Source organism: Helicobacter pylori Shi112, assembly GCF_000277405.1.
Taxonomy (GTDB): Bacteria; Campylobacterota; Campylobacteria; order Campylobacterales; family Helicobacteraceae; genus Helicobacter; species Helicobacter pylori_C.
In genome coordinates, this window is the sequence record NC_017741.1 from 1,210,655 (window position 1) to 1,325,997 (window position 115,343).

Below are 115,343 nucleotides of genomic sequence, written 5' to 3' on the forward strand. Positions count from 1 at the left end.
AATCAAACTGGCAAAAAAGATAATGATCGCTAAAACATTAATAGCAAAGATAAAGCCTCCTATCCCTTGATCGCCCTTAGCGTTTGGAGCGAGACTCCCAAATAAAAAACGCACCCCCTCATAGCCATAACCAATCACGCTTTGTATGCCACTAGCTAAACCTTGTAGCATTTCCCTACCCAAAGGCACATATAAAGCCAACGCCCCTAAAGCCACCTGGATCACAAACGCGCTGATAATCGTGCGATAATTAATAGCCCTTTTATTGCTAGAAAACACCCAAGCAATAAGAAAAAGCACCGCCATCCCTACAACACTAAAAAGAGAGCTAAAAATCATCGTCAAATCCCTAATGTAAGAAATTAAAAGATGCAGAGTTATTGTAGTTTAGATTTGCTAAAAAAAAGATTAAACGGATATTAAATGAAGATTAAATCAAATCATGGTGTCAAGAGGGGGACTTGAACCCCCGACCTCCGGCTTATGAGACCAGCGCTCTAAACCAGCTGAGCTACCTTGACACAAGCAATTTTATAAAAAATAAAGAATGAGATTGTACAAAAAATTTTCTTAAGGTTTGGTTAAATTTTCTCTTCTTTTCTGGATTTTACAATCATTTCATGGGCATGGTTGATTTCTTTGAGTTTTTCGTTGGCAAAGATGATAAAAGCTTCTGGCAGATCTTTAGACTGAATCTTGTCGGGGTGGTATTCTGACGCTAATTTCCTGTAAGCTTTTTTAATCGTATCCAGGCTGTCTGTTGGGGAGCATTTTAGGATTTTATAGTATTTTTCTAGATCAGAGCCATAGTATATAGCGTGTGTACAACAACGCCCCTCCTACCATAACACCAAGAATCCCCATAGCCGTAACAAGCTCCCAAATAATAGCCATAACAGTCACAACAACAACAGACCCATATTTATTAATCCCATATTTATTTTTAGACTCTAAAAACTTTTTTGGTAACCACTTTGCTAACCACTTAGACCAAAAGTAATAAAAGGGACCACAAATCCCTGCACCCAAAAGAATACACAGAGTATAGACGACCCAAACAAAAGAACCAGAGAGGTGGTAATACTCTCTAATAATGTCCGCACAACCTCCCCCAAAAACAGCACCACTAATCCCCATAATCCCAACGATAGCCCCTATAACATGATATTTATACTCTACCAACTTTTCATAGATTTCAAACACTAGCCCCATGCCAAAAAAAATACACAGAGTATAGACGACCCAAACAAAAAAACCAGAGAGGTGGTAACGCTCCACGATCGCACTCGTGCAATATCCCCCCAAAAAACCGCCCAAAACCACCAGAAAAAATTCTATCACAAGCGCTCTCCAAACCAATTTTACAAGCCAAAATGATACCACGAAACCACACAGGCTCACCATCAAAACCAAACGATCGATCCTACTTTCCTAAATTAATGATAAAAATTAGATATTTTCTTGTAAAATAACCCGCATGTTTAAGAAAATTTTTCCATTAGCGTTAGTTTCATCGTTGCGGTTTTTGGGGCTTTTCATTGTTTTGCCCATCATCAGTTTGTATGCGGATAGTTTCCATTCAAGCAGTCCCTTGCTTGTGGGGTTGGCTGTGGGCGGAGCGTATCTTACGCAAATTGTTTTTCAAACCCCCATGGGCATTCTTAGCGATAAGATAGGCCGTAAAGTGGTGGTTATGGTGTGCTTGTTGTTGTTTTTAATTGGCTCGTTAGTGTGCTTTATAGCAAATGATATTGTTTGGCTCGTTATAGGGCGCTTCATTCAAGGCATGGGGGCTTTAGGGGGGGTTGTTAGCGCGATGGTGGCGGATGAAGTGAAAGAAGAAGAGCGCACTAAAGCCATGGCAATCATGGGAGCGTTTATTTTCATTAGCTTCACCATAAGCATGGCGATTGGCCCTGGGGTTGTGGCGTTTTTGGGGGGGGCAAAATGGCTCTTTTTACTCACTGCGATCTTAACTCTATTGAGTTTATTGATGCTTTTAAAAGTCAAAGATGCCCCTAAAATTTCTTACCAAATCAAAAACATAAAAGCTTACCAACCCAACTCTAAAGCCCTGTATCTTTTGTATCTAAGCTCTTTTTTTGAAAAAGCGTTCATGACGCTTATTTTTGTGCTGATCCCTTTAGCCTTAGTGAATGAATTTCATAAAGATGAAAGCTTTTTGATCTTGGTGTATGTGCCTGGAGCCTTATTAGGGGTTTTAAGCATGGGAGTGGCGAGCGTTATGGCTGAAAAATACAATAAGCCTAAAGGGGTAATGCTTTCTGGTGCGCTGTTGTTTATTGTGAGTTATTTGTGCTTGTTTTTAGCCGACTCTAGCTTTTTAGGAAAATATTTATGGCTCTTCATTCTTGGGGTGGCGTTTTTCTTTATTGGCTTTGCCACCTTAGAGCCTATCATGCAATCTTTAGCGTCCAAATTCGCCAGAGCGCATGAAAAAGGCAAGGTTTTAGGGCAATTCACTACTTTTGGCTATTTGGGGAGCTTTGTTGGGGGCGTGAGCGGGGGGTTGAGCTACCATCATTTAGGCGTTTCTAACACAAGCTTAATTGTTGTAGCTTTAGGGCTTATTTGGGGGCTATCGCTTTTTTTACTCAACAACCCTTCCAAGCAAAAAAATGTCTATTTCCCCTTAGACGCTTACAATGAGGAACAATTTGAAACTTTAGAGGATAAAATCATTGAATGGTATGTTAATATTAGCGAAGAAATCATTATTGTGAAATATAATTCCGATCACATTAGCGAAGAAGAAATCATTCGCTTAGCGCAAAACTTTAGAAAATAAATAATCAAGGATTAAAAATGGCCTATGAAATTTCTAAAAAAGTCTTGCACATTGTAGGCAAGACCAACGCCACTTACAAACTCATAGAAGAAGGCGATAAAGTCTTATTAGGATTGAGTGGGGGCAAGGATTCTATCATGCTCGCTTGCATCTTAGCCAGGATGCAAAAACATGCCCCTTTCAAATTTGATTTTAAAGCGGTTACCGTGCATTATGGTTTGGGCGAAGATTTGAAATGGTTGAGCGATTTGTGCCAAGAGCAGGGCATTGAGCATGAGATCATTTACACCCAAATCGCTGCCACCATCAACGAAAAACGCCGTGAAAAAAGCTCGTTTTGTTCGTTTTGTTCTCGTTTGAGGAGAGGGACTTTGTATTCTAAAGCTTTAGAAGAAGGCTATAATAAAGTCGCTATCGCGCACCATTTAGATGACGCCGTAGAGAGCTTTTTTATGAATTTCACTTATAACGGGAGTTTAAGGAGCATGCCCCCCATTTATAGGGCTGAAAACGGCTTATTGGTGATCCGCCCTTTGATTAAGGTTCGAGAAGCCAGCAGCATTCATTTTGTCACTTCTCAAAATATCCCCGTCGCCCCTGATTGCAATTGCCCAGCCAAACAGCCCACCTCTGATAAGCCCCCTATCGCGCGATTAGCCACTAAAGATTTCTTAAAAGAAATGCAAAACTTGCACCCTCATTTCTTTGACAGCTTAGAAAACGCATTCAACAATGTTCAAGCGAACAGCTTTAGCGATTCTAAATATTTAGACGCTTAAAGCTTTTATTCAAGCTTTTTTGTTGAGCATTTTAATCGCAATCGTGAATAATACCCCTTCAAAAATAGCCGCCATGAGCAATGCGTAGTAGGTGTTTTGTGAGATCGCTTGCGCTTTTAAGCCTACCGCTGCTGTGGTTACTAAAAAAGTTAAAGGCATAGAAGCCCCTAAAGCGAATGAAAATAAATGCTTAGCTTCTTTAAAGTATTTGCGCCACAATAAGGTTGAAGTGATTAAGTGCAAACTTAACATCGCTATGACAATCAATATCCCTTGGAGAATCAAATGCGGGCTTAAAAACACTAATTTTAAGTCTAAAGTAGAGCCTACATGGATGAAAAACAAAGGCACAAAAAACCCAAAACCCACATCATTGAGCTTGTGGATCAACTCTGATTTATGAGGGAAAAAAGTAGAAACGACTAACCCCGCTAGAAACGCCCCTAAAACCATTTCTATTTTGAGCCACACCACGATCGCAACCAGTGAAAAAAAGAGCATGAGCGAAAAACGCACATCTTGGTTAAACTGACTGCTTTTAGGCATCACAAAAAGCTTTAAATGCGGGAACCACCAAAACAAAGTCTTAAAGATTTGAAACGCCACGATAATTAAGATTAAAAAAACAATGAGAATGCCTAAATCTTTAATCAAATCCATGCCCAAACCATGCGAATACACCCCATCCACGACCACCAAACCAAAAATGCTTAATAATTCCCCAATAACGCCCACTTTCAAAACCAAATCAAGCCACAAAATCTCTTTACGATAGTCTTTGACTAAAGTCATGATCATGCCCAAACTAATAATAGGGAAAATCACCATGAAAATGGGCTCTAAATTAAGGCTAAAAGTAAGGATGAACGAAAGCGTGTATAAAATCAACAGATAAGCAAAAATGCGTTTTAAAAGAGAAACCCCTAATTTTTTAAACAAATAAATCTCTACTTCTAAACCGCATAAAAACATTAAAAATAAAAAGCCAATCTCAGACATGATTTCAAAGCCCTTGGTTGGCTCAATAAAGCCCACATACGCCCCAACAGATCCAAATAAAATCTCCACAACCGTGATAGGCAAACGAGAGATTCTAGACATATAGGGGGCCATCACAATTAAAAGCATAATGAGCGCGAAAGTGAAAAATTCTGCATGCATGTCTTAATTTTACCTTATTTATTGGTTAAGTTTTCAAAGCGATAGGGTTTTTCTCTTTATAAGCGGTAAAAACCCCTTTTTTGATTTCGTAATAAGTTACCCCTAACGCTACTAAAAACGCTAAAAATTGCGCGATAGGGTAAGTTACCCAAACGCCATTAATCCCATAGAAATGACTTAAAATCGGCAATAAAATAACCATAAACCCTAGCGTGTGCGAAAGGGTGATGATAAACGAACTTTTAGTGCGTTGGATGGATTGGAAAAACACCGCGCACAACAAAGTCATGCCTAAAAAAACATAGCCAACATAATAAATATTCATCGCCCTTTTAGTTTCTTGCATAAAGAGTGCATCTTGTTCGCTTGGCTGTAAATAGAGCTTGATTAAAAATTCATCTAAGAAATAATAAGCGCCATAGAAAACAATCCCTATACAAAACGCCGCTTTCAAACCAAAGACAAACACCTCTTTCACGCGCTCTAAATTTCTAGCCCCATAGCTAAAGCTCGCAATCGGTTGGATGCCTTGAGAAATCGCAAACAAAGTCGTAAAAAAGATAATCGCATTATACATAACGATCCCATACACGCTCACAAACCTTTCCCCTGCAGTGTGCATGATAGCAGTGTTAAACAATAAAATCATAACAGAAGCGCTAAATTCTGCCGTGCTTTGAGGCACGCCGCTTTTAGCTGAAGAAATGACTGAAGACAAAGAAAAACGCTTGATGAAATACAATTGCCCTTTTTTGCGCAAAAAATGCTGCATTAAGACTAAAACCCCTATCGCATGCCCTATCACGGTGGCTATCGCGCTGCCTTGAACCCCCACTTTTAAAACAAAAATAAACAAGTAGTTGAAAAAGATATTCGCTAACGAGCCAATCAGCATCGCTACCATCGCTAAAATGGGGCGTTTGTCGTTAATTACAAAAACATCCGCCAAAGGGTGCAAAACCATAAAAACCGCTCCCATTAAAATGATTTCAATGTAGCGTTTGGACATGCTCAATAAAGCGTCATTGCTCCCAAAAAGGCGCGCGATAGTTTCGCTAAACGGCAATAACGCCATGCTCAAAATAAAAGTGCTTATAGCGACAAAATAAAACACGCTGCTAAACACAAGCCTAGCCCTATGGGTTTTATTTTGACCCAAAAAATACCCCACAATACTCGCTGCCCCAAAACCAAAAAGCAATTCATACGCCACCAACGCCGGGAAAATAGGCCATGCGATATTGACCGCAGCGATAGCTTCTTTACCCAGTTTCTTGCCCACAAACATGCCATCTATCATAGAGTAAGTGGAAAGTGAGATCATAGAAAAAGCTAAAGGGATAAAATAATAAAAAAAGAGCTTTCTTACAGAATCTTTATGCAAATCAATCTTTTTTTTTAGCATTTAAACCACACATTAAAATTTATGACAAATTTTTCTATTTTAACATAAAAAGAAGACAATCTTTAGCGTGCTTAGATTTAAGCAGTATCATTAAATTTTAAAAAATGGTTTTTAGTGCAAAAGGGATTTCTTTATTGGGCTAATCCTTTTAACGATCTTTATGTTTTTTTAAACTTTATCGTAATGAATCTAAGCCAAAACAGCGCCAACAACCCCAAAGCCCCACCCACAAAGCCAATATACCCTAGCCCTAATTGGTGGATCACAATACTGCCAAACAGCGCTCCTGCTCCAATCCCCACATTATAACTCCCCGAAAAAATCGCGCTCGCAACATCCGTGGCATCTGGCGCGAGCTGTAACACCCTCATTTGCAAGGAAATCCCAAGCGAAGTGATCCCAATCCCCCATAAGAAAATTTGCAAGAAAACCACCCACTCTGAATTTTTAAACACAAAAAGCAAGAGTTGCGGGCAAATGACTAAAATCATCGCAAAAGCGATAAATTTTCTTGAATTTTTCGCATACAAACGGCCGAATAAAAAACTCCCCACCACGCCTGCTAACCCAAACACAAACAGCATTAGCGTCGTAATGTCAGGGGAAAATTGGCTGATTTGAATGATAAAAGGCTCAATATAGCTATAAGTGGTGAAATGCCCAGAGATAACCATGATTACAAGCAAATAAATCCCCACTAAAAGCGGTCGTTTCATTAATATGGGGACACTTGCGAGCGTGCCTGCGTTTTTGCTGGGTAAATGCGGGAGCAATTTATACATCAGCAACGCTATAAGAGTCGCAACGCCCCCAATCACGCCAAAAGTGGAGCGCCAATCTAGAATTTGCCCAATGATCCTCCCAAGCGGCAACCCTAAAATCATCGCTAACGAACTCCCTAATGCCAATAACCCCAAAGCTTGCTGTTTCCTGCCAATGGGTGCGACACGAATGACTAAAGAAGCCGTGATGGACCAAAAAATAGAGTGGGCAAAAGCGATACCAATGCGAGAAATCAATAGCACCCAAAAATTCCACGCTAACGCTGAAAGGATATGGCTGAGAATGAAAAGGGCAAAAAGAAAAAGCAATAAGCGTTTCCTTTCAATTTTAGCGCTAAGCAGCATCAAGGGCAATGAACCAAGAGACACCACCCATGCATAAAGAGTGATCATAAGCCCCACTGTTGCGCTCTCCATTTCAAAACTTTTCGCAATGTCTGATAAGAGCGCGACAGGGACAAACTCCGTGGTGTTAAAAATAAACGCCGAAAGCGAAAACACAAAAACCCGCATTAAGGCGAGTTTTTGATACGATTGTTTAGTTATCATCATCTAAATCTTAAGAGGTTAAATTTTATTCAATTTGAAAATCCAGAGTATAAGACAAAAATTTTAATCGCTTATAAATTAGGGGCTGGTTAAAACAAATATTTCCGCTTTTCCGCTCCATAGGCGCATTAATTTAATGGAGTTGTTACCATATAAAACAGAATTTAAAATCATTTCCAACTTTTAACCAATCTATTTTTTGTAACTGCGGTCATTGTTGATTGAGCGCTAGAATTAATCCATTGCTTTTTAATATTTTAGAATTTTAGAACAAAGGATAATTAAAATGAAAAAAACTTTTTTGATCGCTTTAGCGTTAGCAACTTCTCTTATAGGCGCTGAAAATACCAAATGGGATTACAAAAATAAAGAAAACGGCCCGCACCGCTGGGACAAATTGCACAAAGATTTTGAAGTGTGCAAAAGCGGTAAAAGCCAATCGCCCATCAACATTGAGCATTACTACCACACGCAAGATAAGGCCGATTTGCAATTCAAATACGCCGCTTCTAAACCTAAAGCGGTCTTTTTCACTCATCACACTTTAAAGGCTTCGTTTGAGCCGACTAACCACATCAATTATAGAGGGCATGACTATGTGTTGGATAATGTGCATTTCCACGCCCCTATGGAGTTTTTAATCAATAATAAAACCAAGCCTTTGAGCGCGCATTTCGTGCATAAAGACGCTAAAGGGCGTTTGTTAGTGTTAGCGATTGGTTTTGAAGAAGGGAAAGAAAACCCCAACCTTGATCCTATTTTAGAAGGCATTCAAAAGAAACAAAATTTTAAAGAGGTGGCTTTAGACGCTTTCTTGCCTAAAAGCATCAATTACTACCATTTTAACGGCTCTCTCACCGCTCCTCCTTGCACAGAGGGGGTGGCATGGTTTGTCATAGAAGAGCCTTTGGAAGTCTCTGCCAAACAATTGGCTGAAATCAAAAAACGCATGAAAAATTCGCCTAACCAACGCCCCGTCCAGCCTGATTACAACACCGTGATCATTAAAAGCTCAGCTGAGACCCGCTAAAGACCCGCTAAATTTAAAAATCCCTCTTTAAAAAGAGGGAGATAAAAATCATTCTTAATAAAACGCCGCTAGAAATTGCAACCACACAAGCAAAAGTGAATTGGTATTGTCAAAAGAGAGACTATCATTCTCTTAATGAATTGAAAGCGTTTGCGAAAGAATTGATAAAATCTAGAATACAAGGCGTAAAATGGGTTACAATCAATTTTTAGCGGTTAGTTATAGAAAATATCGCTCTATAACCAAAGAGCGGTTAAAATCCATTTAAACGAAAGGACACAAAATGCTATTGAATTACGACTTTTTAGAATTTGTTGATGAGCCACAAAGAAACACTTCTTTGACATCGGCTATTGATAAGGCGTTAGCGGACAAGAAATTAGCTAGACAAAATAAACCTGAAGTTAGGGTGCTTGGTAAGGCTATGCCCTTAAGCAAGTTTTTAGATGCGTTTGGTGAGGAACTCTCACGACTTAAAAACGCAAAAGATACGACTATTAAAGGCTCTACAATTGAAAGCTCTAATCTTATCAGCATTTATAAAAAGATTGCGAGCGGACTACCTTTTGGGACTATCTCTGCGTTTAGACCTTTTAAAAACGATTTTTATAAAGACTTTAAAAAAGAGGAACAAGACGCTCTAGTCTATGCTTATAAGAGCGGAGCAGACCCTAAAAAAGCGGACATAGTAGCCAAATATTGGTTAAGTAAATCGCTAGATTTAGACCCATTCAATCCTATTAAAGTTGAGGATTTCTTTCACCCACAACCTGAAAATGGAAAAGAGACTGGAAAATATAAGAAATACAAGGAGATGATTGAGGACATTTATATAAAACTCTCTAAAACATTGGGTAGAAGCTATGTTGATAACTTTATAAACAACGGAAAAGCCACAATGACAGACTTTATGTCTAGCGATAAATTTGTCAAAAAATACCGCTACACCTATAAAGACAATATGGAAAGGACAAAACATCTAAAAGCATATTTAGATAGTTGGGGAGACTTTGTAGGATATATTCAAGTGATTGGGTATTGGAAAGATAATCTCGAGGACACCCTACTACCTGATAGAGAGACTAGTTTCTTTGTATTCCAAAACGAACCTAGTAGCACATTTGATTTGAAAAATCATCTATTATTGTTGGCACGACTTTTTAATCAAATGGCGATTTGTTATTGCGACAACGCCAAGACTGGCAAAGTGGATTTACTATTAGCGACACAAGAGGATTTTGGTAAAGTGGATTGGACTTTTACAGGCATTACATTCTCCACTTCTATAACCCAATCTATCACACGCTTACACAATAGCGTTTATACATTCTTTAAAAAAGAGGGCAAGGACAATTATGGTGTATTCTTTGATGAGTTAGGTAAGACACAAATTAAGGCGATGAGTATCCCAAAGAATGCTGATGGTTTTTACAGACAACTTGAGAATGGGGTTAGAAGCTTTATTAAAGCAAGGCAATATCATGGCAGTCCTAGAACTTTTGATGTTGATGACATAGAGAAATACGAACTACAAGCTATTAAAGAGCGAGAAAACAGAAAGAAAGTGTTGAATGCTAGTTTTAGACAAAGCTATGAAAATGCACTTAAAGTCAATAACCTTGTCAATGCTATGCTAAAAGGTAAAAAAGTGAGTAAGACACTATTAGCTAAAGCGCTTGCTAACACCACAGACACCGATGCAGGTTATTGCTTTATCTCAGATTTAGCGACACAGCTTAACAATATTAGCCCACGAGTATCTAAAAGCATAATAACCGTTATAGAGCAAGCAGAGGGAGTTAGACTAAATTATGCGTTGATTGATAAGGTTACTTATAACTCGCTCCACAATATTTTGAGTTTCATTTTTGATATTGATAACCCTTTAAGCGACCAAGCGTTTGAGGAGTTAGTGGTTGAAGTCCCAAAAGAAGCGCTAAAGAATGTGAAGTTGCCACAAATTAAAAATGTATTGACAGCTCAAATCTTTGAGGGGGCTTACCACTTTAGGGGTAATGGCTATAAATACCAATACCAAACCGCACCTGAATGGTTGGATATGTTTGAATAGGAAAATTGCTTATAGCGCTAATGCTGTTTTATTGAATGCCGACAACTAAAGCCTTAATTTTTAAAAAATGGGGTTTTAGCCGCTTCATTTTTAATAAAACTCATTAAGGGGATAAGGGTATTTTTATAGCAACTCTCTCTAACCCTCTAATAACGCTTTTTAAAGAATTATCGCTTGATTAAAAACTAAACTCAAGCGTTCTTAATGTAATGCAGAGCGATTTTGAGCGCATTGGTGGCTGCCCCCACTCTTAATTGATCCGCCACGCAAAAGCCGTGCAAAGTTTTCTTATCAAACAAATCCTTTCTCAAGCGTCCAATAAAGGCGCTGTCCGTGTTGCTCGCTTTTAAGGGCGTGGGGTAGAGATTATGGCTAGGTTCATCGCAAACAACCACGCTAGGGGCGTTTTTTAAAACTTCATAGACTTCTTTAAGATCGAATTCTTTTTCAAAAGCGATACTCAAACTCTCGCTATGACTCCTCAATACCGGCACGCGCACGCAAGTCGCGCTGATGGGGAAATCCACGCCCATGATTTTATGGGTTTCATGCACCATTTTTAGCTCTTCTTTCGTGTAACCATTCTCATTAAAAGTATCAATATGAGCGATCGCATTGAAAGCGATCGGGTAAGGGAAAGCCCCGGCTTGCAAGACTTGGCTTAAATCAATAGCAGGGTCTTTTTTTAAACATTCTAAAGCGGTTTTTAACTCATTCTTTAAACTCTCTATGCCCTTATTCCCTGCCCCACTCACGGCTTGATAGGTGCTAACAATAACGCTTTTTATCTTAAAATGAAGGTGTAAGGGGTTTAAAATTTGCGTCATTTGAATGGTGGAGCAATTGGGGTTAGCGATGATATTTAAAGGAGCGTTAAAAATTTCTTTAGCGTTGATTTCAGGCACGACTAAAGGCACTTTTTTATTCAATCTAAAAAAGCTCGTGTTATCAATCACTAAGGCAGTTTTTGCAGCGCTTGTGGCAAATTCCTCGCTCACGCTCCCCCCAGCGCTAAAAAAAGCGATGTCTATTCTTTCTTTTTCAAAAACTTCATGCGTGGTTTCTAAAATCTCATAGTCTTTATGGAAAGCTTTAATCTTTTTACCGGCACTCCTAGCACTAGCGAGCGGGACAAATTTTTTAATCGGGAAAGAAGAATTTTCTAAACCTTTAATCAGCTCTTGCCCTACCGCCCCACTAGCCCCGACAATAGCGACATTATAAGTCTTCATCGTTTTCTCCAATGATTTCAAGGGCTTTTAAAAAACTCAAGCAATTCAACTGCATGCCTGAATGCATGTTTTTCAGGCTTAAGGTTTCGCTTTTAAATTCTTCTTCACCAATGACAGCCACAAACTCATGCCCTTTATGGTTAGCATAAGAAAAGGGTTTTTTGATTTTTTGAGCTTCTGGATAGACTTCACTAAAAATCCCGCTTTGCCTTAAAGACTCCGCTAAGCGGTTTGCATAAGAAAAATACTCTTCATGCATGCAAGCGATTAAGACTTTAGCTTGGGTGGAGCGCTCGTCTAGTAATTGCATTTCACTCAAAGCCACAATCAATCGATCAATCCCAATAGAAGCCCCCACCCCTTGTAAATTCTCTTTAGAAAAATTTTGAGTCAAATGATCGTAACGACCCCCTGAACACACGCTCCCTAAAGACTTCATGCCATTAAGCGTGGTTTCATACACAATCCCTGTATAATACCCTAATCCCCTAGCGATAGAAAAATCAATTTTATACAGGTTTTGAGAAATTTGCAAATCCCCTAGCAACTGGTATAGCCTTTCTAAATCCTGTATGCCCTTTTTCAGATTTTCATTATAGCCTTTCAAATAAGCAATTTTTTCAAAAAATTCCGCATGGCTTAAATCGTTTTGTTTGATTTGAACCATTTCTAAAAGCTCTTTAATGGTGTTTAAATCCAAATCGCACTCTTTTTTTAATTCTTCTTCAACCCCATTTAGGCCAATCTTTTCCAATTTATCCACAATGCGCAACGCTTCATTCACTTGAGAAACGCCAAAATATTCGCATATCCCGTTCAAAATTTTTCTGTGGTTGATAGAGATGCAAAAATCTTCTAAATCCAAGGCTTTTAAAGAAGCGACAATCACTTGAATGATCTCAGCATCGCACACCAAGCTTTCGCTCCCTATAAAATCAAAATCGCATTGCGTAAATTCCCTATAACGCCCTTTTTGCGCCCTTTCGCCCCTAAAGACATTGCCTATAGCGTAGCGTTTGAAGGGCATTCCTAGCGTTTGGTGGTGCAAAGAGACAAAGCGGGCTAATGGCACGGTCAAATCAAACCTTAAAGCCACATCCCTATCCCCATGGTCTTTAAAACGATAAATTTCTTTTTGAATATCACTGCTCGCATCAGGCAATAACACTTCAGCGTATTCCAAATGAGGGGTTTCAATCGGCACAAAACCAAAACTTTGAAACACGACCGAAACTTTAGAAAGCAACTGGGCTTTTTGTATCGCATCTTTAGGCAAGCGGTCTTTAAACCCGCTTAACACTTTAGGGGTGATCATTCCATTTCCTTGTATTTGTATGCTAAAATTTTAGCTTAAAATCTTTAAAAAAGGGCTATTGATGAGCGTAAATGCGCCCAAACGCATGCGTATTTTATTGCGTTTGCCTAATTGGTTAGGCGATGGGGTGATGGCAAGCTCGCTTTTTTACACCCTTAAACACCACTACCCTAACGCGCGTTTCATCTTAGTAGGCCCACAAATGACTTGCGAACTTTTCAAAAAAGATGAAAAAATAGAAGCCGTTTTTATAGATGACACCAAAAAATCCTTTTTCAGGCTGCTAGCCACTCACAAACTCGCTCAAAAAATAGGGCGTTGCGATATAGCGATCACTTTAAACAACCATTTTTATTCCGCTTTTTTGCTCTATGCGACAAAAACGCCTATTCGCATCGGTTTTGCTCAATTTTTCCGTTCTTTGTTCCTTAGCCATGCGATAATTTCTGCCCCTAAAGACTATCATCAAGTGGAAAAGTATTGCTTTTTATTTTCGCAATTTTTAAAAAAAGAATTGGATAAAAAAAGCGTTTTGCCCTTAAAACTGGCCTTTAACCTCTCCACTCACACCCCAAACACCCCTAAAAAAATCGGCTTTAACCCTAGTGCAAGCTATGGGAGCGCTAAAAGATGGCCAGCTTCTCATTACGCTGAAGTTTCTGTTGCTTTGTTAGAAGAAGGGCATGAAATTTATTTTTTTGGGGCTAAAGAAGACGCTATCGTTTCTGAAGAGATTTTAAAACTCATCAAAGGCTTATTAAAAAACCCTTTATTATTCAATAACGCTTACAATCTGTGCGGGAAAACAAGCATTGAAGAATTGATAGAGCGCATCGCTATTTTAGATTTATTCATCACTAACGATAGCGGTCCTATGCATGTGGCTGCTAGCGCACAAACCCCCTTAATCGCTCTTTTTGGCCCCACTGATGAAAAAGAAACTCGCCCCTATAAAGCTCAAAAAGCGATCGTGTTGAACCACCATTTAAGTTGTTCGCCCTGCAAGAAACGAGTCTGCCCTTTAAAGAATGAAAAAAACCATTTGTGCATGAAATCTATCACGCCCCTTGAAGTCTTAAAAGCCGCTCACACTCTTTTAGAAAAGCCTTAAACGCCTTTTTTATGCGCTTTTTAAAAAACACAGCCGTATTGATAAAATTCTAGTATATAAAAGATTCAAACTTTACTTTTAAAGGTGTAAGAAGAGCGATAAGTCCTATCAAGGGTTTTACAAAATGGTAAGAAAAATTATAGAATGGTATCCAAAAAAGCGTTTTTAAAAACGCTTCTTTAGAGTCAAAGCCATCAGGCCACTGAGTTTTTAGGTTTTTTGGCGTCTTTTTTATCTTTGTGAGCCACTAATTGAGAGCTTAACTCAGGTTTTTTGGCGTCTTTTTTATCTTTGTGAGCCACTAATTGAGAGCTTAACTCAGGTTTTTTGGCGTCTTTTTTATCTTTGTGAGCCACTAATTGAGAGCTTAACTCAGGTTTTTTGGCGTCTTTTTTATCTTTGTGAGCGTATGCAGAACTCACTGCCAAAACTGATAATAAAACACCTGTCAAGATTTGCTTTTTCATACGAAAACTCCTTATGATGATCTTAAAAGCGAGAGAATTATATTTCTCAAAAGTAAACGAATAGAAACCAATAGAATTTTCACTAAAGAAATTTGCAGATTGCGTTTTGTCATATAAAAACGCCTGGGAGCAATCAGCCATTTTTCTTAAAAAATAAAAACGCTCAAAAGCGTTTTTTAAGATTGAAGACAAAAAAGCTTGTGATTAGTCAAGCGGAATTTCTTAATAATGCGATCTTATGGGCGTTAAGAGAAAAAGTTATTTCAAAATACCCCCTATCCCTTGAAAAAATGAGTCCTAAATAAACTTAAGAAAACAAACTTTACTATAAAACAAAGTAACCAAAACCCCATTTTTAAAAAATTAAAAAATTTTAGTTATTCCTGTTTGACAATAGAGCCAATAATCAATTTTATAGCAAAAAAGGTAATTGGAGAGATAAAAAGGGTTAAAAACCCTCAAAAAAGTCTTTTTAAATCCAAAAGAGAGAAAGTTTAAATACCACCTACAACACCCTCTCACAAGAGAGCGTTATGATAAAATCAGCCTTTGCGTTTTTCTACAATTTCCTTAGCGATATTGCTAGGCACTTCGCCATAATGATCAAACTCCATGGAATAAGTCCCACGCCCTTGAGTGGCTGATCGTAAATCCGTAGAATAACCAAACATTTCCACCAACGGCACAAAAGCGTTCACGATTTTCAAGCCTAATCGGTCGTCCATAGAATTGATCTGCCCTCTTCTTCTATTCAAATCGCCAATCACATCGCCCATGTATTCTTCAGGGACTTCCACTTCCACTTTCATCATAGGCTCTAGTAACACCGGGTTAGCCGCGCGACTCGCTTCTTTAAACGCCATAGAGCCAGCGATTTTAAACGCCATTTCTGAAGAATCCACATCATGGTAGCTCCCATCATAAAGGGTAACTTTAAAATCCACCACCGGATAGCCTGCCAAAACGCCATTTTGCATCGCTTCTTGGATACCCTTATCCACCGCAGGGATATATTCTTTAGGAATCACGCCCCCAGAAATTTCATTCACAAATTCATACCCACTGCCAGGCTCTTTAGGCTCAAGCTTGATAAACACATGCCCGTATTGCCCACGACCACCGCTTTGCTTAGCGTATTTATGCTCTTTATTCACGCTTGAGCGGATAGTCTCTCTAAAGGCGACTTGCGGCTGACCGATTTCAGCTTCCACCTTAAATTCTCTCTTCAATCTATCCACGATGATCTCTAGGTGCAATTCACCCATGCCACCAATAAGGGTTTGCCCGGTTTCTTCTTGAGTCATCACCCTAAAGCTTGGATCTTCTTCAGCAAGCTTGCCTAACGCTACGCCCATTTTTTCTTGGTCTGCTTTCGTTTTAGGCTCCACAGCGATGTGAATGACTGGCTCAGGAAATTCCATCCTTTCTAAAACGACGGCGTTCTTTTCATCGCAAAGCGTGTCCCCAGTCAGCGTGTCTTTTAAGCCCACAAACGCACAAATCTCACCCGCATAAACTTCTTTAATGTCTTCTCTCTTGTTGGAGTGCATTTTAAGGAGTCTTCCCACGCGCTCTTTTTTGTCTTTGGTGGAGTTATACACATAGCTACCAGACTCTAGATTGCCACGATACACGCGCACAAAAGTGAGTTGGCCCACAAAAGGATCCGTCATGATTTTAAACGCCAAACCGGCAAACTCGCCATCATCGCTGGATTTCACAAAAACCTCTTCTTCAGTTTTTGGATCAATCCCCTTAATATCCACAACCTCCGTAGGCGCTGGCAAGTAATCAATGACTGCGTCTAATAAAGTCTGCACGCCTTTATTTTTAAAAGAAGAACCACAAAGCATAGGGACAAGACTCATGTTTAAACAACCCGTTTTAATGCCTTTTTTGATTTCTTCAATACTCAATTCTTCACCGCCTAAATACTTTTCCATCAAGGCTTCATCTTGCTCGGCTACGGCTTCTACAAGCTTTTCTCGGTATTGTTTAGCCTTTTCTAACAAATCGCTAGGGATTTCTTCCACATCGTATTTGGCTCCCATGGTTTCATTGTTCCAAACAATCGCTTTCATTTGGACTAAATCAATCACGCCAATGAAAGTGTCTTCAGCCCCAATAGGGATATTAATAGGCACAGGATTAGCTTTCAAGCGTTGCTTGATCTGGTTTTCTACACTATAGAAATTCGCCCCAATCCTATCCATTTTATTGACAAAAACAATCCTAGGCACGCCGTATTTATTCGCTTGACGCCACACGGTTTCGCTTTGAGGCTGCACGCCCCCAACCGAGCAAAACACCGAAACCGCTCCATCTAGCACGCGCATGGATCGTTCCACTTCAATAGTGAAATCCACATGCCCTGGAGTGTCAATCAAATTGATCTGATGATCCTTCCAAAAGCAAGTCGTTGCCGCAGAAGTGATCGTGATCCCTCTTTCTTTTTCTTGCTCCATCCAATCCATTGTCGCCGCGCCGTCATGCACTTCGCCAATCTTATGGCTCACGCCTGTATAGAATAAAATCCTTTCAGAAGTGGTGGTTTTCCCAGCATCAATGTGAGCGGCGATACCGATATTCCTAATCCTATTTAATGGGGTTTTTCTAGCCATTCTAACTCCAATTACCAGCGATAGTGTGCGAACGCTTTATTCGCTTCTGCCATTTTATGCACATCTTCTTTTTTCTTAAAAGCCGCACCCTTATCGCTAGCCGCATCCATAAGCTCGTTAGCCAATCTATCCACCATCATTCTTTCATTGCGTTTTCTAGTCGCTTCTAAAATCCAACGGATAGATAGCGACTGCTGGCGGCTCGCTCTCACTTCTACGGGCACTTGATAGGTAGCCCCACCCACTCTTCTGCTGCGCACTTCCACTAAAGGACGCACTCTTTCTAGGGCTTTTTCAAACACTTCAATCCCTTTTTCACCGCTTTTTTCTTCAATCTTATTAAAAGCTTTGTAGATGATTTTTTCCGCTACGCTTTTCTTGCCGTCATACATCATCTTATTGATAAACTTAGTAACCACTTTGTTCCCATAAACAGGATCGCCCAAAACCTCCCTAACGGGTGCTTTTCTTCTTCTCATGTTTTTGTTTTCCTCTTATTTTTTCTTATTGTCGGTTGCTTTCTTGTCGGTTGCTTTAGCTTTTTTAGTCCCGTATTTAGAGCGTGAAACCGTTCTTTTATTGACCCCTGCAGTGTCTAAAGCGCCACGAACGATGTGGTATTTCACACCGGGTAAATCCTTAACCCTACCCCCACGCACTAACACAATGGAGTGCTCTTGCAAGTTATGCCCTTCACCAGGGATATAACTGATCACTTCAAATTTACTGGTCAAACGGACCTTAGCGACCTTTCTTAAAGCCGAGTTAGGCTTTTTAGGGGTAGTCGTATAAACCCTAGTACAAACCCCTCTTCTTTGAGGGCATTCCACTAATGCAGGTGATTTCGTTTTTTTAACCACCTTTTTCCTTTCTTTTCTAATCAACTGATTGATAGTAGGCACTATTTTTCCTTATTCTAAAAATTTAAAACTAAAAGTTCCCCCATTTTACCCTAATTTTTCTTTTAAAAATCTTAACCGATTTTTTTGTCAAAATTTAGGGTCATCTTCAAGCGTTCTTAACACGATTTTTTTATTCTTATACATGCCCGTTCCCACAGGGATCATCCTCCCCAACACCACATTCTCTTTCAAGTCTTCTAAAAAGTCTTTTTTCATAGCGATACTGGCTTCTGTCAAAACTTTAGTCGTTTCTTGGAAAGAGGCCGCTGAGATGATGCTATCGCTCCCAATAGCCGCTCTAGTAATCCCTAAAAGCACCGGTTCAGCAATCGCTGGCTCGCCTTTTAAAGCGATCACACGAGCGTTTTCTTCTTTGAAGAGTTTTTTACTGACTAAATCCCCTTCAATAAACTTGCTATCTCCGCTGTCTAAAATACGCACTTGCCTTAGCATTTGAGAAACAATGATTTCAATGTGCTTGTCCGCAATGCTTACCCCCTGCCTGCGATACACTTGCTGGACTTCGCTCACAATGTATTTATAAAGCTCTTTTTCGCCGCTGATCCTTAAAATATCATGGCTTGAAACCACTCCATCCGTCATCGCTTCTCCTGCATGCACAAATTCATCAGCATGCACTAAAATTTGCTTGCCCTTATCCACAAAATAATCCATGGAACGGCCATCTTTAGAGGTTACGATGATGTGTTCTTTATTGCGAATGGGTTTGCCAAAACTCACGATCCCATCAACTTCAGAAAGAATCGCCGCATCTTTAGGCTTGGGTTTTCTCGCTTCAAAGAGTTCCGAAACCCTTGGGAGACCCCCAGTAATATCTCTGGATTTAACGGTCGCTTTAGGGATTTTCGCTAACACTTCAGCCTGCTCCACGCTAGAGCCATCAATAATAGCGATAGAAGTTTTTGGCTCTAAGAAATAACGCACCTCTTCGCCATTAACCCCCTCTAAAAACAAGCTTGGTTTGTATCCGCTTGGAATGTAATCATTCACCACTAAGCTTGTGGTGCCGGTATTTTCGTCTTCTTTTTCAGCGACCGTAACCCCTGCGATAATATCCACAAAACCCACCTTACCTTTAAAGTCCGCAATGATAGGGGTGTTGTAAGGATCCCATGTGGCAATCGTTTTGAAAGTGTTAGTCGTGGGTTTAGAAATCACGCTATTAGCGCTCACTTCACTATTATCATCAATCAAAATCTCAGAACCCCTAGCGATATAATGGCGAGCGACTTCCCTACCATTATCATCAGCTATCACCGCAAACAAGCCTTTTTCGCTCACAATATCGCCCTCTTTGATCCCATGGGTGCGCTCTAAATGATTAGCCTCTAAAACATAGTATTTGATTGCGCCTTTTTCTTTGGCATACACATCTTGCGCAATAGGGTCATTATCCCTAACTAGCAATTCGCTCGCATAAGGGATGCGATTAGGCACATTCCAGCCCTCTTGGATAATATCAGCGATACTTCCCCCCTTATGCACCTTATGCCCACTAGCATAAGGCAAATACACTTTCCCCTCAATCTTACCGCCAACGCCGGCCAATTCGCTTGGCTTGACAATATCGCTTCTTCTTAAAACAAATTTAGCTTCTTGATCGCCATTTTTCACGCTCACAACGACTTCTTCATAGACCGTTTCAATGCGTAATTCCCCATCAAAAGGCGCTTTAACCTTAGGCTCTACCACTAAAATAGAAGCGTTACGGCGGTTAGCGATAATGTTTTTACCCTCTTTATTCGTGTAAGTCCTAAGGTTGTAGAAACGCACAAAACCTTCTTTGCTCGCTACAATTTCGCGCTCATCCTGACTCCTGCTCGCTGTCCCGCCCACATGGAAAGTCCTTAAAGTGAGCTGAGTTCCAGGCTCCCCGATAGATTGCGCAGCCACCACGCCCACCGCTTCACCCGGATAGCTCATCTTGCCTTCACCCAAATTCAATCCATAGCATTTCGCGCACACGCCCTTTGGCGCTTTACAAGTTACTGGGGTGCGGATCGTAATGGATTTAATCCCGGCTTCAACCACCTTTTTAGCACCCTCTTCATCAATCAAAGTGTCCGCATAAAGCAAGATTTCATTCGTAATGGGATCGATCACATCTTCTAATAAAACGCGCCCAAAAATACGCTCTTCTAAAGGTTCAATCAGCTCACTCCCCACCGCAATATCCGTGATTTCAATCCCTTCATGCGTGCCGCAATCATCAGAGACCACCTTGACATTTTGCGAAACATCAATGAGCTTTCTGGTCAAATACCCCGCATTGGCTGTTTTTAGTGCTGTATCCGCTAAGCCCTTTCTAGCGCCATGCGTGGAGTTAAAGTATTCTAAGACATTCAACCCCTCTTTAAAGTTAGAAATAATGGGCGTTTCAATGATACTGCCATCTGGCTTTGTCATAAGACCTCTCATCGCTGAAAGCTGACGGATTTGCGCCGCACTCCCCCTTGCGCCGCTATCTGCCATCATATAAATAGAGTTAAAGCCCTCTTTATCTTGCGCGATAGCGCTCATCATTTCTTTACTCATTTTGTCATTGACTTCAGTCCAAGTGTCAATGATCTTATTGTAACGCTCTTGGTCAGTGAGCAGCCCTTGATCGTATTGTTGCTGGATTTTTTTAACCTCTATTTTGGCTTTTTCCACCATTTTTTGCTTGTCTTTTGGCGTGATAATATCTTCCATAGAGATAGAAATACCAGCCTTAGTCGCATACCTAAAGCCAAGCGTTTTTAAATTATCCAAAAAGGTTGCAGTAATGCCGATACCGCCGACTTTATGCACATAATCCACAAGCACGCCAATATCTTTTTTCTTCATGGGTCTGTTCCACAAATCAGTAGGGATAAAATCAGGCAAAATGGACTTAATAATCATGCGCCCCGCGCTCGTAGCGATAATATTCCCTTGATCTAAAACCCTAATCTTTGCGTGGATGTCTAATTCTTTCGTGTCAATGGCGGTGATGATTTCATTCACGCTAGAAAAAAGTTTATGCTCGCCCTTGACCCCGCTCTTTTCTAAAGAAAGATAATAAAGCCCCAAAACCATATCCTGGCTAGGAATGGCTACGGCTTTACCGCTAGCAGGCAAAAGGATATTCATAGAGCTTAGCATCAGCACCTTGCATTCAGCGATCGCTTCCTGGCTTAAAGGCACATGCACCGCCATTTGGTCCCCGTCAAAATCGGCGTTGAACGCTGAACACACTAACGGGTGCAATTGGATCGCTTTGCCATCAATTAGCTTTGGATGGAACGCTTGAATGGATTGCTTGTGCAAGGTAGGAGCGCGGTTGAGTAGCACCGGATACCCCTCTGTGATTTCTTGCAAGCACTCCCACACTTCATTGCTTTTTTGCTCAATCATGCGTTTAGCCTGTTTGAGCGTGGTGGCATAGCCTCTCTCTTCAAGCTTGGATAATAAATGCGGTTTGAAGAGTTCCAACGCCATGTTTTTAGGCAACCCGCACTCGTCCATCTTGAGGTTTGGCCCAACCACAATCACGCTTCTGCCTGAAAAATCCACGCGCTTACCTAAAAGGTTTTGCCTGAAACGCCCTTGCTTGCCTTTAATGATTTCACTGAGCGATTTTAAAGGGCGTTTGTTAGCCCCTTTAACCGCATTGGTGCTGCGGCCGTTATCAAAAAGCACATCCACGGCTTCTTGCAACATCCTTTTTTCATTGCGCACAATGATTTCTGGCGCCCCAAGCTCCATTAAGCGTTTCAAGCGTTGGTTACGATTGATGACACGGCGATACAATTCATTCACATCGCTGACCGCAAACTTCCCGCCATCTAGCGCAACTAAAGGCCTTAAATCCGGTGGCAATACCGGTAACACCGTGAGCATCATCCACTCAGGCCTGTTACCAGAATTTAAAAAGCTTTCTACCACTTTCAAACGCTTAATGAGTTTTTTCTTTTTCGCATCGGAATTGGTGTCTTTCACTTCTTCTTTCAAACTCTGCAATAAGGTGATCAAATCAATTTCTTCTAGCAAATCCTTGATCGCTTCGCCGCCCATTTGCGCTACAAAGCCCCTGTCTTCGTATCTTCGTGAGATATTTTGATACTGCTCTTCATTCAAAATATCGTATTTCATCACAAGCTTAGTGCCTTCATTGTCATAAGCGGCTTCGCCTGGCTCTTTAACGATATAAGCTTCATAATACAACACGCGCTCTAAGTCTTTCATCTTAACGCCTAAAAGCGTGCCGATACGGCTAGGCAAGGAATTGACATACCAGATATGCGCTACAGGAGTGGCTAATTCAATATGCCCCATTCTGAAACGCCTGACTTTGGAGTGCGTGATCGCTACGCCGCATTTTTCGCATGTGCCAATGTCTTTGAAGCGAGGCTTTTTGTATTTACCGCACAAGCATTCATAATCTTTAGTGGGGCCAAAGATTTTCATGCAAAACAAGCCGTCTCGTTCAGGTTTTAGGGTGCGATAATTGATCGTTTCTGGCTTTTTAACTTCCCCATAACTCCAAGAATGGATTTTTTCAGGGCTGGCTAGCGTGAGCTGGAAAGAGCTAAAGTCTTTAGGCCTGTCATCTTCTTTAATGACAATGGGTTTAGGCGATCCATCTTCATCCACATCGTCCCCAAAAATATTAATATCCAAAGCGAGCGATTGCAATTCTTTAGTCAAAACATAGAAAGTCTCAGGGATTTCACTCTCGCCCACTTGCTCACCTTTAGCGATAGCCCTATAAGCGTTCTCTCTACCTCTAATATCATCAGATTTAATGGTGAGCATTTCTTTTAGAGTGTGCGCTGCACCATAAGCTTCTAGCGCCCACACTTCCATTTCCCCAAACCTTTGACCCCCAAAGAGCGCTTTACCCCCAACGGGCTGGTGCGTTACCAAGCTATAAGGGCCTGTGCTTCTGGCATGGACTTTTTCATCCACTAAATGGTGGAGTTTGATCATATACATGTAGCCCACATTCACGCGCTCCCTCATTTTTTCGCCTGTGCGCCCGTCATACAGATCCATTTTGCCATCCATAGCGATCTTGGCTAATTCAAATAGCTTATAAAATTTTTCTTGCGAGATGCCTTCAAACACAGGGATAGCCATCTTAACGCCCTTGCTCCAATCTTTAGCGTATTCCAAAAGCTCTTCATCAGAACAACTCTCAAGAACATGGATTGTCAAGGGGTCTTTTTCATTAATGGCGTTAGCGATTTCTAGCATTTTAGCGCGCAATTCTTTGGCAAAATCTTTGGTTTTATCCTCTAGCATGCTAGCGATTTGTTTCCCAAATTCTTTCCCCACTAAGCCTAAATGCATTTCTAAAATCTGCCCGATATTCATGCGGCTTGGCACGCCTAAAGGGTTTAAGACAATATCTACAGGCTCGCCATCAGCGGTATAAGGCATATCCGCAACCGGCACGATATTAGACACAATCCCTTTATTCCCATGCCTTCCTGCCATTTTATCGCCCACTTTAAGCTTTCGTTTTGTAGCGATATAGAGCTTGACTTTTTTGATCACGCCATTAGGCAAAATATCATCTTTTTCTAAAATAGAAAGCTTTTCTTCATGCTCTTCGCCCAAGACTTTCTTTTGCTCTAAGAAATTGTTTTTGGTGATTTCATAGTGGTTTTGCACTTCTTTAGAATACTTTTTCACCAAACTGGCCAAAGTGAAGCGGTTGATTGAAGCGATTTCTTCTTTAGGGATTCGATCGCCTTCTTTATAATCCTTGCCATTATGGCTGAAAGGCTCTTCTAAAATCGCTTGAGAAAGGAGCGAACTGACGCGCAACAATTCTTCTTTATTGAGCATGGTCAAGCGGTCAAAATGCTCCATATCAAGCTTGGCTTTTTCTTCTTCATACGCGCTCAAAACCCGCGCGTCTTTCTCATAGCCTTTTTTAGTGAAGACTTTCACATCAATCACCGTGCCTTCCAAACTTGGAGGGCAATACAAACTCTTATTGACCACATGCCCGGCTTTATCCCCAAAAATAGCCCTTAAAAGCCGCTCTTCAGGCGTGCTTTTAATCTCGCCTTTAGGAGAAGTCTTACCCACTAAAATCATGCCAGCGCTCACATAAGTGCCCACTTTAACGATCCCGCTTTCATCAAGATGAGCGAGCGCTTCTTCTTTCACATCAGGAATGTCAGCGGTAAATTCTTCCACGCCATGCTTAAGCTCCCTAGCATCCACTTCTTTTTCATAAATGTGGGTGGAAGTGAAAATATCATCTTTAGTGATGCGCTCACTCACCACGATAGCGTCTTCAAAGTTATAGCCATTCCAAGGCATGAACGCCACGCGCACATTTTTCCCTAACGCCAACTCGCCCCTATCCATGCTAGGGCCATCAGCGATGATTTGCCCGGCTTCCACTTTATCGCCCACCTTAACGATAGGGATTTGATTGAAACTGGTGTTTTGGTTGGTGCACAAGTTTTTTTGCAAAGAATACGCATCAATATAGGCTTCTTCTTTGCCTTCGCCTAAAATATAAATATTTTTAGAATCAATTTTTTCTACAACGCCTGCACGATTGGCTTTGATCGCTCCCCAAGAATCCCTAGCGATAATTTTTTCAATCCCTGTGCCTACAATGGGAGCGTCGCTTCTCAATAACGGCACCGCTTGGCGCTGCATGTTAGTCCCCATTAAGGCGCGGTTAGCGTCATCATGTTCTAAGAAAGGAATGAGCGATGCGGCTACCCCTACTAGCATGCTAGAGCTTAAATCCATTAAGGTTACTTTGCTTTTTTCGTTTAAAACGATCTCGCCTTCCACGCGCGTTTCAATCAAATCGCCTAAAATATTACCCTCTTCATCAATGGGGGTGCTTGCAGGAGCGATGATGTGGCTGTATTCTTGAATAGCGGTCAAATAAATCGTCTCACCCACTACCTTGCCATCCACAACCTTTTTATAAGGGGCTTCAATAAAGCCTAAATCATTCACTCTCGTGAAAGTGGAAAGGGTGTTGATCAAACCGATATTTTGACCTTCTGGGGTTTCAATGGGGCAAATTCGGCCATAATGCGTGGGGTGCACATCCCTAGCTTCAAAACCTACCCTGTCTTTCACCAATCCCCCTTCACCGAGCGCTGAAAGGCGGCGCTTGTGTGTAACTTCACTCAAGGGGTTAGTTTGATCCATAAATTGCGAGAGCTGACCGCCCATGAAAAATTCCATGATGGTGCTTGTGATCATTTTAGAATTGACCAAGTCATGAGGCATGAGCGAATCAAAAGCCCCGCTCATGGTAGTGAGCTTGTCTTTAATGGTCTTTTGCATTTTCACTAAGCCTGAATGCAATTCATTGGCCAATAATTCCCCTACCGCCCTGATCCTACGATTGCCCAAGTGGTCCCTGTCATCAATCTTGCCCTGATTGTTTTTGATCTTCATGAGATATTTAACGGTGGTGATAATATCTTCATGCGTTAAGGTCGTAATGTAATCAGGCACATGCAAGCCTAACTTGTGATTCATTTTCATACGGCCCACCATGGTCAAATCATAGCGTTCAGGATCAAAGAAAAGTTTTTTGACAAACTGCTTAGCCACTTCAGTCGTAACAGGATCGCCTGGCTTCATAACCTTATGAATACGAATCGCCGCTAGAGCGTTTTCATCATCAATTTTTTCAGTTTGCTTGAGCAATTTCAAAGACTCAGAATCGGCTGAAAAAGATTGGATAATGGAAGCGTCATGCCCTAACGCTAGATCGTTGATGATCACAAATTCTTGCACGCCTAAATCGTGGATTTTTTCTAACCTATTCTTATCTAGCTGAGTGAGCATGTCCAATAAGACTTCTTTCCCTACCATAACAGGTTCAGCTAAATGACGATTGAGTAAAATATCCATAGGGTATTCCACCCATTCTAAATGGTTTTCTTTAAGCTCTTTAATCTTTCTTGAAGTGAGCTTTTTTCCCGCTAAAAGAATAACCTTGCCTTGAGGATCTTTCAAGTCAAATTCCATTCTTTGATTGGCGTCTAATGAAGCAAACGGGATCAAATATTTATCGTTTTCATAACGCACTTTAACAAGCGGGTAGAACATTTTGATAATGTCTTGTTTTTGATAGTCCATCGCCCTGAATAAAATAGTAACAGGCACTTTACGGCGTTTGTTGATACGAGCGTATAAAACATCTTTAGAATCGTATTCAAAATACAGCCACGAACCCCTATCAGGGATGATTTGCCCTGTGTAAATGAGCTTGTTTAAAGAAGTGCTGGACTCTTCTTCTTTGAAAATCACACCAGGGCTTCTGTGGAGTTGATTGACGACCACGCGCTCCACCCCATTAATGATAAATGAAGTGCGTTCTGTCATCAAAGGGATCTCACGAATGAAAATGCTTTGTTCTTTAATATCCTTAATGCCGTTCTTTTCGCCACTTTTGGTGTCTTTTTCCCACAAGATCAAGCGCACTTTAATTTTGAGAGGGATAGAGTAGGTAATGCCTCTCTCCATCGCTTCTCTAACAGTGTATTTAGACTTACCAAATTCGCAACCCGCGTATTCTAAAGTGATGCGGTTATGCTCATCTTGGATAGGGAAAATGGATTTAAAAACCTTTTCAATCCCGCTCTCTTTACCCTCTTTAGAATACAAAAAAGAATCATAGCTATCTCGTTGCAATAATAATAAATTAGGGACTTCTAAATCTGTTGGGGTTTTTGTAAAATCAGCTCTCAAGCGGTTTTTTAGGGGAATTTTTTTTGACATATTTCAAGCCTTTAATCAAAAATTTTGAGTTATTTAATGCATTAATTCAAGTAAGCATTGCAAAAGGATCTTTAAACTTTAGAGCCATCCATGATAAAAATACCAAAAACCCACCTGCAATACTAACCACTTTAGGCCACACGCTCACAAACAAAATCATGGAGCAAAATCATCTGCCACGCTAGAGCAGAGAAAGGCGCAAAGGCCTTTCTGTTTTTAAGTCTTACTTGACTTCAACCTTAGCGCCTACTTCTTCGAGTTTTTTCTTGATGGTTTCAGCTTCTTCTTTATTCACGCCTTCTTTAAGCACATGAGGGGTTTTTTCGGTAGCGTCTTTGGCTTCTTTCAGGCCAAGTCCGGTAATTTCACGAACCACTTTAATCACCTTGATTTTTTCAGCACCGCTATCAGCCAAAATCACATTAAATTCGGTTTTTTCTTCGCTCTCAGCCGCTGCACCGCCAGCTACAGCCGCACCCGCTACGACCGTTGGAGTCGCGCTCACGCCAAATTTTTCCTCAAACATTTTAACCAATTCAGAAAGCTCTAAAACGCTCAATGAACCAATATACTCTAACACTTCTTCTTTTGAAATTGCCATAATCCAATCCTTCAAATTTTTTTAAATTAAAGCCATCATAGGCTATTAGTTTTCTTCTTTCGCTTTACGCAAATTGTCTAAACCCGTAACAAAATAACGCGCCGGAGCCGTCCAAACAGAAAGCAACATTCCCATAAGCTCTTCTTTGTTTGGGAGTTTTGAAACCGCTTCCACATGAGCTACGCTAACGCTTTCTTTATCAAACAAGCCCGCTTTCAACACAAAGTGATCTTTGTGATCTTTTTGGAAGTCAAACACGAGCTTAGAGAGAGCGATCTGATCATCGCCCCACAAAAACACATTGGTTTCTTTCAAATCCAAATCAGAATAGCCGGTCTCTTTCATGGCAATATGAGCAAGAGTATTCTTAATCACTTGCACTTTAATGCCTTGAGCGCAAGCCTTATTCCTTAAAGCTTCCAGCTTTCTCACGCTAAGACCCTTATAATCGCAAATTAAAAGGGCTTTGGCATCTGCAAATTGCGTTTTTAAGTTAGCGACTAGCTCTACTTTATGCTGCCTTTGATGTTGTTTTTGCATCTTTTCCTCCTTTCTAGACTAGACCTCTGCAAGATTATCTTTTTAAAAAAGAAATTTTAAGCTTTTTAGCTCTTACGATCTTCAGCCTAAGATTAAAAACTCCTAACGCTATTTAATATCCATCAATTCTTGCGCGTCCAAATTCACTGAAGGCGACATGGTGAGCGAAAGAGCGGCGTTTCTAATATACTTGCCTTTCGCGCTACTGGGTTTTAGGCGGTTGATCGTTTTAACCAACTCAAGCATGTTTTCTTTGATTTTTTCTTCAGGAAAACTCGCCTTACCAATAGGGGCATGAACATTGCCCTTTTTATCCACCCTGAAATTCACTTGACCGCTTTTAGCGTTACTAACCGCTTTAGCAATATCCATCGTAACGGTTCCGGTTTTGGGGTTTGGCATCAAACCTTTAGGGCCTAAAATCCTACCCACTTTACCGACAACCGCCATCATATCAGGCGTTGCGATCACCATGTCAAAATCAATACGACCATTTTTGATTTCTTCAGCCAAATCGTCTCCGCCAACGACATCAGCCCCAGCGTTTTTGGCTTCATCTTGCTTAATGTCTTTTGCAAAAACAGCCACTCTTACTTTTTTCCCTGTTCCATGAGGAAGCACCACCGCACCGCGTACCATTTGATCCGCATGCCTTGGATCAACCCCTAGTCTTAACGCCACTTCCACGGTTTCATCAAATTTGGCTGAAGCGAGGGATTTAACCACTTCTACGCCTTGCTCTACGCCATACGCTTTATCGTTTTGAATTTTAGAAAAAAGTTTCTCCAATCTTTTAAATACTTTTTTTGCCACGATTCTAATCCTTAAAAATTTCTTTCAATTCCAACAAAACCCAATCAATCCACAACTTCTACGCCCATGCTCCTAGCGCTACCCATAACGATTTTTTTGGCCGCTTCCATGGTGCTTGTGTTTAAATCTTCCATTTTCAATTGCGCGATCTCTTCCACTTGCTTGTGGGTGAGCTTTGCAATCTTATTTTTAAGCGGGTTGTCAGAGCCTTTTTCAACCCCAGAAGCTTTTTTGATCAAATCGGTTACCGGAGGCTTTTTAGTGATAAAGGTGAAACTCTTATCTTGATAAACCGTGATAATGACTGGGATATTAAAACTCCCCATGTCTTTAGTTCTCTCGTTAAAAGCCTTACAAAATTCCATGATATTAACCCCTCTTTGACCCAACGCTGGCCCTACGGGAGGTGAAGGGTTTGCCTTACCGGCAGGGATTTGAAGTTTGATTTCTCCGACTACTTTTTTAGCCATGTTTTCTCCTTAAAAAGTTATATAATTTTTTCCACTTGCGAATGCAAAATCTCTATTGGAGTGTTCCTACCAAAAATAGAAACATTGAGCTTGAGCTTGCGGTGTTCCACATCATACTCTTCCACCGTAGCGGTAAAGTTCGCAAAAGGACCTTCCACCACACGCACCACTTCGCCTTGCTCAAAAAAGATTTTTGGCTTGGGGGCTGCTCGGTTATTCATTTTTTCTAAAATATGCCCAATATCCGCTTCACTCAATGGGGTTGGCTTTTTGTTTTCTCCAATAAAACGGCTCACTCTTGGCAAAGATTGTATCTTATGCCACAAAACCGTATCTAAATCCACCTTAATAAAAACATACCCAGGATAAAGGCTTCGTTCCGTTACTTTCGTCTTGCTTTTTTTAGAAACCTCTATAATATCTTCAGTAGGCACAATGATCTCTTGTATCCTATCTCTTATATTATGATCGTTCGCTAGATTCTCAATCGCTTTCTTAACGGACTGCTCGCTCCCTGAATAAGTTTGTATGGCATACCAATCCATCATTATTCTCCTTATTTAAAGCCACCAACCTATAGAACACTAGAGACAAAAGCCCCTAGAGAAAAATCCAACAAAGCTAAAAACAGCGTGATAGCACTCACCACCACCAAAACAGAAACAAGCGCGTTGCGTATCTGCTCTTTAATAGGAAATATCACTTTAGAAAGCTCTTCTCTAGCTAATTTATATTGCATGAGCCATTTATCCATAGTTTCTTTTCGCCCTCACTTAAACTTAATACATTTATTAAAAGAATTTTCAATTTTATCCAAAATAGCTTAAACTAAAATTAAAAAATTTAAAAACAATCCAATTGAAACACAAATTTGATAGAATAAATTAGTAGATGGCAGGCCAGGAGGGACTCGAACCCCCAACAACCGGTTTTGGAGACCGACGCTCTACCATTGGAGCTACTGACCTAACCTCCCCTCCTTTTAAATTGCAACACCCAAGAAAGAGCTAACTCTTCAATTTGATTTCTTTATGAAGAGTGTGCTTATTTTCCCTTGGGCAGAACTTCTTAAGCTCCAGTTTTTCAGTGTTAGTTTTAGCGTTCTTGGTTGTGCTGTAATTGATGTCTTCACAATCAGAACACTTCAACCCTATTTTAACTTTCATAATGACCCTTTATGGTAACTCTTTTTGCTAATATTATTCAATAATATTGCTCACAACACCAGCACCAACGGTCCTACCGCCTTCACGAATCGCAAATTTAGTTCCCAATTCCAATGCAACAGGGCTAATCAACTCCACAGTGATTTTAACATTATCGCCAGGCATAACCATTTCCACGCCTTCAGGAAGGGTGATAGAGCCAGTCACATCAGTCGTGCGCACATAGAATTGCGGACGGTAGTTGGTGAAGAATGGAGTGTGTCTCCCACCTTCTTCTTTGGAGAGGACATAAATTTCTCCCTCAAATTTCTTGTGCGGAGTGATAGAACCTGGTTTGCATAGAACCATACCGCGTTCTACTTCTTCTTTTTTAGTTCCTCTCAAAAGCACGCCCACATTATCGCCGGCCTCACCTTTTTCTAACTCTTTTCTAAACATTTCCACACCGGTTACAGTCGTTTTTTGTGTAGCTCTGATACCAACGATTTCCACTTCATCGCCCACTTTCACCACGCCTCTTTCAATCCTACCTGTAACCACAGTTCCTCTACCCGCAATAGAGAACACATCTTCAACCGGCATCAAGAAAGTTTTTTCAGTATCCCTTTCTGGAGTAGGGATATAAGCATCCACTTCAGCCATGAGCTTCAGCACTTTTTCACCCCATTCACCCACATTGCCAGCCTTTGCTTCTTCTAAAGCTCTTAAAGCTGAACCCGCTACGATAGGAGTGTCATCGCCAGGAAATTCATACGCGCTCAACAATTCGCGCACTTCCATTTCTACCAACTCTAACAATTCTTGGTCATCTACCATGTCTTGTTTGTTTAAGAAAACAACGATGTGAGGCACACCTACTTGACGAGACAATAAGATATGCTCCCTAGTTTGAGGCATAGGGCCATCAGCTGCAGAAACAACCAAAATCGCTCCATCCATTTGCGCCGCACCGGTGATCATGTTTTTTACATAGTCGGCGTGTCCTGGGCAATCCACATGCGCATAGTGTCTGTTTTCAGTCTCATATTCAATGTGAGAAGTAGCGATAGTGATCCCTCTTTCTTTTTCTTCAGGGGCGTTATCAATATTATCATAGTCTTTCATTTCTGCAAGACCCTTCAAAGAAAGCACCGCTGAAATCGCTGCACTCAAAGTCGTTTTACCATGGTCTACATGCCCAATGGTTCCAATATTAACATGCGGCTTAGTTCTATTAAACTTTTCTTTTGCCATTTGTATTTCTCCTTAATTTTTTGAAATGGATTTTAGAATTATACTAAACAAAATCCTAAGTATTCCTAAATGCTACCACAAAATTTAAGACATTTTTGTCTTATCGCCATTCAAGAGATTATAAACTGGAGCCTATAAGCGGAATTGAACCGCCGACCTCTTCCTTACCAAGGAAGTGCTCTGCCTCTGAGCTATATAGGCGTCTCAAAAACTAAAATGTTATCCTAAAACTGGAGCGGGAAACGGGGCTCGAACCCGCGACCCTCAGCTTGGAAGGCTGATGCTCTAGCCAACTGAGCTATTCCCGCATCTATAAAACAAAATGGTGGTGAGACGTGGATTCGAACCACGGAAGACATAGTCAGCAGATTTACAGTCTGCCCTCGTTGGCCACTTGAGTATCTCACCAAAAACTTTGCAAAATAACATTTCAACTGGAGCTGGCTAAGGGACTTGAACCCCCGACCTGCTGCTTACAAGGCAGCTGCTCTACCAACTGAGCTAAGCCAGCAACAAATTAAACAAATTAAAGACTTGGGATTATAGCAGTTTTACGCTTAACTTGTCAAGAAATGATGACAGAAAGCTAAATTATTCGTATGGCACAGAGCATGGTTAAAATTTTAGCTATAATCTAGCTCAATTTGGCTTAACACAGCTCAAAGCTCATTAATATATAATATAAAAGAATTTATGGACATTTAAATTATGGCGAAAAAAAAACATAAAATTTCTACTTTAAAATACTTTTTGCGCTCTTTAAAGCAAATCTACATGCTCATCACTTTCAAGGAAAAAATGGTTTTTTTCTTGCTTGTGCTGATGGCTGTTTTTTCTTCTTTTGTGGAAGTGATGTCCCTAACCCTCCTAATGCCTTTTATCACTCTCGCTTCCGATCCTAGTAGGGCTTTAGACGATAAAGATTGGAAAATGGTCTATGATTTTTTCCATTTTTCATCTCCCGTTCGTCTTATGTATTTCTTTAGTTTTTGCTTGGTGGGGATTTATTTGTTCAGGATGTTTTATGGGGTGTCTTTCACTTATTTGAAAGGGCGTTTTTCCAATAAGAAAGCTTATCAAATCAAGCAACAACTTTTTTTACAGCACATTAAAAGCAACTACCTCTCCCACCTTAACCACAATTTGGATTCTTTAAGAGACATTATCAACAATAAAGCAGAAGGCATGTTTGCGAGTTTTAACGCTTTTTTGAATTTACTCACTGAATTAACCGTGATCGTTTTTTTCTATTCCACGCTATTAATCACTAACTGGAAGATAACGCTTGTATTCACTCTAATCATCTCCATACAAATTTTTATCATCACTAAAAAAATCACCGTTCTTATTCAAAAAAAGGGCGAAATAGCGGCAAAATCTAGGGCGCAAACGCTTAAAGTTTTTTCAAAATTTTTCAGCAATTTCAAAATCACTAAGCTCAAAGACAACCACGAAGAAGCCCACAAGCTTTTTGGAGAAAATAGCCGTAAAGCCCATGACACCGAGATCATTTACGCCACTTTACAAGTAGTCCCCAGGTATTCATTAGAAACGGTAGGCTTTAGTTTGTTGATTTTAGCGGTCGCTTACATTTTGTTCAAATACGGCGAAGCTAAAATGGTGCTCCCTACCATTTCTATGTATGCCCTAGCGCTTTATCGCACGCTCCCTTCTGTTACCGGCGTTTTGAATCAATACAATGAAATCGCTTACAACCAGCTTGCGACCAACATTGTTTTTAAAAGCCTTTCTAAAACCATCGTTGAAGAGGATTTAGTCCCTTTAGACTTTAATGAAAAAATCACTCTTCAAAACATTTCATTCGCTTACAAGTCAAAACACCCGGTTTTAAAAGATTTTAACCTCACCATTCAAAAAGGTCAAAAAGTCGCTCTCATAGGCCATAGCGGGTGTGGAAAATCCACGCTGGCGGATATTATTATGGGGCTTACCTACCCTAAAAGCGGGGAAATTTTTATTGATAACACCCTTTTAACCAACGAAAACAGGCGCTCATGGCGTAAAAAAATAGGCTATATCCCCCAAAATATTTACCTTTTTGATGGCACTGTGGGGGATAATATCGCTTTTGGGAGTGCCATAGATGAAAAACGCTTGATTAAGGTGTGCAAAATGGCTCATATTTATGATTTTTTATGCGAACATGAGGGCCTTAAAACCCAAGTGGGCGAAGGAGGCGCTAAGCTTAGCGGCGGTCAAAAACAGCGCATAGGCATTGCAAGAGCCTTATACGATAACCCTGAAATTTTGGTTTTAGATGAAGCCACTTCGGCCCTAGACAATGAAACCGAGAGTAAAATCATGGATGAAATCTATCAAATCGCCAAAAATAAAACCCTGATCGTTATCGCCCACCGCTTAAGCACGATTGAACGCTGTGAAGTCATCATTGATATGAGCCAACACAAAGACAATCTTGGCTAAAGTTGGCTTCACTCTTTTATAAAGTTTTGCAAATCAAACCCTTTAAAGCTCTCCAAATACTTCCCTTGATAGCCGTTTTGACCCACCAAATTTTTCAAAACCTTGCTGTTGTAACCCAAAAACGCCACTTTATTAGCCTTAGCGCTTTCATAGTCATTGACGCTATCGCCTATCATTAGCATGCGGCTTGGGTTATAGGCATATTTTTGAATGATATTGGCGATGATTTTAGGTTTATTAGGCGGACTCCCTTCAACGCTCTTAAAATATTTAATGATCCCTAAAAACTCGCACAACACTTGCAATTCGCTATGCAAGGCCGCTGAAGCGATATGGAAAACATGATTTTTATAATGCTTATCAATAAACGCCATCACTTCACTATTCAAATGCCCCCTATCAAAAAGCTTTTGTTCTATAATAGCACCAAACTCTAGGGCTAATGCACCCACTTCTTCTTGGGCGATAGGGGTTTTTAAAATCTCGTTATAAAAATATTGGATTTTTTCATTCCTTGAAATCCCCCCGCTTTGATAATGATAAACTTCAAATTGTTTCAAATTCTCTTGATTCTTATTGCCATGCTTTTGAAACAACGCCTTAAACCCTTCATATTTCAAATGCATGCTGTCAAAAATCACGCCATCAAAATCCCATAAAACCACTTCAAGCGCCATGATTTCCCCTTTTTTATAGGCTTATTTTGGTTTCATTTTACCTTATTCAAGCGATATTTAAGCGATTATTTTTGCCATTTAAAGGTTGGGATATTTTGACTCTTATTTGATAAGAATATGCAAACACTCTTTGGTGTGCGTGGCTTTGTGGGCGCGTTTGTTATCCGCTTTAAAACGCATGTAGGTTTTGGTCATCAAGGAGTAAGCGCCGTATTTTTTTAAAATATTTCCAATCTCTGTTTCACCCATAAGCCCTTCATTGTTATAGCTTAAAAAGATGTATTTGAATCGCACTGTTTTGATTAAATTTTCAAAAGCGTTTAAGATTTTAGCGCGAGAGCAAAACGATGATCTCTGGTAACTGGGCAAGCCGGTTTTGCCTTTTGGAGCAAAGGGCGTATAAGCGGCAATCGTGTTTAATAAATGGTAATTCGCCCCGTATTGCCTCGCATTATAAGGAGGGTCTAAATACAAAATATCTCCTGAAATCTTTTCAATCAACTCGCTAGCGTCTTGCTGATACACTTCGTTAGCGTTTGAACTCAAATCAAAATCAGCGCCTTTTAAAATGAGTTCTTTTTGAGCGCTTTTTTTAAGGCGTTTTAAAAAAGCCCCATAAACTGAAGCGGTGTTAGCCACCTTGTCCGCGCTTTCTAATAGCGATGCGAGCAAAAAATAATACGCATGATTATCAATGTTTTGAGAAAGCTTAAGCTCTTCAATTTTCAAACGCATCGCATCAATTTTTTGAGCGTTTGTTTCACTAAAATACTGCCTTGAACTCCCCCCTAAAGAATAATGCGAATAGATAAAGCCCTTTTTTAAAGCAACGCTATTGAGTCTATCAATAAGCTCTTCTTTATTGGGGATTTCTTGAATGTTGCCGATATAATTTTGATTCAAAACAAAGCTATAATATTCCAAATCATTAGAGATGATTTTATGGACAGCCTTTTTAAACGTGCGCCCCACAATGCCCGTCCCAGCGAATAGATCACAAAAAATCGCGCCAGAGAGATCATTGGCTGCAACCGCATGGATATTTTCCTTAATAAAGGGAATGAGTTTGTATTTAGAGCCGATGTAATTCATTGATCTGCGATTGCATGCTTCTTTGAAAATGGTATGGCTATTGTTAAAGTTAAATTTTATGTATTGTAACATAACTTGATCATGAATAAGTCTTAACTCTCCACGATTAAAATAATCCTAAAACCAACTAATCAATCCTATGTGAAACAATGATCGTTTTTTAATACTGCACGCCCTACCAATCACTTCATTAAAACAACGAAACAGCCCCCTATTATAAACAAAAACTTTTTCTATCGCAACTGCCCATTAAAACACCGCTAGAAAAACAGCGACACCCCCCCTACTAGCTGAATGCATCAAAACTTTTGCCGCTATTACCCTATTTTCTAGTAGATTCTTTTATGGATACCATTTTTATATTCTTCCCTTTGATGTGGTTACAGCCACTATAGCGCCTGAAACTTGTACATTAACAGCGTTACTACCATAAGTTCTTTTATGGTTACCATTCTCATATTCTTGTATTTTGCCATTAACGACTTTAACTACAACCGCCATTATAAACCTCCTAAAATATAAATTGTGATATACCCAACATCAAATTATCAGTCTAGTCTATAGCCTAACCAACAGATAAATCTTAATTTGAGTATTTAATCACAAAATCCCCAAAGAATAGCTTAACAACAAACTCGCTTAACTCTCATAAAATCAGTCTTATTAACCAATTTACCTCAAAATAAACCCGCACGGCATAAACTCCAACCGCTTATCTAAAATTAACGATCCTTTGTGATGGTTTTAGCTTTAGCGCCTACAGCCGTAGAACCTGTGGGTAAATCTGAAAGCACCACCGCATTAGCCCCAATCTTCACATCATCACCCACGCAAATCGCGCCCAAGACCTTAGCCCCAGCCCCCACTACCACTCGGTTGCCTAAAGTGGGGTGGCGCTTGCCCTTGAACTTGCCCGTGCCCCCTAGAGTTACGCCATGATAAATGGTAACATCATCTCCAATCTCTGTGGTCTCGCCAATCACCACACCCATGCCATGATCAATAAAAAGCCCTCTCCCAATCTTAGCGCCCGGGTGGATTTCTATCCCGGTAATAAAGCGCGCTAACTGAGAAAGTGCGCGCGCAATAAAATAAAACCCTTTCTTGTGCAACGCATGCGCTAGGCGGTGGCAAAGCAGTGCATGAATGCCTGGATAAAGCAAAAGAATCTCCCACTTATTCCTAGCTGCCGGGTCTTCTTGCAAGACACGCTCCAGGCTATAAGACAAATCCAGCATGATAGAGACTCCGGTTGAAATATATTTGAATCAACATGACTTAAGCAGATTTTTTCTCATCCATTCCAGTGAGAGCGCCCCTTTCTAAAGAAAGAAGCTTTCTAACTAAAGCATTCCATTGAATGCTAACACGAAAGGCTTTGTTCTTTAAAGTTTGCATGGATATTTCCTACCCCAAAAAAATTAGTGGGATTTTAACATCTTTTAGCTAAATCATTATACCTAAACTCACACTCCTTTTATAATGGGTTAAACAATCCTTTAAAAAAGGTTTAAAAACTCACTAATCCATCATTATATTTGGCATAAAACTATTTTAAATGAAAAATAAAAAGCAGATTGAAAAAGATTATCAGCAATGGTGCCGAAGGTCGGACTCGAACCGACACGGGATTGCTCCCACCAGATTTTGAGTCTAGCGTGTCTACCAATTCCACCACTTCGGCGTATTATAGAGCAAAGAGTGAGATTATACCCACTTATTCCTTAAAGAAACTTAATGGTGCACTGGGCGAGACTCGAACTCGCACGAGATTGCTCCCACCACCCCCTCAAGATGGCGTGTCTACCAATTCCACCACCAGTGCTAAAAATTTAAAGCAGGTATTATAGCTAAATTACGCTTTTTAAGCAATAATTTAGCCCGTCAAAACCCTTAACTTAAGAATGGGTTACTATAAATAGCGATAATAGCAAACACTAGAGTATAAATCACTTGCGCTTCAATCATCGCCATGGCGACAAACATGGTGGTGAGCAATTTACCGCCCACTCCTGGGTTCCTCGCTGTGCCTGTAATGGTCGCTGCAGCCGCATTCCCCATGCCGATCGCCCCACCAAAAGCGGCAATCCCTAGACCGATCATCGCTCCTAAGATAGAATAGGATTTAATCATATCCATCCCACCCATTCCACCATCATGAGCGAAAGCAACACCCGCTAAAGCCAGAAAAAATAACGCTAAAAATTTCATTTTCGCACTCCGTTTTCAAAAATTAGGCTTGATTTTCATTTCGAATCGTTCCTCTACTTTCAAAAATACAAGCAAGAATTTATTTTAATACAAACTAGCTTAAAAACACTTTTAAAAAACGCTTTTTAAAATTTTAAGCCAAATCCAAAGCGATTTTACCCTTATTGAAACTAATCACCCTACATTTGATGCTATCGCCTTCTTTTAAAACCACTTGACACCTGTCCATGTTTTGCTTTCTTAACAAGCCTTCGCCTCCCTTAGGCAAGCTTAAAAACGCCCCAAAATCCACGATTCGCTTCACTTGAGCTTCTAATACCTCATCAATAGCGTATTGCTCCAATTCTTGATCCAAAGAATGCAAGTAGTTTAAAATAAATTCCTTCGTTTTCAAAACCCGTTCTTTATTCCCCATGATTTTCACTTCACCGCTCGGTTTGTTCAAATCAATTTTAACCTCAAACTTTTCTACTATCTCTCTGATCACACGCCCCCCTTGACCGATAATTTCTACAATTTTATCGGGCTCGACATTAAAAATCTCCGTTGTGGGCAAATGGGAAAAATTGATCACAATCTTTTCTTTCGCTTCATGCATGATTTTTAAAATATGCTCTCGCGCTTTTTTAGCTTGGAGTAAGGCTTGGTATAAAACCTCTAAATGGATACCGCTCATTTTGGTATCCATTTGCATGGCCGTAATGCCTTCTAAATTCCCGGCAATCTTAAAATCCATATCGCCTTCTGCGTCTTCTAATCCGCTAATATCGCTTAAAATGGCGTGATCTTGCCCTTCGCTCACCATGCCCATAGCCACCCCAGCGACTAAATCATAAATTTCCACACCGCTTGCATAAAGGGCTAAAGAGCCTGCGCACACGCTCGCCATTGAGCTTGAACCATTGCTTTCTAAAATCTCAGAAACCAATCGTATCACCTGCTCTTTATTTTTAATGCTCGTTTCTAAGGCCCTTTTAGCCAAATTCCCATGCCCTAATTCGCGCCTTGAAGTCGCGCCAATAGAACTCGCTTCGCCCACGCAAAAAGGAGGGAAATTATAATGAAACATGAAGCGCTCTTTAATAGGGGCTTTATGCTCCAAACTCTCATGGGTTTGAGCGTCATTATCCGTGCCTAAAACCCCTACCACTAAGCTTTGCGTTTGCCCCCTAGTGAATAAAATGGAGCTATGCGCCATAGGGAGCAAATCGCTCTCTATCAAAATGGGCCGCACTTCTTCTAACGCGCGCTTATCCGGGCGGATTTTATCCTTAATAATCATGCGCCTTATCTCAGTTTTTTTCACTTTTTCTAAAGACAATTCAATTTCTTCTAAACTGAATTCTGAGTGGGCTTCACTGATTTTTCTGGCAATTTCATTGAAAACATTTTCTCGCTCGCTCAAAGCAGAACTTTCAATGCCTTTGATGATTTCATCAAAATACTGATTTTTTAATAAATCTAACAGCCTTTCATTAAAAATTATTCCTTGGCTCTCTTTGAAAAGCAGCTCGTTTTGGTGGGGCGTGAAAATCTCTTCATAAAGCGTGCAAGTTTCTTTCAAACTTTTTTGAGCCAATTCTAAAGCTTTTAGCATTAAAGGCTCTTCTAAAGCGTTTAATTGTTGCCCCAAAGAGCGCATTTCTATCATGTTCAAACTCTCTTTTGTGCCGGACACGAACAAATCCAAACTGGATTGATTCAAAAGGCTTGTGTTAGGGTTAATGATAAATTCGTTACCAATCCTAGCGATCCTGCAAGCGCTCACGCTTTTAATGGGAGCGATATGGGATAAAAAGAGAGCGGCTGAAGCAGCGTTTAAAGCAGAAACTTGCAAGTCATTTTCAACATCATGGCTTAAAACCATTAAAGTGATCTGTGTGGGGTAGCGGTAATCTTTAGGGAATAAAGGGCGTAAAGTCCTGTCTATAAGCCTAGAGGTTAAGATTTCAAAATCTTGCGCCCTGCCTTCTCTTTTAACAAAGCCGCCCGGGATCTTTCCGGCTGCATAAGATTTTTCTAAAAACTGCACCACTAAAGGCAGAAAATCTTCACCCACAGGCTCTCTTTCTACGCACACGCTCGCTAAAATGATGGTTTTTCCTAAGCGATACATAAGAGAGCTGGTGGCTTGTTTGGCCACTTGTTTGAGAGCGAACTCTTCGGTTTTGTTACTAGAAGTGATGGTGATAAAATCCATATTTAATGTTCCTTTTTTAAATTAGGCGCGTTGTTGGCGCCCAAGTATTTTTCAATTTCTTCATTGCTTAATCGCTTGAGTTCTTTATAATGATGCTCCACAGAGACAAAACATTCAGGGCGATACACGCTAATCACCCCATCGCATAAACTTTCTAAGCCTTGAGCGACATTTTGCGCGACAATGGGGGTTAAAATATAAATGTCTTGGCATTCTTTTTTCAAGCAAGTTTGCACGCCCAATCCTGCTCTAAACCCGGTTTCAATCCCCCTATCTACGATAAAAATATTTTTATCTTTTAAGCTTTTGATCGCATTGCCTTTGCGATACTGATAGATGTAGGACAAAATGTCTTCTTCATAAGCTCGCTTGGCTTCTCCATAAACATAGTCTAAAGTGATGTCAAAGGAATTGATCAAACTTTCATTCATCACTATATCCATGCTCTCACTCACCAAAGCGATCTCGCATTTTGAGTTTAAAGGGGCTAGGATAGGTTCTAAAAAAAGTATATCATAAGTCGCTCCAAATTTTTGCGCTAAAGCGTTAGCTAAATACAAAGCGTTAAAACTCAAAGCGAGCATGATGGAATCTTTTAAATCAATGTGGCGCGTGTGGATTTCATTAATCAATTTGTTCAAAGCGTCTTCTTCATTGATAAAACGCATGCCCTCTATATCAGTGATATAGCTAAAGTCAGTATTCAAATGCATTCCTTTTTTACTTACGCTGTAAAGAGCGGTAAGTTACATTGGTTTTAGTGATCGGTGAAAAGTCTAATTCTAGCTTAACATAGTTATTTTCAAACACTCTTATAGGCTGGTTGGGATCGCCGGTGAGAATAGGGCGCCGTTGGTTGACGAATTGAAAGCCAATCCCAAAACAACGGATTTTTTTATAAATCCCCACATTCCAATTTAAAACCACATTATTTCTAATATCATAACCCACATCCGCGCTCATGGAAAAATAGCCAAAGTCGTTGCTAAAACCCGCCTTTAAATAATCCGCAGGATTTTCTACAATGCTATTAATCCCACTGCTAAAATTGTTTTTTAGAAAATAAGAGAGGTTAAAGCTTAAAAACTTGCGTTGGTAATTGGCGTTCACAGAGATTTCTTCTAGGCGGTTTTGATAAAACGAATAAAAGACATTCCCAAAGATATTCAATCCTGTTAAGGGTGAAAACCCGATCTTGCTCTCTAATGGCATCCTGAAGGGCGAAACCTTATCGTCAAGATTGATGAGTTGTGATATTTTAAAATACAATAACTCTTGCCCCCCTAAGCCATAAAGGTATTGCGTTAGGGTTAAATTCACCGTCTTATTGCTCGCATTGCTAGGTAAAATGCTGTTAGGATTCCACACAGAGTTATACAAACGCCCTTGATAATCATAATCTCTCAATAAAGGCGAAGTGTAGCTGTTTAAGGCTTGCGCGCTTAAAGCATACATGTTTTGAGAAAATAAGCCGTTTTTAAAGGTGTAATAAGGGATGTTGAAAATCGCTTCCAATTGGATCGTGTGGAAAAGCTTGTTGTATTCTCTGGCTAAATCCGTATTGACATACATGGAAAAATTTGAAGACACAAAGTTCCCAAATTCCCTTGATTCATTAGGGATCGTAGGCACGAAGGAATTTTTAGATTGCACTAAAGCCACATTAGATAGTTGGAGATCATTCCAAAGCCCTATAGACAAATACTTTTTAAACAAAGAAAATTGCAAGCCCACCGGCACATTCAAAGCGTTTTGCACATAGCCATAACCGATCTCTCTTGCGGTGTTTCTAAACTGATAATCCACCGAATACAACAAATTTTTAAAATACAAAGAATTTAAATATTTATGGTATTGCAAATTAGGGACAGATTGGAAAGTGCGGTTATTGTTGATTTTATTCAGGTTTAAAAAATACTTGATATTCAAGCCGTAATAATGATTTTCTGTTTGCAAATAGTAATTCGCCCTAGACATGTGCGTGGCGTCCGTGATACGCTTATTAACCTTTTCAAAACGCACATAGTCCAAATCGTTCATGTATAAAAAGTCAATGTAATGCCCGTTGTCAATATTAGACTTAAGATGAAAGTATTTTTGTAGAGTGTCCCTGCTAGAGCTTAAAAATTCAAACCCGTAGATATTTTGATTCCTCAAATCATAGCGTTTGACATATTGAGTGTAATTCCTAAAATAGCGCGCATTGAATAAAAACCTGTCGTCTTTAGAGTTGATGTAGCGCGCTTCAAAATTCAAGCCAAAACCCCTTTTATAACGGATTTGTGGGGTAAAGGTCATATCCCATGAGTTTTTGGGGGCTAAATAAAAGGGTTGCAAATAGATAAAGCCGTCTAAATTGGAAGTGCCAAATTCAGGGTATAAAAACCCGGTAGTTCTTTTATTGCTCGTGGACATGAAAATATAGGGCAAATACAATACAGGAATATCGCCGACATAGATCTTAGGATTCCACATAGACAAATGCGATTTTTGCATGTTGAATGAGCCTGAAGTCGCATTGACATGCCAAATGGGGTTATCAATGCTGCACCCTGAAGCGCTCATGTTTTTAATCTTATATTTTTGATCCTTCCCGCTAGCAATATCCGCGCTCACCCAAATCCCGCTCACGCTGTCTTGGACATAAAAGGGGAAAATGATTTCATATTTTTCATTCAAACTCAATTTCACATAATCGGTTTTAATGAGTAAGCCCTCGCCCTTATAAACCTTGATATTCCCTTCTAATAGTGCTTCTTTAGTCTTGGTATTATAACGCACCTTGTCCGCTAAAATATACACATCATAATTCAATAAGATCGCATTCCCTGATGCGGTTATCACATTGTCTTTAGCGCTCACTTTATCCGCAAGGATTTCAAAAATCTTATGGTTTTGTTTGTCAAATCGTTGCATAGCGATTTCTTTAGCGTCTAATGCACTCAACAAAAAAAAGACCGCCAGATACAACCAATAAATCATGATTAAAACAACACCAAAAGACTTTTGCTTTTTTCTTCATGCCACGCCCTATGATAGGGGTTTTTAAACACTACAAACCATAAAAAGGGGCATAGAAAAACCACGATCTTTAACCCTAAACGCTTCAATAAAATAGCCCTACTGGGGCAATCTGCTAAATAAATATCAATAATTTTAATCCTAAAAACCAGTTTAGCCAAACTCATCTTGCACAAACACACAAAAAAGATTTCATAAACGCCATACAAGATGATAAATCCCATCGCAACAAACACGCCATGATAAATGGGGTTAGCCAGCCAGTATAAAGAATGCAAGAAATCGCACGCCCTTAAAAGATCGCTCAATAAAAACGCTACCAACAAACCATCGGTTAAAAACGCTAAGATGCGCCAATACAAGGGGCATAAACGCATTTTTTCACGCATAAGGAGTGTTTCTATGATTTCAGTTTCTTCTTTTTCTAAATTTGGAGAGCGCATTCAAAAACAAACAAGACAAACTCTTTGGTTTGTCTTAAACTTCAAGAGTATTCTTTCAAATCTAACACCTTAAAACCAATATCCTTGCGATAAAACATGCCTTCAAAATGCACTTTTTGAGCGATTTCATAAGCATGGTTTCTGGCTTCTAATAAGGATTTTCCTCTGCCAATGGCAAAGATCACCCTCCCCCCACTGCTTTCAAACACGCCGTTATCCTGCTCCACCTCCCCTAAAATCAAATGACCCTTTTTTTCATCAACCGGATCAATATAAAGGGTTTGTTTGGGCGAAGAGCTGGTGGGGTAATTCCTAGAAACGAGCGCCACACTCATCACAAATTCTTTAGAAAACACCAATTCAAGAGAATTTAATTCCCCTTTGGCTGTAGCCAAACACAAATCTAAAAGCGAGCTTTCTAAAAGGGGTAAAATCGTCTGGCATTCAATATCTTTAAAACGCACGCTAAAATCCAATAAATACGGCTCTAAAACGCCCTTTTCTTCTATAACCACAATTTCAGCGAGTAAAACCCCTTTAAAAGGCGTGTTATTAGCCTGAAATTTCTCTAAAGTGGGTTTAAAGATATGATTTTTTATTTTCTCTTCCAATTCATTAGAGAAAAAGTTTGCAGGAGCGATGGCCCCCATACCCCCCGTATTGACTCCATTATCCCCCTCTAATAAGCGTTTGTAGTTTTGGCAAAAGGGCAACAAGATAAAATCATCATTGGCTATGAGCGCTGTAACTGAAAGCTCAAACCCCTCTAAAAAAGGCTCTATGATCACAGGCTCATTATTTTGTTTGAAAGCGTCTTCAAGGGTTTTTAGCGCTTCTTCTTGATGATGGACAATGCTTGTGTTTTTATTCAACGCTTTAATCACTAAAGGGAAGGAAGCGTTTTGAATGTGATTGAGAGCTTCTTTTAAATCGTTTGTTTCAAAGTAAGACGCGCTTTTGATGCCACACTCTTTAACAAAAGCTTTCATATAGCTTTTAGAAGCCTCTAACTTAGCCGCTTCTTTAGAAGCCCCAAACACTAAAATCCCCGCTTTTTCTAGCATTTCTGTAAGCCCTAAAATCAAAAGCTTTTCTTCTGAAATGATGGCTAAATGGATCTGTTTTTTTAGGGCTAATTCCACGATATGCTCGTAATGTTCGCATTCTAGATTCTCGCCTAAATCTTGAGTGCCACCATTACCCAAACAAAAATACAAAGCATTCACTCGCTCATCTTGCTGAAGCCTTTGAGCCAAAGCATACTCTCGCCCCTTATTCCCCACAATTAAAACATTATAGTTATTGTTATCTTTCATGTCTTTCCTGCAATGTGGTTGTTTTTAAACCCAGATGACCGCTACTTTTACATGCGCATAAGTTCAACAAACCTACACTAATAAGGCTAGGAGAATTTTCTTAGGGGCAGATTTAAAAAATGCCATCACACAAAAACCACTACCTTAGCCTAACTTATTTTTTCAACGAACTTGCCATCAATAAGAAACACGAATCATCTAGGCGATGCTGACAATTATACTTAAATTTTAAAGAAATTCCATGCAAAAATATTCAAGCGATCTGTGATAGTTTTAATTGGCGTTTAGGCGTTTAAGACAAATTGACTGATCTATTTCAACCTTTCTTTATACGCCATTTCCAAACTGCTATACCCTTTTTTCAGTTCTCCCACATCGCCAAAAGCCACCACTTTAGCTTCTTTTAAAAAAATCGCGCTGTCTAAATACTTTTCCACATCCACCACCAAATGCGTAGAAACTAACAAGCTTGCGTTTTGGCTAAATTCCTTAGCGATGAGTTCAAAAATCTCTTCTCTTGCAATAGGGTCAATCCCAGCCACCGGCTCATCAAAAAGATACAAAGAAGCGTTTCGTGATAGGGTTAAAATCAGCTGTAATTTTTCCCTCATGCCTTTTGAAAGGGCTTTGAACTCTCTTTTTAAAGGCACGCTGAAGCGTTTGAGCAAATCTAGGGCTTTTGATGGATCAAAATCGCTGAAAAAATCCTTGTAAAAAGCGATCGCTTTTAAAGGCGTTAATTTAGGATCTAAAAAATCGCCATCGCTTAAAAACGCCACGCTTTTTTTAGTCTCTATGCCGATCTTTTGATTTAAAATTTTCACTTCCCCTTGATAGTTCAAATTCAATCCGGCTAAAATTTTTAACAGAGTGGTTTTGCCCGCTCCATTAGGGCCTAAAAGCCCTATAAATTGCTGTTTGGGTAGTTTCAAATTGATATGGTCTAACGCTTTTAAACTCCCATAGGTTTTAGTCAAATTCTCTATTTCTACTAGCATTTTAATTCCCCGAATTTGCGCACTCTTTTGTAAAAATCGCTAATGATATTTTCTAAATCTTTAGGGGTGAAATCAGGCCATAAAATCGGCGTGAAAAACAATTCCGCATAGCTGGATTGCCACAATAAAAAATTAGACAAGCGCATTTCCCCCCCCGTTCGTAACAATAAATCCACTTCCGGCAAATCGCGCGTGTCTAAACGATTAGAAATTTCATTTTCTAAACTTTCTAAAAGGCTTATATTGCTAGGCGGGCTTTCTAGCAAGCTTTTAAATGCCCTTGAAAGCTCGTTTTTAGATCCGTAATTGAGGGCTAAAACTTGCGTAAAATCCTTAAAATGCCTGGTATCGTTTTCAAGCTGCAAGATCGTCTCTCTCAGTTCTTTAGAAAAGCCCTCTAAATCCCCTATCGCTTTAAAGCGTATGTTATTATCCAAGTAAGTGGATCGCTCATCTTTAAGGTATTTTTTAAGCATTTTCATTAAAAAATCCACTTCACTTTTAGGGCGTTTCCAATTTTCTGTAGAAAAAGCGTATAAAGTCAAGCATTCTAGCCTATGATTAGCGCACCAGATCGTGATGTCTTTAAGGGTTTTTACGCCCTTTTTATGCCCATAAGCCCTAGCTTTATTCTTTAATTTAGCCCACCTGCCATTACCATCCATAATAATGGCAAGATGTTTGAGAGTGTTATCCAATACCTTTACCCTTTAAAGAAATTCTTTATTATACACCATTTAAAGCGTGCAAGCATCCACTAAATAAGCGATATGCTGCCAAGAAAAGTGGGTTTTTTCACTCAAACCGATCTCGCAAGTGCTGGAAGTGGAAAAACCCCTTTTAAGATCATAGGATTGGTAAAACTCTTGAAAGCCGTTTAAAGCGCTCTCGTTCAATTCAGGGGTAAAAAAGCCCTTATTCCCCGCAAAGGCGCAACAACCCGTCTCTTTGTGGATAACAATCTCGCCTAAAGTGCATTTTTTAGCCAAATTGAATAACAACTCTTCTTTATTTTCTAACTTTAAAGCGCACATCGTGTATAGCCCTATATCTTCGTTAATGGGGTTGAATTTTAATTTAGGGCTTAGAACTTCTTCAATATAGACGCTCAAATCATAGACTTTCAAATCCTTATAAGCTTTCATTTGCTTGAAAAAATGCGTCGAACATGCGCTATGGTCTAAAACGATCGGTATTTTTCCCTTATCGCTTAATTGCAAAAAAATCGCATGGTTTTTTTCATTGTTTTGTTTGGTCAAGTCGGTGTAATTGATAAAGGCTTTCCCGCAACAAAGTGCACTCAATCCATTAGGATACATTACCGAAACTTTGGCTTTTTGGCATAAGGATTCAAACACTTCTTGAATGCATCTTTTATCCGCCATTTTGGTTGATGGAGCGAACGAGCGGTTGATGCAAGTGCTGAAATAAATGACTTTTTCTTCGCTCTTATGCGTTTTATTTTCTAAAGGATAGGCGTTGTTTTTGGGCATGTAATGAAAGGCTTTAGGGAAGGGCTTGATGAATTTTTTAATCCCTTTGGTCAGGCTTACTAAGTTGTGAGAGCCTATGAGATTTTGAACTAAGCGAGCGCTTTTTAAAGAAAAACGAGCCACGCTTGTGGTTGTTTGCATGTTATTAAGGATCTTTGAAGCGATCTTTTCGCCTTTAGGGTTTTTTTGATAATAATTTAGGGCGATCTTTCCGGTATCAATTCCTAAAGGGCATAGCATAGAGCACATATGGCACACCGCGCAAGTGGCGTGCGCTAAATATTCAGACTCTTTTAAAAGCTCATTTAATAGAACTTGATCTTTATGATGACCATGACTTACCCTTTCTTTTAAGCGCTCTATCTCTCTGTGGATAACGATTCGTTGTCGTGGCGTTAAAGATAAATCTTTGCTAGGGCAAATCCTTTCACAAAACCCGCATTCCATGCACATGTCCAAATGCTCTTCAATAGGGTGAATGCTCTTTAAATTTTTAGTGTGGATTTCTTTATCGTTTGTGATGATCACATCAGGGTTTAAAATGCCGTTAGGATCAAACAATTCTTTGATTTGTTTGTGGATTTTATAGGCTTTTTCTCCCCACTCCATTTCCACAAAGGGGGCTACCATCCTGCCTGTGCCATGTTCGGCTTTAATAGAGCCAGAGCTTTCGCTCACCATTAAAAACATGTCAGAAACTAAATTTTCAAACGCCTTTCTTTCAGTTTCATTTTCTAAAATCGGCGTAACGACAAAGTGCAAATTCCCGCTTAACGCATGCCCAAAAATAATGCTATTATCCTTAAAGCCATGTTTTTTTAAAAGCCCTTCAATCGCTTTTGCCCCCTCTACAAAATTTTCTTGACTAAAGCACACATCTTCAATGATCACAGAGCTTTGGCTTTTTCTTTGAGACGCTGCGATAGGGAAAATGCCTTTTCTGATCTTCCACCACGATTGGTAAATAGTAGGATCACTGCTGATTTGAGAATCTAAAACGACCGGTATCGTGATCAAAGCGTTTAAAATCGTTTGCATGTTGTTTTCTAAAATTAAAGGATCATCGCTTTCGCTTTGAATGAGTAAGCATGCGTTAGGCTCTTTGATTTCTAAAATCACTCTGGGCATGCCCTCCAAACCTTTCACGCTTTTTAAGGACGCATAATCCATAAGCTCTGCTGAAGAAATCATTTCAGGCTGTTTGGCTTTTAAGGCGGCTAAAATTTGAGCGGCTTTGGCGCATCGCTCTAAATTTTCATAAAACAATAACGCGCAAGTTTTATAAGCGTAATCTTTCACGCATTCTAATTCCACGCTTGAAATAAAGCCTAAAGTCCCCTCAGAGCCTATGAATAAATGGCTAATGATTTCAATAGGATCTTCAAAATCAATGAGAGCGTTTAAGCTATAGCCGGTGGTGTTTTTGATCTCGTATTTTTTCTTAATTAAAGCATGCAATTCTTTATCTTCTAAAATCTCTTTTCTTAAATTCAAAACCCCTTCAATCAAATCTTTACGTGCGTTTTTGAAACCCTCAACGCTCTTTTGATTGGCGGTGTCTAAAAGAGTGCCATCGGCTAAGATCACTCTTAAAGATTTTAGGGTTTTGTAGCTGTTTTGCTCCACCCCGCAACACATCCCGCTAGCGTTATTGGCAACAATCCCCCCTATCATAGCGGTGTTTATCGTAGCGGGATCTGGGCCTATTTTTTTATGATAAGGTTTCAATAAAGCGTTCGCATTACTTCCTATGACTCCGCATGAGAGCTGAATGCTTGTAGCGTTGTCTAAAATTTTAGCGTCTTTGAAAAAATGCGTAGCCATCACCAGCACCCCATCACAGCTCGCTTGCCCTGATAAGGAACTCCCAGCCGCTCTAAAAGTCAATGAAACGCCATGCTTTTTGGCTAAAACACAAAGCTTTTGAACTTCTTCTTCATCCTTCACCCAAGCGACTATTTTAGGGATATAACGATAACAAGATGCATCAATGCCATAAGCCAAACGGCGTAAATAATCCTTAAAAATCCTATCGCTTAAAAACCCGCTCGCTTCGGTAAAAAAAGCGTCATAATTTTCTTGCATACATGCTCCTTAAACATTCCTATTTATCAAATCATTGTAACATAACCTTACTTTAAAAATTAAGGATAAACATGCTTGAAGATTATGCAATCAGTTTAGAAGAAGTCAATTTCAATGATTTTATTGTCGTAGATGTGCGCGAGTTGGACGAATATGAAGAATTGCATTTGCCTAACGCCACGCTCATTAGCGTCAATGACCAAGAAAAGCTCGCTGATTTTTTATCCCAGCACAAAGACAAAAAAGTGTTGCTCCATTGCAGGGCTGGCCGCAGGGCTTTAGATGCGGCTAAAAGCATGCATGAATTAGGCTATACGCCCTATTATTTAGAGGGCAATGTCTATGATTTTGAAAAATACGGCTTTAGAATGGTCTATGATGACGCTTGCGGTAAAAAAAACTAGGCATGAGGGAGATTGTATGGGTGCATTCTCAAAGAATCGCCCCTTATAAGACTCTCATTTTAAATGAATTTTGCTACTATCCCTTAGAATTAGATCCAACCCCTTTTAACGCCCTTATTTTCACTTCTAAAAATGCGGTGTTTTCCTTGCTGGAAACTCTAAAAAACAGCCCCAAACTCAAAATTTTACAAAACATTCCTGCTTACGCTTTGAGCGAACCCACCGCAAAAACTTTACAAGATCACCATTTTAAAGTCGCCTTTATAGGGGAAAAAGCCCATGGCAAAGAGTTTGTTCAAGAAATCCTTCCTTTATTGGAAAAAAAAAGCGTTTTGTATCTCAGGGCAAAAGAGATTGCTTCTTCTTTAGACACCATTCTTTTAGAGCATGGCATTGATTTCAAGCAAGCCGTTGTTTATGAAAACAAGCTCAAACATTTAACCTTAAGCGAACAAAACGCCCTAAAACCCAAAGAAAAGAGCATCCTTATTTTTACTGCCATAAGCCATGCAAAAGCCTTCTTGCACTATTTTGAATTTTTAGAAAATTACACCGCTATAAGCATTGGCAACACGACCGCTCTTTATTTGCAAGAGCAAGGCATTCAAAGCTATAGCGCTAAAAAGCCCTCCTTAGAAGCATGTTTAGAACTGGCTTTAAGTTTGAGGGTTAAAGAATATTAAAAACATCTCATTATAATGCTCTCAGTGATTTTTTAAAGGATGATGCATGAATTTTATTTTTTTATGGGCCGCTTTAGGGGGAGCTATAGGGAGTTCGCTAAGGTATTTTGTGGGCAAAATGATGCCCAGTAAATTTTTAATGTTTGAAAGTTTCCCTTTAGGGACTTTTAGCGTGAATATCATAGGGTGTTTTGTCATCGGCTTTATGGGGCATTTGGCTGTTAAAAAAGTTTTTGGTGATGATTTTGGGATTTTCTTTGTCACTGGGGTTTTAGGAGGTTTTACGACCTTCTCTTCTTACGGGTTAGACACTTTAAAGCTCTTGCAAAAATCCCAATACATTGAAGCCGTTTCTTATGCCTTAGGCACTAACATTTTAGGGCTTATTGGGGTAGCCATTGGTTGGCTTTTGGCTAAAAATTTTGTAGGCATTAATTAAAAAACGCTTTTTAGCGTTTTATTAACGCTTGATTCAAGCAGAGCCTTACAACAGCCACAAAGCCATTTCATCGGCCATGAAAAAATCGCTCGCTACCAATCGGTCATTTTTAATGAAAGCCTTGTTTTCTTCAATCAAAAACTTTACTTTATTTTCATCTAAGAAATTAAGCTCAACCCCCAGCGCGCACCTCAAGCCTAAAAACAGCTTTTCTAAGCGCTTGTCTTGTTCGCTAAGCGTTTCAACTTGGCGTTTTAGCGGGTCTTTGATGTAGTTTTCTATGAGTTTTTTTGCATAAAAGCGCTCATTCGCCACGCAGCCTACAGCCCCAGCCCCACACCCTAAATAATCTTTAGCCCCCCAGTAAGCCAAATGGTGCTTGACTTGATAATTTCTAGCGTAATTAGACACTTCGTATTGCTTGAAAGAAAAGCCCTCTAAAATTTCTTTTATGGCATTGTCAAAATTGGTGCATGAGGGTTTTTTGGCGTTTTTTTCTAAATTCGTGTTTTTTTCAACACTCAAAGCATAAGCGCTCAAGTGGTTGATAGGGAGTTCTTTAGCGAGTTTTAATTCTTCTTTTAAAGAGTTTTCATTGTCCAATGGGGTGTTATAAATCAAATCTATGCTGACATTTTCAATCCCGCTTTTTAAAATAGTTTCTATCACAGGAGCGATATTTTTGGAATGTTGGCGCTCTAAAAACAATAATTTATCCTCTCTAAAACTTTGCACCCCTAAACTCAAGCGGTTGATCCCTAAATCTTTTAGGCCTTGACACCAAGCTTTAGTGATCAATTCGGGGTTAGCTTCAGTGGTGATCTCACAATCCATGCTCAAGCGCGCATTGCGGTAAATGCTTTCAAAAATCCTTTCAAAAGACTCCACGCTTAAAGTGTTAGGCGTGCCGCCGCCAATAAAAACGCTCTCAATTGGTTCATCAGTTTGGCTTAAGGCATGCTTTAAATCCAGGCATAGCGCTTGAGTGTATTCTTCTTTTAGCCCATGCTTATTTTCATAGGAATTGAAAGCGCAATAACCGCATTTATTTTCACAAAAGGGGATATGAATGTATAAAATCATATTTATTTCTCTCATTTTCATTTCATTTTAAGCGAAACTTAAACTTGTAATTGTATCATTTTAAGGTTATTTTGATAAGCATGAGGAGACACACTATGAAAAAGGTTATTATGGCTTTAGGCGTTTTAGCGTTCGCAAACGCTTTGATGGCAACAGATGTTAAGGCTCTTGCAAAAAGTTGTGTCGCTTGCCATGGGGTTAGGTTTGAAAAAAAAGCTTTAGGCAAAAGCAAAATCGTCAACATGATGAGTGAAGCGGAAATTGAAAAAGAGCTTATGGATTTTAAAAGCGGTGCCAACAAGAATCCTGTCATGACCGCGCAAGCTAAAAAATTAAGCGATGAAGACATCAAAGCTTTAGCCAAATACATCCCCACTCTCAAATAAACCCTTTTAGTTTTAGTAGCACTGTTTGGGCGCTATTAAAATGGGTTTCAAGCCCTTTTTTTTAATTTTTGATTTTAATGGCATTCTTAACCCTACTTAAAGCCAGCATGCATTATAATACCATCTTGATCAAACAAGAAAGAGCTAGAATAAAGACCTATGCTACATAAAAAATATCGTCCTAATGTTGCGGCTATCATTATGTCGCCAGATTACCCTAATACATGCGAAATTTTTATCGCTGAGCGCATAGATATTGAAGGAGCGTGGCAGTTCCCCCAAGGGGGCATTGATGAGGGTGAAACCCCCTTAGAAGCGCTCCATAGAGAATTATTAGAAGAAATTGGCACGAATGAAATAGAGATTTTAGCGCAATACCCCAGATGGATCGCCTATGATTTCCCAAGCAATATGGAGCACAAATTCTATTCGTTTGACGGGCAAAAGCAACGCTATTTTTTAGTGCGCCTAAAGCATGCTAACAACATTGATTTGAACAAACACACGCCAGAATTTAGAGCCTACCAATTCATCCATCTTAAGGATTTGCTTAAAAAAATCGTTCCCTTTAAGCGTCAAGTGTACCGCCAAGTCATTGCTTATTTCAGAAGAGAGGGGTATTTAGGGTGTTAATCGTTCAAAAATACGGCGGCACGAGCATGGGCAGCGTAGAAAGGATCCACAATGTCGCCCAAAGGGTTTTAGAAAGCGTTAAATTAGGGCATCAGGTGGTGGTGGTGGTTTCGGCGATGAGCGGCGAAACCGATAGGCTTTTAGAATTTGGCAAGAATTTTAGCCATAACCCTAACAAGCGAGAAATGGACAGGATTGTAAGCGCGGGGGAATTGGTTTCAAGCGCGGCTTTGAGCATGGCGTTAGAGAGGTATGGGCATAGAGCCATTTCCTTGAGCGGGAAAGAAGCGGGCATTTTAACCAGCTCGCATTTTCAAAACGCCGTGATCCAATCCATTGACACCAAACGCATCACAGAGCTTTTAGAAAAAAACTACATTGTGGTGATCGCTGGGTTTCAAGGCGCTGACATTCAAGGCGAAACAACGACTTTAGGGCGTGGGGGGAGCGATTTGAGCGCGGTCGCTTTGGCCGGGGCTTTAAAAGCGCATTTGTGCGAAATCTATACGGATGTGGATGGCATTTATACCACCGATCCGCGCATTGAAGAAAAGGCTCAAAAAATCGCGCAAATCAGCTACGATGAAATGCTTGAACTGGCTTCTATGGGGGCTAAAGTTTTATTGAACCGATCGGTGGAATTGGCCAAAAAACTCAGCGTCAAGTTAGTGACTCGCAATTCGTTTAACCATAGCGAAGGCACGCTCATTGTGGCTGAAAAAGACTTTAAAGGAGAACGCATGGAAACCCCTATAGTGAGTGGGATCGCATTGGATAAGAATCAGGCTCGTGTGAGCATGGAGGGCGTGGAAGACAGGCCAGGCATTGCCGCTGAAATCTTTGGCGCTTTAGCGGAGTATCGCATTAATGTGGATATGATCGTCCAAACGATCGGCAGAGACGGCAAAACCGATTTGGATTTTACGATCGTTAAAACCCAAATAGAAGAAACCAAGCAAGCCTTAAAGCCTTTTTTAGCGCAAATGGATTCCATTGATTATGATGAAAATATCGCTAAAGTTTCCATAGTGGGCGTGGGCATGAAGTCGCATTCTGGGGTAGCGAGTACCGCTTTTAAAGCCCTAGCCAAAGACAATATCAATATCATGATGATTTCTACAAGCGAGATTAAAATTTCGGTTTTGATTGACATTAAATACGCTGAATTAGCCGTTAGAACTTTGCATGCGGTGTATCAACTGGATCAATGAAAAATTTCTACGACTGGATTAAGGAATTTGTGCGCGATCAGGGGGAATTTATCGCCCAACAAAGCGGGTGGCTAGAATTGGAGCGATCCAGTTATGCTAAACTCATCGCGCAAACCATCTCGCATGTGCTTAATGGCGGATCGCTGTTAGTGAGCGCTGATTCTTCTAGGCGCTGGTTTTTAAACTACATTCTTTCTAACCTAAACCCCAAAGATTTAAAAGAGCGCCCCTTATTGTCAGTCATTGATTTTAACGCTTCTTCTTTCTACCCCAAAAACGATGCAAATCTCTCTCTAGCCACCATAGAGATGACTTATCAAAACCCCATGTTTTGGCATGTTGGGAGGGTTGAAAATGAAGGCTTGAAAACGATACTACTGAGCAAAATCCCTAGTTTTTTATGGCTTTTTGAAGAGCTTAAAGAAGATTGCTTGCTTTTAAAAGAGCATGACATCTTATTGGATTATAAATTATTGCAACTCTTCAAACTCTTTGAAAACGCGCTTTTTAGTGCGCTATACAATAAGATCACTCTGTGAAAAACTTCAACCGCCTTATTTATACGGACAATCTTGAAGAGAGCCTAGAAGAGACTGCAAGCCTTTTCAAGCGCCACATTAAATTCTACACCGAGATCATTGAAAAAGACAAAAAGGTGATCAAAACTTTTAACAAGGACTTTAAAATAGAGCATGCCAAAGAAGTTATTTCAAAGGCTCATTTAAAACACAGCGAACCAAACGCCTTTTTAATCGCTGCGCCTAGTTATGGCATAGAAGCCCAAAACGCGCTTTTAAAAATCTTAGAAGAACCCCCAAATAATGTTTGTTTTATCATGTTTGCTAAAAGCCCAAACCATGTTTTAGCCACCATTAAATCCCGCCTAATCAAAGAAGACAAGCGCCAAAAAATCCCCCTAAAACCTTTAGATTTGGATTTATCAAGGCTGGATTTGAAAGATATTTATGCGTTTTTAAAAAATTTAGACAAAGAAAATTTTGATTCCAGAGAAAATCAGAGAGAAAAAATTGAAAGCCTGTTAGAAAGCGTTAATAGGCATAAAATCCCATTAAACGAGCAAGAATTGCAAGCCTTTGATTTAGCGATCAAGGCTAATAGCTCTTATTACAAGCTCAGCTATAATCTTTTACCTTTACTTTTAAGCCTTTTATCTAAAAAGAAAACGCCATGATTTTAAAACGCCTTAACCCGGATGCGCTCAAAAACGCCCTTTTAAAAACCGGATCAGAAAAATGCGCTCAAACCCATATGCATAAAAAAGGCGTTAGCTTTGTTTTTGAAATCCAACATCTGCCCTTAAGCGCAACGCTGATTTTAAAACAAGAGGCCATCAGCGTTGGGGGCGATTTCGCCACGCCAAGAGATTGTATTTTAGCTAAAGAGCCTTTTTATGATGGGGTGCTGATTGTGAGCGCTAGCCAGTTAGAACGCCTTATTGTCAAGTGCCATTCCCAACCCTTTGGGCTTAAAAATTTAGCGCAAGAATTAAAAAGCCACCTTAAATCCCAGAAACCTAACGCCCCACAGATCATGGCAATTTTGAATCTCACGCCGGATAGTTTTTATGAAAAAAGCCGGTTTGATAGTAAAAAAGCGCTTGAAGAAATCTATCAATTATTAGAAAAGGGTATCACGCTCATTGATATAGGCGCGGCCAGTTCAAGGCCACAGAGTGAAATCATTGATCCAAAAATAGAACAAGATCGCTTAAAAGAAATTTTATTAGAAATCAAATCCCAAAAACTCTACCAATGCGCTAAATTCAGCATAGACACCTACCATGCCACAACCGCCCAAATGGCTTTGGAGCATTATTTTTCCATCCTTAATGATGTGAGCGGTTTTAGTAGTATTGGAATGCTAGAAGTCGCCAGAGATTACAAGCCCACTTGCATTTTAATGCACACTCAAAAAACCCCCAAAGACATGCAAGAAAATGTTTTTTACCACAATCTGTTTGATGAAATGGATCGCTTCTTTAAGGAAAAACTAGAGGTTTTAGAAAAACACGCGCTTCAAGATATTATTTTAGATATAGGGTTTGGATTCGCTAAATTAAAAGAGCATAATTTAGCCTTAATCAAGCATTTAAGCCACTTCCTCAAATTCAAAAAACCCTTATTGGTGGGAGCGAGTCGTAAAAACACGATCGGGCTTATCACCGGGCGTGAAGTTCAAAACCGGCTCGCCGGCACTTTGAGTTTGCATTTAATGGCGCTACAAAATGGAGCGAGCATTTTAAGAGTGCATGACATTGATGAGCATATAGATCTCATCAAGGTGTTTAAGAGTTTGGAAGAAACAAATTGAAAAGCGCTCCACCCTAACCCCATTTAAAGGGTAACATCCATAGAAGAAGGGTTGTTATAAGCGTTCTGGTAGCGTTGCAAAAAAGCGTTATGGTTGGTAGCGTTAAAGGTTTGTAGGGCTTTTTTGTGCAAGCCATTTATCGGTTGTTTGGGGGCGTTTTCCACTTCTTTAGAGAATTTTCCGTTATAAAAATCCGTCAAACTATAGAGCGACTGAGCAGCCAAGCGTTTTTGGCTCTCATCCATTCCGGCCGTAGCCCTTAAAAAAGCCTCATACTCCCTATCGCTCATCAATTCTAAAACCAAAAAGCCGTAAGTTTCTCGCTTGTCAGGGTTAAAGGGGATGTTTTCTGTTGGAGCGTCCTTTTTTTCTCGCTCTATTTTTTCTGTGTTTTCAACAGGAGCTAGGTCTTCTTTAGGAGCGCTTTTAGCGTTTAAAAGCCCATAGAGGTTAGAATCAAATTGATTAATAGAAGAAACAGCCATGCGAATTTCCTAAAATTGAATTTTACGCTAATGTTAAGCAAAATCCATTCCCTAATGAGATGAGGTCTTACGGCATGGGTTTTTAACAAAACAAGGGACTTAAAAAGCGATAAAAGAGTTTTCTAAGTGGTGGCATTCAAACCCTTTAAAAAGGGTCTAGGAGTTTATTTTCAAAAAGGATTCGTGTTTTTATGTTTTCATATTTCAAGGAGTTTGAAATGCTAAAGCTTCTAGAATCATTCTAGACAAAACAAAAGGTAAAACTCCTAGAACATTGTTATAACATGATTTTACCAACCAATGCAACTCTTATGCTTTTAAAGCTTAAAAACTTTAAGTCTTAGTTAGAGATTTTAGGTTAAACTACCCTAAAAATCTTTACGGGTAAAAGGCATGCGTAACACCATTTTATTTGGCGTTTCAATGATACTCTTGGCGAATTTTTGCTTTGGAATCATGAGCGCGTTTGTTAAAATCACAGCGGATTATTTTTCCCCTATGGAAAATGTGTTTTACCGCTCCATTACCATGACGCTCTTACTTTTACTCATTTATCCTTTCAAACCCTACCGCTTAAAAAGTTACAAACAAGGCGGTTTTAAAAAGCTCGCTTTTAGGGTCGTTGTAGGGGGCTTGGCCATGTTGGCGTTTTTTTATAATATTGAAAAAATTTCGCTCGCTACAGCGACGGCTTTCTCGCAATGCGCGCCTATTTACACGGTGCTTCTTTCCCCTTTTCTTTTGAAAGAAAAGCTAAAAAGAAGCGCGTTAATTTCTGCATGCATCGGGATAGTGGGGGTGGTGTTGATTTCAGATCCTAGCGTGGAAAATGTGGGGCCGGTTGAAATTTTTATGGGCATATTGAGCGGGATCTTTGTGTCTTTAGCGTATATCACTTTAAGGGATTTGAGGGAATATTATGACAAGCAAGCCGTGATTTTAGCGTTCGCCTTTGGCATGAGCCTTCTTGGATTAGTGGGCATGTTCATTGATATTCCTTTTTTATCCACAGGCGTTCATATTCCTAGAAAAGAAGACATTTTGTGGATTTCTTTAATAGGGATTAGCGGGACTTTAGGGCAGTATTTCTTAACTTATGCTTACATGAACGCTCCTGCTGGGATCATTGCCCCGATTGAATACACCCGCATTGTTTGGGGGCTGTTGTTTGGGCTGTATTTAGGCGATAAATTTTTGGATCTTAAAAGCTCTTTGGGGGTGGCTTTGATTTTATGTTCAGGCTTACTCATCGCCTTGCCCGCTCTTTTAAAAGAATTAAAAAAAATTTAAGCGATGCAACTAAGCCCCTTACAAAGCGCTCTGTTATACTTTAGCTACTTTATTTATCCAGAGAAAAAAACAAGAAGCTTTGATTTAAGCGATTTAGTCTTTATCGTCATGGTTTTTTTAGTCCTAGCTTTGGGGCTGTTGATGAGTGGAGAAATTTCTATCAGCTACAATGAAGCGAAGGATTTTTTTTATAGCAGCGCATGGTTTGTTCAAATCGCTCAAAAAAGCACTGAAATTTTGGGTCAAAACGATTTGGCTTTAAGATTGCCTTTTTTGATCGCTCATGCCATTAACATGTTTTTATTTTATTTGATAGGGCGAAAGATTTTAAAAAAGCCTAAAGACGCCCTTTATGTGGTATTGACTTACGCTTTATTGCCTGGGGTGAATCTCTTTGCGATTTTATTGGCTAAAAGCGTGCTGGTGTTAAGCCTTGGGCTTTTGATTAGCTATTTATATATCAAAACCCAAAAAATCCCTTATTTAACCCTTAGCGCTTGCGCGTTTTTAGACGGCGCGTTTATCCCGCTTTTGCTAGGGGTTTTTACCTACGCTTTAAGAAGACGCTATTTTAAGAGCGCAATCTTTATTTTGGTGGGTCTAGGCGTGAATATCGCTCTTTTTAGCGGGAGTTTCAATAAGGGCTTGCCTAGTGGGTATTTTATAGACACATGCTTAGAGCTCATGCTTTTATATTCGCCCCTATTGTTCCTCTACTACCCTTATACGATCTATAAAGCCCTTTTTGATAAAAAGCCATCGCTACTAGCCTTTATGAGCGCGAGCGGTTGGCTTTTCCCTTTGCTTTTGAGCATGCGCCAAGAGATAGATTTAAGAACTTTCGCCCCCTTAGCTTTAATCGGTTTGCCTTTGTTTGTTAAAAGCGTTTTAAATAGCCTTAGGGTGCGTTTAAAGGAATTTAGGGGGCAGTATTATTTGCGCGTTTTTAGTTTGTATCTTTTAATGCTCACTGAAACGCTTTTTTTATGGGGGAGTAAAATTTCTGGCGCTAATGAAAAATTATTAAACCGGCATTTCTTAGCCAAAGAAGTCGCTACGGCCTTGCAATTAAGGGGCATTCATCAAATCCGCACTAACGATAAACAACTCGCTTTAAGGCTTCAATTCTATGGCATTAAGGAAGGGGGGAAATTAAGACTGATCAACACTAAAATTTCTAAAAAACGCCCTGATATTGAAATCATCTACGCTGATAAAATTCTACAATCCTATAGTTTGGTGCACCATTAAACCCACTCTTTAAAAAGCATTTTATCTAAAGAATGATAAAATACACTCCAAAAATAAATAAAATATGCGAGAAAAATCATGAGACTCAAACTAACCCATATAAACCATATAAGCCATAAGATTGCCAACGACTTTATCCATTCAAAACTATTAGAATTAAAAGCCCCTAGAGAATTATTGTGTGAATTGATAGAAGGGATTTTGGAAAAAAGCGTTAAAAAAGAAAACGCCATAGATGAGCAAGCCAGAGAGCTTTTAGAAGAAAACACCGATGAGATAGAATTCATGCGGATGGATGAAAGGCAACTTTTTTGGATGATTAAAAGACAGATCGCTCAAAAAGAGGGCTTCCATTTGTTTTGGGAAGAAAGGTGCAACGATTTGTCGCACCAGATTTTGAATAAAATCTTAGATAAGGATTTGATCATGTTTAGCGTGTCAGAAAATTTGATAAGGAATTTGATTTACAAATCCATTGACACCTATTCTAAAGCGTATGAAAGCATTGAAAATGAAGTGCATGAAAAAATCAAGCATTACAAACGCAAACTGCCCGTAGGGAGCGATGAATACGAGCTTGTGTTTGAAAGGCTCTATGAAGAAGAATTAAGGCGTAAAGGCTTTTTATAATGATCTCTCTCTATTTAGAAAACGGGCTTTTTTTGCAAGCGCAAAGTTTTGGGGCTAGCGGCACGCAAGCAGGCGAGCTTGTTTTTAACACTTCTATGAGCGGCTATCAAGAAGTCATTAGCGACCCTAGCTATAAGGGGCAATTTGTGGTTTTTAGCATGCCTGAAATTGGGGTTGTGGGCACTAATTCTAAAGACGATGAATCCTTTTTTTCATGCGCAGGGATTTTAGCGCGCCATTACAACGAATTTTTTTCTAATTCAAGGGCGGATTTTAGCCTGAGCGCTTATTTGAAAGAGCGTGGCGTTTTAGGGATTTGCGATATTGATACCAGAAGTTTGATTAAAACCTTACGCCATCATGGGTGCTTGATGATGGTCGCTTCCACGATAGAGCATGACAAAAACAAACTTGAAGAAATTTTAAAAAACGCCCCTAGAATTTCTCACTCCCCCTTAGTGTCTAGCGTTTCTACGCAAAAAATCACCACGCACCAGCGTGCGACTTTTGATTTCAAAACCCTAGATTACAAGCCTTTTGATGAAAAAACCTCTCATAAAATTATCGCAGTGCTGGACTTTGGGGCTAAAGGCAATATTTTAAACGAGCTTCAAAATGTGGGGTTAAAAGCCCTTATTTACCCGCACCACACTAAAGCTAACGAGCTGATTAAGGCCTATGAAAAAAAAGAAATTAGCGGGATTTTCCTCTCTAACGGGCCAGGTGATCCTTTAAGCTTGCAGCAAGAAATTGCAGAAATCAAACAGCTCATTAACGCTAAAATCCCCATGTTTGGCATTTGCTTAGGGCATCAATTGCTCTCTATCGCGCAAGGTTATCCTACTTACAAGCTCAAATTTGGTCATCATGGGAGCAACCACCCCGTTAAAAACCTAAAAACAAACGCCGTTGAAATCACCGCGCAAAACCACAACTATTGCGTCCCTGAAGAAATTGAAGAAATCGCTATTATCACGCACCGCAATCTTTTTGACAACACCATTGAGGGCGTGCGTTATAAAAACGCTCCCATTATTTCTGTCCAGCACCACCCAGAAAGCAGCCCCGGCCCCAAAGAGAGCCACTATATTTTTAAGGAATTTGTGGAATTGTTAAAGGGTTTTTAGGGGTTTTTTAAAACAGCGCCTATAGAGGTTGAAAAAGCGCTTTAAAAATAGATTTAAATCTTTTTATCAAAAAATCTCGCATTTACTTTAAGTTAGTTCTCTTGCAATAGCTATTATTGTTATTGCGACAAAACTTTTAGAAGGAGTTATTATGGGAAGTATCGGTAGTATGGGCAAACCTATTGAAGGGTTTTTAGTGGCAGCCATTCAGTTTCCTGTGCCAATTGTCAATAGCCGTAAGGATATTGATCACAATATTGAAAGCATTATTAGAACCTTGCATGCGACTAAAGCGGGGTATCCGGGAGTGGAACTTATCATTTTCCCTGAATATAGCACGCAAGGTTTGAATACCGCTAAGTGGCTTAGCGAAGAGTTTTTATTAGATGTCCCGGGTAAAGAGACAGAGCTATACGCTAAGGCGTGTAAAGAGGCGAAAGTTTATGGTGTTTTTTCAATCATGGAACGCAATCCTGATTCTAACAAAAACCCCTACAACACCGCCATCATCATTGATCCGCAAGGTAAAATCGTTTTAAAATACCGCAAGCTATTCCCATGGAATCCCATTGAGCCATGGTATCCTGGGGATTTAGGAATGCCTGTGTGCGAGGGTCCGGACGGATCAAAATTAGCCGTGTGCATTTGCCATGACGGCATGATTCCAGAGCTCGCTAGAGAAGCGGCCTATAAAGGGTGCAATGTGTATATCCGCATTTCAGGCTATAGCACTCAAGTCAATGATCAATGGATTTTGACCAACCGCTCCAATGCGTGGCACAATTTGATGTATACCGTGAGCGTGAATTTAGCCGGCTATGATAATGTCTTTTACTACTTTGGTGAGGGGCAAATCTGTAACTTTGATGGCACGACTCTTGTTCAAGGGCACCGCAACCCTTGGGAGATTGTAACTGGGGAAATCTATCCTAAAATGGCTGACAACGCTCGCTTAAGCTGGGGCTTAGAAAACAACATTTACAACCTAGGCATAGAGGGTATGTGGCTAAACCGGGCGGAGAACATGACGTGGGCTTAACCTACATCAAAGACTTAGCCGCTGGTAAATACAAATTGCCTTGGGAAGATCACATGAAAATCAAAGATGGCTCTGTTTATGGCTACCCTACCACCGGTGGGCGTTTTGGGAAATAATCCCTAACCTTGTATTTTGCTAGAACCTGTTTAAAGGTTCTAGTTTCTCCCCTATTTTAATTTTTTCAATCAATTTTTACGAATAGTCTTCTATCTTATAGCATGTAACAAAACCCATAACAAGTGTAAGAACGCATAAAATCGCATAGCCTATGTAAAACCATGTTATTTTTGATAAAGACCACCACCACATTGTGGCTGATAGAGCACTAAAATCCATAATAATGCCATAGCCAAAATAGATCATTCCCACTAAAAAGGCCAAAGAAAAAGCCCCTAAAATAAAAACCACAAATCTCTCACGGGCTGTAAGACCGCTGCGGCTGAAAAGCCAACCAACTAGCGTTGGAACAGCTAATACCACTCCAAGACCAGCAAACATGCTTCCAAGCCCAAGCTTAGCCAACAAGGAAGTGAAAAACGATGCTGAACCTTTTGTCAGCCAACCCCAAAGACCAAATCCAGTAAGAATTTGAGTGAGCCAACTACCTCTCCTAATCTCATCGATGCATTCCATTATGCGATACCAAAGCCCGGTAATAACCGCTAATCCCAAAACCACCACCAAGATTGACACAAGAATATGAGATAAAGACCCCATGACAACTCCTTAAACATCAAATGTTGGAGTGTATCGTTTTTTTTTGCTTGTCAAGGGGGTTTATCGGTTAGTGAATAGTGTTTTTAATGTTATTAAATAATAGCGTTTATAATGATGAAAGTTTAGCCCCTAATTTTAGCGCCCCTAACAAGCCTTCCACATTCAACCCCAACCCCACGCTCAAATTCTTTCTTGAGCTTTTAATATAGGGCTTATGAAAATCCTCTAAACGCACACAGCCCGCGCTTTCTTGCCACAAACCGCTCTCTAAATATTTTTCCATCTCGCTAGGATCAAACGCCTTTAAACGCGCTCTAAAAACCGATAGATCCAGCCATTCTAATGCAGGAGAAATCAATGCAGAGCAGGTTAAAACCTCTATTTCATGACCATTTTGGCGTTTTAAAAATTCAAGGGCTTCTTGTCTGTTTTTAGCTTTTCGTTGCATTTGATTACCCACACTCACCACGCTATCAGCCACCACAATAGCGCGGTTGTTTGTGAGCAATTCTTTAGCTTTTTCTAATTTCCCCTTGCACGCTAAATAGACAAACTCCCTAGGGTCTGTAGTTTTTAGGCTTTCTTCATCAAAATAGAGCGCCTTTTGTTCAAACTCAATCCCATGCTCTTTTAAAAGATTCGCCCTAGCGCTAGATTGAGAGCCTAAAATAAGCTCCATGCTATCCCTCTAAAGCTTTAAGAGCGGTATTTTTCGCCAAATTGAGCGCGGCTTGCAATTTTTCAATATCCTTGCCTCCAGCGCTCGCAAAATCGCCTCTTCCGCCTCCTTTGCCCCCTAAAATTTGCGCCACTTCATTAGCCCACACATTCGCTTTTATGGGCGCGTTTTTCACCCCGCATGCGAGAGTTATTCGCTCATTTTCTTTTTTAAACACCATAGCGAGCAATCTTTCATGCTTATTTTTCAATCGGTCAATCATTTCTTTAATGTCGCCCTGTTCCACTACGCCCACCACTAAATTCACGCCATGGATTTTTTCAACCGGTAAATCCACAGAAACGGGGGCTTTTTGGCTGTTTTTCACGCTCTCTTTAAGCTTGTTAATGCCGGCTATCACATCATTATTTTTTAATAAAGTCTTAGCGTTTTTAAGCTCTTTATTCTCTTCTTTAGCCAGTTGGTAAAAGGCTTTCCCGCACACCGCTTCAATGCGTCTGACCCCACTACTCACCCCGCTCTCTTTTACAATCCTAAACCCCCCAATCAGCCCGGTATTTTCCACATGAATGCCCCCACACAATTCAATGGACGCTTCTTTAAAACTCACCACCCGCACATTTTCAGCGTATTTTTCACTAAATAACGCTAACGCTCCCTTATCTTTAGCCTGATTTAAGGGCATATGCTCCACCTGGCTATTTAGGTGCTTGAAGATTTGAGCATTAACTGAATCTTCTACTTTTTCTAACTCTTCATCATTGAGCGCTTTAGGGTGCGAGAAATCAAAACGCAATCGTTTGGATTCCACTAAACTCCCTGCTTGACTCACATGCGGGCCTAAAACTTCTCTTAAAGCACTCTGCAATAAATGCGTCGCGCTATGGTGTTTAGCAATTTCTAAGCGCTCATCGCTCACTTGTGCGATCACTTGATCGCCTTTTTTTAGCGCTTTTTTGATTTCAAGGAGCGAAAAATTAAGCCCAAAAAAGTTTTTTGTATCCAACACTATAGCCGCTTCTTCATCGTCCTTTAAAAGCGCGCCCCTATCGCCTATAGCCCCCCCACCCTCAGCGTAAAAAGGGGTTTTTTCTAGCAAGACCCAGACTTCTTGGTTAGGCTTTGCCTCTGTTATTTCTTTAAAATCGCTATCAAAAAACCCTAAGGCTTTAGCACAACATTCTGTCGTTTCATACCCCACAAAAACATTGGGCGCATAAGCGTTTAAAATAGTGCTAAAATCAGCGTTGTTTTGTTTGCCTTTCCATGAAGCTTTAGAGCGTTTCACTTGCTCTTGCATGCAAGATTCAAAACCTTGCATATCCACGCACGCCCCATGACTTCTTAGCATGTCGTTCGTTAAGTCCAAAGGAAAACCAAAAGTGTCATAAAGCTTGAAAGCGATCTTGCCATCAAAAATTTTATTTTCATTCAAATGCTCTAAAGACAAGTTAAACAATTCCATGCCCGATTCCAAAGTCTCTAAAAAGCGCTCTTCTTCTTCAAAGCATTCTTTCATTACCATTTCTTTAGATTCTTTCAAATACGCATGCGTGTTAGAAAATTGTTCGCACACCACGCCCACGACTTTGTATAAAAACGCTTCTTTCAAGCCCATTAAATACCCATGCCTTAAGGCTCGCCTTAAAATGCGCCTTAAAACATAGCCACGGCCTTCCTTATTGAAATGCACCCCTTGAGCGAGCAAAAACGCTACCGCCCTTGCGTGATCGGCTATCACCCTAAAGCTTGGTTGGAATTCGCTCGCATAATCCAGGCTTGTAAGCTCGCTGATTTCTTCCATTAAGGGTGCAAATAATGAAGAATCAAAATTATTGAGCTTGTGTTCTAATAGTGCTTGCACCCTTTCTAACCCCATGCCTGTATCAATGCTAGGCTTTGGCAAGGGGGACAAAACGCCATCATTAGAGCGTTCGTATTGCATGAACACCAAATTCCAAATTTCTAAAAACCTATCGCCCTCGCCCCCAAAATAATCCTCGCTCCCCTTAAAGTGTTTTTCGCCTTGATCAATGTAGATTTCACTGCAAGGCCCGCAAGGCCCGCTATCGCCCATTTGCCAGAAATTATCTTTATCGCCCATTTTTTTAATCCTGTCAAAAGGCACAAACTTTTCCCATAGCTTAACGGCCTCATCGTCTTTTTCATGCACGCTGATATATAAATCTTTAGGCTTAAACCCTAAATTCTTAGTTACAAATTCCCACGCAAACAAAATCGCTTCTTCTTTGAAATAATCCCCAAAAGAGAAATTCCCTAACATTTCAAAAAGCGTGTGGTGTCTTGCGGTATAACCGACATTTTCTAAATCGTTATGCTTGCCACCCGCTCGCATGCACAATTGCGAACTTGTCGCTCTAGGGATGCTAGGGCGTGGCACAATCCCGGTAAAAATATCTTTAAATTGCACCATGCCGGCATTAGTGAAAAGCAAGGTAGCGTCATTAGGCACTAAAGGCATGCTAGGATAAACGGCATGCCCCTTATTGTGAAAAAATTGTAAAAATTCGTTGCGAATATCCATGGGTATTCCTTTTTGTTGTTTTATCGCGCATTTTAAGGCTATTTATAACTCTTTTAAGTTGTTTTTTTAAAAAGATAGTTTATTATACTTTAAACATCCAAACTTAAAGGAGAAAACCATGTTCCATGAATTTAGAGACGAAATCAGCGTGTTAAAAGCGAATAATCCGCATTTTGATAAGATTTTTGAAAAACACAACCAGCTTGATGATGACATCAAAACCGCTGAACAACAAAACGCTAGCGACGCTGAAGTCAGCCACATGAAAAAACAAAAATTAAAATTAAAAGATGAAATCCACAGCATGATCATAGAATATAGAGAAAAACAAAAATCTGAACGCGCTTAAGGTTTGGTCATCTTGGTGAAAACACACTAAGACGCCTTTTAAAAGGGTGTTTTGGCTTTATCGCTTGGTTAGATTTAACGCTTTGATTTTGGATTAAAGCGTTAGGTTGTTTTCAATTTTGATATTCTTTTTAAAAAATGGGTTTTTAAACTCTGTTTTATCGTTTTAGCTTCGTTCTATTGTAAAACTCATTTTCTTATACTTATAAAACTCATTTTCTTAAAGTTTTATTTTCTTGAGAATACAGAAAGTGCTTTGAAATCATTCTCTCCTTTTTAACCCCACTAAACCCCCCTATAAAATAGCACCTTTTAAAAATTACCGCTTTTCCACTAACTAAAAGGCTAAAAAGGATTTTTCATCAAACCCTCCCAAAAAATAAAACTTAAAAGTTAAAAAGCGAAAGTAGTGGGGATCAGTGAAAAGAAAAAGATCAAACCCCCCAAAAAAAGAGGGTTTAAAAAAGAGAATTCAAAAAAGAAAAGCTTTAAAAAAAAGACTTTAAAAAGAAAAGCTTTAAAGAAATCCCTTAAAAAGGGAGTTTCATAAAAGCTTAATACGCGAACACATAATTCAAATACACGCTATAGAGTCTCCTGTATTCTAATTTCGCCCCCATGAAAGAATAGTAATTCGTGTTAATGGTGGGGATTTTCACGCCTAGTTCCATGCCATGCTGAGCGGCATGATCGCTAACTTTCTTTTTGTTTCTGGAAAGATTCATCCTCAAACCTAAATTGAATAAGAATTGGAAATTAGCGGTGTTGATCTTAGCGTTATAGACATTGCTTACGGTTTTTAGATTCACATATTGGGAATTAAGCCATGAAGTGCCGGCTATGGCGATACCCCCAAAGAGCCCTACTGAGAGTCTGCTGTTTTTAGCGACCTTGTCATTGATGAAGTTGAATAACGCATCGCTCCCCACGCCGTAGGTGAAGACATTGGAAGTGGAGTTGAAGAAGTTGGATCGGATAAACGCATGGTTGTAATCAAAAAAGCCATAATACCTTAACCCCCACCTTCTCTTCTCTCCAAAGAATTGCTTGTAGCCCACTTGCACGCCAACGCCATTCATCGCGCCGTTATTGGTTTGAGAGCTGATTAATCCAATGCGTCTGAAAGGGTTATGGCCGAGTTCTTGAAACGGGGAATTGGGCGTGTTTGAAGCGGTATGGTTTTTATCCGTTGTGCCATTCCCACCATTCCCTGAGTTTGTGGGGCTATGGGTATTTCCTGGATGATTTGTTGTCCCTTGAGGTGATAGTGGGGAATTGGGCGTGTTTGAAGCGGTATGGTTTTTATCCGTTGTGCCATTCCCACTATTCCCTGAGTTTGTGGGGCTATGGGTATTTCCTGGATGATTTGTTGATCCTTGAGGCGGTAGTGGGGAATTGGGCGTGTTTGAAGCGGTATGGTTTTTATTTGTTGTGCCATTCCCACTATTCCCTGAGTTACCCGAATGGGGCATGCCATCATGGATGTCTTTCAAAAGGTTGTTAGCAACAATTTGCGCCTGACTGATTTGATTGCCATAAAGGGAGTTATATTCTTTTAAGGCGTTTAAAGTGGGCGCTGCATACGCGCAACCGGAAGCGAAAGTGTTTTTAGTAACCGTGCCTGGGGGTGTGCCGTATATGCCATTACCATAGGGGTTCTCGCATGTGGCTAAATACTTTTCAACAAAATACTGGAAGTTCCCGCTAAGATTGCTAGGGTTAATGGTTTGCCCCACTTGATTGGCTAGACTCAGTATTTCCTCTTGCATTTTAGCGTTAGCGAGCATGTTTTGAGCCAATTGAGTGTTTGCAGAAGAATAGGGGTTGAAATCATTTGGCGTTACCTCTTTTAGTGGGGTATCAGCAATGGTTTTGCTTTGCGCAACGATTTCTTGCGCGTCTGCGATCATCTTTTGGATCGCACTGATTTCATCTTTAAAAACGCACAAACCCCCTGAAGTCGGGTTCATCTGTGGGCCACCACTTTGATTAGTCACTCTAAACCATGGGCATGCGCTGTTGATGGTGTTGATGAGTGTGCTCGCTTGCGCTAAGAGCGCTTGAGCGTTATCAGGCACTCCGTTCAATGCGTTGGTGATTTCGGTGTAGGACACCCCTGATGCATTACCTGATTCTTTAGAATCAACGACTTTTGAACTGATCGTGGTGCTCACTTGTTTGCCGTCTATGGTTTGGGTGGTGGTTTCACTTCCGCCATTTTGTGCGAGGTATTTACCATCCGCTAATTTTATAAAGCAGTTATTATTCCCTTCCCCTGAGCATGTGTAAGTATAGGTTACATCAACCTTCCCGTCGTTTTGATTGAGTGCGCTCAAGCCTTTCTTTAAAGCCGTTTGGAGGATTTGATAGGCTTCGTTAAGCTTTTTCATGTTATCAATGCTCATAACGCCTTGGTTTCCAATTACTAGATTGTTATAACCGCAAGTGATGGAAGTGGATCGATACCCTGGCTCGTTGTTGAAGATGGTGGTTGAAGAGGTGCTTTTTTGACTACCATTACCCCCGCATTGCGTAGCATAGCCTAAGACATTCCAAAACCCCACCGCCGCATTGATCGCTAAAAGCACGGCTTGATAGGCCGGAGAAGTTTTGGTATCGCCGATCAAATTATTCGCGCCTCCATCTAAATGATTGATCGCCCAATTGATAACATTAGGGTTTTTAGAATTGAAAGAGTTATCATAAAGGCTGTTAGCAACCGCTTGCGCCTGATTGATTTGGTTGCTATAAGAAGCGTTGTATGTTTCCAAAGAGTTCAAAGTCTCTTGTAGATTCGCGCAGCCTGACCCCCAAGTGTTGGAATTGATCACGCCATTGGGTGAGTTACATCCCTGCAAATCACTCTGCATCGTTGGATTGATGGTTTTGAAATCGCTCATCACTTCATTGACTAATTTAATAACCGCTTCTTGAGATTGGATGTCTTTGAGCATGTTTTGAGCAAAAGTGAAATTGCTAGAAGCATCAGGGTTGAAATTGTCTAGGGTTTGTTGGTTAGTGTTGAGCTGTTGGGTTTGTGTTACGATTTGTTGGGCGGTGTTTATCATGTTTGTGATAGCGCTAAAAGAATTGCTAAAAATTTGACACACATTCCCGCTCTTATCCACTCCCCATGTCTCACCACTGCCAAGATTCTCTTTTGGGCATTGAGTGGTAAGGGTATTGATAATGGTGCTTGCTTGAGTTAAAAGGCTTTGTGCATCATTAGTCGCTGTTAGCGTGGTTTTTGTGGGGGTTGTCGTTCCTCCTGTGATGGTGTCTCCTGTTATGGTTACTTCTATCGTTGTCCCTTTGCTGTCTAAAGCAGGTATCCCTGCTTTAAAAGCCGCTTGGATGATTTGGTAAGCCTCGTTGATCTTGGCGTATTCAGCGCTGGATAGAGGATTACCTGCTCCTGTTGAACCACTTGATCCTGTTGGAGTTTGGTTGCAAGTGGTGGTGTTTTTGTTTGGCGTGGGCGTGTTATCAAATGTCTGATCGCTTCCATTGGCGTCTTTACCAGGACCACATGGAATCGTATAGCCTATGGTTTGCCATAGCCCCACCGCAGAACTGAGTGCTAGAGCCACGGCCTGATACGCTGGAGAAGAAGTGCTAGTGGCTAGTTCTTTGGCGCTTTTATTTAAACTAGAAACCGCCGTGTTGATACTTTCAGTAGTTAGCGTGTTATTGGCTGCGAAGTTACCTGCGAGAGCGTTTGTGTTATTGGCTGCGAAGTTGAAAAAGTTACTCAAGTTTTCATACTTATCCGAAAGTTTTTGTATTTCTCCTGTGTTTTTAACCTTTTGGAGAGCCTCACCGATTTGATAACCTGTGCTTATAAAAAAGCCATCATCTTCAGCGTGGAGCAAAAACGAGAGAGAGAGAGAGAGAGAGTAAAAGGGTTTTTTTCATGCGTTTTCCTTAAAATTAAATGGTTGGGTGAGTCTTGTTAAGAGCGTGAAATCCTATCACAAGATTTCGTTAATATAGCATGAATTGAGAAGATTTTTGCGCTAATTTGGCGTTTTGTTGTTTCAAAAAAAAGGTTTTTTGGGGTATTTTGGAAACATTCCCACTAACCCCCTAATAATGCTTAAGAAATCACCGCTAAAATCAAGTTTTTTCATTTTGTCGTGAAGTGATCAAACGCTAAAGACATTTGGGATTTTTTCTTGGGTGGTTTAAAAGGGGATTTTATCGTTTTTACCGCTAGCGCTCCATAAAAGCCAAGCCAAGATTAAATAAGATTAAATAAGATTAAATAAGATTAAATAAGATTAAATAAGATTAAATAAGATTAAATAAGATTAAATAAGATTAAATAAGATTAAATAAGATTAAATAAGATTAAATAAGATTAAATAAGATTAAATAAGATTAAATAAGATTAAATAAGATTAAAGGGGGGGCATGCCCCCTATTAGCCCTAATCAAACATTTAGTGCTGTTTAAAAGGGCTATCCACGACTTTTTTCCTATCCACAATGTAGGGGATTAAAGCCATGTGGCGGGCTCTTTTGATCGCTACTTCCACCCTCTCTTGCCACTTTTTGCTATTGCCTGTCAATCTCCTTGGCATGATTTTATAGCGCTCTGATAGCGTGTGCTTGAGCATGTCTAAATCTTTATAGTCAATAAAGCTGATTTTAGCTTCAGTGTATTTGCAATAGCGTTTTGAATAGCGTTTTCTTTCCATAATTTCTCCTTAATTTTAACCCTTAAAAGGGGATTTCTTCTTCATCAATATTGATTTCAGGCACGCTGTTTTGATACTTGGACGGCTGTGCTTGTGAATTCTCTTTAGCGTAAGCGTTTTGTGCATAACTTTGGGCTTGGTTGAAAGGATCTTGGCTAGGAGCGTTATGATTAGCGGGATAAGCGTTGTTGAAATTCTCATGCATTACGCTATCTTGCATAGCGTTTGCTTGGGGATTGTCTGACTTTTTATCCATAAATTGCAACGAGTCTGCTGTGATGGTGTGGCGGGAATTTTTTTTGCCCGTTTGATCCATCCAGCTCTCATAAGTCAAACGCCCTTCTATCAAAACGCTTGAACCCTTGCTTAAATACTGGTTAGCGATTTCAGCCGTTCGCCCAAACAAACGCGCATCTATGAAGCACACTTCTTCACCTAGCGTGCCGTCTTGTTTTTTAAAACGCCTGCTTGTGGCTAAACCTATTGTAGCCGCAGCCGAACCGCTAGGCAAATATTTCAACTCCACATTCCTGGTCAAACGCCCTACCATAATCACTTTATTAAACATGATAAGCCCTTATTCGCTATGAGATCCTACGCTTTCTGCTTCCTCTAAGTGGTGGGAATGCGTGTGTTCGGTTTTTTCGTGTTTTTCTTTGGCGTGTGATGGCTTTTTATTAGCCCTATCCACTAACGCATGCCACGCTTCTACTTCTTTTTTGCTTTCGTATTTGATCACAATGAAACGCAACACATCTTCATTGATGCGATACAATCGTTCAAGCTCTAAGATCATTGACGGCTCTGCTTTGAAATACGCCACATAATAATAGCCTCTTTTGTGCTTTTTGATTTCATAAGCCAGATTACGCATGCCCATATCCAGGCTCGTTTCAATCACGCCGTGATGCTTAGTGATCACTTCTTTATAAAACTCAATTTTGGATTTAATCTCTTCTTCTACTAAAGTAGGTTTGAGAATAAACATCGTTTCATAATGCCTCATCCATTCTCCTTGTGGTTGTATAGCCCTTTTTTTACTAAAAAAGAGCAAGGTCTAAAAAACTTTTGATTATACCTTGCTTTCGCTTGTTTTTGGATTAAATTGAGTTTTATTGGAATATTAAAGCTCAAAACCAGTTCATTTTTCAAGGGTTGATGATTTTTTGAATGGGGGTCAAATACAAAAAACCCAATTCCTTTTGCCCTTGCATGCTTTGAATGTGCCATAACCTAAAAATTTCAAAAACCCTTTTATAGCCGGTTTCTTTCAAACGCAGGGCGTTTTTAGCGTAATTTTGGGCAATCTCTTTAGGGGGAGCGTAGCCTAAAACCTCTTTAGCATCCATTAAACCGCTCGTTTTAATATGAGCGAAAAATAAAAAAAGCTGGTAAAAATAGCGCTCTAACCCCCTTAAAATATCCGCATCTTTTTTGCCCTCTTTTAACAAATAATCATAAATATCAAGCGCACTTTTTTTTAAAAAAAGCCCTAAAATGAGCTTTTGTAAATCCATATCCCCCGCATTGGAGCTTAATTCTTGAATGTCTTCTAAAGTGATGGGCGCGTTTAAAATCGCTAGCTTGTCTAAATCGTTAAACGAAATGCTTAAATCTTCGTTATTGGTTTCAAAAAGAGCGTTTAAAAGATGACTGCTGATGTCTAAATGTAAAGAATTAGCCCTTTCTTGTAAGAATTTCAAACTCTCCCACGCTTTAGGGATAAAAAAGCGCGCATGGATTGCTTCATCTTTCAAGGGGCTTTTTTGGAAAAGTTTAACGATAATTTCGCTAGTGTATTTGTATTTTGTGGTGTCGCTTTTAGAATTATAAAGCCCTATGATAAGCCTGTTATGGCTAGGCCGCTCTAAAGCTTTTAAAAAAAGATTGATGTCATTTTCCTTAAATTTCTTATGCAGCGCAAAATCCAGTTTTAAAATGACTAAACTGCTCCCTCCAAATAAAGAATCCTGCTCTAAAAGGGTCGCAATCTGGCTTTTTTCATAATCGCTCGCATAAAAAAACGAAGTTTCTGTGTCAGGGTTATCGCATTTAAAAAGCGAGCTAATCGTTTGAATGTAATAATGGATAAAAAAATCAAACTCCCCATACAAAAACACCGCTTTAGGGAGTCGTTGTTTTAAATAATTGTCCAAATCTTTACGATACATGCTCTTTAATCCTTTCTGTGATTTCGCCCCAAACTTGCCCTAAAACCAAATCCGCATGCGTGATTTTAACGCGCACCTTTTCTAAAGACTTAAAAACCTTGTTCGTTTTGACTAAAACTTTAAGCCCTATTAATTCTTTTAGCCCCACCACCACCCAATCTTTAACCTCCAAAACAACGCCCAAAAATTCTTTTTCTAAAAGTTCTAAAGCTAAGCGGGCGAATTTGCGTTTGACAAAATCCCTTTCAATCAAAGCGGCCTTTTTTTGTAAAGCGTTCAACTCAGCGCACAATTCAGGCGTTTCTTCTAACAAATACGAGCAGCCTTTAGCTTGATGAAACAACAATTCTTTTAAAAGCCTGTGTAAGGCTAAATCGCTGTATCGTCTAATGGGCGAAGTGAAATGCGTATAGCTAATAAACCCCAAACCAAAATGGCTTTCTTGCATGGGGCTATAAAGGGCTAAATTTTGAGATTTAATGATTAAGCGCGAAACTTCTCTTTCTAACTTCTTTTCTTTGGCTATCTTTAAGGCATGCTCTAAAAAAGGGAAAAAGCCCATGTTTTTAGGGCGCATGATCTCATAATCAAAAAGCTTGTCGTAGAGGCGTTTTTGCTGCTCCAAACTTGGCTCTTTATGGGTGCGGTATATCCCCTTATTTTGAAAATGCTTATCCAATAAATTCGCGCTAGATTGGTTGGCCAATAGCATGGCTTCTTCTATAAGGGTGTGCGCGTTGCTTTCTGTTTGCGTTTCAATTTTTTCTATACGCCCTTCTTTATTTAAATACAGCTTGTTTTCAAACGAATTGAAATTAAACCCCTTTTTTAAACGCTCCTTTTTTAACTTTAAAGCCATTTCTAAAAACCCCAAAAGGCTTTGTTGCAAGTCGTTATCTAACGAGCTTTGTTGGGTGGTTAAAAAATGGTTGATTTCTTCATAGGTGCAATTAGCCCTAACTTCAATAACGCCTTGAAACAATCGGGCGTTTTCCAAATTATCTAAAGGGATTTCATACACTAAAGCCAGGCGTTTTTCAAACGCTTTTAGTGAGCATGCCCCTTGAGATAAACTCAAAGGCAGCATGGGATACACGCTATTAGGGAAATACACGCTAAAGCCCCTAACCCTAGCTTCTTTATCCAAACTGGAATATTTCGGCACAAATTCGCTCACATCAGCAACCGCCACAAACAAAACCCTTTTTTCTTGATCATAAAAAATCGCATCGTCAAAATCCTTAGCGTCTTTAGGATCAATGGTGATAAAAGGGAGGTGAGAATAATTGATCCTATTTTTAAAATCGCTCGCTTTAAGTTGCGCGTAATGTTGGGCTAAATCCAAACAATCTTTTGAAAAATCCTTAATCCTGTCAAAAAGGCTTAAAGAAAGGTTTTCATCTATTAAAGGGTCTTCTAAAGCCCCTAAAATTTCGCTGATTTCACGCTTTTTAAGATCGATCTTTACCACGCAATGCCTAGGCAATTCCAATAAGGATCTTTGGCTGTGCTTTAAAAGAATGGGTTTTTTAAAAGACTCTTTAAAAGGGATAGCCACAATCTGGTGATTTTTTTTAGCCAAGTAAGCTATCATCGCATGTTCTGCATTTAAAAGCGCGGCTTTAAAAAAGGCTATGGGGCGTTTTTTAGAACATTCTATTTTGCATAAAATCAAAGCGTCTGTTTTAAAAGATGGGGGTAAGTTTTTGATTAAAGGGTCTTTAGGGTAATTTTTCGCTAAAGAAATGAAAAACGCCTTATTTTCTGCCCACTCAATTCTGCCTATATCAAAGCCTTCTTTTAAAAAATAGCGTTCCTTGTTGCATCCAAGCGCTTCTTTTAAAACGCCCTTTTCTATTAGAGGAGCGAATGGTTTAGGGATCTTTTTAACCCCAAAAAACAGGCTTCTTAAAAACCCTTGCATCAAAAAACACTTCGCATGACTTCAAACGCTTTTGGATAAGGGACTTGAGAAGCGCTGAATTTTTCAAAACTTAAAGAGGCTTGATAGATGAGCATGTCTTTTCCGTCTTGAAAGGGGATTTTTAGCTCTTTGGCTAAAGACAAAAAGGGCGTTAAAAACCCATACGCCAAATCATAAGCGAGCTTAGTCTCTTTAAAATACCCTTTCAAAACCTCTTTATTTAACGGCAATTCGTTATTCAAACTCGCTGAAGTGGCGTTAATGATCAAATCAAAAGCGCTCTTAGGAGGCTTTATAAAACAATCACAGCCTAGGCGTTGGAAAAAATCCAATCCCCTAGCAGAGCGGTTCAACACGCTCACTTTCAAGCCTTGTTTTTTTAATTCGCACGCTAGGGCTTTAGCGCTCCCCCCAGAGCCTAAAATCAGAGCGCTCTGGTAGCCCTCATCTCCCAAAGAGAGCCAGAAACCTAAAGCGTCGGTATTGTAACCCACAAGCTCATCATTTTCCAAAACAAGCGTATTGATTGAAGCGCATTCAAGCGCGATACCTTTGATTTTATCGCAAACTTGAAACGCCCTTTCTTTAAAGGGTAAGGTTACATTAGCCCCACTAAGCCCCAAATGCAGAAACTCGTTTTTGATATGGCTTTCTAAAGGGAGTAATATGGGGTGGTAATGCCCCAAAAACCCTAATTTTTTTTGAAAAGTCAAAAAACAAGCGTTATGGATTAAGGGCGATTTGGAATGTTTAATGGGATTTCCAAAAACCCCAAAAGATTTTAATTTCATTATTCTTTCATTCAGCCTTTTTTAAGAGTTTTAAAAACACATAGCCCTTTGTTTCGTTAGAAAATTCAATTTTAGCCCAATCGTTTTGGATTTCTAAAACCTTCACGCTTTTATCTTTTGCAAGCGATCCCAAGATTTTACTTTTTGTGCTAGGAAAAGCGCGCACATTCACGCCACTGACTGCGACCTTATACTCTAAAGGTTTTTTTCCAATTGTAGGGGTTGTGGGGGTTTTTTGATTGTTTTGAGTGGGTGAAGCGCTGTTTTGTTTGGGTTCGTTTTCTTTTTCTTGCTCTTGTTTAGTTTCTTGTTTAATCTCTTGTTTTTGCGTGGGTGTTTCTGAAGGCAAAGGAGGATCTTTGGTGGGGTTTTCTTCTGTAGCGGTTGTGGTTGCGTTGGCTTCTTCTTGTTTAGGCAAAAGCACGCTGTTTTGACGCTCTATCTCGGTTTTTTCTAAATTCTGGCTTATTGAAGCGCTGTCTTTTTTCGCATAAAAACCAAGCGCAGCATGCGCTAAAGCATACAACAACATGAACCCTAAAACCACCAAAAAAGGCCGCACAAAAAGTTTTAAAGAATATTTCATTTCAGTTTTCATTCCTACCCTCAACGCTTTTCAAAATCAATCCTAGGGTCAATCACCACGCAGAGCAAATCGCTTATCAAACTCGCTACCAAACCTAAAAGCGTGAAAATATAAAGCGAACCAAACACGACAGGATAATCCCTACTCACAATGCTTTCATACCCTAAAAGCCCTAACCCATCCAGGCTAAAAACAATTTCTATCAATAAGCTTGAGCTAAAAAACATGCCCAAAAAAGCTTGCGGAAAACCCGCCACCACTAATAAAATCGCATTGCGGAACACATGCGCATAAAAAATACGCCCCACTGAACAGCCCTTAGCCTTAGCGCTCACCACATAGAGTTTGCCCATTTCATCTAAAAAAGAGTTTTTCACTAAAAGCGTAAGGCTTGCAAAACCCCCTAAAGAAATGCAAAGAACGGGCAAAGTGATATGCCATAAATAATCCTTGATTTTGCCTAATGCACTCAAACTTTCAAAATTATCGCTCACTAACCGTTACTACAAACCTATAAAATCCTATAAAGAGCTATAAAATTCTCTTAATTTAGGGTTTTTGTTGTATTCCTAGTTCAACCTTGCTAGTTGCTAAACGATTTTTGGATAAATCATTCAACAGAGCTGTCAAGTCCATAGGCGTAAATTCGGCAGTAACTCTACCTACTAAATGCTTTAAAAGATTGATAGCAGCGTTTATATCTCTATCTAATTCAAAGCCACACTCTAGGCATTGATAAATCCTATCTTTAAGTTTTAAATCTTGTTTAACCTTTTGACAATTAGAACAAGTCTTAGAGCTTGGATAGTAAGTGTCAGCTCTTAGAATTTCTTTATTAGAGTATTTAGCTTTATACTCTAATAGCGTGTTAAACACAGACATAGAAACATCGCTTAAAGATTTAGCCAACCTGTGATTTTTAAACATGTTTTTGACTTTCAAACTCTCTAAACAAAACGAGTTTGAGTGTCTTATAAGAGAGCTTGTGAGCTTGTGTAAAAAATCAAGTCTGATGTTAGCGATTTTTTCATGCAAGTGGGTAAGCTTTTTAGAATGCTTTAAGTAATTATTAGATTTCTTGGTTTTATCCCCTTTGGTTTTTGGGTGGATTTTTTTACTCAGTTGTCTGCTAATTCTTACAAGCTTTCTAGTAAGCTTATCTAAGGGCTTAGGGGCATAGATATTTAAGCCATTAGACAAACTCACAAAGGATTTAATCCCTATATCAACCCCTAGTTTATTATGACTCTCTTGGAGTTTATGGGTTCGTTTGTATTCACTCTCATCAACACCACAAGAGATTGAAACATAGAAATGATCGCCCTTTTGAGTGATGGTAGCGTTATTGATTTTGCCTTGAAATCTTAGTTTTTCAGTGAGTTTGATTGGTGGTAAGTTAGGTATTTTTAAATAACCAGTATTAGCTGTTTGAATGATTTTAATTTGGTCGCCCCCTATATAAAAAGAACCTTGAAACTCTCTTTTCTTTTTAAATTTAGGGTAACTCACTAAACCTTTTTTCAAATCCCTAAAAAACTTATTAAAGGCTAGATTTAAGTGGATAAAAGGCTGTTGGGTGGCGTATTTAGTTACTTCATAAACGAAATTAAATTGCGATTTTTTAAGAGCGTTAAATTCTTTTTTAAGCTGTAGATGGTTAGTTTTAATACCCAGTTGGTAGTTTTCTTTCCATTTAGCTAACCCCCAATTATAAGCGAACCTAGCGCACCCAAAAGCTTTTTTAAAGTAAGTAATATGCTTGTTATTAGGCTTTAAAGCGATTTTATGCGTGATTGAGATAGCTGACATTGTTAGTTATGACTTCTTGCATTTCATCTAAGAGTTTTTTGTTTTTCTTAGACCTAGAGCCATACAATCTAGCGCTAAAGACGGTTATAATTTCTAAAACATCTTTGGCTAATTCTTCTTCAAACCTCACATTCTCATCACCCTTATTGATGATAACCACTTCTACTTCTTTAGCTTCACAAATACTGAATACCAATTCAGCTCCAAAGCGTAATAATCTGTCTTTATGCGTTAATACAAGGCGCTTGACTTGATTGTCTAAGATTAAGTTTAAAAGCTTGGTTAAGCCTTTTTTATAGTAGTTCATGCCACTCCCTAAATCTTGTATCACTTCATAGTTAAAGCCGCATCTAGCGCAATAAAGCTCTAAAACTTGAACTTGTCTGATTAAATCCTCTTGTTGGTCATGCGAGCTTACTCTAGCATAAGCTATTGTTTTTAATTCATCTTGATTAAAGACTGCGTTTCTATTGATACGCCTTAAACTTTCTAACTTGTAACGCCTTTCACCGCCTTTAGTGAGTTCATCAGGTTTTAACAAATCTTTTTTATCCCAATTGCGTAAGGTTTGGATAGTTACACCCAAAAGCTTACTCGCTTGACCGATTGATAGCATTCTTTTATTCATGCAAGCAGTATAACACAAAACTTAATAACCTATACAAAAATTATAGTATTTTATAGGTTATTATAGGATTTTAGTTTCTGTTTGTAACCCCTTTAAAGGGAACCAGTGCCAATAATTCCCTCCAGCAAAAAACACGATCAACACCACCGCAAACAAAAAGGCCGGGATAGCGTTAGCGACAATGATCACCACGCTGCTTAGCACATCTAAAGGCTCGTTATTGCGTTTGGCCTTGAAAATCCCTAAAGGGATAGAAATAAGATAAATCAAAAGCGTGCTAAAAAGCCCTAACGAAATGGATACGGGCAATTTTTCCTTAATCAAATCTATCACTTTAATCTGGCGATAAAAGCTCTCCCCAAAATCAAATTGCACATATTTTTTAAGCATGAGAAGGTAGCGCTCCCCTATGGGCTTGTCAAAACCATAGAGTTTTTTTAAATTTTCTAACAAATCGCTCTCCAACCCTTGAGATCCCCTATAGGCGCGATCTTTAACAACGCCTTGGGTTTCTTTGGACTGCGTGTTATTGATTTTAGCCATCATCTGCTCTATAGGGCCTCCAGGGGCCGATTGGATCAGAAAGAAATTGATAGTCATGATGGCCAATAAAGTAGGGATAATCAAAAGCAAGCGTTTAAGAATATAAGCAATCATTGAAGACCCCTTTCTTTTTTTACCCACCACAAATACGGCGAAAATCCATAGCTAGGGCTGATTTCAGGCATGCCAATGTAATTATACGCTGCGATCCTGTAATTAGGCAAATAAAAATGCGGTATCACATAAAACCCCCACAATAACACCCTATCCATCGCTTGAATGGCGGCTAGTTGCTCCTTATAATCTTTAGCGTTAATGATTTTTTCAATCAAATCATCTACCGCTTTACTAGAGATTCCCGCATAATTCCTTGTGCCTTTTTCTTTAGCGCTCAAAGAGCCAAAATAAAAGCGTTGCTCATTACCCGGGAAAGACGATTGGCCTATCACCCCTACAATCATGTCAAAATCATAGCTTTTGACCCGATTGACATACTGGCTTAAATCCACTCTTTGGATTTTCATTTCAATCCCTAACACCCTTAAGTTTTTAGCAAAAGCTAGAGCCAGTCTTTCAAAGGCCGGGCTGTTTAAAAGCAAAGTGAAACTAAACGGCTTGTTATTCTTATCCACTAAACGCATGTTTTTGTAAGAAAAGCCCGCGCTTTCTAAAAGCTTTTGAGCGTATTTTAAATTTTCCCTCAAATTATAGCCCAAAACATCAGCCCCATCGGTTCTGGGCACGACATAAGGCTCTTTAAAAACCCTTTCATCCAAACTCTTTTCATAAGGGGCTAACAGAACTTTTTCTTCAGGGCTTGGAAGAGAAGGGGACGCATAAACAGAGTTGCTGAAAAAACTAGTGGTGCGTTTGTATTGCGAAAAAAACAAATTTTTATTCGCCCATTCAAAATCAAACGCATAAAATAAGGCTTCACGCACCCTTTTATCCTTAAAAATTTCCCGGCGCGTGTTGAAGAAAAACCCTTGCATGCCGCTTGGCATTTTATGGGCTATTAGGTATTTAGTGATTTTTTTATTGTCTATAGCTTTCCCCACATAGCCCCTAGCCCAAACCTTAGCCGTGCTTTCAATGCGCCAATCATACGCCCCGCTTAAAAAAGCCTGTAAAGCAATGGTTTCGTCTTTATAATACTCAAATTTGATCTCATCAAAATTGAATTGCCCCTTTCTGCTAGGCAAATTCCTCGCCCAATAATTAGGGTTTCTTTGGTAGGTGATTTTCTTGCCCACATCAAAAGAAGCGATCATATAAGGGCCGCTAGAAACAGGAATGAGTAAAGGGTTTTTGGTGAAATAATCCTTTTGAAACGCTTTTTTGGAAAAGATTTGCAACTGCCCTAAAATGAGAGGCAATTCTTTATTTTCAGTGGTTTTGAAAATGAATTTAACATGGTGTTTGTCTAAAATAACCGCCTTTTTAACATCTTGGTAATACTGCCTGTAAATAGGCGATCCTAATTCCATTATCGTATCAAAACTAAACTTCACATCGCTCGCTAAGATGGGAGCGTTATTGCTGAATCTCGCTCTTTTGTCTAAGGTAAAAATCACATAGCTGTTATCCTTAGCCACTTCTGCGTCTTTAGCGATCAAGGGGTATTCGGCATAAGGTTCGTCCAAACTTTGCACCATTAAAGTGTCATAAATCAGATCCAAGCCTTCGGCTTTAGTGCCTTTAAGCGCAAAAGGGTTAAGGCTATCAAAAGTCCCTATAGCGTCATTCCTTAAAACACCGCCTTTTCTAGCGTTAGGGTTAGCGTATTCAAAATGCGTGAAATTGTCTTTATATTTAGGCTCTTCGCCCAAGTATAAATAAGGCGTAGCCTTAAGGAAACAAAACACCCCTAACCATAAGCTTAAAATTTTAAAGACCACTCAAACCAACCCCATCAATTCTTTAGCCTTTTGGTAAGTCGCTTGCGCTAAAGGCTTGGCTTTTTTAGCGCCGCTATTTAAAACGGCTTTTACTTCATCATCGCTGATTTCTTTGTATCTTTCTTGGATGGGTTTTAAAGCCTGGATCACCACTTCAGCCAATTCCTTTTTAAAATCCCCATAGCCCTTATTTTTGAAACGCTCTTCTATGCTTTCTGGGCTTTCATTGCTTAAAAGCATGTAGATATTTAAAAGGTTAAAAACGCCCTCTCTTTTTTCATCAAATGCAATAACGCCCATAGAATCAGTGGCCGCTTTTTTGATTTTTCTTACAATAATGTCCGGCTCATCTAAAAGAAAAATCGCATGGTTAGCCCCTTGATGCGATTTACTCATCTTCACTTTTGGATCATCTAGCCCCATAACCCTTGCCCCCACTTTAGCGATCAAAGGCTCTGGTACTTTAAAGCAACTCCCAAAATCCCTGTTAAATTTTTCTGCAATATTTCGCGTGAGCTCTAAATGCTGTTTTTGATCTTCGCCCACTGGCACTAAATCGCTTTGGTATAATAAAATATCTGACGCCATTAAAATAGGGTAATTGAAAAGCCCCACATTCACGCTTTTAGGGTTTTTTAAAGACTTGTCTTTGAATTGCGTCATTCTTTGCATTTCCCCCATAGACACCTGGCAATTTAATAGCCATGCTAAAGCCGGGTGCTCATCAATTTCACTTTGAATGAATAACCCCGATTGCTTAGGATTAATCCCGCAAGCTAAAAGCAATTTGACCAGCTCATAGCTTTGGGATTTTAAAAATGCCGGATCTATGGGCAAAGTAATCGCATGCGAATTGACGACGCAAAAAAGGTTTTCATATTCATCTTGCGCCTCTACCCAATGCTTGATCGCTCCTAAATAGTTGCCCAAATGGATTTGCCCGGTAGGTTGGATGCCTGAAAAGACTCGTTTTTTGTGCATGTTGTTTCTCGCTCATTAGTTTAGCGTTTATTGTAACCACCTAATTTTAATATTTTAATTTATCTTAGTTTTTAAGAACGCTTGATCCCAGAAAAGAGTAACACTTCATAGCTCAATTTTTCAAACGCCATGTTTTGAAAAAAATGTTTTTTTTGCTTGAAACTCAGCGTTGAACCCCCCAAAAGACCGCATTTTTTAAGGTAATTCAAAGCATCTTGTTTGCGGTTGAAATAAAGAACGAAGCGCTTGTTTTCCAATTCTATTTGAAAATTTTTAAAAGCGTTTTTGATTAAGGATTTGATCGTTTTGAGATCCCTTAAAGGCGAAGGCGTGCCTAAAAATTCATGCACTTCATGCAAACTAAAATCCGTATGGATAGCTAAAGCCACCTCCTTACTAAAAAGAGCGATTTTTTCTAAAACGCTTTTTAAATCCCTTGCCCATTGTAAAGAAGAAGAAGACACAACCAGATCGTAATCGCAAAAAACATGTTCTTCAAAATCCGCATGCTCTAAAGAGATTTTTTGAATGTTAATAGAATGCGTGGGGTGTAATTTGAGCATGTTTATAGAATTATCCAAAGCGATAAAGTCTTCAATCAAAATATTTTGCCGCTCTAAAGCGTTAAAAACAGCCCCACTCCCTGATCCTAGATCCAAAACTTTAGCGTAATGTTTTTGTTTTAAAAATTGAACAAGACAGATAGCGATTTGCTGTTGGATATGGGCAAAGAGATGATAAGTTTTGGCATGCTTATTGAATGCATGCTGATTGAATGAATGAAAAGAGTCCAACACCACCGCCTTTAACGCGCCACGCTTGAAATTAAAACTAAATTTTAGTGTATTCTTAGCAAATTTTAGATAAGATCAAGGGTAATTTTTTCTAAATTTTAGGCATTTAAGGAATCAGTGTTTATGACAAGCGCTCTGTTAGGCTTACAAATTGTTTTAGCGGTATTGATTGTGGTGGTGGTTTTGTTGCAAAAAAGTTCTAGCATCGGCTTAGGGGCTTATAGCGGGAGCAATGAGTCTTTATTTGGCGCTAAAGGGCCTGCGAGCTTTATGGCGAAATTGACCATGTTTTTAGGGCTGTTATTTGTTGCTAATACCATCGCTTTGGGCTATTTTTACAACAAAGAATACGGCAAAAGCATTTTAGATGAAACTAAAACCAACAAAGAGCTTTCACCCTTAGTCCCTGCCACCGGCACGCTTAACCCAACGCTCAATCCCACACTAAACCCTACACTCAACCCTTTAGAGCAAGCCCCCACTAACCCTTTAATGCCCAAACAAACGCCTAGCGAACTTCCTAAAGAGCCAGCCAAAGCGCCTTTTGTTGAAAGCCCCAAACAGAATGAAAAAAATGATGCCAAAAAAGAGAATAAAGAGAATAATATAAAGGGCGTTGAAAAAACCAAAGAGAATGCAAAAACGCCCCCAACCGCCCACCAAAAGCCTAAAACGCACACGCAAACCAACGCCCATACAAACCAAAAAAAGGATGAAAAATAATGTTACAAGCCATTTATAACGAAACCAAAGATCTGATGCAAAAAAGCATTCAAGCTTTAAATAGGGATTTTTCCACTCTAAGGAGCGCGAAAGTTTCAGTCAATATTTTAGATCACATCAAAGTGGATTATTACGGCACGCCCACGGCATTAAATCAAGTCGGATCCGTAATGAGCTTAGATGCGACCACTCTTCAAATCAGCCCGTGGGAAAAAAACCTGCTCAAAGAAATTGAAAGATCCATTCAAGAAGCCAATATCGGCGTGAATCCTAATAACGACGGCGAAACGATCAAGCTTTTTTTCCCGCCCATGACAACCGAGCAAAGAAAACTCATCGCAAAAGACGCCAAAGCGATGGGTGAAAAGGCTAAAGTGGCTGTAAGGAATATCCGCCAAGACGCTAATAATAAGATAAAAAAATTAGAAAAAGACAAAGAAATCAGCGAAGATGAAAGCAAAAAAGCCCAAGAGCAGATCCAAAAAATCACCGATGAAGCCATTAAACAAATTGATGAAAGCGTGAAAAACAAAGAAGACGCGATTTTAAAGGTCTAAACCATGGATATTAAGGCATGTTATCAAAACGCTAAAGCGCTGTTAGAGGGGCATTTCTTGCTCAGTAGCGGGTTTCATTCTAATTATTATTTGCAATCCGCTAAAGTTTTAGAAGATCCCAAACTAGCCGAACAATTAGCCAAAGAATTGGCCAAACAGATCCAAGAAGCCCATTTGAATATTGAATGCGTGTGTTCGCCTGCTATTGGGGGGATCTTGGCTGGGTATGAGCTTGCAAGGGCTTTGGGCGTGCGTTTTATTTTCACTGAAAGGGTGGATAATACCATGGCGTTAAGGCGTGGTTTTGAAGTCAAAAAAAACGAAAAAATTTTAGTGTGTGAGGACATTATCACTACGGGAAAATCCGCTATGGAATGCGCTAAAGTTTTAGAAGAAAAGGGCGCTCAAATCGTGGCTTTTGGCGCTTTAGCTAATCGGGGCATTTGCAAGCGCGTTCATTCTCATTTAAAAGCCCAAGAGGGTGCGTGTTTGCCTAGCCATTTGCCCTTGTTTGCTTTAGAAGATTTTGTTTTTGACATGCACAAGCCTAGCTCTTGCCCTTTGTGCGCTACTAGCGTTGCTATAAAGCCAGGAAGTCGTGGCAACTAAAAAAACCAAAAAAAATAAAATTCCAGAAAAAAAGCAAGCGTTAGAAAGCCCTTTAAAAGGGCTGTATCTCTCTTTGCGCTTAAAGGCCTTTATCACCGATATTTTTATGATTTATACCCCCATGCTTTACATAATGACCTATGCGATTTTAGGGAGCGCGAAGGATTTTAGGGAAAACCAGAGCGCGATTTTTTTATGCTTGCTTTTTTACGCCCTAACGCACAGCTTTTTTATCGCTTTTAAATCCCAAAGCCCTGGCATGCGTTACGCTCAGTTTAAATTAGTCAAAAACAATCGCAAAGAAGTGGGCTTTTTTTTAGCTTTGTGGCGGTTTGTTTTGTGGGTGTTGAGCATGGGGTTACTCATAGGGTTTGTTACGCCTTTTATTTTTAAGTTTTTTTTGCATGACAAACTCAGCGGCACTCATATTGAAACCATCAAGGAGGAAACATGAAAAATTTAGTGATCCTAAGCGGGGCTGGCATTTCAGCAGAAAGCGGGATTAAAACCTTTAGAGACGCTGATGGCTTGTGGGAAGGGCATGACATCATGGAAGTTGCCTCGCCTTATGGCTGGAAAAAGAACCCGCAAAAGGTGTTGGATTTCTACAACCAAAGGCGCCGACAGCTTTTTGAAGTTTATCCTAACAAGGCTCATGAGGCTTTAGCGGAATTGGAAAAACACTATCAAGTTAATATCATCACCCAAAATGTAGATGATTTGCATGAAAGGGCGGGCTCTTCTCGCATTTTGCACTTGCATGGGGAATTATTGAGCGTTCGCAGCGAAAAAGATCCTAATTTGGTTTATAGATGGGAAAAGGACTTGAATTTAGGCGACTTGGCCAAAGACAAATCGCAATTACGACCTGATATTGTGTGGTTTGGCGAAGCGGTGCCTTTGCTTAAAGAAGCAATTTCTTTAGTCAAACAAGCGCATCTTTTAATCATCATTGGCACTTCTTTGCAAGTCTATCCCGCCGCTAGCCTCTACACGCATGCACATAAAGACGCTCTCATTTATTACATTGACCCTAAGGCTAAAAACGCCCATTTGCCCCAGAATGTCCAATGCATTAATGATAGCGCGGTGCATGCCATGCAAGATTTAATGCCCAAACTCATAGAAATGGCCTCTTAAGAGATGTTAAAATAATTTTTATTTTTTCAGCTAACGATTAGCAAAAACATGGTTTAATTGGCTTTGTCATTTGCTAATAATTAAAGGAGTTTGAGAGTCTGATGCAACAAGCCACAGAAGCATTGAATCACCCCTATTTTGGCGTTTTTGTTTTGTTGGTATTCACCTTTTGGGTGTTTAACTTGACTTTGAGGATTCAAAGGTTTTTAAGCCGTAAAATGGCTCAAAAAAAGGGTGAAAAGCTCAAGCTCGCTCCCTATGAATGCGGGCCTGTGGCTCTCAAACAGCCTAATAGAGTGTCCCATCATTTCTATATCATGGCCATGCTTTTTATTTTATTTGATGTAGAAATCGTTTTCATGTTCCCTTGGGCGATTGGTTTTAAAAAATTAGGCTTGTTTGGACTCGTTGAAATGCTAGGCTTTGTCTTCTTTTTAACCATTGGTTTTATTTACGCTTTAAAGCGAAACGCTTTGAGCTGGCAAAAATTAGAGGTGAAATAATGCAACAAGCACCAGTTGTTCTAAGCACTTTGGATAAATTATTGAATTGGGGGCGTTCTAATTCGCTCTGGCCTTTGACCTACGGCTTGGCGTGTTGCGCGATTGAGATGATGGCGACAGGGGGTTCAAGGTTTGATTTTGACCGGTTTGGCACGATTTTTAGAGCTAGCCCTAGGCAATCTGATGTGATGATCATCGCTGGCACGCTCACTAAAAAACATGCCGAATTTATGCGCAGACTTTATGATCAAATGCCTGAGCCTAAATGGGTGATTTCTATGGGGAGTTGCGCTAACACGGGCGGGATGTTTAACACTTATGCGACCGTTCAAGGAGCGGATAGGGTAGTTCCTGTGGATATTTATTTGCCCGGTTGCGCGCCGCGTCCAGAGACTTTACAATACGCTCTTATGGTTTTGCAAGATAAAATCAGACGCTCTAAAGCGATCAAACAAGACGCTCCTAAAAGGTTGGTGTGATGGTAAGAAAACAATCCCCCTATGAAGATGTACAAAAACAATCGCGCCAGCATGACCCCTATAAAATCATAGAACCCACCCCTAAAAAATATTTAGAGGGCAGTGCTTATGAAGTCATTTACAACCACCTTTCTTACAAACATGAGATTTTAGACAAATATATAGAAACTAACACGGCTGTGTTTTGGATCAAAAAAGACGATATTTTTTCTGTCGCTACGACTTTAAGGCATTTGGGTTATGAATGTTTGAGCGAAATGAGTGCGATAGATTTGTGCGCTAAAAAAGGGCATTTTGAATTGTTTTATCAATTTGTGGGTTTTAGCGATAGTTGCAAGAACCGCCGTAGGGTGCGCGTGAAATGCATTCTGTTGCCTAATGAAAGCGTGGATTCTTTGAGTTTTTTATACCGATCGGCTAATTGGAGCGAGAGGGAAGCGTATGACATGCTTGGTATTGCGTTTGACAAACACCCCTATTTGAAACGCCTTATCATGCCGCATGATTGGGTGGGCCACCCTTTATTGCGTTCTTACCCGCTTAAAGGCGATGAATTCGCCCAATGGTATGAAGTGGATAAAATTTTTGGTAAAGAATACCGAGAAGTGGTGGGTAAAGAACAACGAGACAGCGCGAGGGTGGATGAAAAAGACACTTTCAATTTCGCCAAAATTGGCTATGAACAGGGCAAGGGCGAAGAATTAAAAGAAACAGAAGAAAAGCATGCGTTTAAGAAAATCCCTTTTGTCAAAGATTTGCACAAAATCGCCCCCACTATCTTAAAAAAGAGGCTATAAAATGGCTCAAAATTTCACGAAACTCAACCCTCAGTTTGAAAACATCATTTTTGAACATGATGACAACCAAATGATTTTAAACTTTGGCCCCCAACACCCCAGCAGTCATGGGCAATTGCGCTTGATTTTGGAATTAGAGGGCGAAAAAATCATTAAGGCTACCCCTGAAATTGGCTACTTGCATAGAGGCTGTGAAAAGTTAGGCGAAAACATGACCTATAACGAATACATGCCCACTACCGACAGATTGGATTACACTTCTTCTGCCAGCAATAATTACGCTTACGCGCATGCGGTAGAAACCTTGCTCAATTTAGAAATCCCTCGTCGAGCGCAAGTGATCCGCACGATTTTACTAGAGCTTAACCGCATGATCTCACACATCTTTTTTATCAGCGTGCATGCTTTAGATGTGGGGGCGATGAGCGTGTTTTTGTATGCGTTTAAAACGAGGGAATACGGCTTGGATTTGATGGAGGATTATTGCGGGGCTAGGCTCACGCATAACGCTATAAGGATTGGGGGCGTGCCTTTAGATTTACCCCCTAATTGGTTAGAAGGCTTAAAAAAGTTCTTGGGCGAAATGAGAGAATGCAAAAAACTCATTCAAGGCTTGTTGGACAAGAATCGCATTTGGCGGATGCGTTTGGAAAATGTGGGCGTTGTAACGCCCAAAATGGCGCAAAGCTGGGGCATGAGCGGTATCATGTTAAGAGGGAGTGGGATCGCTTATGACATTAGAAAAGAAGAGCCTTATGAGCTTTATAAAGAGCTTGATTTTGATGTGCCGGTGGGCAATTATGGCGATAGCTATGATAGGTATTGTTTGTATATGCTAGAAATTGATGAAAGCATCCGCATCATTGAACAACTCATTCCCATGTATGCTAAAACCGATACGCCTATCATGGCTCAAAACCCGCATTATATTTCTGCCCCTAAAGAAGATATAATGACGCAAAACTACGCCTTGATGCAGCATTTTGTTTTAGTGGCTCAAGGCATGCGCCCGCCCGTTGGGGAAGTGTATGCCCCCACAGAAAGCCCTAAAGGGGAATTAGGGTTTTTTATCCATTCAGAAGGCGAGCCTTACCCTCATAGATTAAAAATCAGAGCCCCTAGCTTTTATCACATTGGGGCTTTAAGCGATATTTTAGTGGGGCAATATTTAGCGGATGCGGTAACCGTGATTGGCTCAACCAATGCGGTGTTTGGCGAGGTGGATAGATGAAACGCTTTGATTTACGCCCCTTAAAAGCGGGTATTTTTGAACGCTTAGAAGAATTGATTGAAAAAGAAATGCAACCTAATGAAGTCGCTATTTTCATGTTTGAAGTGGGGGATTTTTCTAATATCCCTAAGAGCGCTGAATTTATCCAATCTAAAGGGCATGAGCTCCTCAATTCTTTGCGTTTCAATCAAGCGGATTGGACGATTGTCGTGAGGAAAAAGGCTTGATTTTGAGCGGCTTTAACCCCTTAAATTCTCCCTTAATCGCAAGCTCTTCTCTTAGCTTGAAAGAAGCCTATTGTTTAGAAAAATTATCTCTTAAGAAAGGGTTTAAAATCAATTACAAGATGACAAAAGATAGCTTAAACCTTTTAGAAAAAAGCGATTTGTGCGTTTTGTTTGGGGGTTTTTCAAACGCTTGTTTGAATGAAAATGAACGATTGGTTTTAGAAAACATTAACCAACTAAAACTCCCCTACGCCTTGTTAAGACCCTTACAAGACACAAGAGACTTGCAAGAAAATTGCCTTTTTGCGTCGTATGAAATCAACACGGAAGCGGCGGTTTTGGCTTTGATTTTAAGGGGTATTTTAGAAAAAACTTCCCAATTAAAAGGGCATGTTTTAGAAGATGTTGATGTGGGGTATTTAAGTTCTGAAGCGAACATGAGCGAAGAAGAATTGCAAGAACTTATCGCTCTTATCATTAAAGCAAAAAAAAGGGTGCTTGTTTTAAACAGAGAAATCACTAAGCATGCGGATAGCGCCTTTTTATACACCCTTTTAAGCGAGTTGCAAAACCACCTAGAAATTTTGCATATCCCTTGCAATAATTCAAACGCAACAACCGCTTTTTATGATTTTAAAGATCAAGAATGGCTGCTAGAAACAGCCTTAAAAGAGGGTGTTTTGCCTTTTGAATCGCAACTTAAATCAAAAGATTTAGAGCTTTTAGAGCGAATGGGTGAGGCTAACGGCTCGTTTGTTTATGTTTCTTACAAGAGTCTTGAAACCCCCAGATTATCTTTTTCCAAGCAATTTAAGATCGCTAATAAAATCCAGCATTCTAAAGCGGGGTTTCAAATCTCAAATAAAACGCTAGAATGCGAGTTAGAAGAAAGCCCCCATTTGAAGGGTTTGATTGCGATTTTAGAAGGGGCGTTTTTTGACGCTTACCCTTATATCCCTATTTTATCCCACTCTCAAGGAATTTCATGATCACAATGAACATCAATGGCAAAATGATTGAATGCCAAGAGGGACAAAGCGTTTTAGAGGCTGCTAGGAGCGCTGGGATCTACATCCCTACTATTTGCTATTTAAGCGGTTGCTCGCCCACAGTCGCATGCAAAATGTGCATGGTTGAAATGGATGGCAAACGGGTTTATAGTTGCAACACGAAAGCCAAAAACAACGCCGTTATCCTCACCAACACCCCAACGCTCATGGATGAAAGAAAAAGCATCATGCAAACTTATGATGTCAATCACCCCCTAGAGTGTGGCGTGTGCGATAAGAGCGGGGAGTGCGAATTGCAAGACATGACGCATTTAACCGGCGTAGAGCACCAACCTTATGCGGTGGCTGATGATTTTAAAGCGCTAGATTCATGGGCACAAGCCTTGTATGATCCCAATTTGTGCATCATGTGCGAAAGGTGCGTAACCACTTGCAAGGACAATGTGGGCGAAGACAACCTCAAAGCCACTAAAGCCAATTTGCATGCTCCAGATAAATTTAAAGACCGCATGTCCAAAGACGCTTTTAGCGTGTGGAGTCGTAAGCAAAAAGGCATTATTTCTTTTGTGGGCAGCGTGCCTTGTTATGATTGCGGGGAGTGCATTGCGGTATGCCCTGTGGGCGCTTTGAGTTATAAAGATTTCGCTTACACGGCTAACGCATGGGAATTAAAAAAGATCCATTCTACTTGTTCGCATTGTTCAGCCGGTTGTTTGATTTCTTATGATGTGCGCCATTTTGATACTCTAGGCGAAGAATCTAAAATTTTTAGAGTGCTTAATGATTTTTACCATAACCCTATTTGTGGGGCAGGCCGTTTCGCTTTTGATGTGAGCTCTAGCCCTAAAGGCAGCACTAATCTTAAAGAAGCGCAAAACGCCCTCAAAGAATGCGAAGCGGTGTGGATAGGAGGAGACATTACGAATGAAGAGGCGTTTTTAATAGAGCGTTTGAGGAAAAAACTTGATTTTAAAATCTACAATCAAGAAGCGTATCGTTTCCAACAATTCTTAAAAGTATTGGGCGAAGTTGAACGCCCCAGCATTGAAGAGATTAAAACTTCTCATTTAGTCATCACAATAGGATCTTCTATCAAAACAGAAAACCCTTTGGTGCGCTATGCTATCAATAACGCCCTCAAACTCAATAAAGCTTCTTTGATCGCTATGCACCCTATCAAGGATAACGCGTTAGCGAATTTGTGCCGAAGCTCTTTTTGCATCACCCATGAAGTGGGGGCTGAAGAAATCCTTTTGGGCATGCTTTTAAAAATGCTTAACATTGAAAGCGCGGCTCTAAAAAGTTTAGAAGATTCCAAGCAAAGCATTGTAGATGAAGCGGCTCTTAAAGCCTTAGAAGAAGAGCGAAAAAAAGCTTTAGAACAAGCCGAGCAAGGGTGCAATATTGGAGAAAATAAGGCAGAAAATCAAGAAGAGGATAAAACAGAAGCAGCCACCCCAAAAGAAGAAAATCAAGAAAAAAACAAGACAGAGGTTAAAGAAGAAAGTATTGAAGTCCCTACCAAAACCACTTATTTGTTGCTTGAAGAAGCGGGCATCAATTCAGAAACTTATGAAAAAATTCTGGCTCTTTTGCAAAAATCAAATAACACCTTGCTAGTGGTTGGCGAAGAAATCTATAGCCATAAACAAGCCCACAATATCGCTAAAATGTTGCGTTTGTTAGCCCAAAAAAGCGCTATTAAACTCATTCTTATCCCCCCAAGCGCCAACGCTTTAGGCATCGCTTCCCTTTGTGAATTGAGCGAAGAAATTTTTGAACATGAAAAAATTGTAGGCATTCGCGCTCAAGGGGATTTCACTATCAATAGCGATGATAGGGTTTTTGGAAAAGACGCCGTCAGCAAAGTGGATTTTATTTTACCCAGCCTTAACCAGCTAGAGGGCACGATCACTAATATTGAAGGGCGCGTGTTGCCCTTAAAACCGGCTTTGAGATTTGAAGGCTATGATTTGAGCGATATTATGCAAGGCTTTGGCTTTGTGGAAGAAAACCTCACAGAATGCACCCACAAACTCCCTACAGAAGCGGGCTTTAAAGCCATAGAATTTGACCATCTAACCAACTATTTCACTAACGACAGAGTCAATCACAGAGGCTATCTGCTAGGAACAAGCCCTTTTGAAAAGAGCGCTAAAGAATACGAAACCACAGAATGCGAGCCTATCAAGCCTTTAAAAGAAAAAATCGCTTTCAACGCGTATTTAAAATACCCAGAAACGCAATTCAATAACGCTACCAATAAAAGCGAGAATTTGCAATTAAAAGCCGGTGTCTATGTGTCTAAAGCTTTCTTAAAAAAATTGAATAAAGAAGTGGGGCAAAGCATCACTTTATCTAAAGAAGAAGAGGAATTAACAGGCGTTTTGTATCTTGATGAAAGCTTGGATCAAGAGGTGTTTGTTATCTCGCCTTCTCTTTTGAAAAACCATTCTGGCTTTTTTAGAGAGGGCGTGTTTGATAGCGTGGATTTAAAGGAGCAAGCATGAGCGCTTATATCATTGAAACCTTGATTAAAATTTTGATTTTAGTCGCTGTTTTTTCGGCTTTAGGAGGCTTTGCCACTTATATTGAAAGGAAAGTGTTAGCCTATTTCCAACGCCGTTTAGGGCCTTGTTATGTGGGGCCTTTTGGGCTTTTGCAAGTCGCAGCAGACGGCATTAAGCTTTTCACCAAAGAAGACATTATCCCCCAAGGCGCTAACAAGTTCATCTTCACGCTAGCACCCATTATTGCGATGGTGAGCGCGTTTGTGTCCATGGCACCTATCCCCTTTTTCCCTAATTTCACTCTGTTTGGCTATGAGATCAAGCCCCTTATTTCTGACATCAACATTGGCTTTTTGTTTTTCTTAGCCGTGGGTGCAGCAGGGATTTATGCGCCTATTTTAGCCGGGCTTGCTTCTAATAACAAATACTCTTTAATCGGTTCAGCAAGAGCGACGATCCAATTACTCAGCTTTGAAGTGGTCAGCACTTTAACCATTCTAGCCCCCTTAATGGTGGTAGGATCGCTCTCTTTAGTGGAAATCAATAATTACCAAAGCGGTGGGTTTTTAGACTGGCTTGTGTTTAAGCAACCTCTAGCGTTTGTTTTGTTTTTGATCGCAAGTTATGCTGAATTGAATCGCACCCCCTTTGACTTGTTAGAGCATGAAGCCGAGATTGTAGCAGGGTATTGCACCGAATACAGCGGCTTGAAATGGGGCATGTTCTTTTTAGCGGAATACGCGCATTTATTCGCTTTTTCTTTTGTGATTTCTATCGTGTTTTTTGGCGGGTTTAACGCATGGGGTTTTATCCCTGGAGGAATAGCGATTGTGATTAAAGCGGGCTTTTTTGTCTTTTTATCCATGTGGGTTAGAGCGACTTATCCGCATGTGCGCCCAGACCAACTGATGAATATGTGTTGGAAAATCATGCTGCCTTTAGCGGTATTGAACATTGTGCTAACAGGCATTATCATTTTAATTTAAAGGAGGTTTTATGGCCAAACAAGAATACAAGCAACTTCCTAAACGAGCCGAAGTCCATAGCGCGACCGAGCAATTTAAAGACACCATTAAAACGAGCTTGGGTTTGGATCTATTCAAAGGGCTAGGGCTTACGATCAAGGAATTTTTTAGCCCAAGCGTAACCATCCATTACCCTATGGAGCAACTCCCCTTAAGCCCTCGTTATCGCGCGGTGCATAACTTGCAACGGCTTTTAGACTCAGGCTCTGAAAGGTGTATTGGCTGCGGGCTGTGCGAAAAGATTTGCACGAGCAATTGCATAAGGATCATCACGCATAAGGGCGAAGACAACCGCAAAAAGATCGATTCTTACACGATCAATTTGGGGCGTTGCATTTATTGCGGATTGTGCGCAGAAGTTTGCCCAGAATTAGCGATTGTTATGGGGAATCGGTTTGAAAACGCCAGCACCCAACGCTCCCAATACGGCTCTAAAAGCGAGTTTCTAACGAGCGAACAAGACGCTAAAAACTGCTCGCATGTCGAGTTTTTAGGCTTTGGTGCGGTAAGCCCTAATTACAACGAACGCATGCAAGCCACCCCTTTAGATTATGTCCAAGAGCCTTCAAAAGAAGAATCAAAAGAAGAAACTCCAACAAACCCAGAAAGCAATAAGGGAGATGAAAATGTTTGAAACCATTGCCTTTTATTTCTTTGCGATCCTTACTTTAAGCATGGCGTTAGTGGTGATCACCACCACAAATATCCTCTATGCCATTACCGCTCTTGCCAGCAGCATGGTTTTTATTTCCGCTTTTTTCTTTTTACTAGACGCTGAGTTTTTGGGCGTGGTGCAAATCACGGTGTATGTGGGCGCGGTCATTGTGATGTATGCGTTTGGCATGATGTTTTTCAACTCCGCTGCAGAAGTAATTGAACGCAAGCAAAGCCCTAAAATCTTGTGCGCGCTTTCATTTGGCGTGGCGCTATTACTCACCTTGATTTTAAGCGCTCCTAGCATTGGCGAAAACCTTTCTAATCAAGTCAATTCCAACGCTATTGATGCGCAAATCCCTAACATTAAAGCCATTGGTTATGTGCTTTTTACCAATTACCTCATCCCTTTTGAAGCGGCGGCTTTAATGCTTTTAGTCGCTATGGTTGGAGGCATCGCTACAGGGATTCAAAAAATCCATGGGAAAAATCACACGCAATTTATAAAGGAATCTCTATGATAGGGTTAAACCACTATTTGATTGTTTCAGGGTTGCTCTTTTGCATTGGTTTAGCGGGCATGCTGAAACGCAAAAACATTCTGTTGCTCTTTTTTTCTACAGAAATCATGCTCAATGCGATCAATATCGGTTTTGTAGCGATCTCTAAATACACGCATAATTTAGATGGGCAGATGTTTGCGCTCTTTATTATCGCTATTGCCGCTAGTGAGGTGGCTATTGGTTTGGGCTTGGTGATTTTGTGGTTTAAGAAATACAAGAGCTTAGATATTGATTCTTTAAACGCTATGAAAGGTTGAGCATGCAGTATTCTTCTTTGCTGTCAGTGGTGTTGTTTTTGCCTTTAATCGGCGCGCTTTATGCGGGGCTGTTTGGGGCTAAAGCTAAAGCGTTGCATGTGGGCGTTTTCAATTCTTTGTGCGTGCTGGTTTCTTTCATTGGCGCTGTGGTTCTTTTCATTCAAGCATGGCACAATCAAAGCTATGAAAAATACTTATTTGACTGGATCGTGGTAGGGAATTTTAAAGTCGGCTTTTCTCTCATGCTGGATAATATCAATGCGGTCATGATTGTCGTGGTAACTTTAGTTTCTTTCTTAGTGCATGTGTATTCTATAGGCTATATGGAGCATGATAAAGGGTTTAACCGCTATTTTTCCTATCTCAGCGGCTTTGTGTTTTCCATGCTGGTGTTGGTGTTGAGCGATAATTTTTTAGGGCTTTTCATTGGCTGGGAAGGGGTGGGGCTATGCTCTTACTTGCTCATTGGCTTCTGGTATCATAAGACAAGCGCGAATGATGCTTCTATTGAAGCCTTTGTGATGAATCGAATCACGGATTTAGGCATGCTCATGGGGATTATTTTGATCTTTTGGAATTTTGGCACCCTCCAGTATAAAGAAGTCTTTAGCATGCTCAATCACACCGATTATTCCATGCTCTTTTACATTAGCGTGTTTCTTTTCATTGGCGCTATGGGGAAGAGCGCTCAATTCCCTATGCACACATGGTTAGCCAACGCTATGGAGGGGCCTACCCCCGTGTCCGCTCTCATCCATGCAGCGACGATGGTAACCGCTGGGGTGTATCTAGTCATCAGAGCCAATCCCTTGTATAGCGCGGTGTTTGAAGTGGGTTATTTTATCGCATGTTTAGGGGCGTTTGTGGCTCTTTTTGGAGCGAGCATGGCTTTAGTCAATAAGGATTTAAAGCGCATTGTGGCTTATTCCACGCTTTCTCAATTAGGCTATATGTTTGTAGCGGCCGGTCTTGGGGCTTATGCGATCGCGCTTTTCCATCTCTTTACGCATGCGTTTTTCAAATCCCTCCTTTTCTTAGGATCAGGGAATGTCATGCATGCGATGGAAGACAATCTGGATATTACTAAAATGGGCGCTTTATACAAGCCTATGAGGATCACAGCTATCTTTATGATTATAGGTTCAGTGGCTTTGTGCGGGATTTACCCTTTCGCGGGATACTTTTCTAAAGACAAAATTTTAGAAGCGGCTTTTGGGATGCACCACCATGTTTTATGGTTTGCGCTTCTAATCGGGGCGATCTTTACCGCTTTTTATAGCTTCAGGCTCATCATGCTTGTGTTTTTTGCACCCAAACAGCACGCTATCAACCACCCCCATGAGGCTCAAAATTTCATGCTTTTAAGCATGCTGCCGTTAGGGGTTTTAGCGGTCATTGCCGGGTTTTTTGAAGAGCCGTTTTTTCATTTCATCTCTCAAGTGATCCCTAGCGTTGAAGAGTATCCCGTCCCGCTCGCTCTTTTAATCAGCACCACCACCATAGTGGTGCTATTGAGCATCGCCTATGCCATATTTAAATATAAAAATGGTATCACTTCCAAAAAAGAGGGGGGCTTTTTATACAAGCTCTTGCTCAACCAATACTATATCCCCAAGCTCTATCAAGGGATTGCAAAAGTTTTTAGCGCCATCGCTTCATTCTTGCACCAAGTCGTGGAATTAAGGATCATTGATGCGGTAGTGGATACTATAGGAAAAAGCGTTTTTGTCATAGGGCGTGTGTTTAGGATCAGTCAAGACGGGAATTTGACTTCCATGCTGCGCTTCATGGTGGCCGGGGTTTTAATCTTATTAGCGTTTGTAGCTTTTTTTGGGAGATAAGAAATGCAGTTTTTACATGCGCATCTTTTAAGCGTGGTGATCTTTTTCCCCATGCTGAGCGCACTATTAGCGTTCTTTATGAGCGATCAAGCGAGTAGGGCGTATGCGATTGTCATCGCTTTGATTGAATTGTTATTGGTCTTGTTGTTGTGGCATGGGTTTGATGTTCAAACAGCGGGCATGCAGTTTGAAGAAATGAAGGAATTGATCTATCAAATTGGCGTGAATTACCATGTGGGCGTTGATGGCATCGCGCTCTTTTTGTTGCTCTTAAACGCTATTGTGGTGTTATTGTGCGTGATTTATGTCAAAGAGCATCGTAAAGACTTTGCGATCTGTCTTTTGTTGTTAGAGGGGATTTTGATGGGCGTGTTTTCTTCTCTTAATATGATCTTTTTCTACGCTTTTTGGGAAATCTCGCTCTTGCCGGTTTTATACCTCATCGGTCGTTTTGGCCGTAACCATAAAATCTATTCTGGCATGAAGTTTTTCCTCTACACCTTTTTAGCGTCATTATGCATGCTCTTAGGCATTTTATACATTGGGCATGACTATGCGAATAATTACGGCATGATGGGTTTTGATATTTTAGACTGGTATCAATTGAACTTTTCTAGCGGGGTTAAAACCTGGCTCTTTGTGGCTTTCTTAATAGGGATTGCGGTTAAAATCCCGCTCTTTCCCTTGCACACATGGCTGCCTTATGCGTATTCTAACGCTCCTACTTTAGGCTCTGTCATGCTTTCAGCCTTGCTTTCTAAAATGGGGACTTACGCCCTATTACGATTCTTGCTCCCGCTTTTTCCTGAGCTTTCAGAAATCTATTTAACCCCCATAGCCATTGTGGCGCTATGCATGATCATTTATGGAGGTTTTCTAGCCTACGCTCAAAAAGATTTAAAAACCCTCATCGCTTATAGCTCGTTCTCGCACATGGGAGTCGTGGTGCTTGGGGTTTTTTCTTTCAATGTTGAGGGGATTTCAGGGGCGGTGTTTATGATGTTTGCGCATGGCGTTATTGTCATGGGATTATTTTTGCTCGCTGGTATCCTAGAAGAGCGCGCCAGCAGTTTAGAAATCGCTCGCTTTGGATCAATCGCTAAAAGCGCTCCCATTTTTGCAGCCTTTTTTATGATCGTTTTGATGGCGAATGTGGGCATGCCCTTAAGCATTGGCTTTGTGGGCGAGTTTTTAAGCTTATTAGGGTTTTTTGCCACTTACCCTCTTTTAGCTATCATTGCCGGAACAAGCATCATTCTCTCAGCGATTTACATGCTCACTTCATATAAAGATGTCTTCTTTGGCAATTTGAAAGCCGGAAGCAATCAAATAAGCGTGTTTGAAGATTTGAACGCTCGTGAGGTAGGGGTTTTAAGCGTGATTTTAGCTTTGATTTTAATTTTAGGGATTTATCCTAAAGTGCTTTTAAAACCGATTGAGCAAGGCTCTAGGCAGCTTTTAGAGGTGATAGAAATCCGCTCGCTCCCTTTTTTAGGTTCATTGGATACTAAGATAAAAGAGGTTTCTTATGTTAATAGATAGTTTCCACATCTCTTTTGACAGCTTTAATTTTGAGAGCATTTTACCCATGCTGGTGTTGGTGTGTGGGGGGATTTTCACGCTCTTAATCAACGCTTTCACTTCCAGGTTTTCACGCAACTTGAATGTGTTTTTATGCATGCTCTTTTTGGTTTTGGATTTTTTGGTGGTTTTAGGATTAGAAGAGCAAGAAAACGCCTTTTTTGGGTTTTTGAGCTTGGATACTCTCTCGCTCGTTTCTCAAAGCATTGTCTTGATTTCAGCCTTCTTGCTCATTTTCTTAGCCCTTTCAAAAGAGCGCTTCAACGAATTTCAGACCGCTGAATTTTATTCCCTATACTTGTTTATTGTCGCTGGCTTTCAATTCATGGTTTCAAGCAACCATTTATTACTAATCCTTATTGGGCTAGAAACAGCGTCCTTACCCCTTTGTGTGTTAATGGCGTTGAGCGATAAACGCTACGGATTAGAAGCAGGGATCAAATATTTCACTATGGGGGCGATGGCGAGCGCATTTTTTGCTATGGGGGCGATGGCTTTCTATCTCCTCACAGGGAGCTTGAATCTTGAAGTCATTACCCTATACTTACACACTGAAGGTATCACAAACCCCATGCTCTTTGCGATGGGCGCTATCTTTTTGATTGGAGCGATTGGCTTTAAGGTTTCTTTAGTGCCTTTCCATACCTGGATGCCGGATGTGTATGAGGGCAATAACCCGGTCTTTGCGAGCTATATTTCCATTGTGCCTAAAATCGCTGGCTTTGTGGTAGCGACTCGCCTTTTTGGGGCGTTTATAGACACTCGCACCGCTTGGGTAGAAGACATTTTTTACGCCCTCATTCTTATGACTATCACCATCCCTAATTTCCTTGCTTTATGGCAAGAAGATGTCAAAAGAATGCTCGCTTATAGCTCCATTTCGCATTCTGGATTCGCTTTAGCGTGCGTGTTTATCCACACTCAAGACAGCCAACAAGCGATGTTTGTTTATTGGTTCATGTTCGCCTTCACTTACATTGGGGCTTTTGGCCTTTTATGGCTCTTAAAAAGCCGGGAAAAAACATGGGATGAACGCTACGATCACCCCTATTCCAAATTCAACGGCCTTATCAAAACCCACCCCTTAGTGGCGATCTTGGGCGCTATTTTTGTTTTTGGGCTTGCAGGGATCCCGCCTTTTAGCGTGTTTTGGGGGAAATTTTTGGCCGTTGAAAGCGCTTTAGAGAGCAATCACATTCTTTTAGCGGTGGTGATGTTAGTTAATAGCGCAGTGGCTGCGTTTTATTATTTCCGTTGGCTCGTGGCGATGTTTTTCAATAAGCCCTTACAAACCCAAAGCTACGCTCAAAACGATATTTACACCCAAAACGCTACCATGCCCATTTATGCGGTCGTTATTGCCATGGCGTTAGCGTGCTTGTTCTCTGTTTTTATGATGCGAGGGCTTTTAGAGTTTGTGGCTTAAGTCAAAAATCTTTCTTTTAATGGGTGTGAGTTTGCTCTCCCATTCTCTCAACGCTTTAAGCCTCACGCTCACGCAAGGCAAGGAAGGGGGGGAGGATTTTTCTGTTTTAACCTTACGACACAACAAAGCGTTTTCTTGTTTTTATACTAATGAAAAACCACCAAGCGGGATTGAAGCCTCTTTATCCATTATACGCGCTAAACGCCCCATAGAATGCGTGATAGACTCTATCCCTAAGGAGGGTTTTACCCCTTTAGAAAACGCTTTTTTCCATATCACCTATTCTATGCGCCAACAACAATTCATTTTACACATCAAACCCAAAGTGATGCGAAGGCTCACCCTTTTTTCTTTTGACAGGGATTATAAAAAAGCGATCCCCCTTTTTGTGGAAAACGATCCTAAAGCCAAAATGTGGCAAATCATAGGCTATGATCAAAATATCCCTTTTTTGAGCGAAAAAAACAACGCTCAAAAAGGCTTGAATTTCCCCATTGTCATTAAAGACGCTCAAACCCCTATCATTCAAGAGCTAGATGTGAATAACAAACCCCTACTCACCACAAAGGGCTATGATCTAAACGCCTATTTAGAGGCTAAAAAACAAATCAATTCGCAAGCCTATTTTGACGCTTTACGAACGATTAGCCGCGCGTTTAAAAACTACCCTCAAACGATTTTTAAAAAAGATTTGTATTTATTAGAAATTATCGCATTAGGCCAATTAGGCATTAAAAAATCCTTACTCATAGACATTGGCACCAAGTGGATTAAAAATTACCCGACTGATCCCAGTATCCCTGAAGTGTTATACTATGTCGCCAAAGCTTTAGACGAAAACAACAATTACAAACAGGCCATGCGCTATTACAAACGCATTCTTTTAGAATACAAGAACTCGCGCTACGCTCCTTTAGCCCAAATGCGTTTAGCCATTGAAGCGGCTGAAGGCTCTGATTTGAGCAACGCTAGCATGCTTTTTAAAGAAGCTTTTTCTAACGCCAAAGACAAAGAGAGTGCGAGTGAAATCGCTCTTAATTGGGCTGAAGCAGAGATAAACTATCAAAACTTTAATAACGCTAAATACCTCATTGATAAGGTGGTTCAATCCAACCCTGATTATATTTCTATGCATAGCGAATCAGCCCTAGACTTGCTCAAATTATTGAAAAAAAACCAGATGAATGAAAGCGCGATTGAGATCGCTCACTTGCTCCTCAATCAAGACGATGATGCGAAAGCTAAAGAGCAAGCGCTTTATGATTTAGGGGCGTTGTATGCAAGGATCAAGGACTTTAAAAACGCCCACCTTTACAATCTGCAATATTTGCAAGATCATGCGGAATTGGATAAAGCTTCTGTCGTTAGAGCGCGCGATGAAAAAGCCCTTTTTTCAATGGAGGGGAACACGCAAGAAAAAATCGCCCGCTATGACAAAATCATTCAAAGTTTCCCTAATTCTAATGAAGCCCTAAAGGCTTTAGAATTGAAAGCCCAACTATTGTTTGAAAACAAGCGTTATGCTGAAGTTTTAGGCATGCAAAAAAATTTGCCTAAAGATTCCCCTTTGATTCAAAAAACGCTCAATATCCTTGCTAAAACCCCACTAGAGGACAATCGTTGTAAAGAAGCCTTAAAATATTTATCCCAGATCACAGCCTTTGCATTCAGCCCCAAAGAAGAAATCCAAGCCTTTGATTGCTTGTATTTCGCATCGCTCAAAGAAAAAGCGCAAATCATTGCCCTAAACGCTTTAAAAGCGGCTAAAACCCCTAGTGAGAAATTGGTATGGCTTTATCGTTTGGGGCGCAATTACTACCGCTTAGGGGATTTTAAAAATTCCACTCTGGCCTCTAAAGACGCTTTAACTCTCGCTCAAAACTTGAATAAAAAAGAATTTTACGATATTGCTTTTGTTTTATTTTCAGATTACATGCAAAACAATGAAAAAGAATTGGCCCTCCATTTGTATGCGTTTTTAGAAAAGCATTTCAAAGACGATAAACGCATGGCGTTGGTTTATTTTAAATTGCTAGAAAATGAAAAAGACCCTAAAAGCGTCAAAATTTATGCCACAAGCCTACTCAAACTCCAAGACGCTTATAAGGACTATTCTTACACGCCCTTTAGCGAATTTGCCCTCATTGACGCTTACAGAACCACCAAAGACTATTTAAAAGCGCTAGAAACGCTAGACAAACTTTTAAACCGCAGGCTTTCTTTAGAAGATCGCCAAAAAGCCTTATACTTGCAATCGGGCTTACTGGATCTAACCAATCAAAAAGCAAAATCTAGAGCCAGTTTAGAAAAATGCGTTCAGTTAAAGCAAAAAGATCAAACAAACGCATGGCAAAATTTATGCGAACAGGGTTTAAATTTATTCAAAAACAAGGAGTCATAACATGGACATTAGCATTTTTAGAGAATATGATATTAGAGGCATTTACCCCACCACTTTAGATGAAAAGAGCACCTTTAGTATCGGCGTGGAGTTAGGGAAAATCATGCGAGAATACGATAAAAGCGTGTTTGTAGGGCATGACGCAAGGGTGCATGGGCGATCGCTTTTTGAAGCTTTGAGCGCCGGGTTACAATCAAGCGGCTTGAAAGTGTATGATTTAGGGCTAATCCCCACACCGGTAGCGTATTTTGCGGCCTTTAATGAAATAGACAACATCCAATGCCCCAATTCCATCATGATCACTGGCTCTCACAACCCCAAAGAATACAACGGCTTTAAAATCACGCTCAATCAAAACCCGTTTTATGGCAAGGACATTCAAGCTTTAAAAGACACGCTTTTAAACGCCAAGCATGAAATAAAACCCCTAAAAGAAACACCAAAGAAAGCCAATGCCCTAGAAGCGTATCAGCGCTATTTGATCAAGGATTTTGAGCATTTAAAAAACCTTAAATACAAGATCGCCCTGGATTTTGGTAATGGCGTGGGAGCGTTAGGCTTAGAGCCTATTTTAAAGGCTTTAAGCATTGATTTTAGCAGCCTTTATAGCGATCCTGATGGGAATTTCCCTAACCACCACCCAGACCCTAGCGAAGCGAAAAACTTAAAAGATTTAGAAAAACACATGCAAGAAAACGCTATTTCTATAGGCTTTGCTTTTGATGGCGATGCGGACAGGATTGCGATGTTAAGCTCTCATCATGTTTATGCGGGCGATGAATTAGCGATTTTATTCGCTAAACGCTTGCATGCTCAAGGCATCACCCCCTTTGTGATCGGCGAAGTCAAATGCTCTCAAGTGATGTATAACACGATTAATGCTTTTGGTAAGACGCTCATGTATAAAACCGGGCATAGCAATTTAAAAATCAAACTCAAAGAAACCCATGCACATTTTGCGGCTGAAATGAGCGGGCATATCTTTTTTAAAGAGCGCTATTTTGGCTATGATGACGCTCTTTATGCATGCTTAAGGGCTTTAGAATTATTGCTTGAACAAACCCCAAGCGATTTGGAAAACACCATTAAAAACCTCCCCTATTCCTACACCACGCCTGAAGAAAAAATCGCCGTGAGCGAAGAAGAAAAATTTGAAATCATTCATAACCTGCAAGAAGCGCTTAAAAACCCACCAAGCCATTTCCCTAAAATCAAAGAAATAATCAGCATTGATGGCGTGAGAGTGGTTTTTGAACATGGTTTTGGGCTTATTCGCGCAAGCAACACCACTCCGTATTTAGTCAGCCGCTTTGAAGGCAAGGATGAAACAACGGCGTTAGAGTATAAAAGAGCGTTACTTGGGCTATTAGAAAAACTTTAAAATAGAGCTTGGGATAATCTTATTTTATATCCCTTACTCTTAAAAATATTAGATCAATCAAACAAGTTACTTTAAAACCACACATAAAATCATAAGATCTCAAATTTTTTGCACTATTTAAGCTAAGCCTAAGCCTATTATAATGAAATCAATTTGAAATAAAACTTAAATTAAAGGGGTGTTTATGGAAGAGGAGTTTGTTTTGGGACTTATGGGTAGTATATCGGGCGATCAAATAAGAGATTATCTTAAGATCTGCGATAGGATTCGGAGTCAAGGTTCTTTTCACGATGCCACTCTATCAACAAGAATGCACACACTGCATTTTCACTTAGAGTATTCACGATTTGATTTTGTCCCTCAAGACCTAAAAACTTATCTCATAGATACAATGAGAAAAAATGGCTTTGAATGTCTTGGCGATTCTTCTTTTCACCAAAAAGGCTTCGACGCTAATAACTATCATTATCTCAAAAAGTGCTTCAGCGACTTGATGGACAGCAGAGAGATAAGAGAGACTGACTTGAGTCTCTCTTGGCAGAATAAGACTTATTGAGTTCTTTTCAAAAGGAGCGAGCATGAAATTTTTAGCTAAATGGTATTTATTGTTTTTTATAGCATTAAGTAGCTTGGTCTTTGTGGGTTGTGGCGATCCAAATCCACAAAGTCGCGTGGGTCGCTGGGCTCATGAGCTTGAACGAGACTACGGATTCTCACATGGGACTGCTGTATTTATTGCTAGCGTTGTGTTTGTATTAATGTTATATGTTATTGCGAAGAATAGGAAAAGGTAATAGAATGGGGTTTTTTTCTTTTGCGGTTGTGATCGTAGTGGCTTTTATATGTCATATTATTTATGATTATGAAAATAGAGAAAAATAATAGAGTGGGGTTTTCTTCTTTGGCGGTTGCGGTCGTGTTGGTTTCTTCTTGTTTAGGCAAAAGCGCATTGTTTTGACGCTCTATTTCGGTTTTTTCTAAACTCTGGTTTTTATTGAATGGAAAATTTGTTTGATCCTGTTTAACAAGCCCGATCATAAGAACTTTTGATACACCAACACCACCGATTTGGGTGTAGAGCTAAGGCTAAAAAAACTATCTGTAGCTTCATTGAGCGAACCAGAAAAGAGCGTTTTTAAACGCAAGTTTTTTAAGGGGTATTTGAGATTTTTGGAAGTGAATTGGGCGTTAAAATCCAGGCTAAAAAGCGAGATTTGTTCCCCTTTAAAACTGGGCAAAGTAAAAGGGGTTTCTAGCGCCCTAAAAAGACCATAATCGCTTACGGCTTGGTATATGAAAATTAGCCTTTTTTATTATCAAAATACCCGCAATTTTAAGCCGCTATCAACCAATACTACAAGGTTGCCTTTATATTGTTGTTAGGTTTATGGCGGTATTTTCTACGCTAACGCCATAATAAGGCACGTGCAATAAAGCCTGATGATTTTTAGCCTTTTGAAACAATAAAAGCCTAAAAGCCTTTAAGAGATCATTTCTCCTATAAACCCTTTAATTTTTTCCAGCATGGCGTTTTCATCGTTCAAATTTTCTTCTATGATTTTGACTAACGCTGAGCCGCAAATCACGCCATCAGCGCCCATGCCTTTAGCGTTTTTGATGTGTTCTTTTTTAGAAATGCCAAAGCCCAATAAGGCGGGGGTAGGACTAAAGGTTTTTAAGGTTTTAATAATAGCGCTCGCGTCATTTTCTAAAATACGGCTCACTCCTGTAACCCCACTCCTAGCCAGAGTGTAGATATAGCCCTGCGAATGCATAGCGGCTTGTTCTAAATCTTTATTACTCGCATTGGGACTGGCGATAAAGATTTGTTTAATCTGGTGTTTTTGAGCGGATTTTAGGACTAATTCTTTTTCTATTAGGGGCATGTCCGCTATTAAAACGCTATCCACGCCGCATTCTTTGATTTGGGCGTAAAAATTATCCACGCCATAAGAAAAAATGAGATTCGCATACGCTAAAAGCCCTATGGGAATGTGGGGATTGTAATCTCTGATCGCCCTTAAAAGCTGGAAATTTTTAGCCATGCTAGCGTGTTTTAACGCTCTTAAATGGCTCGCTTGTATGGTAACGCCATCCGCTACCGGATCAGAGAAAGCAAACCCCAATTCTAAAGCGCTCACCCCGCTAGCAATTAAAGTTTTAACGATTTCAAAACTCAATGCATAATTAGGATCGCCCAAGGTTACAAATGGGATAAACGCCATTTTTTCTTGTTTTTTTAAGGTTTCAAACATGTTTTTATACCTCATTTTAAACCTCCTTTTAAAGCGTTATAAACGGTGCTTAAATCCTTATCCCCCCGACCGCTTAAATTCACTACAATGATGCTTTCTTCTTCGCATTTTTGAGCGAGTTTTAAGGCATACACTAAGGCGTGTGAGCTTTCTAGCGCTGGGATAATGCCTTCTTTTTGGCACAACAAACTAAAGGCTTCTAGCGCTTCAAAATCGCTTGCGCTTTCATAAATCGCGCGAGCGCTCTCTTTTAAATAGCTGTGTTCTGGCCCCACTCCTGGATAATCAAGCCCGGCGCTAATGCTATGGCTTTCTATAATCTGGCCTTCATCATCTTGTAAAAGATAGGTTTTATTCCCATGCAAAATCCCCACACGCCCCTTATTCAAAGTCGCCCCATGCTTATTGGTTTCTAGCCCTAAACCCGCCGGCTCTACGCCTATGAGTTTAACCTCTTTATCGTTTAAAAACGCGCTAAATATTCCTATAGCGTTAGACCCCCCTCCAACGCATGCGATAACATAATCAGGCAAGCGGTTTTCTTTTTCTAAAATTTGGCTTTTAACCTCATCGCCTATCATTTTTTGAAAGGTTTTAACCATTGTGGGGTAAGGGTGTGGCCCGGCGGCTGTGCCTAGCAAATAATGCGTGTCCTTGTAACTGCTCGCCCAATCCCTTAAGGCTTCATTCACAGCGTCTTTAAGCGTCGCGCTCCCTGAATTAACCTCTCTGACTTCAGCGCCTAATAAACGCATTCTAAAAACATTCATTTCCTGGCGCTTGATGTCTTTAGCCCCCATAAAAATCACGCATTTTAAACCCAACAACGCGCAAGCGATAGCCGTCGCCACGCCATGCTGCCCAGCGCCTGTTTCAGCAATAATCCTTGTTTTACCCATTTTTTTCGCTAAAAGGGCTTGCCCTAAGGCTTGATTAGTCTTGTGCGCCCCACCATGGATTAAATCTTCTCGTTTTAGATAAAGCTTAACTTTAGGGTTAGAAACGATATTTTGACACAAGGTTAAGGGGCTAGGACGGCCCACAAAATCTTTTAAGAGATGGAAATATTCTTTTTGGAATTCCTCATCTTTCAAACACGCATCAAACGCCTGTTCTAACTCTCTTAATGCAGGCACTAACAATTCTGAAACAAAACTCCCTCCAAACTCCCCAAAATACGCTTTTTTATTCATCTTAATACTCTCTTAAAATTCGGGCTAATCGCTTGATTTTATCCTTATTTTTAATCCCGGGGCTTGTTTCTAAACCTGAATTGAAATCCAAACCCAACGCTTTAACTTTCAAGGCTTTTTGAATATTATCCAAATTAAGCCCGCCAGCTAACATGAAAGGCGTTTTGACATTTTCTAAAATACCCCAATCAAAACTCACGCCATTGCCTCCCATTTTATCCCCCTTAGTGTCGTATAAGATTAGAGAGGCTTCTTTAACTTTAGGCGCTAAATCGTTAGTATTCATCACGCTCCCTACTTGCCAAATCGCGCAAGTTTTAGGGAGCGATTTTTTTAATTGAGCGATTTCTTGTTGCGAATAGCCATAAAGCTGCACCGCTTTTAAATCAAGCTTTTTAGCGATTTTTTGAATTTTTTTAATCCTATCTTTCACAAACACGCCCACAAAATCCAATTTTTTAACCGCTTTTGTGATTTTTAGGGCTTTTTTAGGCTTGATGTATCTGGGCGAAGATTTTTCAAAAATCAAACCTCCATAAATAAAATGGTTTTTATAAACGGCTTTAGCGTCTTTAATCCTTGTAAGCCCGCACACTTTATTTTCGCCTAAAATCAATTTAATACACGCTTTTTTCAAATCCTTTTCTTTCATTAAAGAGCTGCCCACTAAAAAGCCATTCACATAAGGGGCTAGGGCTTTGATTTGTGCATGCGAATAAATACCGGACTCGCTGATAATGAGCGCGTCTTTAGGCAAAAGGGGGCGTAATTTGAGCGTGTGGTTAATATCGGTTGTCAGGGTGTGTAAATCCCTGTTATTGATGCCGATAATGTCGTATTGGAGTTTGAGCAAGCGCTTGATTTCGTGCTGGTTAGAAACTTCAGTCAGCACGCTCATGTTTAAGGATTTAGCGAGATTGAAAAGCTCTAAATAATTTTTATCATCTAATACGCTTAACATTAAAAGCACCGCATTAGCTCCCATCATTCTAGCGAGTTTGATTTGAAAAGCATCAACGATAAAATCTTTGCATAAAATGGGCTTAATGGAATGTTGCGAAACAATCTTAATGTTTTCATAAGAGCCTAAAAAATATTTAGAATCGGCTAAAACTGAAATGCAAGAGGCGAATTTTTCATAAGTCTTGGCTATTTTCAACAGATCAAAATCTTTTCTGATTAAACCTTTAGAGGGCGATGCTTTTTTGCATTCTAAAATAAAGCTGGTCTTTTTTTCTAGTAACGCCTTTTTAAAATCCCTATCGCTTGGGTTTATATTTGTCGGTAAAGCGTGATTTTTTTTGAGCATAGAAACTTCTAGGAGCTTGTCTTTAAGGATGTTTTCTAACACGCTAGGCATGGCTTAATCTTATGATTTTTTGCAAATGCGTATAGGGCGCTTTGGTTTTTAAATGCTCTAAAGTCATGCTCACGCCCTCTTTTAAATCTTTAGCCTTGTGGCTTAAATACAACAAACTCGCCACATTCGCCACAACCACCATTGTATGCGAATCCTTGCCTTTGTTTTCTAAAATATCTAAACACGCTTGAATGCTTTCTTGTGCGTTTTCAATCTGTAATTCTTTCAAATCATAGGGGGGCAAATCAAAATCTTTAGCGCTCAAGTCATACTCTAAAATTCCGTTATTTTTCAATTCACACGCATGCGTAGTATCGTGCAACACGATTTCATCCGTCCCCCCTCCATTAACCACCATCGCCCTTTTAACGCCTAAAGCCTTTAACGCTAGTGCCATAGTCTTGCACAAGGATTTTTCATACACGCCTAAAAGCTGGATTTTGGGCCTTAAGGGGTTGATTAAAGGCCCTAAGCAATTAAAAATCGTTTTAGTGAAAAGCTCTTTTCTTAAAGGGGCGGATTTTTTAAAACTTTGATGGTATAAAGGCGCGAATAAAAACCCAAAATGCGTTTGTTTGAAACAATTCTCTAATTGCGTGGGATTCATTTCAATGTTCACGCCTAAATTTTCCAACAAATCCGCGCTCCCGCTATGACTAGAAACGCTCCTTGATCCGTGTTTGGCCATAGATAATCCCATAGAGCTGGCAATGAGTGCAGCAATCGTGCTGATGTTAATCGTTTTTAACCCATCGCCCCCTGTGCCGCAATTGTCTATTAAATCCAAGCCGCTATCAAAAGGCTTAGGGGCATGCTCTAAAAGCGTGGTTGCAGCAACGCTAATCTCCTTAAAGCTCTCGCCCTTGATTTTTAAAGCGCACAAAATCGCCCCAAGTTGCGCCGGGCTTACTTTTTCGTTGATAATAAGGGTGAATAATTTTTTAACTTCTCCATCGTTTAAGTCTTTTTGATGGTATAGAGCGTTTAAAATCTCTTTCATGATAACCCTTCTAAAAACCCCACGCTTTGCTCTAACAACGCCCTCCCTTGTAAAGTCATGATGCTTTCAGGGTGGAATTGATAGGCTAAAATCTTGTCTTCTTCATTGATAATAGCCATAGGGATATTGTCATGCTCAGCGATCACTTCTAAATTTTTAGGCAATCCGCTTGCCATTAAAGAATGGTAACGCCCCACCACCATGCTCTCCCCTAAGCCTTTAAAAACGGCATGCTTTTTGAGCGCAATAGTCGTCGCTTTGCCATGCACGATTTCTTTACTCCTTATGATTTTAGCCCCATAGCTTTGCGCTAAAGCTTGTAAGCCCAAACAAACCCCTAAAATGGGGAATTTCTTTTTAGCCATTTCAATGATTTTTAAAAGATTGCCTGAACTGCTAGGGTTACCAGGTCCGGGTGAAATGAACAATAAAGGCGTTTTTGATTCTTCATTCATTAAGCCTATAAGATAACTCGGATCAATATCGTTTTGATAAACAGCCACTTCATAACCCAAACACTCTAATTCATACACCAAGTTATAAGAGAAAGAATCAAAATTATCTATAAAAAAGATTTTCATAAGCTTGTTTTCCTGATCGCATCAATAAGGGCTTGCGCTTTGGCTCTTGTTTCATTCGCTTCGTTTTGTGGCACGCTGTCTAGCACAATACCGGCTCCTGCTTGGATCACGGCCCTATTGTTTTTGACAAAACATGAACGGATAGTGATGCAAGAATCCATAGAACCCTCGCTATTTAAATACCCCACACTCCCCCCATAAGAGCCTCTCCTTTGGTTTTCCAATTGGTAAATGAGCCTGATCGCAGAAATTTTAGGCGCCCCACTAAGCGTGCCGGCGTTCATAAAGCTCCTGTAAGCATGCAAACTATCGCACCCTTTTTTCAATTCCCCAACAACCCTTGAGACTAAATGCATGACATTGGAATACTTATCCACTTTTAAAAGCTTATCGCAATAGCGTTTTTTTGAAACTCTGGCCATGTCGTTTCTGGCCAAATCCACTAGCATGATGTGTTCAGCCCTTTCTTTATAATCGTGTTGCAAATCAAATTCCATTTTACTGTCTAAATCGTAATCAATATTCCCTTGTTTGTCCTTACCCCTTAAACGAGTGCCAGCAATGGGATAAATTTCAGCCGTATTGGTTAAAGCGTTGTATTTTAAAGCGCTCTCAGGGCTTGCCCCAAAAAGAACAAAATCGCTGTCTTTGATATAGAACATATAGGGGCTAGGATTAGTTAGCTTTAAATGGTAATACGCGCTCAAACCCTCCAAGCACTCCATGTAAAAGCTGCGCGACAACACCGCTTGAAAAATCTCGCCTTTTTTGATTTCTTCTTGTAAGGATAGCGCCTTTTTTTCAAACTCGCTATCGCTGCAATTAGCGCTAACTTCTCTACTTTGCTTGGATTTTTTAGGGATAAAATCGCTTTTGATGTTTTTAGCCAACTCTTTTAAATCCTGTAATTCTTGGGCTATCTCTGTTTTAAAGCGCTCATCAAAACACGCCCCCAAGATTTCAGCGCTTTTTTCTTTATGATCTATGATGATCAAATTTTGCGCGACGAAAAAAATAAAGTCATACGCTGTGTTGTCTTGCGCTTTTAAGTGGGGCAAGTCTTCAAAAAAATTGAGCATTTCAAAAGAAAAAACGCCCGCGCTTAAAAGCGTAAAGGGGTGTTTGGGTTTTGTTTTAACGCTTTTAAAAATCCCCCTTAAAGCGTCAAAAGGGCTAGGCTCGAAGAGTTTTAAAAACTCATCTTGCGTTTTTTTATTTTTGGTGTAGGTTAAAATTAGGGCATTGTCTTGTATAGGCGTTTTAAAAAACGCGCTCAATTTTTGCAAAAACGCCCCGCCATTAGGCGTTAGGCTAGTGATAGTTACGATATTGTGGTTGCAAATTAGCTTCAAACAGGCTTTAGCCATTAAAAGGGATTTGGTGTGCGCTTTGCTCTCAATCTCAGCGCTTTCAAAAAGCAAGGTGTGCTGTTGCTCTAATTTTTCATAAAGAGCTAGGGGATAGGGAATGTAAGAGGCTTTTTCTACTAGACTGATCATCAATTTCTTCACGCTAAAAATAAACCGGTATTCTACAAGAAATAGATAAATGGGCAATAAATTAATAACCTTATAGAGCTTATAAGGGCTAATCTAACTTAAACTCAATTGGATTTTTCAAGGCTCAATTTATGAGAGAATGAGAAATTTTAACTAGGAATGCGAAAAACCACTTTAATCAGATTAAACTTTTGAGCGTTGTTAAGGTTATTTGTGTGGTGCTTGTTGCCGTTATCTTTCTTGTGTGTGGCAAGAAAGATTTGGTGCGATAAATTCAAGGATGGTTTCACCCTCTTTTTCAATGTCAATCAAACCCATATCGTTTGAGCCATTAGGCGGAGTGATGCCTAAAAAACGCTCATTGAAAGGCCGCCATCTGGCAATAGAGGCGCTGAGTTCGTTAGGATAAAACCCGATAGATTGGTTGTCAAATAAAGCGTTCACATGCAAAGGGCCTGAAGCGTTCCCGATATAAACGGACAAATTCGCGCACAATTTGGCTAAATCCACTAAACTATGGCTCGTATCATAGAGGTGAGCGAAAGGGACTTTTTCAAGGAGTTTTTCTGTGGCTTTTCTTTCGCCTGGCCCGCAAATAAGGATGATCTCGCAACTCAAATTTTTGTGTAAAAAATCAATCAGTTTGATAAAGTGTGGAGCGGGCAATACGGGCGAACTGCCTCCGCTATGCATATGCACGCCGATCCACAATAAACCAACATCAGCGTTGAGTTTTGAAGCGATAACCAATCGCTCTTTGGATTTGTCTTTAAGCTCCCATGCGATTTTCTTAAGTGGAGCGTTAGGGAGATTATGATCTTTACAAAATACATGGATGAGATCCAAATTGTATTCGTATTCGGTTTTTAGGCATAGCGATCGGCTTTGGCGCACGCTCTTTTGATACAGCCAAGAATAGATTTTAGTCTTTGGGGCTAGAATATAAGGAATGGACTTCCTCAAACTAAAAGCGAGTCTGGCGTTTTTAAAATTAGAAAATAAAAAAATAAGAGCGTCAATGGATTTGCGCTTAAGAGTGGTGGCTAAATGGTTATCTTCTATAATGACTTCATCAATAAAAGGGAATTCTAAGGCTATTGGGGTGGTATAGCTAGGAATAACCACACCTAAATACACTTCTTTGCCTTTTTCTAAAAAAGCTTGCTTTAGAGCGATTAAAGCGGGTATGGCTAAAATAAAATCGCCTAACTTATCGTTACGGATCACAAAAACTTTTTGAGAGTTTTCCTTATCTTTGCATTTTAAATCTTCAAACCCTACAAAATCCATAGCTCCGCCTAAGAGATCAAATTTTTATCATGTTAGCAAAAATCGTTCTTATGCGATGGATAAATTTTATTTTTTATTCTGCCATGCCTTTATGGGCTCATCTTCCCATGTGCCATAAAGAGAGTTGGGTAAAATGATCCACTCTGTGCCAAATTTTTGAGCGTTTTGCAAGACTTTAGCTCGTTGTTCTTGGCTGTTTTTAGCGTCTTTAGCAAAAAGTGCGTCAAAATCATGCAAAGTATCGCCCACTTGTAAAACAATCTCATAATCCTTAGCGACTAACTCTCGCCTAACGGCTTTAGGCTTGCCTTTTTCTTTTAATAAAACGGATTCTTCACTCACTTGGGGGAGTTTAAAACTTTTGAGCGTTTTTAAGGTGAATGCCTTATTTTTTTGCGTGCGGTTAGAAATGTAAAAGATCTTAACGCCCTTAGAATTAGCGTATTCCAAAAAGTCTAGCGCTCCAGGAATGAGCGTGAGAGAGCCTTCTTTTTCAAATTTATCCCAAGTTTCTGGGGTGTATTTAATGCAATTTTTGACCAAATAGCCCGCATAATCAAAAGTGTTTAAAACGGTTTCATCTAAATCCAAAATGACGGCTGGCTTTTTGTCTTTAACGAGCTTGAGATTATTGTCTAGCGCCATTTTCGCCATTTTGTAACTTTGCAATTGCAAGGCCCTGATCTCAGCGCTTTGCTGATGATACTTAGCGCTTCTTGTTATGGGCGAAACGCACTCTTTGGCATTTAAAACACTCATCAAACTCAATCCTAATAAAACTGATGCAAAGGTCTTTTTTATCATAACAACACCTACCTAATGGGGATTTTTTGTATTATACCTTAAAACAGATGGTTAGGAGTATTTTTACCATTAACCGAATTGTTGTATAGTTGGCGTTTTTAATTCAAAATGAAGTGAGGAAACAATGAAAAAAGCGTTAATATCCGCTCTTTTTGGTGTTAGTTTGGTGTTTGCAAAACCTTATACGATTGATAAGGCAAACTCTAGCGTGTGGTTTGAGGTCAAACACTTCAAATTCAATGAAACAAGAGGCGTGTTTGATAGTTTTGATGGCAAAATTGATGCCGATCCTAATACCAAAGCTCTCAATGTTTTTGAAGGCAAAATTGATATTAAAAGCATCAACACTAGGAACAAAAAAAGAGACGACCACCTAAAAACAGCAGAGTTTTTTGATGCGTTAAAATACCCAAAAGGGAGTTTTAAAATGACAAAATACGAAGATGGTAAAATCCATGGGGATTTGACCCTTCATGGCGTAACCAAACCTGTCGTATTGGAAGCCAAAATCCAAGCCCCCTTGCAAAACCCCATGAATAAAAA

Annotated in this window: 104 protein-coding genes, 8 tRNA genes and 7 pseudogenes (2 of these 119 running past the window's edge); 47 read left to right on the forward strand and 72 right to left on the reverse strand. The window is 40.0% G+C overall.

Going from position 1 to position 115,343, the window contains the following annotated elements:
* From HPSH112_RS05785 to HPSH112_RS05795, 4 genes are all read right to left on the reverse strand, one after another.
* Nucleotides 1-339 carry the 5' end (the start) of a NupC/NupG family nucleoside CNT transporter gene (locus HPSH112_RS05785; RefSeq protein ID WP_000577863.1) on the reverse strand. Its footprint begins 918 nt before the window's first position, so only the first 339 of its 1,257 coding nucleotides appear in the window; its start codon is at nucleotides 337-339; its stop codon lies beyond the left edge, outside the window.
* Between the two features lie 104 nt (nucleotides 340-443).
* Nucleotides 444-521: transfer RNA gene (locus tag HPSH112_RS05790), tRNA-Met, on the reverse strand.
* A 60-nt stretch (nucleotides 522-581) separates the two neighbouring features.
* Complete coding sequence (locus HPSH112_RS09005; protein ID WP_080024754.1) at nucleotides 582-815, reverse strand: DnaJ domain-containing protein; 234 nt, start codon at nucleotides 813-815, stop codon at nucleotides 582-584.
* Complete coding sequence (locus HPSH112_RS05795) at nucleotides 799-1,413, reverse strand: hypothetical protein (RefSeq protein WP_000243800.1); 615 nt, start codon at nucleotides 1,411-1,413, stop codon at nucleotides 799-801. Before HPSH112_RS05795 ends, HPSH112_RS09005 begins: the two co-directional genes overlap by 17 nt.
* 103 nt (nucleotides 1,414-1,516) lie before the next feature.
* Here HPSH112_RS05795 and HPSH112_RS05800 point away from each other — a divergent pair, with 103 nt between their 5' ends.
* Both HPSH112_RS05800 and HPSH112_RS05805 read left to right on the forward strand, forming a co-directional pair.
* On the forward strand, nucleotides 1,517-2,809 hold the full coding sequence (locus HPSH112_RS05800; protein ID WP_228839888.1) for an MFS transporter: 1,293 nt from the start codon (nucleotides 1,517-1,519) through the stop codon (nucleotides 2,807-2,809).
* Between the two features lie 17 nt (nucleotides 2,810-2,826).
* Complete coding sequence (locus HPSH112_RS05805; RefSeq protein WP_000312891.1) at nucleotides 2,827-3,588, forward strand: tRNA 2-thiocytidine(32) synthetase TtcA; 762 nt, start codon at nucleotides 2,827-2,829, stop codon at nucleotides 3,586-3,588.
* A gap of 9 nt (nucleotides 3,589-3,597) precedes the next feature.
* Here the strand turns inward: HPSH112_RS05805 and HPSH112_RS05810 are convergent, their stop codons facing one another.
* The 3 genes from HPSH112_RS05810 to HPSH112_RS05820 all read right to left on the reverse strand — a co-directional run bounded on the left by HPSH112_RS05810 (nucleotide 3,598) and on the right by HPSH112_RS05820 (nucleotide 7,488).
* A complete protein-coding gene (locus HPSH112_RS05810) occupies nucleotides 3,598-4,749 on the reverse strand; it encodes a cation:proton antiporter (protein WP_000542877.1) in 1,152 nt (383 codons plus the stop codon).
* A gap of 25 nt (nucleotides 4,750-4,774) precedes the next feature.
* Entirely contained in the window at nucleotides 4,775-6,133 is a 1,359-nt protein-coding gene (locus HPSH112_RS05815) for an HP1184 family multidrug efflux MATE transporter (protein ID WP_228921615.1), read from the reverse strand.
* Nucleotides 6,134-6,312: 179 nt separating this feature from the next.
* Nucleotides 6,313-7,488, reverse strand: a complete 1,176-nt coding sequence (locus HPSH112_RS05820) for a sugar transporter (protein WP_000973610.1) — start codon at nucleotides 7,486-7,488, stop codon at nucleotides 6,313-6,315.
* A 283-nt stretch (nucleotides 7,489-7,771) separates the two neighbouring features.
* Between HPSH112_RS05820 and HPSH112_RS05825 the strand changes: the two genes are divergently transcribed.
* Both HPSH112_RS05825 and HPSH112_RS05830 read left to right on the forward strand, forming a co-directional pair.
* Entirely contained in the window at nucleotides 7,772-8,515 is a 744-nt protein-coding gene (locus HPSH112_RS05825) for a carbonic anhydrase (RefSeq protein ID WP_014535057.1), read from the forward strand.
* A 283-nt stretch (nucleotides 8,516-8,798) separates the two neighbouring features.
* Nucleotides 8,799-10,586, forward strand: a complete 1,788-nt coding sequence (locus HPSH112_RS05830; RefSeq protein ID WP_000926190.1) for a hypothetical protein — start codon at nucleotides 8,799-8,801, stop codon at nucleotides 10,584-10,586.
* Nucleotides 10,587-10,777: 191 nt separating this feature from the next.
* Here the strand turns inward: HPSH112_RS05830 and asd are convergent, their stop codons facing one another.
* Together asd and hisS are read right to left on the reverse strand one after the other, a co-directional pair.
* Complete coding sequence (asd, locus tag HPSH112_RS05835) at nucleotides 10,778-11,818, reverse strand: aspartate-semialdehyde dehydrogenase (RefSeq protein ID WP_000860923.1); 1,041 nt, start codon at nucleotides 11,816-11,818, stop codon at nucleotides 10,778-10,780.
* Complete coding sequence (gene hisS, locus HPSH112_RS05840) at nucleotides 11,805-13,133, reverse strand: histidine--tRNA ligase (protein WP_000632531.1); 1,329 nt, start codon at nucleotides 13,131-13,133, stop codon at nucleotides 11,805-11,807. The genes asd and hisS overlap by 14 nt, the downstream gene beginning before the upstream one ends.
* Before the next feature lie 61 nt (nucleotides 13,134-13,194).
* On the opposite strand from hisS, the gene waaF reads away from it, so the two are divergent.
* The gene (gene waaF, locus HPSH112_RS05845) at nucleotides 13,195-14,244 is read left to right on the forward strand and encodes a lipopolysaccharide heptosyltransferase II (RefSeq protein WP_000115520.1); all 1,050 of its coding nucleotides are present in this window, start codon (nucleotides 13,195-13,197) and stop codon (nucleotides 14,242-14,244) included.
* Nucleotides 14,245-14,438: 194 nt separating this feature from the next.
* Here the strand turns inward: waaF and HPSH112_RS05850 are convergent, their stop codons facing one another.
* A complete protein-coding gene (locus tag HPSH112_RS05850; RefSeq protein ID WP_000744165.1) occupies nucleotides 14,439-14,711 on the reverse strand; it encodes a hypothetical protein in 273 nt (90 codons plus the stop codon).
* 92 nt (nucleotides 14,712-14,803) lie between these two features.
* On the opposite strand from HPSH112_RS05850, the gene HPSH112_RS09010 reads away from it, so the two are divergent.
* A complete protein-coding gene (locus HPSH112_RS09010; RefSeq protein ID WP_001165084.1) occupies nucleotides 14,804-15,016 on the forward strand; it encodes a hypothetical protein in 213 nt (70 codons plus the stop codon).
* A gap of 237 nt (nucleotides 15,017-15,253) precedes the next feature.
* Here HPSH112_RS09010 and fusA read toward each other — a convergent pair whose 3' ends face one another.
* The 17 genes from fusA to HPSH112_RS05945 form a co-directional block, all read right to left on the reverse strand.
* Nucleotides 15,254-17,332, reverse strand: a complete 2,079-nt coding sequence (fusA, locus tag HPSH112_RS05860) for an elongation factor G (protein WP_000101892.1) — start codon at nucleotides 17,330-17,332, stop codon at nucleotides 15,254-15,256.
* 11 nt (nucleotides 17,333-17,343) lie between these two features.
* Nucleotides 17,344-17,811 (reverse strand): 30S ribosomal protein S7, encoded by a 468-nt coding sequence (gene rpsG / locus HPSH112_RS05865; RefSeq protein WP_001254365.1) that lies wholly within the window; start codon nucleotides 17,809-17,811, stop codon nucleotides 17,344-17,346.
* A gap of 15 nt (nucleotides 17,812-17,826) precedes the next feature.
* The gene (rpsL, locus tag HPSH112_RS05870) at nucleotides 17,827-18,234 is read right to left on the reverse strand and encodes a 30S ribosomal protein S12 (RefSeq protein ID WP_001142321.1); all 408 of its coding nucleotides are present in this window, start codon (nucleotides 18,232-18,234) and stop codon (nucleotides 17,827-17,829) included.
* A gap of 87 nt (nucleotides 18,235-18,321) precedes the next feature.
* The gene (locus HPSH112_RS05875; RefSeq protein ID WP_000037874.1) at nucleotides 18,322-26,994 is read right to left on the reverse strand and encodes a DNA-directed RNA polymerase subunit beta/beta'; all 8,673 of its coding nucleotides are present in this window, start codon (nucleotides 26,992-26,994) and stop codon (nucleotides 18,322-18,324) included.
* A 223-nt stretch (nucleotides 26,995-27,217) separates the two neighbouring features.
* Nucleotides 27,218-27,595: a 50S ribosomal protein L7/L12 gene (gene rplL, locus HPSH112_RS05885; RefSeq protein ID WP_001018228.1), complete on the reverse strand. Its 378-nt coding sequence runs from the start codon at nucleotides 27,593-27,595 to the stop codon at nucleotides 27,218-27,220.
* A gap of 45 nt (nucleotides 27,596-27,640) precedes the next feature.
* Nucleotides 27,641-28,135 (reverse strand): 50S ribosomal protein L10, encoded by a 495-nt coding sequence (rplJ, locus tag HPSH112_RS05890; protein WP_001171784.1) that lies wholly within the window; start codon nucleotides 28,133-28,135, stop codon nucleotides 27,641-27,643.
* A 108-nt stretch (nucleotides 28,136-28,243) separates the two neighbouring features.
* Nucleotides 28,244-28,948: a 50S ribosomal protein L1 gene (gene rplA, locus HPSH112_RS05895; protein WP_001085838.1), complete on the reverse strand. Its 705-nt coding sequence runs from the start codon at nucleotides 28,946-28,948 to the stop codon at nucleotides 28,244-28,246.
* Nucleotides 28,949-28,992: 44 nt separating this feature from the next.
* Entirely contained in the window at nucleotides 28,993-29,418 is a 426-nt protein-coding gene (gene rplK / locus HPSH112_RS05900) for a 50S ribosomal protein L11 (RefSeq protein WP_001085997.1), read from the reverse strand.
* Between the two features lie 17 nt (nucleotides 29,419-29,435).
* A complete protein-coding gene (gene nusG, locus HPSH112_RS05905; RefSeq protein ID WP_001846772.1) occupies nucleotides 29,436-29,963 on the reverse strand; it encodes a transcription termination/antitermination protein NusG in 528 nt (175 codons plus the stop codon).
* 29 nt (nucleotides 29,964-29,992) lie between these two features.
* Nucleotides 29,993-30,172, reverse strand: a complete 180-nt coding sequence (gene secE, locus HPSH112_RS05910; RefSeq protein ID WP_000362125.1) for a preprotein translocase subunit SecE — start codon at nucleotides 30,170-30,172, stop codon at nucleotides 29,993-29,995.
* Nucleotides 30,173-30,310: 138 nt separating this feature from the next.
* Nucleotides 30,311-30,386 (reverse strand) — tRNA-Trp (locus HPSH112_RS05915).
* 39 nt (nucleotides 30,387-30,425) lie between these two features.
* Nucleotides 30,426-30,584: a 50S ribosomal protein L33 gene (rpmG, locus tag HPSH112_RS05920; RefSeq protein WP_000865159.1), complete on the reverse strand. Its 159-nt coding sequence runs from the start codon at nucleotides 30,582-30,584 to the stop codon at nucleotides 30,426-30,428.
* A 33-nt stretch (nucleotides 30,585-30,617) separates the two neighbouring features.
* Nucleotides 30,618-31,817, reverse strand: coding sequence for an elongation factor Tu (gene tuf / locus HPSH112_RS05925; protein WP_001040578.1), 1,200 nt, complete (start codon nucleotides 31,815-31,817; stop codon nucleotides 30,618-30,620).
* Nucleotides 31,818-31,943: 126 nt separating this feature from the next.
* A tRNA-Thr gene (locus tag HPSH112_RS05930) sits at nucleotides 31,944-32,018 on the reverse strand.
* 30 nt (nucleotides 32,019-32,048) lie between these two features.
* Nucleotides 32,049-32,125 (reverse strand) — tRNA-Gly (locus HPSH112_RS05935).
* 15 nt (nucleotides 32,126-32,140) lie between these two features.
* Nucleotides 32,141-32,225, reverse strand: a tRNA-Tyr gene (locus tag HPSH112_RS05940).
* A 27-nt stretch (nucleotides 32,226-32,252) separates the two neighbouring features.
* Nucleotides 32,253-32,328, reverse strand: a tRNA-Thr gene (locus tag HPSH112_RS05945).
* Between the two features lie 197 nt (nucleotides 32,329-32,525).
* On the opposite strand from HPSH112_RS05945, the gene HPSH112_RS05950 reads away from it, so the two are divergent.
* Nucleotides 32,526-34,262 (forward strand): ABC transporter ATP-binding protein/permease, encoded by a 1,737-nt coding sequence (locus tag HPSH112_RS05950; RefSeq protein WP_001074954.1) that lies wholly within the window; start codon nucleotides 32,526-32,528, stop codon nucleotides 34,260-34,262.
* An 8-nt stretch (nucleotides 34,263-34,270) separates the two neighbouring features.
* Here HPSH112_RS05950 and HPSH112_RS05955 read toward each other — a convergent pair whose 3' ends face one another.
* From HPSH112_RS05955 to HPSH112_RS06025, 15 genes and pseudogenes are all read right to left on the reverse strand, one after another.
* Complete coding sequence (locus HPSH112_RS05955; protein WP_001163054.1) at nucleotides 34,271-34,939, reverse strand: HAD family hydrolase; 669 nt, start codon at nucleotides 34,937-34,939, stop codon at nucleotides 34,271-34,273.
* Nucleotides 34,940-35,041: 102 nt separating this feature from the next.
* The gene (locus HPSH112_RS05960; RefSeq protein ID WP_001106443.1) at nucleotides 35,042-36,031 is read right to left on the reverse strand and encodes a DNA adenine methylase; all 990 of its coding nucleotides are present in this window, start codon (nucleotides 36,029-36,031) and stop codon (nucleotides 35,042-35,044) included.
* Nucleotides 36,032-36,360: 329 nt separating this feature from the next.
* Nucleotides 36,361-36,532, reverse strand: a pseudogene (locus tag HPSH112_RS08385) (IceA2 protein).
* A gap of 221 nt (nucleotides 36,533-36,753) precedes the next feature.
* Entirely contained in the window at nucleotides 36,754-37,269 is a 516-nt protein-coding gene (gene cysE, locus HPSH112_RS05965) for a serine O-acetyltransferase (protein WP_000886307.1), read from the reverse strand.
* 359 nt (nucleotides 37,270-37,628) lie between these two features.
* Nucleotides 37,629-37,715 (reverse strand) — tRNA-Leu (locus HPSH112_RS05970).
* A gap of 54 nt (nucleotides 37,716-37,769) precedes the next feature.
* Nucleotides 37,770-37,856 (reverse strand) — tRNA-Leu (locus tag HPSH112_RS05975).
* 68 nt (nucleotides 37,857-37,924) lie between these two features.
* Nucleotides 37,925-38,242: a F0F1 ATP synthase subunit C gene (locus HPSH112_RS05980; protein WP_000669961.1), complete on the reverse strand. Its 318-nt coding sequence runs from the start codon at nucleotides 38,240-38,242 to the stop codon at nucleotides 37,925-37,927.
* Between the two features lie 133 nt (nucleotides 38,243-38,375).
* Complete coding sequence (locus HPSH112_RS05985; RefSeq protein ID WP_000345885.1) at nucleotides 38,376-40,442, reverse strand: polyribonucleotide nucleotidyltransferase; 2,067 nt, start codon at nucleotides 40,440-40,442, stop codon at nucleotides 38,376-38,378.
* A 2-nt stretch (nucleotides 40,443-40,444) separates the two neighbouring features.
* Nucleotides 40,445-41,149, reverse strand: a complete 705-nt coding sequence (locus HPSH112_RS05990) for a phosphoribosyltransferase (protein WP_014662275.1) — start codon at nucleotides 41,147-41,149, stop codon at nucleotides 40,445-40,447.
* Nucleotides 41,150-41,162: 13 nt separating this feature from the next.
* Entirely contained in the window at nucleotides 41,163-43,424 is a 2,262-nt protein-coding gene (locus HPSH112_RS05995) for an LPS-assembly protein LptD (protein WP_000641060.1), read from the reverse strand.
* Nucleotides 43,425-43,426: 2 nt separating this feature from the next.
* The gene (locus tag HPSH112_RS06000; protein WP_001257408.1) at nucleotides 43,427-43,906 is read right to left on the reverse strand and encodes an RDD family protein; all 480 of its coding nucleotides are present in this window, start codon (nucleotides 43,904-43,906) and stop codon (nucleotides 43,427-43,429) included.
* A gap of 41 nt (nucleotides 43,907-43,947) precedes the next feature.
* Nucleotides 43,948-45,222 (reverse strand): phosphoribosylamine--glycine ligase, encoded by a 1,275-nt coding sequence (gene purD / locus HPSH112_RS06005; RefSeq protein ID WP_000654446.1) that lies wholly within the window; start codon nucleotides 45,220-45,222, stop codon nucleotides 43,948-43,950.
* Nucleotides 45,223-45,533: 311 nt separating this feature from the next.
* Complete coding sequence (locus HPSH112_RS06015) at nucleotides 45,534-46,220, reverse strand: ABC transporter ATP-binding protein (RefSeq protein ID WP_000959583.1); 687 nt, start codon at nucleotides 46,218-46,220, stop codon at nucleotides 45,534-45,536.
* Nucleotides 46,214-46,918 carry a di-trans,poly-cis-decaprenylcistransferase gene (locus HPSH112_RS06020; protein ID WP_000370689.1) on the reverse strand — a complete coding sequence of 235 codons (705 nt, stop codon included), beginning with the start codon at nucleotides 46,916-46,918 and terminating at the stop codon, nucleotides 46,214-46,216. Before HPSH112_RS06020 ends, HPSH112_RS06015 begins: the two co-directional genes overlap by 7 nt.
* Before the next feature lie 39 nt (nucleotides 46,919-46,957).
* Nucleotides 46,958-49,798, reverse strand: a complete 2,841-nt coding sequence (locus HPSH112_RS06025; RefSeq protein ID WP_001157733.1) for an FAD-binding and (Fe-S)-binding domain-containing protein — start codon at nucleotides 49,796-49,798, stop codon at nucleotides 46,958-46,960.
* A 71-nt stretch (nucleotides 49,799-49,869) separates the two neighbouring features.
* On the opposite strand from HPSH112_RS06025, the gene HPSH112_RS06030 reads away from it, so the two are divergent.
* From HPSH112_RS06030 to crcB, 3 genes are read left to right on the forward strand one after another with little or no spacing between them, the layout of a single operon-like run.
* Nucleotides 49,870-50,202, forward strand: a complete 333-nt coding sequence (locus HPSH112_RS06030) for a rhodanese-like domain-containing protein (RefSeq protein WP_000888830.1) — start codon at nucleotides 49,870-49,872, stop codon at nucleotides 50,200-50,202.
* 2 nt (nucleotides 50,203-50,204) lie between these two features.
* Entirely contained in the window at nucleotides 50,205-50,885 is a 681-nt protein-coding gene (locus HPSH112_RS06035) for a uroporphyrinogen-III synthase (protein ID WP_001207010.1), read from the forward strand.
* Between the two features lie 46 nt (nucleotides 50,886-50,931).
* Complete coding sequence (crcB, locus tag HPSH112_RS06040) at nucleotides 50,932-51,324, forward strand: fluoride efflux transporter CrcB (protein WP_001009235.1); 393 nt, start codon at nucleotides 50,932-50,934, stop codon at nucleotides 51,322-51,324.
* 45 nt (nucleotides 51,325-51,369) lie between these two features.
* On the opposite strand, the gene hemW is transcribed toward crcB, so the two are convergent.
* On the reverse strand, nucleotides 51,370-52,407 hold the full coding sequence (gene hemW, locus HPSH112_RS06045; RefSeq protein WP_014534297.1) for a radical SAM family heme chaperone HemW: 1,038 nt from the start codon (nucleotides 52,405-52,407) through the stop codon (nucleotides 51,370-51,372).
* Nucleotides 52,408-52,502: 95 nt separating this feature from the next.
* On the opposite strand from hemW, the gene HPSH112_RS06050 reads away from it, so the two are divergent.
* The 6 genes from HPSH112_RS06050 (at nucleotide 52,503) to folP (ending at nucleotide 56,968) form a co-directional block, all read left to right on the forward strand.
* Nucleotides 52,503-52,793, forward strand: coding sequence for a c-type cytochrome (locus HPSH112_RS06050; RefSeq protein WP_000755888.1), 291 nt, complete (start codon nucleotides 52,503-52,505; stop codon nucleotides 52,791-52,793).
* A 159-nt stretch (nucleotides 52,794-52,952) separates the two neighbouring features.
* Nucleotides 52,953-53,426, forward strand: coding sequence for an RNA pyrophosphohydrolase (locus HPSH112_RS06055; protein ID WP_000902577.1), 474 nt, complete (start codon nucleotides 52,953-52,955; stop codon nucleotides 53,424-53,426).
* Nucleotides 53,420-54,637 carry an aspartate kinase gene (locus tag HPSH112_RS06060; protein WP_000909695.1) on the forward strand — a complete coding sequence of 406 codons (1,218 nt, stop codon included), beginning with the start codon at nucleotides 53,420-53,422 and terminating at the stop codon, nucleotides 54,635-54,637. The genes HPSH112_RS06055 and HPSH112_RS06060 overlap by 7 nt, the downstream gene beginning before the upstream one ends.
* Nucleotides 54,634-55,176 carry a HobA family DNA replication regulator gene (locus tag HPSH112_RS06065; RefSeq protein WP_000788278.1) on the forward strand — a complete coding sequence of 181 codons (543 nt, stop codon included), beginning with the start codon at nucleotides 54,634-54,636 and terminating at the stop codon, nucleotides 55,174-55,176. The genes HPSH112_RS06060 and HPSH112_RS06065 overlap by 4 nt, the downstream gene beginning before the upstream one ends.
* Complete coding sequence (locus tag HPSH112_RS06070) at nucleotides 55,173-55,829, forward strand: DNA polymerase III subunit delta' (RefSeq protein ID WP_000787902.1); 657 nt, start codon at nucleotides 55,173-55,175, stop codon at nucleotides 55,827-55,829. The genes HPSH112_RS06065 and HPSH112_RS06070 overlap by 4 nt, the downstream gene beginning before the upstream one ends.
* A complete protein-coding gene (gene folP / locus HPSH112_RS06075; protein ID WP_000601393.1) occupies nucleotides 55,826-56,968 on the forward strand; it encodes a dihydropteroate synthase in 1,143 nt (380 codons plus the stop codon). Before HPSH112_RS06070 ends, folP begins: the two co-directional genes overlap by 4 nt.
* A 23-nt stretch (nucleotides 56,969-56,991) precedes the next feature.
* Here folP and HPSH112_RS06080 read toward each other — a convergent pair whose 3' ends face one another.
* The gene (locus tag HPSH112_RS06080) at nucleotides 56,992-57,453 is read right to left on the reverse strand and encodes a hypothetical protein (RefSeq protein ID WP_000301318.1); all 462 of its coding nucleotides are present in this window, start codon (nucleotides 57,451-57,453) and stop codon (nucleotides 56,992-56,994) included.
* A gap of 126 nt (nucleotides 57,454-57,579) precedes the next feature.
* On the opposite strand from HPSH112_RS06080, the pseudogene HPSH112_RS09015 reads away from it, so the two are divergent.
* From HPSH112_RS09015 to HPSH112_RS06105, 6 genes and pseudogenes are all read left to right on the forward strand, one after another.
* Nucleotides 57,580-57,797: pseudogene (locus tag HPSH112_RS09015) on the forward strand (hypothetical protein).
* A 49-nt stretch (nucleotides 57,798-57,846) separates the two neighbouring features.
* Nucleotides 57,847-58,743, forward strand: coding sequence for a DMT family transporter (locus HPSH112_RS06085; protein ID WP_001246262.1), 897 nt, complete (start codon nucleotides 57,847-57,849; stop codon nucleotides 58,741-58,743).
* Between the two features lie 3 nt (nucleotides 58,744-58,746).
* The gene (locus HPSH112_RS06090; protein WP_001177382.1) at nucleotides 58,747-59,994 is read left to right on the forward strand and encodes a glycosyltransferase family 39 protein; all 1,248 of its coding nucleotides are present in this window, start codon (nucleotides 58,747-58,749) and stop codon (nucleotides 59,992-59,994) included.
* Nucleotides 59,995-60,072: 78 nt separating this feature from the next.
* A complete protein-coding gene (locus HPSH112_RS06095; protein WP_001237422.1) occupies nucleotides 60,073-60,624 on the forward strand; it encodes a DUF507 family protein in 552 nt (183 codons plus the stop codon).
* On the forward strand, nucleotides 60,624-61,751 hold the full coding sequence (gene carA, locus HPSH112_RS06100) for a glutamine-hydrolyzing carbamoyl-phosphate synthase small subunit (protein WP_000624838.1): 1,128 nt from the start codon (nucleotides 60,624-60,626) through the stop codon (nucleotides 61,749-61,751). Before HPSH112_RS06095 ends, carA begins: the two co-directional genes overlap by 1 nt.
* Nucleotides 61,752-61,902: 151 nt before the next feature.
* Nucleotides 61,903-62,906, forward strand: a pseudogene (locus HPSH112_RS06105) (formamidase).
* A gap of 76 nt (nucleotides 62,907-62,982) precedes the next feature.
* On the opposite strand, the gene HPSH112_RS09020 reads toward HPSH112_RS06105, so the two are convergent.
* The 3 genes from HPSH112_RS09020 to alaS form a co-directional block, all read right to left on the reverse strand.
* Nucleotides 62,983-63,198 (reverse strand): hypothetical protein, encoded by a 216-nt coding sequence (locus HPSH112_RS09020; RefSeq protein WP_411155632.1) that lies wholly within the window; start codon nucleotides 63,196-63,198, stop codon nucleotides 62,983-62,985.
* A 415-nt stretch (nucleotides 63,199-63,613) separates the two neighbouring features.
* Nucleotides 63,614-64,186, reverse strand: coding sequence for a septum formation inhibitor Maf (gene maf, locus HPSH112_RS06115; protein ID WP_000420232.1), 573 nt, complete (start codon nucleotides 64,184-64,186; stop codon nucleotides 63,614-63,616).
* Between the two features lies 1 nt (nucleotide 64,187).
* Complete coding sequence (gene alaS, locus HPSH112_RS06120; protein WP_000354700.1) at nucleotides 64,188-66,731, reverse strand: alanine--tRNA ligase; 2,544 nt, start codon at nucleotides 66,729-66,731, stop codon at nucleotides 64,188-64,190.
* A 118-nt stretch (nucleotides 66,732-66,849) separates the two neighbouring features.
* Here alaS and HPSH112_RS06125 point away from each other — a divergent pair, with 118 nt between their 5' ends.
* On the forward strand, nucleotides 66,850-67,080 hold the full coding sequence (locus HPSH112_RS06125; RefSeq protein ID WP_000468330.1) for a YdcH family protein: 231 nt from the start codon (nucleotides 66,850-66,852) through the stop codon (nucleotides 67,078-67,080).
* A gap of 553 nt (nucleotides 67,081-67,633) precedes the next feature.
* Here HPSH112_RS06125 and HPSH112_RS09025 read toward each other — a convergent pair.
* The 16 genes and pseudogenes from HPSH112_RS09025 to HPSH112_RS06205 form a co-directional block, all read right to left on the reverse strand.
* Entirely contained in the window at nucleotides 67,634-69,949 is a 2,316-nt protein-coding gene (locus tag HPSH112_RS09025; protein WP_411155633.1) for a SabA family sialic acid-binding adhesin, read from the reverse strand.
* A gap of 111 nt (nucleotides 69,950-70,060) precedes the next feature.
* Nucleotides 70,061-70,951: pseudogene (locus HPSH112_RS08625) on the reverse strand (SabA family sialic acid-binding adhesin); the annotation flags it as partial.
* Nucleotides 70,952-71,520: 569 nt separating this feature from the next.
* Nucleotides 71,521-71,778, reverse strand: a complete 258-nt coding sequence (gene rpsR, locus HPSH112_RS06140) for a 30S ribosomal protein S18 (protein ID WP_000440196.1) — start codon at nucleotides 71,776-71,778, stop codon at nucleotides 71,521-71,523.
* 22 nt (nucleotides 71,779-71,800) lie between these two features.
* Nucleotides 71,801-72,346 carry a single-stranded DNA-binding protein gene (locus tag HPSH112_RS06145; protein ID WP_000482455.1) on the reverse strand — a complete coding sequence of 182 codons (546 nt, stop codon included), beginning with the start codon at nucleotides 72,344-72,346 and terminating at the stop codon, nucleotides 71,801-71,803.
* A 9-nt stretch (nucleotides 72,347-72,355) separates the two neighbouring features.
* Complete coding sequence (gene rpsF / locus HPSH112_RS06150; protein ID WP_001216697.1) at nucleotides 72,356-72,784, reverse strand: 30S ribosomal protein S6; 429 nt, start codon at nucleotides 72,782-72,784, stop codon at nucleotides 72,356-72,358.
* Nucleotides 72,785-72,926: 142 nt separating this feature from the next.
* On the reverse strand, nucleotides 72,927-73,949 hold the full coding sequence (gene holA, locus HPSH112_RS06155) for a DNA polymerase III subunit delta (protein ID WP_000285901.1): 1,023 nt from the start codon (nucleotides 73,947-73,949) through the stop codon (nucleotides 72,927-72,929).
* The gene (locus HPSH112_RS06160) at nucleotides 73,939-75,873 is read right to left on the reverse strand and encodes an RNB domain-containing ribonuclease (RefSeq protein WP_001161290.1); all 1,935 of its coding nucleotides are present in this window, start codon (nucleotides 75,871-75,873) and stop codon (nucleotides 73,939-73,941) included. Before HPSH112_RS06160 ends, holA begins: the two co-directional genes overlap by 11 nt.
* On the reverse strand, nucleotides 75,873-76,664 hold the full coding sequence (locus tag HPSH112_RS06165) for a shikimate dehydrogenase (protein WP_000769643.1): 792 nt from the start codon (nucleotides 76,662-76,664) through the stop codon (nucleotides 75,873-75,875). Before HPSH112_RS06165 ends, HPSH112_RS06160 begins: the two co-directional genes overlap by 1 nt.
* 7 nt (nucleotides 76,665-76,671) lie before the next feature.
* Nucleotides 76,672-77,262 carry an SH3 domain-containing protein gene (locus tag HPSH112_RS06170; RefSeq protein ID WP_000846109.1) on the reverse strand — a complete coding sequence of 197 codons (591 nt, stop codon included), beginning with the start codon at nucleotides 77,260-77,262 and terminating at the stop codon, nucleotides 76,672-76,674.
* 8 nt (nucleotides 77,263-77,270) lie between these two features.
* Nucleotides 77,271-77,747: pseudogene (locus HPSH112_RS06175) on the reverse strand (ABC transporter permease subunit); the annotation flags it as partial.
* 52 nt (nucleotides 77,748-77,799) lie between these two features.
* Nucleotides 77,800-79,059 carry an RNA-guided endonuclease InsQ/TnpB family protein gene (locus tag HPSH112_RS06180; protein ID WP_001274344.1) on the reverse strand — a complete coding sequence of 420 codons (1,260 nt, stop codon included), beginning with the start codon at nucleotides 79,057-79,059 and terminating at the stop codon, nucleotides 77,800-77,802.
* Nucleotides 79,034-79,687: an IS607-like element IS607 family transposase gene (locus tag HPSH112_RS06185; protein ID WP_001042542.1), complete on the reverse strand. Its 654-nt coding sequence runs from the start codon at nucleotides 79,685-79,687 to the stop codon at nucleotides 79,034-79,036. Before HPSH112_RS06185 ends, HPSH112_RS06180 begins: the two co-directional genes overlap by 26 nt.
* A 72-nt stretch (nucleotides 79,688-79,759) precedes the next feature.
* Nucleotides 79,760-80,344 (reverse strand): annotated as a pseudogene (locus tag HPSH112_RS06190) (ABC transporter permease subunit); the annotation flags it as partial.
* Entirely contained in the window at nucleotides 80,341-82,128 is a 1,788-nt protein-coding gene (locus tag HPSH112_RS06195) for an extracellular solute-binding protein (protein WP_000231400.1), read from the reverse strand. The pseudogene HPSH112_RS06190 and the gene HPSH112_RS06195, both read right to left, overlap by 4 nt.
* Nucleotides 82,129-83,109 (reverse strand): tryptophan--tRNA ligase, encoded by a 981-nt coding sequence (trpS, locus tag HPSH112_RS06200; protein ID WP_000549090.1) that lies wholly within the window; start codon nucleotides 83,107-83,109, stop codon nucleotides 82,129-82,131. It abuts the gene before it with no gap.
* Between the two features lie 71 nt (nucleotides 83,110-83,180).
* Nucleotides 83,181-83,903 (reverse strand): methyltransferase domain-containing protein, encoded by a 723-nt coding sequence (locus HPSH112_RS06205; RefSeq protein WP_000376758.1) that lies wholly within the window; start codon nucleotides 83,901-83,903, stop codon nucleotides 83,181-83,183.
* 123 nt (nucleotides 83,904-84,026) lie between these two features.
* Between HPSH112_RS06205 and secG the strand changes: the two genes are divergently transcribed.
* The 23 genes from secG (at nucleotide 84,027) to HPSH112_RS06320 (ending at nucleotide 105,612) form a co-directional block, all read left to right on the forward strand.
* Nucleotides 84,027-84,626 (forward strand): preprotein translocase subunit SecG, encoded by a 600-nt coding sequence (secG, locus tag HPSH112_RS06210; protein ID WP_014662012.1) that lies wholly within the window; start codon nucleotides 84,027-84,029, stop codon nucleotides 84,624-84,626.
* Nucleotides 84,626-85,183, forward strand: coding sequence for a ribosome recycling factor (gene frr, locus HPSH112_RS06215; RefSeq protein ID WP_000938343.1), 558 nt, complete (start codon nucleotides 84,626-84,628; stop codon nucleotides 85,181-85,183). Before secG ends, frr begins: the two co-directional genes overlap by 1 nt.
* 3 nt (nucleotides 85,184-85,186) lie before the next feature.
* Nucleotides 85,187-85,792, forward strand: coding sequence for an orotate phosphoribosyltransferase (gene pyrE / locus HPSH112_RS06220; protein WP_000351540.1), 606 nt, complete (start codon nucleotides 85,187-85,189; stop codon nucleotides 85,790-85,792).
* Nucleotides 85,782-86,246, forward strand: a complete 465-nt coding sequence (locus HPSH112_RS06225) for an RDD family protein (RefSeq protein WP_000201706.1) — start codon at nucleotides 85,782-85,784, stop codon at nucleotides 86,244-86,246. Before pyrE ends, HPSH112_RS06225 begins: the two co-directional genes overlap by 11 nt.
* Nucleotides 86,243-86,932, forward strand: coding sequence for an SIR2 family NAD-dependent protein deacylase (locus HPSH112_RS06230; RefSeq protein WP_000793901.1), 690 nt, complete (start codon nucleotides 86,243-86,245; stop codon nucleotides 86,930-86,932). The genes HPSH112_RS06225 and HPSH112_RS06230 overlap by 4 nt, the downstream gene beginning before the upstream one ends.
* Before the next feature lie 101 nt (nucleotides 86,933-87,033).
* Nucleotides 87,034-87,435 carry an NAD(P)H-quinone oxidoreductase subunit 3 gene (locus HPSH112_RS06235; protein ID WP_001183543.1) on the forward strand — a complete coding sequence of 134 codons (402 nt, stop codon included), beginning with the start codon at nucleotides 87,034-87,036 and terminating at the stop codon, nucleotides 87,433-87,435.
* Nucleotides 87,435-87,914, forward strand: coding sequence for a NuoB/complex I 20 kDa subunit family protein (locus tag HPSH112_RS06240; RefSeq protein WP_001183511.1), 480 nt, complete (start codon nucleotides 87,435-87,437; stop codon nucleotides 87,912-87,914). Before HPSH112_RS06235 ends, HPSH112_RS06240 begins: the two co-directional genes overlap by 1 nt.
* Complete coding sequence (locus HPSH112_RS06245) at nucleotides 87,914-88,711, forward strand: NADH-quinone oxidoreductase subunit C (protein ID WP_014662013.1); 798 nt, start codon at nucleotides 87,914-87,916, stop codon at nucleotides 88,709-88,711. The genes HPSH112_RS06240 and HPSH112_RS06245 overlap by 1 nt, the downstream gene beginning before the upstream one ends.
* 1 nt (nucleotide 88,712) lies before the next feature.
* Entirely contained in the window at nucleotides 88,713-89,942 is a 1,230-nt protein-coding gene (gene nuoD / locus HPSH112_RS06250) for an NADH dehydrogenase (quinone) subunit D (protein WP_000068192.1), read from the forward strand.
* Entirely contained in the window at nucleotides 89,939-90,169 is a 231-nt protein-coding gene (locus HPSH112_RS06255; RefSeq protein ID WP_000819168.1) for an NADH-ubiquinone oxidoreductase subunit E family protein, read from the forward strand. The genes nuoD and HPSH112_RS06255 overlap by 4 nt, the downstream gene beginning before the upstream one ends.
* A gap of 2 nt (nucleotides 90,170-90,171) precedes the next feature.
* On the forward strand, nucleotides 90,172-91,158 hold the full coding sequence (locus HPSH112_RS06260) for a hypothetical protein (protein WP_000012667.1): 987 nt from the start codon (nucleotides 90,172-90,174) through the stop codon (nucleotides 91,156-91,158).
* Nucleotides 91,155-93,689 (forward strand): NADH-quinone oxidoreductase subunit G, encoded by a 2,535-nt coding sequence (locus tag HPSH112_RS06265; protein ID WP_000632099.1) that lies wholly within the window; start codon nucleotides 91,155-91,157, stop codon nucleotides 93,687-93,689. The genes HPSH112_RS06260 and HPSH112_RS06265 overlap by 4 nt, the downstream gene beginning before the upstream one ends.
* Nucleotides 93,686-94,675 (forward strand): NADH-quinone oxidoreductase subunit NuoH, encoded by a 990-nt coding sequence (nuoH, locus tag HPSH112_RS06270; RefSeq protein ID WP_001277298.1) that lies wholly within the window; start codon nucleotides 93,686-93,688, stop codon nucleotides 94,673-94,675. Before HPSH112_RS06265 ends, nuoH begins: the two co-directional genes overlap by 4 nt.
* Nucleotides 94,676-94,685: 10 nt before the next feature.
* Nucleotides 94,686-95,348 carry an NADH-quinone oxidoreductase subunit NuoI gene (nuoI, locus tag HPSH112_RS06275; protein WP_001118539.1) on the forward strand — a complete coding sequence of 221 codons (663 nt, stop codon included), beginning with the start codon at nucleotides 94,686-94,688 and terminating at the stop codon, nucleotides 95,346-95,348.
* A complete protein-coding gene (locus HPSH112_RS06280) occupies nucleotides 95,341-95,889 on the forward strand; it encodes an NADH-quinone oxidoreductase subunit J (protein WP_000464171.1) in 549 nt (182 codons plus the stop codon). Before nuoI ends, HPSH112_RS06280 begins: the two co-directional genes overlap by 8 nt.
* Complete coding sequence (gene nuoK / locus HPSH112_RS06285; protein WP_000579759.1) at nucleotides 95,886-96,188, forward strand: NADH-quinone oxidoreductase subunit NuoK; 303 nt, start codon at nucleotides 95,886-95,888, stop codon at nucleotides 96,186-96,188. Before HPSH112_RS06280 ends, nuoK begins: the two co-directional genes overlap by 4 nt.
* 2 nt (nucleotides 96,189-96,190) lie before the next feature.
* Nucleotides 96,191-98,029 carry an NADH-quinone oxidoreductase subunit L gene (nuoL, locus tag HPSH112_RS06290; RefSeq protein ID WP_001200255.1) on the forward strand — a complete coding sequence of 613 codons (1,839 nt, stop codon included), beginning with the start codon at nucleotides 96,191-96,193 and terminating at the stop codon, nucleotides 98,027-98,029.
* Between the two features lie 3 nt (nucleotides 98,030-98,032).
* On the forward strand, nucleotides 98,033-99,571 hold the full coding sequence (locus HPSH112_RS06295; RefSeq protein WP_001160014.1) for an NADH-quinone oxidoreductase subunit M: 1,539 nt from the start codon (nucleotides 98,033-98,035) through the stop codon (nucleotides 99,569-99,571).
* Entirely contained in the window at nucleotides 99,558-101,036 is a 1,479-nt protein-coding gene (gene nuoN, locus HPSH112_RS06300; protein WP_000904192.1) for an NADH-quinone oxidoreductase subunit NuoN, read from the forward strand. The genes HPSH112_RS06295 and nuoN overlap by 14 nt, the downstream gene beginning before the upstream one ends.
* The gene (locus HPSH112_RS06305) at nucleotides 101,026-103,437 is read left to right on the forward strand and encodes a tetratricopeptide repeat protein (protein WP_000266423.1); all 2,412 of its coding nucleotides are present in this window, start codon (nucleotides 101,026-101,028) and stop codon (nucleotides 103,435-103,437) included. The genes nuoN and HPSH112_RS06305 overlap by 11 nt, the downstream gene beginning before the upstream one ends.
* 1 nt (nucleotide 103,438) lies before the next feature.
* Nucleotides 103,439-104,818 (forward strand): phosphomannomutase/phosphoglucomutase, encoded by a 1,380-nt coding sequence (locus tag HPSH112_RS06310; RefSeq protein ID WP_000355178.1) that lies wholly within the window; start codon nucleotides 103,439-103,441, stop codon nucleotides 104,816-104,818.
* A 184-nt stretch (nucleotides 104,819-105,002) separates the two neighbouring features.
* Nucleotides 105,003-105,374: a hypothetical protein gene (locus HPSH112_RS06315; RefSeq protein WP_000390722.1), complete on the forward strand. Its 372-nt coding sequence runs from the start codon at nucleotides 105,003-105,005 to the stop codon at nucleotides 105,372-105,374.
* A 22-nt stretch (nucleotides 105,375-105,396) separates the two neighbouring features.
* Nucleotides 105,397-105,612, forward strand: a complete 216-nt coding sequence (locus HPSH112_RS06320) for a cytochrome c oxidase subunit II (RefSeq protein WP_000669956.1) — start codon at nucleotides 105,397-105,399, stop codon at nucleotides 105,610-105,612.
* A gap of 240 nt (nucleotides 105,613-105,852) precedes the next feature.
* Here the strand turns inward: HPSH112_RS06320 and HPSH112_RS06330 are convergent.
* The 9 genes and pseudogenes from HPSH112_RS06330 to HPSH112_RS06370 all read right to left on the reverse strand — a co-directional run.
* Nucleotides 105,853-106,107, reverse strand: a pseudogene (locus HPSH112_RS06330) (thiamine diphosphokinase); the annotation flags it as partial.
* A gap of 192 nt (nucleotides 106,108-106,299) precedes the next feature.
* The gene (gene trpA / locus HPSH112_RS06335; protein ID WP_001269604.1) at nucleotides 106,300-107,088 is read right to left on the reverse strand and encodes a tryptophan synthase subunit alpha; all 789 of its coding nucleotides are present in this window, start codon (nucleotides 107,086-107,088) and stop codon (nucleotides 106,300-106,302) included.
* Nucleotides 107,085-108,266: a tryptophan synthase subunit beta gene (gene trpB, locus HPSH112_RS06340; protein ID WP_001034228.1), complete on the reverse strand. Its 1,182-nt coding sequence runs from the start codon at nucleotides 108,264-108,266 to the stop codon at nucleotides 107,085-107,087. The genes trpA and trpB overlap by 4 nt, the downstream gene beginning before the upstream one ends.
* A 1-nt stretch (nucleotide 108,267) precedes the next feature.
* Nucleotides 108,268-109,626 (reverse strand): bifunctional indole-3-glycerol-phosphate synthase TrpC/phosphoribosylanthranilate isomerase TrpF, encoded by a 1,359-nt coding sequence (gene trpCF, locus HPSH112_RS06345; protein WP_001141464.1) that lies wholly within the window; start codon nucleotides 109,624-109,626, stop codon nucleotides 108,268-108,270.
* Nucleotides 109,619-110,626 carry an anthranilate phosphoribosyltransferase gene (gene trpD, locus HPSH112_RS06350; protein WP_000658947.1) on the reverse strand — a complete coding sequence of 336 codons (1,008 nt, stop codon included), beginning with the start codon at nucleotides 110,624-110,626 and terminating at the stop codon, nucleotides 109,619-109,621. Before trpD ends, trpCF begins: the two co-directional genes overlap by 8 nt.
* Nucleotides 110,623-111,207 (reverse strand): aminodeoxychorismate/anthranilate synthase component II, encoded by a 585-nt coding sequence (locus HPSH112_RS06355; RefSeq protein WP_000688209.1) that lies wholly within the window; start codon nucleotides 111,205-111,207, stop codon nucleotides 110,623-110,625. Before HPSH112_RS06355 ends, trpD begins: the two co-directional genes overlap by 4 nt.
* On the reverse strand, nucleotides 111,204-112,706 hold the full coding sequence (trpE, locus tag HPSH112_RS06360; RefSeq protein ID WP_014662279.1) for an anthranilate synthase component I: 1,503 nt from the start codon (nucleotides 112,704-112,706) through the stop codon (nucleotides 111,204-111,206). Before trpE ends, HPSH112_RS06355 begins: the two co-directional genes overlap by 4 nt.
* Nucleotides 112,707-112,937: 231 nt before the next feature.
* Complete coding sequence (locus tag HPSH112_RS06365) at nucleotides 112,938-113,996, reverse strand: glycosyltransferase family 9 protein (RefSeq protein WP_000348216.1); 1,059 nt, start codon at nucleotides 113,994-113,996, stop codon at nucleotides 112,938-112,940.
* A gap of 66 nt (nucleotides 113,997-114,062) precedes the next feature.
* Nucleotides 114,063-114,800 carry a 5'-nucleotidase, lipoprotein e(P4) family gene (locus HPSH112_RS06370; RefSeq protein WP_041199805.1) on the reverse strand — a complete coding sequence of 246 codons (738 nt, stop codon included), beginning with the start codon at nucleotides 114,798-114,800 and terminating at the stop codon, nucleotides 114,063-114,065.
* Between the two features lie 124 nt (nucleotides 114,801-114,924).
* Between HPSH112_RS06370 and HPSH112_RS06375 the strand changes: the two genes are divergently transcribed.
* A protein-coding gene (locus tag HPSH112_RS06375; protein WP_000709474.1) for a YceI family protein crosses the window boundary here: on the forward strand, nucleotides 114,925-115,343 show its 5' portion. It continues 130 nt past the right edge of the window; the window shows 419 of its 549 coding nt (coding positions 1-419); its start codon is at nucleotides 114,925-114,927; its stop codon lies off the right edge, out of view.

Bases quoted from the DNA above. Each gene is read 5' to 3' on its own strand.
- tuf (WP_001040578.1), bottom strand. From the start codon at position 31,817: ATGGCAAAAGAAAAGTTTAATAGAACTAAGCCGCATGTTAATATTGGA.
- folP (WP_000601393.1), top strand. From the start codon at position 55,826: ATGATTTTAAAACGCCTTAACCCGGATGCGCTCAAAAACGCCCTTTTA.
- pyrE (WP_000351540.1), top strand. From the start codon at position 85,187: ATGGATATTAAGGCATGTTATCAAAACGCTAAAGCGCTGTTAGAGGGG.
- HPSH112_RS05850 (WP_000744165.1), bottom strand. From the start codon at position 14,711: ATGAAAAAGCAAATCTTGACAGGTGTTTTATTATCAGTTTTGGCAGTG.
- HPSH112_RS05810 (WP_000542877.1), bottom strand. From the start codon at position 4,749: ATGCATGCAGAATTTTTCACTTTCGCGCTCATTATGCTTTTAATTGTG.
- secE (WP_000362125.1), bottom strand. From the start codon at position 30,172: ATGGATAAATGGCTCATGCAATATAAATTAGCTAGAGAAGAGCTTTCT.
- asd (WP_000860923.1), bottom strand. From the start codon at position 11,818: ATGAAGACTTATAATGTCGCTATTGTCGGGGCTAGTGGGGCGGTAGGG.
- HPSH112_RS06090 (WP_001177382.1), top strand. From the start codon at position 58,747: ATGCAACTAAGCCCCTTACAAAGCGCTCTGTTATACTTTAGCTACTTT.
- alaS (WP_000354700.1), bottom strand. From the start codon at position 66,731: ATGGATATTCGCAACGAATTTTTACAATTTTTTCACAATAAGGGGCAT.
- frr (WP_000938343.1), top strand. From the start codon at position 84,626: ATGTTACAAGCCATTTATAACGAAACCAAAGATCTGATGCAAAAAAGC.
- HPSH112_RS05820 (WP_000973610.1), bottom strand. From the start codon at position 7,488: ATGATGATAACTAAACAATCGTATCAAAAACTCGCCTTAATGCGGGTT.
- HPSH112_RS06370 (WP_041199805.1), bottom strand. From the start codon at position 114,800: ATGATAAAAAAGACCTTTGCATCAGTTTTATTAGGATTGAGTTTGATG.
- purD (WP_000654446.1), bottom strand. From the start codon at position 45,222: ATGAAAGATAACAATAACTATAATGTTTTAATTGTGGGGAATAAGGGG.
- HPSH112_RS06245 (WP_014662013.1), top strand. From the start codon at position 87,914: ATGGTAAGAAAACAATCCCCCTATGAAGATGTACAAAAACAATCGCGC.
- rplK (WP_001085997.1), bottom strand. From the start codon at position 29,418: ATGGCTAAAAAAGTAGTCGGAGAAATCAAACTTCAAATCCCTGCCGGT.
- HPSH112_RS06240 (WP_001183511.1), top strand. From the start codon at position 87,435: ATGCAACAAGCACCAGTTGTTCTAAGCACTTTGGATAAATTATTGAAT.
- HPSH112_RS06235 (WP_001183543.1), top strand. From the start codon at position 87,034: ATGCAACAAGCCACAGAAGCATTGAATCACCCCTATTTTGGCGTTTTT.
- rplJ (WP_001171784.1), bottom strand. From the start codon at position 28,135: ATGCAAAAACAACATCAAAGGCAGCATAAAGTAGAGCTAGTCGCTAAC.
- rpsG (WP_001254365.1), bottom strand. From the start codon at position 17,811: ATGAGAAGAAGAAAAGCACCCGTTAGGGAGGTTTTGGGCGATCCTGTT.
- HPSH112_RS05875 (WP_000037874.1), bottom strand. From the start codon at position 26,994: ATGTCAAAAAAAATTCCCCTAAAAAACCGCTTGAGAGCTGATTTTACA.
- secG (WP_014662012.1), top strand. From the start codon at position 84,027: ATGACAAGCGCTCTGTTAGGCTTACAAATTGTTTTAGCGGTATTGATT.
- trpB (WP_001034228.1), bottom strand. From the start codon at position 108,266: ATGAATAAAAAAGCGTATTTTGGGGAGTTTGGAGGGAGTTTTGTTTCA.
- nusG (WP_001846772.1), bottom strand. From the start codon at position 29,963: ATGGATTGGTATGCCATACAAACTTATTCAGGGAGCGAGCAGTCCGTT.
- rpmG (WP_000865159.1), bottom strand. From the start codon at position 30,584: ATGAAAGTTAAAATAGGGTTGAAGTGTTCTGATTGTGAAGACATCAAT.
- HPSH112_RS05955 (WP_001163054.1), bottom strand. From the start codon at position 34,939: ATGGCGCTTGAAGTGGTTTTATGGGATTTTGATGGCGTGATTTTTGAC.
- nuoL (WP_001200255.1), top strand. From the start codon at position 96,191: ATGCAGTATTCTTCTTTGCTGTCAGTGGTGTTGTTTTTGCCTTTAATC.
- HPSH112_RS06165 (WP_000769643.1), bottom strand. From the start codon at position 76,664: ATGAAATTAAAATCTTTTGGGGTTTTTGGAAATCCCATTAAACATTCC.
- HPSH112_RS05825 (WP_014535057.1), top strand. From the start codon at position 7,772: ATGAAAAAAACTTTTTTGATCGCTTTAGCGTTAGCAACTTCTCTTATA.
- HPSH112_RS06095 (WP_001237422.1), top strand. From the start codon at position 60,073: ATGAGACTCAAACTAACCCATATAAACCATATAAGCCATAAGATTGCC.
- rplL (WP_001018228.1), bottom strand. From the start codon at position 27,595: ATGGCAATTTCAAAAGAAGAAGTGTTAGAGTATATTGGTTCATTGAGC.
- crcB (WP_001009235.1), top strand. From the start codon at position 50,932: ATGAATTTTATTTTTTTATGGGCCGCTTTAGGGGGAGCTATAGGGAGT.
- fusA (WP_000101892.1), bottom strand. From the start codon at position 17,332: ATGGCTAGAAAAACCCCATTAAATAGGATTAGGAATATCGGTATCGCC.
- cysE (WP_000886307.1), bottom strand. From the start codon at position 37,269: ATGCTGGATTTGTCTTATAGCCTGGAGCGTGTCTTGCAAGAAGACCCG.
- HPSH112_RS05995 (WP_000641060.1), bottom strand. From the start codon at position 43,424: ATGATTTATTGGTTGTATCTGGCGGTCTTTTTTTTGTTGAGTGCATTA.
- nuoI (WP_001118539.1), top strand. From the start codon at position 94,686: ATGGCCAAACAAGAATACAAGCAACTTCCTAAACGAGCCGAAGTCCAT.
- HPSH112_RS06320 (WP_000669956.1), top strand. From the start codon at position 105,397: ATGAAATTTTTAGCTAAATGGTATTTATTGTTTTTTATAGCATTAAGT.
- HPSH112_RS06025 (WP_001157733.1), bottom strand. From the start codon at position 49,798: ATGCAAGAAAATTATGACGCTTTTTTTACCGAAGCGAGCGGGTTTTTA.
- HPSH112_RS06125 (WP_000468330.1), top strand. From the start codon at position 66,850: ATGTTCCATGAATTTAGAGACGAAATCAGCGTGTTAAAAGCGAATAAT.
- trpS (WP_000549090.1), bottom strand. From the start codon at position 83,109: ATGCACAAAAAACGAGTCTTTTCAGGCATCCAACCTACCGGGCAAATC.
- HPSH112_RS06315 (WP_000390722.1), top strand. From the start codon at position 105,003: ATGGAAGAGGAGTTTGTTTTGGGACTTATGGGTAGTATATCGGGCGAT.
- HPSH112_RS06280 (WP_000464171.1), top strand. From the start codon at position 95,341: ATGTTTGAAACCATTGCCTTTTATTTCTTTGCGATCCTTACTTTAAGC.
- rpsR (WP_000440196.1), bottom strand. From the start codon at position 71,778: ATGGAAAGAAAACGCTATTCAAAACGCTATTGCAAATACACTGAAGCT.
- HPSH112_RS06295 (WP_001160014.1), top strand. From the start codon at position 98,033: ATGCAGTTTTTACATGCGCATCTTTTAAGCGTGGTGATCTTTTTCCCC.
- nuoK (WP_000579759.1), top strand. From the start codon at position 95,886: ATGATAGGGTTAAACCACTATTTGATTGTTTCAGGGTTGCTCTTTTGC.
- HPSH112_RS06145 (WP_000482455.1), bottom strand. From the start codon at position 72,346: ATGTTTAATAAAGTGATTATGGTAGGGCGTTTGACCAGGAATGTGGAG.
- hemW (WP_014534297.1), bottom strand. From the start codon at position 52,407: ATGATTTTATACATTCATATCCCCTTTTGTGAAAATAAATGCGGTTAT.
- nuoN (WP_000904192.1), top strand. From the start codon at position 99,558: ATGTTAATAGATAGTTTCCACATCTCTTTTGACAGCTTTAATTTTGAG.
- HPSH112_RS06180 (WP_001274344.1), bottom strand. From the start codon at position 79,059: ATGTCAGCTATCTCAATCACGCATAAAATCGCTTTAAAGCCTAATAAC.
- HPSH112_RS06310 (WP_000355178.1), top strand. From the start codon at position 103,439: ATGGACATTAGCATTTTTAGAGAATATGATATTAGAGGCATTTACCCC.
- HPSH112_RS06015 (WP_000959583.1), bottom strand. From the start codon at position 46,220: ATGCTAGTAGAAATAGAGAATTTGACTAAAACCTATGGGAGTTTAAAA.
- trpD (WP_000658947.1), bottom strand. From the start codon at position 110,626: ATGAAAGAGATTTTAAACGCTCTATACCATCAAAAAGACTTAAACGAT.
- holA (WP_000285901.1), bottom strand. From the start codon at position 73,949: ATGTATCGTAAAGATTTGGACAATTATTTAAAACAACGACTCCCTAAA.
- HPSH112_RS06170 (WP_000846109.1), bottom strand. From the start codon at position 77,262: ATGAAAACTGAAATGAAATATTCTTTAAAACTTTTTGTGCGGCCTTTT.
- HPSH112_RS06035 (WP_001207010.1), top strand. From the start codon at position 50,205: ATGAGGGAGATTGTATGGGTGCATTCTCAAAGAATCGCCCCTTATAAG.
- trpA (WP_001269604.1), bottom strand. From the start codon at position 107,088: ATGAGGTATAAAAACATGTTTGAAACCTTAAAAAAACAAGAAAAAATG.
- nuoD (WP_000068192.1), top strand. From the start codon at position 88,713: ATGGCTCAAAATTTCACGAAACTCAACCCTCAGTTTGAAAACATCATT.
- HPSH112_RS06030 (WP_000888830.1), top strand. From the start codon at position 49,870: ATGCTTGAAGATTATGCAATCAGTTTAGAAGAAGTCAATTTCAATGAT.
- HPSH112_RS06230 (WP_000793901.1), top strand. From the start codon at position 86,243: ATGAAAAATTTAGTGATCCTAAGCGGGGCTGGCATTTCAGCAGAAAGC.
- HPSH112_RS06355 (WP_000688209.1), bottom strand. From the start codon at position 111,207: ATGAAAATCTTTTTTATAGATAATTTTGATTCTTTCTCTTATAACTTG.
- HPSH112_RS06185 (WP_001042542.1), bottom strand. From the start codon at position 79,687: ATGAATAAAAGAATGCTATCAATCGGTCAAGCGAGTAAGCTTTTGGGT.
- trpE (WP_014662279.1), bottom strand. From the start codon at position 112,706: ATGATCAGTCTAGTAGAAAAAGCCTCTTACATTCCCTATCCCCTAGCT.
- HPSH112_RS06365 (WP_000348216.1), bottom strand. From the start codon at position 113,996: ATGGATTTTGTAGGGTTTGAAGATTTAAAATGCAAAGATAAGGAAAAC.
- carA (WP_000624838.1), top strand. From the start codon at position 60,624: ATGATCTCTCTCTATTTAGAAAACGGGCTTTTTTTGCAAGCGCAAAGT.
- HPSH112_RS06255 (WP_000819168.1), top strand. From the start codon at position 89,939: ATGAAACGCTTTGATTTACGCCCCTTAAAAGCGGGTATTTTTGAACGC.
- HPSH112_RS06000 (WP_001257408.1), bottom strand. From the start codon at position 43,906: ATGCGCTCTCCAAATTTAGAAAAAGAAGAAACTGAAATCATAGAAACA.
- HPSH112_RS05980 (WP_000669961.1), bottom strand. From the start codon at position 38,242: ATGAAATTTTTAGCGTTATTTTTTCTGGCTTTAGCGGGTGTTGCTTTC.
- HPSH112_RS06160 (WP_001161290.1), bottom strand. From the start codon at position 75,873: ATGCAAGGGTTTTTAAGAAGCCTGTTTTTTGGGGTTAAAAAGATCCCT.
- HPSH112_RS06055 (WP_000902577.1), top strand. From the start codon at position 52,953: ATGCTACATAAAAAATATCGTCCTAATGTTGCGGCTATCATTATGTCG.
- waaF (WP_000115520.1), top strand. From the start codon at position 13,195: ATGAGCGTAAATGCGCCCAAACGCATGCGTATTTTATTGCGTTTGCCT.
- HPSH112_RS05950 (WP_001074954.1), top strand. From the start codon at position 32,526: ATGGCGAAAAAAAAACATAAAATTTCTACTTTAAAATACTTTTTGCGC.
- HPSH112_RS05805 (WP_000312891.1), top strand. From the start codon at position 2,827: ATGGCCTATGAAATTTCTAAAAAAGTCTTGCACATTGTAGGCAAGACC.
- nuoH (WP_001277298.1), top strand. From the start codon at position 93,686: ATGAGCGCTTATATCATTGAAACCTTGATTAAAATTTTGATTTTAGTC.
- HPSH112_RS06080 (WP_000301318.1), bottom strand. From the start codon at position 57,453: ATGGCTGTTTCTTCTATTAATCAATTTGATTCTAACCTCTATGGGCTT.
- trpCF (WP_001141464.1), bottom strand. From the start codon at position 109,626: ATGCCTAGCGTGTTAGAAAACATCCTTAAAGACAAGCTCCTAGAAGTT.
- HPSH112_RS05960 (WP_001106443.1), bottom strand. From the start codon at position 36,031: ATGAATTACATCGGCTCTAAATACAAACTCATTCCCTTTATTAAGGAA.
- HPSH112_RS06085 (WP_001246262.1), top strand. From the start codon at position 57,847: ATGCGTAACACCATTTTATTTGGCGTTTCAATGATACTCTTGGCGAAT.
- rpsF (WP_001216697.1), bottom strand. From the start codon at position 72,784: ATGAGGCATTATGAAACGATGTTTATTCTCAAACCTACTTTAGTAGAA.
- HPSH112_RS05985 (WP_000345885.1), bottom strand. From the start codon at position 40,442: ATGGATTTTATCACCATCACTTCTAGTAACAAAACCGAAGAGTTCGCT.
- HPSH112_RS05830 (WP_000926190.1), top strand. From the start codon at position 8,799: ATGCTATTGAATTACGACTTTTTAGAATTTGTTGATGAGCCACAAAGA.
- maf (WP_000420232.1), bottom strand. From the start codon at position 64,186: ATGGAGCTTATTTTAGGCTCTCAATCTAGCGCTAGGGCGAATCTTTTA.
- HPSH112_RS09025 (WP_411155633.1), bottom strand. From the start codon at position 69,949: ATGCAGAGTGATTTGCAGGGATGTAACTCACCCAATGGCGTGATCAAT.
- HPSH112_RS06050 (WP_000755888.1), top strand. From the start codon at position 52,503: ATGAAAAAGGTTATTATGGCTTTAGGCGTTTTAGCGTTCGCAAACGCT.
- HPSH112_RS06065 (WP_000788278.1), top strand. From the start codon at position 54,634: ATGAAAAATTTCTACGACTGGATTAAGGAATTTGTGCGCGATCAGGGG.
- hisS (WP_000632531.1), bottom strand. From the start codon at position 13,133: ATGATCACCCCTAAAGTGTTAAGCGGGTTTAAAGACCGCTTGCCTAAA.
- HPSH112_RS06265 (WP_000632099.1), top strand. From the start codon at position 91,155: ATGATCACAATGAACATCAATGGCAAAATGATTGAATGCCAAGAGGGA.